At 45.4% G+C, this 115,343-nt stretch carries 90 protein-coding genes and 2 pseudogenes (1 of these 92 running past the window's edge); 14 read left to right on the top strand and 78 right to left on the bottom strand.

Annotation, left to right across the window (positions count from 1 at the left end; genetic code table 11):
• The 15 genes from PAV_RS22025 to pdhA all read right to left on the bottom strand — a co-directional run.
• Window positions 1-2,399 carry the 5' portion of a non-ribosomal peptide synthetase gene (locus tag PAV_RS22025; protein WP_157267146.1) on the bottom strand. Its footprint begins 10,150 nt before the window's first position, so the window shows 2,399 of its 12,549 coding nt (coding positions 1-2,399); its start codon is at window positions 2,397-2,399; its stop codon lies off the left edge, out of view.
• Entirely contained in the window at window positions 2,387-6,859 is a 4,473-nt protein-coding gene (locus PAV_RS22020; protein WP_005549936.1) for a non-ribosomal peptide synthetase, read from the bottom strand. Before PAV_RS22020 ends, PAV_RS22025 begins: the two co-directional genes overlap by 13 nt.
• On the bottom strand, window positions 6,859-21,582 hold the full coding sequence (locus tag PAV_RS22015; RefSeq protein ID WP_005549934.1) for a non-ribosomal peptide synthase/polyketide synthase: 14,724 nt from the start codon (window positions 21,580-21,582) through the stop codon (window positions 6,859-6,861). The genes PAV_RS22020 and PAV_RS22015 overlap by 1 nt, the downstream gene beginning before the upstream one ends.
• A gap of 11 nt (window positions 21,583-21,593) precedes the next feature.
• Complete coding sequence (locus tag PAV_RS32585) at window positions 21,594-23,120, bottom strand: SDR family NAD(P)-dependent oxidoreductase (RefSeq protein ID WP_005549933.1); 1,527 nt, start codon at window positions 23,118-23,120, stop codon at window positions 21,594-21,596.
• Window positions 23,117-24,844 carry an HAD-IIIC family phosphatase gene (locus PAV_RS32580; protein ID WP_005549932.1) on the bottom strand — a complete coding sequence of 576 codons (1,728 nt, stop codon included), beginning with the start codon at window positions 24,842-24,844 and terminating at the stop codon, window positions 23,117-23,119. The genes PAV_RS32585 and PAV_RS32580 overlap by 4 nt, the downstream gene beginning before the upstream one ends.
• A 12-nt stretch (window positions 24,845-24,856) precedes the next feature.
• A complete protein-coding gene (locus PAV_RS22000; RefSeq protein ID WP_005549931.1) occupies window positions 24,857-25,099 on the bottom strand; it encodes an acyl carrier protein in 243 nt (80 codons plus the stop codon).
• The gene (locus tag PAV_RS21995) at window positions 25,096-27,432 is read right to left on the bottom strand and encodes a hypothetical protein (protein WP_005549930.1); all 2,337 of its coding nucleotides are present in this window, start codon (window positions 27,430-27,432) and stop codon (window positions 25,096-25,098) included. The genes PAV_RS22000 and PAV_RS21995 overlap by 4 nt, the downstream gene beginning before the upstream one ends.
• A gap of 944 nt (window positions 27,433-28,376) precedes the next feature.
• Entirely contained in the window at window positions 28,377-29,864 is a 1,488-nt protein-coding gene (locus PAV_RS21990; protein WP_005549929.1) for a glutamate synthase subunit beta, read from the bottom strand.
• Window positions 29,865-30,066: 202 nt separating this feature from the next.
• Complete coding sequence (locus tag PAV_RS21985) at window positions 30,067-30,564, bottom strand: dihydrofolate reductase (protein ID WP_005549928.1); 498 nt, start codon at window positions 30,562-30,564, stop codon at window positions 30,067-30,069.
• 70 nt (window positions 30,565-30,634) lie between these two features.
• Window positions 30,635-31,429, bottom strand: coding sequence for a thymidylate synthase (gene thyA, locus PAV_RS21980; protein WP_005549927.1), 795 nt, complete (start codon window positions 31,427-31,429; stop codon window positions 30,635-30,637).
• 213 nt (window positions 31,430-31,642) lie between these two features.
• On the bottom strand, window positions 31,643-32,125 hold the full coding sequence (locus PAV_RS21975) for a zinc ribbon domain-containing protein (protein WP_005549926.1): 483 nt from the start codon (window positions 32,123-32,125) through the stop codon (window positions 31,643-31,645).
• A gap of 231 nt (window positions 32,126-32,356) precedes the next feature.
• Complete coding sequence (gene lpdA, locus PAV_RS21970) at window positions 32,357-33,775, bottom strand: dihydrolipoyl dehydrogenase (RefSeq protein WP_005549925.1); 1,419 nt, start codon at window positions 33,773-33,775, stop codon at window positions 32,357-32,359.
• 6 nt (window positions 33,776-33,781) lie between these two features.
• A complete protein-coding gene (locus tag PAV_RS21965; RefSeq protein ID WP_005549924.1) occupies window positions 33,782-35,053 on the bottom strand; it encodes a dihydrolipoamide acetyltransferase family protein in 1,272 nt (423 codons plus the stop codon).
• A 37-nt stretch (window positions 35,054-35,090) separates the two neighbouring features.
• Window positions 35,091-36,068, bottom strand: coding sequence for an alpha-ketoacid dehydrogenase subunit beta (locus PAV_RS21960; protein WP_005549923.1), 978 nt, complete (start codon window positions 36,066-36,068; stop codon window positions 35,091-35,093).
• A 97-nt stretch (window positions 36,069-36,165) separates the two neighbouring features.
• Complete coding sequence (pdhA, locus tag PAV_RS21955) at window positions 36,166-37,233, bottom strand: pyruvate dehydrogenase (acetyl-transferring) E1 component subunit alpha (RefSeq protein ID WP_005549922.1); 1,068 nt, start codon at window positions 37,231-37,233, stop codon at window positions 36,166-36,168.
• 320 nt (window positions 37,234-37,553) lie between these two features.
• On the opposite strand from pdhA, the gene PAV_RS21950 reads away from it, so the two are divergent.
• Entirely contained in the window at window positions 37,554-38,285 is a 732-nt protein-coding gene (locus tag PAV_RS21950; protein WP_005549921.1) for an alpha/beta hydrolase, read from the top strand.
• Between the two features lie 126 nt (window positions 38,286-38,411).
• On the opposite strand, the gene PAV_RS21945 is transcribed toward PAV_RS21950, so the two are convergent.
• Complete coding sequence (locus PAV_RS21945) at window positions 38,412-38,903, bottom strand: low molecular weight protein-tyrosine-phosphatase (protein ID WP_005549920.1); 492 nt, start codon at window positions 38,901-38,903, stop codon at window positions 38,412-38,414.
• Between the two features lie 215 nt (window positions 38,904-39,118).
• On the opposite strand from PAV_RS21945, the gene PAV_RS21940 reads away from it, so the two are divergent.
• Window positions 39,119-39,787 carry a thiamine diphosphokinase gene (locus tag PAV_RS21940; RefSeq protein WP_005549919.1) on the top strand — a complete coding sequence of 223 codons (669 nt, stop codon included), beginning with the start codon at window positions 39,119-39,121 and terminating at the stop codon, window positions 39,785-39,787.
• Window positions 39,788-39,900: 113 nt separating this feature from the next.
• Here the strand turns inward: PAV_RS21940 and chrA are convergent, their stop codons facing one another.
• From chrA to metH, 21 genes are all read right to left on the bottom strand, one after another.
• On the bottom strand, window positions 39,901-41,124 hold the full coding sequence (gene chrA / locus PAV_RS21935) for a chromate efflux transporter (protein WP_005549917.1): 1,224 nt from the start codon (window positions 41,122-41,124) through the stop codon (window positions 39,901-39,903).
• A gap of 144 nt (window positions 41,125-41,268) precedes the next feature.
• Window positions 41,269-42,243 (bottom strand): hypothetical protein, encoded by a 975-nt coding sequence (locus PAV_RS21930; RefSeq protein WP_005549916.1) that lies wholly within the window; start codon window positions 42,241-42,243, stop codon window positions 41,269-41,271.
• The gene (locus PAV_RS21925; RefSeq protein WP_005549914.1) at window positions 42,230-42,781 is read right to left on the bottom strand and encodes a hypothetical protein; all 552 of its coding nucleotides are present in this window, start codon (window positions 42,779-42,781) and stop codon (window positions 42,230-42,232) included. The genes PAV_RS21930 and PAV_RS21925 overlap by 14 nt, the downstream gene beginning before the upstream one ends.
• Window positions 42,782-42,791: 10 nt before the next feature.
• Window positions 42,792-43,166, bottom strand: a complete 375-nt coding sequence (locus PAV_RS21920; RefSeq protein ID WP_005549912.1) for a hypothetical protein — start codon at window positions 43,164-43,166, stop codon at window positions 42,792-42,794.
• A 79-nt stretch (window positions 43,167-43,245) separates the two neighbouring features.
• Window positions 43,246-43,716, bottom strand: a complete 471-nt coding sequence (locus tag PAV_RS21915) for a hypothetical protein (RefSeq protein WP_005549910.1) — start codon at window positions 43,714-43,716, stop codon at window positions 43,246-43,248.
• Window positions 43,717-43,735: 19 nt separating this feature from the next.
• The gene (locus PAV_RS21910) at window positions 43,736-45,772 is read right to left on the bottom strand and encodes a hypothetical protein (protein WP_005549908.1); all 2,037 of its coding nucleotides are present in this window, start codon (window positions 45,770-45,772) and stop codon (window positions 43,736-43,738) included.
• Entirely contained in the window at window positions 45,762-47,684 is a 1,923-nt protein-coding gene (locus tag PAV_RS21905) for an ATPase, T2SS/T4P/T4SS family (protein ID WP_005549907.1), read from the bottom strand. The genes PAV_RS21910 and PAV_RS21905 overlap by 11 nt, the downstream gene beginning before the upstream one ends.
• 3 nt (window positions 47,685-47,687) lie before the next feature.
• Window positions 47,688-48,518, bottom strand: a complete 831-nt coding sequence (locus tag PAV_RS21900; protein ID WP_005549905.1) for a CpaE/TadZ family protein — start codon at window positions 48,516-48,518, stop codon at window positions 47,688-47,690.
• A complete protein-coding gene (locus PAV_RS21895) occupies window positions 48,505-49,239 on the bottom strand; it encodes a hypothetical protein (protein WP_005549903.1) in 735 nt (244 codons plus the stop codon). Before PAV_RS21895 ends, PAV_RS21900 begins: the two co-directional genes overlap by 14 nt.
• A 55-nt stretch (window positions 49,240-49,294) precedes the next feature.
• The gene (locus PAV_RS21890; protein WP_005549902.1) at window positions 49,295-50,539 is read right to left on the bottom strand and encodes an SAF domain-containing protein; all 1,245 of its coding nucleotides are present in this window, start codon (window positions 50,537-50,539) and stop codon (window positions 49,295-49,297) included.
• On the bottom strand, window positions 50,536-52,062 hold the full coding sequence (locus PAV_RS21885; protein WP_005549901.1) for a serine/threonine protein kinase: 1,527 nt from the start codon (window positions 52,060-52,062) through the stop codon (window positions 50,536-50,538). Before PAV_RS21885 ends, PAV_RS21890 begins: the two co-directional genes overlap by 4 nt.
• A gap of 177 nt (window positions 52,063-52,239) precedes the next feature.
• Window positions 52,240-53,310, bottom strand: coding sequence for an SAM-dependent methyltransferase (locus PAV_RS21880; RefSeq protein WP_005549900.1), 1,071 nt, complete (start codon window positions 53,308-53,310; stop codon window positions 52,240-52,242).
• Window positions 53,311-53,399: 89 nt separating this feature from the next.
• A complete protein-coding gene (locus PAV_RS21875; RefSeq protein ID WP_005549899.1) occupies window positions 53,400-53,759 on the bottom strand; it encodes a thioredoxin family protein in 360 nt (119 codons plus the stop codon).
• A complete protein-coding gene (locus tag PAV_RS21870; protein ID WP_005549898.1) occupies window positions 53,756-54,097 on the bottom strand; it encodes a cyclic-phosphate processing receiver domain-containing protein in 342 nt (113 codons plus the stop codon). The genes PAV_RS21875 and PAV_RS21870 overlap by 4 nt, the downstream gene beginning before the upstream one ends.
• A 70-nt stretch (window positions 54,098-54,167) precedes the next feature.
• Entirely contained in the window at window positions 54,168-55,088 is a 921-nt protein-coding gene (locus tag PAV_RS21865; RefSeq protein WP_005549897.1) for a deoxyribonuclease IV, read from the bottom strand.
• Window positions 55,069-55,965: a DNA-formamidopyrimidine glycosylase family protein gene (locus tag PAV_RS21860; protein ID WP_005549896.1), complete on the bottom strand. Its 897-nt coding sequence runs from the start codon at window positions 55,963-55,965 to the stop codon at window positions 55,069-55,071. Before PAV_RS21860 ends, PAV_RS21865 begins: the two co-directional genes overlap by 20 nt.
• 89 nt (window positions 55,966-56,054) lie before the next feature.
• Window positions 56,055-56,888: a TIGR01457 family HAD-type hydrolase gene (locus PAV_RS21855; RefSeq protein WP_005549895.1), complete on the bottom strand. Its 834-nt coding sequence runs from the start codon at window positions 56,886-56,888 to the stop codon at window positions 56,055-56,057.
• A 505-nt stretch (window positions 56,889-57,393) separates the two neighbouring features.
• The gene (locus PAV_RS21850) at window positions 57,394-58,488 is read right to left on the bottom strand and encodes a Gfo/Idh/MocA family protein (protein WP_005549894.1); all 1,095 of its coding nucleotides are present in this window, start codon (window positions 58,486-58,488) and stop codon (window positions 57,394-57,396) included.
• Between the two features lie 435 nt (window positions 58,489-58,923).
• Window positions 58,924-59,919 carry a metal-dependent hydrolase gene (locus PAV_RS21845; protein WP_005549893.1) on the bottom strand — a complete coding sequence of 332 codons (996 nt, stop codon included), beginning with the start codon at window positions 59,917-59,919 and terminating at the stop codon, window positions 58,924-58,926.
• 119 nt (window positions 59,920-60,038) lie between these two features.
• Window positions 60,039-60,956: a ribonuclease Z gene (gene rnz / locus PAV_RS21840; protein WP_005549891.1), complete on the bottom strand. Its 918-nt coding sequence runs from the start codon at window positions 60,954-60,956 to the stop codon at window positions 60,039-60,041.
• 230 nt (window positions 60,957-61,186) lie between these two features.
• Window positions 61,187-64,624, bottom strand: a complete 3,438-nt coding sequence (gene metH, locus PAV_RS21835) for a methionine synthase (protein ID WP_005549889.1) — start codon at window positions 64,622-64,624, stop codon at window positions 61,187-61,189.
• Between the two features lie 164 nt (window positions 64,625-64,788).
• On the opposite strand from metH, the gene PAV_RS21830 reads away from it, so the two are divergent.
• Window positions 64,789-65,331: a 1,2-dihydroxy-3-keto-5-methylthiopentene dioxygenase gene (locus tag PAV_RS21830; RefSeq protein ID WP_005549888.1), complete on the top strand. Its 543-nt coding sequence runs from the start codon at window positions 64,789-64,791 to the stop codon at window positions 65,329-65,331.
• A gap of 167 nt (window positions 65,332-65,498) precedes the next feature.
• Here PAV_RS21830 and PAV_RS21825 read toward each other — a convergent pair whose 3' ends face one another.
• From PAV_RS21825 to PAV_RS21805, 5 genes are all read right to left on the bottom strand, one after another.
• Window positions 65,499-65,954, bottom strand: coding sequence for a FixH family protein (locus tag PAV_RS21825; protein WP_005549886.1), 456 nt, complete (start codon window positions 65,952-65,954; stop codon window positions 65,499-65,501).
• Window positions 65,955-66,226: 272 nt separating this feature from the next.
• Window positions 66,227-67,033: an HAD family hydrolase gene (locus tag PAV_RS21820; RefSeq protein WP_005549885.1), complete on the bottom strand. Its 807-nt coding sequence runs from the start codon at window positions 67,031-67,033 to the stop codon at window positions 66,227-66,229.
• Window positions 67,034-67,090: 57 nt separating this feature from the next.
• Window positions 67,091-67,621, bottom strand: coding sequence for a hypothetical protein (locus PAV_RS21815; RefSeq protein ID WP_005549884.1), 531 nt, complete (start codon window positions 67,619-67,621; stop codon window positions 67,091-67,093).
• A gap of 63 nt (window positions 67,622-67,684) precedes the next feature.
• A complete protein-coding gene (locus tag PAV_RS21810; protein WP_005549883.1) occupies window positions 67,685-67,900 on the bottom strand; it encodes a DUF896 domain-containing protein in 216 nt (71 codons plus the stop codon).
• A 181-nt stretch (window positions 67,901-68,081) separates the two neighbouring features.
• Window positions 68,082-68,444 carry a LysM peptidoglycan-binding domain-containing protein gene (locus tag PAV_RS21805; RefSeq protein WP_005549882.1) on the bottom strand — a complete coding sequence of 121 codons (363 nt, stop codon included), beginning with the start codon at window positions 68,442-68,444 and terminating at the stop codon, window positions 68,082-68,084.
• A gap of 302 nt (window positions 68,445-68,746) precedes the next feature.
• Between PAV_RS21805 and lexA the strand changes: the two genes are divergently transcribed.
• A complete protein-coding gene (gene lexA / locus PAV_RS21800; RefSeq protein WP_005549881.1) occupies window positions 68,747-69,373 on the top strand; it encodes a transcriptional repressor LexA in 627 nt (208 codons plus the stop codon).
• 338 nt (window positions 69,374-69,711) lie between these two features.
• Window positions 69,712-70,518, top strand: a complete 807-nt coding sequence (locus PAV_RS21795) for a DUF817 domain-containing protein (RefSeq protein ID WP_005549880.1) — start codon at window positions 69,712-69,714, stop codon at window positions 70,516-70,518.
• Between the two features lie 393 nt (window positions 70,519-70,911).
• Here PAV_RS21795 and PAV_RS21790 read toward each other — a convergent pair whose 3' ends face one another.
• From PAV_RS21790 to PAV_RS21775, 5 genes are all read right to left on the bottom strand, one after another.
• Window positions 70,912-71,352, bottom strand: coding sequence for a hypothetical protein (locus tag PAV_RS21790; protein ID WP_005549879.1), 441 nt, complete (start codon window positions 71,350-71,352; stop codon window positions 70,912-70,914).
• Window positions 71,353-71,387: 35 nt separating this feature from the next.
• Window positions 71,388-71,858, bottom strand: a complete 471-nt coding sequence (locus PAV_RS21785; RefSeq protein ID WP_005549878.1) for a hypothetical protein — start codon at window positions 71,856-71,858, stop codon at window positions 71,388-71,390.
• A gap of 544 nt (window positions 71,859-72,402) precedes the next feature.
• The gene (locus tag PAV_RS36970; RefSeq protein WP_005549877.1) at window positions 72,403-72,531 is read right to left on the bottom strand and encodes a hypothetical protein; all 129 of its coding nucleotides are present in this window, start codon (window positions 72,529-72,531) and stop codon (window positions 72,403-72,405) included.
• Window positions 72,515-73,009: an accessory gene regulator B family protein gene (locus PAV_RS21780; protein ID WP_040736506.1), complete on the bottom strand. Its 495-nt coding sequence runs from the start codon at window positions 73,007-73,009 to the stop codon at window positions 72,515-72,517. The genes PAV_RS36970 and PAV_RS21780 overlap by 17 nt, the downstream gene beginning before the upstream one ends.
• On the bottom strand, window positions 72,990-73,568 hold the full coding sequence (locus PAV_RS21775) for a hypothetical protein (RefSeq protein WP_005549874.1): 579 nt from the start codon (window positions 73,566-73,568) through the stop codon (window positions 72,990-72,992). The genes PAV_RS21780 and PAV_RS21775 overlap by 20 nt, the downstream gene beginning before the upstream one ends.
• 817 nt (window positions 73,569-74,385) lie before the next feature.
• Here PAV_RS21775 and PAV_RS21770 point away from each other — a divergent pair.
• Together PAV_RS21770 and PAV_RS36405 are read left to right on the top strand one after the other, a co-directional pair.
• Entirely contained in the window at window positions 74,386-75,195 is an 810-nt protein-coding gene (locus PAV_RS21770; RefSeq protein WP_005549873.1) for an EndoS/ChiA family endoglycosidase, read from the top strand.
• A complete protein-coding gene (locus PAV_RS36405) occupies window positions 75,161-75,340 on the top strand; it encodes an EndoS/ChiA family endoglycosidase (RefSeq protein WP_238555885.1) in 180 nt (59 codons plus the stop codon). The genes PAV_RS21770 and PAV_RS36405 overlap by 35 nt, the downstream gene beginning before the upstream one ends.
• 128 nt (window positions 75,341-75,468) lie before the next feature.
• On the opposite strand, the gene PAV_RS21765 is transcribed toward PAV_RS36405, so the two are convergent.
• Window positions 75,469-75,729: a hypothetical protein gene (locus PAV_RS21765; RefSeq protein WP_051135184.1), complete on the bottom strand. Its 261-nt coding sequence runs from the start codon at window positions 75,727-75,729 to the stop codon at window positions 75,469-75,471.
• A gap of 398 nt (window positions 75,730-76,127) precedes the next feature.
• Here PAV_RS21765 and PAV_RS37905 point away from each other — a divergent pair.
• A pseudogene (locus PAV_RS37905) lies at window positions 76,128-76,256 on the top strand (IS3 family transposase); the annotation flags it as partial.
• Between the two features lie 105 nt (window positions 76,257-76,361).
• Window positions 76,362-76,538, top strand: a complete 177-nt coding sequence (locus PAV_RS37900; RefSeq protein WP_444547421.1) for an IS3 family transposase — start codon at window positions 76,362-76,364, stop codon at window positions 76,536-76,538.
• Between the two features lie 71 nt (window positions 76,539-76,609).
• Here PAV_RS37900 and PAV_RS21755 read toward each other — a convergent pair whose 3' ends face one another.
• The 25 genes and pseudogenes from PAV_RS21755 to PAV_RS21620 form a co-directional block, all read right to left on the bottom strand.
• The gene (locus PAV_RS21755) at window positions 76,610-77,047 is read right to left on the bottom strand and encodes a hypothetical protein (RefSeq protein WP_005549872.1); all 438 of its coding nucleotides are present in this window, start codon (window positions 77,045-77,047) and stop codon (window positions 76,610-76,612) included.
• A 162-nt stretch (window positions 77,048-77,209) separates the two neighbouring features.
• A complete protein-coding gene (locus PAV_RS21750; RefSeq protein WP_005549871.1) occupies window positions 77,210-77,530 on the bottom strand; it encodes a hypothetical protein in 321 nt (106 codons plus the stop codon).
• 690 nt (window positions 77,531-78,220) lie between these two features.
• Window positions 78,221-78,412, bottom strand: a complete 192-nt coding sequence (locus PAV_RS21745) for a phage terminase small subunit-related protein (RefSeq protein WP_040736505.1) — start codon at window positions 78,410-78,412, stop codon at window positions 78,221-78,223.
• Window positions 78,413-79,116: 704 nt separating this feature from the next.
• The gene (locus PAV_RS21735) at window positions 79,117-79,437 is read right to left on the bottom strand and encodes a hypothetical protein (RefSeq protein ID WP_005549867.1); all 321 of its coding nucleotides are present in this window, start codon (window positions 79,435-79,437) and stop codon (window positions 79,117-79,119) included.
• Between the two features lie 901 nt (window positions 79,438-80,338).
• Window positions 80,339-80,782, bottom strand: a complete 444-nt coding sequence (locus tag PAV_RS21730; protein ID WP_005549864.1) for a hypothetical protein — start codon at window positions 80,780-80,782, stop codon at window positions 80,339-80,341.
• Between the two features lie 981 nt (window positions 80,783-81,763).
• Complete coding sequence (locus PAV_RS21725; RefSeq protein ID WP_040736503.1) at window positions 81,764-81,991, bottom strand: hypothetical protein; 228 nt, start codon at window positions 81,989-81,991, stop codon at window positions 81,764-81,766.
• Between the two features lie 576 nt (window positions 81,992-82,567).
• Window positions 82,568-83,896 carry a type I glutamate--ammonia ligase gene (gene glnA, locus PAV_RS21715; protein WP_005549861.1) on the bottom strand — a complete coding sequence of 443 codons (1,329 nt, stop codon included), beginning with the start codon at window positions 83,894-83,896 and terminating at the stop codon, window positions 82,568-82,570.
• A 42-nt stretch (window positions 83,897-83,938) separates the two neighbouring features.
• Window positions 83,939-84,349: a MerR family transcriptional regulator gene (locus PAV_RS21710; RefSeq protein WP_005549860.1), complete on the bottom strand. Its 411-nt coding sequence runs from the start codon at window positions 84,347-84,349 to the stop codon at window positions 83,939-83,941.
• A gap of 206 nt (window positions 84,350-84,555) precedes the next feature.
• Window positions 84,556-85,812 carry a methionine gamma-lyase family protein gene (locus PAV_RS21705; RefSeq protein WP_157267140.1) on the bottom strand — a complete coding sequence of 419 codons (1,257 nt, stop codon included), beginning with the start codon at window positions 85,810-85,812 and terminating at the stop codon, window positions 84,556-84,558.
• 38 nt (window positions 85,813-85,850) lie between these two features.
• Window positions 85,851-87,137, bottom strand: a complete 1,287-nt coding sequence (gene hflX, locus PAV_RS21700; RefSeq protein ID WP_005549858.1) for a GTPase HflX — start codon at window positions 87,135-87,137, stop codon at window positions 85,851-85,853.
• Window positions 87,138-88,064: 927 nt separating this feature from the next.
• On the bottom strand, window positions 88,065-88,544 hold the full coding sequence (locus PAV_RS21690; RefSeq protein WP_005549856.1) for a hypothetical protein: 480 nt from the start codon (window positions 88,542-88,544) through the stop codon (window positions 88,065-88,067).
• Between the two features lie 183 nt (window positions 88,545-88,727).
• Window positions 88,728-89,723, bottom strand: a complete 996-nt coding sequence (locus PAV_RS21685; protein ID WP_005549855.1) for an AAA family ATPase — start codon at window positions 89,721-89,723, stop codon at window positions 88,728-88,730.
• Window positions 89,724-90,260: 537 nt separating this feature from the next.
• A complete protein-coding gene (locus PAV_RS21680; protein WP_005549854.1) occupies window positions 90,261-92,837 on the bottom strand; it encodes a penicillin-binding protein 1A in 2,577 nt (858 codons plus the stop codon).
• A 289-nt stretch (window positions 92,838-93,126) separates the two neighbouring features.
• A complete protein-coding gene (hfq, locus tag PAV_RS21675) occupies window positions 93,127-93,366 on the bottom strand; it encodes an RNA chaperone Hfq (RefSeq protein WP_005549853.1) in 240 nt (79 codons plus the stop codon).
• Window positions 93,367-93,416: 50 nt separating this feature from the next.
• The gene (miaA, locus tag PAV_RS21670; RefSeq protein WP_005549851.1) at window positions 93,417-94,373 is read right to left on the bottom strand and encodes a tRNA (adenosine(37)-N6)-dimethylallyltransferase MiaA; all 957 of its coding nucleotides are present in this window, start codon (window positions 94,371-94,373) and stop codon (window positions 93,417-93,419) included.
• Window positions 94,348-95,142: a class I SAM-dependent methyltransferase gene (locus PAV_RS21665; RefSeq protein ID WP_005549850.1), complete on the bottom strand. Its 795-nt coding sequence runs from the start codon at window positions 95,140-95,142 to the stop codon at window positions 94,348-94,350. Before PAV_RS21665 ends, miaA begins: the two co-directional genes overlap by 26 nt.
• A 55-nt stretch (window positions 95,143-95,197) precedes the next feature.
• Window positions 95,198-97,585 carry a DNA mismatch repair endonuclease MutL gene (mutL, locus tag PAV_RS21660; RefSeq protein ID WP_005549848.1) on the bottom strand — a complete coding sequence of 796 codons (2,388 nt, stop codon included), beginning with the start codon at window positions 97,583-97,585 and terminating at the stop codon, window positions 95,198-95,200.
• Between the two features lie 74 nt (window positions 97,586-97,659).
• A complete protein-coding gene (gene mutS / locus PAV_RS21655; protein WP_005549846.1) occupies window positions 97,660-100,407 on the bottom strand; it encodes a DNA mismatch repair protein MutS in 2,748 nt (915 codons plus the stop codon).
• An 82-nt stretch (window positions 100,408-100,489) separates the two neighbouring features.
• Window positions 100,490-102,136: a putative amidoligase domain-containing protein gene (locus PAV_RS21650; protein ID WP_005549844.1), complete on the bottom strand. Its 1,647-nt coding sequence runs from the start codon at window positions 102,134-102,136 to the stop codon at window positions 100,490-100,492.
• A 273-nt stretch (window positions 102,137-102,409) separates the two neighbouring features.
• Window positions 102,410-102,970, bottom strand: coding sequence for an outer spore coat protein CotE (locus PAV_RS21645; RefSeq protein ID WP_005549842.1), 561 nt, complete (start codon window positions 102,968-102,970; stop codon window positions 102,410-102,412).
• Between the two features lie 124 nt (window positions 102,971-103,094).
• Window positions 103,095-104,081: an aromatic acid exporter family protein gene (locus tag PAV_RS21640; protein WP_005549841.1), complete on the bottom strand. Its 987-nt coding sequence runs from the start codon at window positions 104,079-104,081 to the stop codon at window positions 103,095-103,097.
• Between the two features lie 161 nt (window positions 104,082-104,242).
• Complete coding sequence (locus tag PAV_RS21635; protein ID WP_005549839.1) at window positions 104,243-105,100, bottom strand: ABC transporter permease; 858 nt, start codon at window positions 105,098-105,100, stop codon at window positions 104,243-104,245.
• Window positions 105,078-105,878: an ABC transporter ATP-binding protein gene (locus PAV_RS21630; protein WP_005549838.1), complete on the bottom strand. Its 801-nt coding sequence runs from the start codon at window positions 105,876-105,878 to the stop codon at window positions 105,078-105,080. Before PAV_RS21630 ends, PAV_RS21635 begins: the two co-directional genes overlap by 23 nt.
• 36 nt (window positions 105,879-105,914) lie before the next feature.
• Window positions 105,915-106,882, bottom strand: a pseudogene (locus PAV_RS21625) (ABC transporter substrate-binding protein).
• A 293-nt stretch (window positions 106,883-107,175) separates the two neighbouring features.
• A complete protein-coding gene (locus tag PAV_RS21620; protein ID WP_005549835.1) occupies window positions 107,176-108,693 on the bottom strand; it encodes a carboxypeptidase M32 in 1,518 nt (505 codons plus the stop codon).
• A gap of 170 nt (window positions 108,694-108,863) precedes the next feature.
• Here PAV_RS21620 and PAV_RS21615 point away from each other — a divergent pair, with 170 nt between their 5' ends.
• Together PAV_RS21615 and PAV_RS21610 are read left to right on the top strand one after the other, a co-directional pair.
• Entirely contained in the window at window positions 108,864-109,205 is a 342-nt protein-coding gene (locus PAV_RS21615; RefSeq protein WP_005549833.1) for an iron-sulfur cluster biosynthesis family protein, read from the top strand.
• A gap of 28 nt (window positions 109,206-109,233) precedes the next feature.
• Window positions 109,234-109,848 (top strand): beta-class carbonic anhydrase, encoded by a 615-nt coding sequence (locus tag PAV_RS21610; RefSeq protein ID WP_005549831.1) that lies wholly within the window; start codon window positions 109,234-109,236, stop codon window positions 109,846-109,848.
• Window positions 109,849-110,152: 304 nt separating this feature from the next.
• On the opposite strand, the gene PAV_RS37395 is transcribed toward PAV_RS21610, so the two are convergent.
• The 3 genes from PAV_RS37395 to PAV_RS21600 form a co-directional block, all read right to left on the bottom strand.
• Window positions 110,153-110,365 carry a helix-turn-helix domain-containing protein gene (locus PAV_RS37395; RefSeq protein ID WP_005549828.1) on the bottom strand — a complete coding sequence of 71 codons (213 nt, stop codon included), beginning with the start codon at window positions 110,363-110,365 and terminating at the stop codon, window positions 110,153-110,155.
• A 22-nt stretch (window positions 110,366-110,387) separates the two neighbouring features.
• Window positions 110,388-111,143, bottom strand: a complete 756-nt coding sequence (locus PAV_RS21605; RefSeq protein ID WP_005549826.1) for a hypothetical protein — start codon at window positions 111,141-111,143, stop codon at window positions 110,388-110,390.
• A 65-nt stretch (window positions 111,144-111,208) separates the two neighbouring features.
• Window positions 111,209-112,315, bottom strand: coding sequence for a CobW family GTP-binding protein (locus PAV_RS21600; protein WP_005549824.1), 1,107 nt, complete (start codon window positions 112,313-112,315; stop codon window positions 111,209-111,211).
• Between the two features lie 193 nt (window positions 112,316-112,508).
• Here PAV_RS21600 and PAV_RS21595 point away from each other — a divergent pair, with 193 nt between their 5' ends.
• Window positions 112,509-113,048, top strand: a complete 540-nt coding sequence (locus PAV_RS21595) for a PadR family transcriptional regulator (protein ID WP_005549822.1) — start codon at window positions 112,509-112,511, stop codon at window positions 113,046-113,048.
• Between the two features lie 67 nt (window positions 113,049-113,115).
• Here PAV_RS21595 and PAV_RS21590 read toward each other — a convergent pair whose 3' ends face one another.
• The gene (locus tag PAV_RS21590; protein WP_005549821.1) at window positions 113,116-113,661 is read right to left on the bottom strand and encodes a DUF309 domain-containing protein; all 546 of its coding nucleotides are present in this window, start codon (window positions 113,659-113,661) and stop codon (window positions 113,116-113,118) included.
• Window positions 113,662-113,809: 148 nt separating this feature from the next.
• Here PAV_RS21590 and PAV_RS21585 point away from each other — a divergent pair, with 148 nt between their 5' ends.
• Together PAV_RS21585 and PAV_RS21580 are read left to right on the top strand one after the other, a co-directional pair.
• Entirely contained in the window at window positions 113,810-114,256 is a 447-nt protein-coding gene (locus PAV_RS21585) for a hypothetical protein (protein ID WP_005549820.1), read from the top strand.
• On the top strand, window positions 114,256-114,546 hold the full coding sequence (locus PAV_RS21580; RefSeq protein WP_005549819.1) for a YxcD family protein: 291 nt from the start codon (window positions 114,256-114,258) through the stop codon (window positions 114,544-114,546). Before PAV_RS21585 ends, PAV_RS21580 begins: the two co-directional genes overlap by 1 nt.
• 103 nt (window positions 114,547-114,649) lie before the next feature.
• Here PAV_RS21580 and PAV_RS21575 read toward each other — a convergent pair.
• Window positions 114,650-115,343: exosporium glycoprotein BclB-related protein (locus tag PAV_RS21575; RefSeq protein WP_040736498.1), on the bottom strand; the 694-nt coding region annotated here is incomplete at its 5' end.

The raw sequence follows: 115,343 nt of genomic DNA, 5'->3' as shown, positions 1-115,343 counted from the left end.
GTCGAAAAGGTCGTATTTTCTGTTGGTCCATAAACATGCAGGAACGTCAGATTAGGGTTATCTTTGAGCAGTCGATTCACATGCTGTGGAGAGATGGTTTCCCCGCCCGCTAGCAAGGTGTCAAGTCCTTGGAAAATACCGCTATCCTGCGTGACATGCTGATGCAGAAGCGCAGTTGTCAAGAACATCGTGTTAATACGATAGTTTTCAATTTCCTGCTTCAACCGCTGGCCGTCGAGTATCACTTCATTATCTGTTAAATAGACCTGGCCACCATTAAGTAAAGCACCCCATATTTCAAACGTAGAAGCATCAAATACAACCGCTCCTGCCTGCAGAATACGTGAATTCTCATCGAGCCGTACATAGTTGATATTTTTAACAAGTCGAATAATATTGCGTTGCTCTACCATAACACCCTTAGGCCTTCCCGTTGAGCCAGATGTATACATCACGTACGCTAGATCGGCAGCATTGCCATAATAACCTACGTTCTCTGTCTCTGCTTGCTCAGTGGTCAACGACATTTCATCTATCGACAGTACCTCTCCGGTAAAGGAGAATGCCGGCAGCCCATCCCGCGTGGACACAATCAGCAAGCGCACGTCAGTGTCTTCAAGCATGAACTCAATTCGCTCACGCGGATAAGTTGGATCGATCGGTACGTATGCTCCACCCGCTTTGAGTATTGCCAGCATCGCAATAATCATTTGCGGTGAACGTTCTGCCATAATCGGAATAAGCTCTTCCCTCTTAATTCCACGTTCTTTTAATACGTTGGCTAATGAGTTAGACAGCGCATCCAATTCGCGGTACGTGATAACTCTAGATTTCGAGATCACAGCATGGTCGTCTGGTCGCTTCGCTACCTGCTCTCTGAACAGCTCGTGTATCGGTTGATCAGGTATCTCAACAGTCGTATCATTGCATTCTACGATTAATTGCTTACGTTCTTGTTCGGTCAGAATATCCAATGTGCCAAGCAACTGCATCGGATTCGAAATCATGCCCTCCAATACGGCCTGCAAATGCCCGAGCAGTCGCTCCATTTCTGCCGGAGAGAAACGACTGCGTTCGTACAGAACCGACAACATCATTTCTTCACCAGGCACAGCAGCGATAGTTAACGGAATATCCGGGTTTTCATATGCCCGAATGTCTTCGATTTTCAAACTTTGCATACCTTGTTGTGCAGCCGTATCTGTTGGATAATTTTCAAAGACAACCAAGCTCTCGATTAGTGGTGTTCCTCGCGGAACATCACTCCAACCCTGAATATCGATTAATGAAGAGTGCTCATATTGACGGATGTCGCTTAAGTCCTGCTGCAAGCGCTCTAACCAATCGACCAGCCGCAGCGACGGTGTAATCGTTGCTTTCATTGGCAGTGTATTAATGAATAGGCCGATCATAGAATCAGCACCTTGGATATCCGTCGGACGACCTGCGACGGTTACTCCAAACAGAACCTGATCATTCCCGCTATACTTACTTAGCAGATAAGCCCATGCTCCTTGAACAAGGATACCCATCGTCAGTTGATGACTGCGTGCTAATTGCTGCAACATATTCGTTACATCCGCGGACAACTTAATGGCATATCCCCCTGTGCCGTTTCCTTCTGTCTCACTCGGTTGCATAATAGCCAACTGTCCTGGAGGAACACCTTGCAAATAATCTCGCCAGAATGCCTCAGCTTCATGCTGGTTCTTCTGACGGATCCATCGAATAAACTCCTTGTAGGGTTTCGGTCTATGGGATGCAAACCACTGGCCCTGCACGGCTGACTCATACGTTTGCAGCACCTCTCCCCACACCAATTGCAAACTCCAACCGTCGAGCAAAATGTGATGGAAGCTCCATACCATCTTATAACAATCATCACTTGACCGAATCATCGTAATCCGCATTAACGGAGCCGCAAGCAAATTATACTTACGATCACGATCTTCTTGCAGCAGTATATCTAGCTTCACTGCTTGCTCATGTGGCGGCACACCGCTCCAATCCTCCCAATAAATCGGAAGGCTCGCTCTCTCAATAACAGCCTGATGAGGCTCGTCCACTCCTTCCCACACGAATACAGTGCGGAATATATCATGCTTGTCAATCACTTGCTGCCAAGCATTCTCGAACAGAGCAGCCCGAACATGCCCCCGCAGCGTGAAGACCGATTGTTGACAATATGCATAAGCCTTTTCCTCAAGCAGCGATTCATACAACATTCCAGCCTGCAGCGAGGATAATGGATATATATCTTGCAATGTCTTTCCAGCCAATGCACCTTCTGATCCAACCAGCCGTTCAAGCTGATGCTGTGAGAGTATAGCCAGCGGGAAGTCAGATGGAGTGAACCATTTATTTGGTGTATGAAGCGCCGCTTGAATCAATGCTTGCAATTCTCGTTCGATCCACTCGGCAAACGCTGTGATGGTCGTTTTTTGTGTAATTGTTGACAATAAGTAATATAGAGGTGAATCCGATCTTCGACTACCATTACATTGATGTCAAGTATATGTGGTCGGTGACCATGTTGGCTAAGCACCGATCCGGCAGACAATGTAGATAGATCGAACAAAGTAGAATCATCTACCGCTTGATAGAACCGGCCAAGATAATTGAAACTGATATCCGCAGGTTCCTGTTGTTGCAATTGGGTGTATGTCTCATCCTCGCTAAGGTAACGCAATAGTCCATAGCCGATGCCTTTATTCGGAATCGAACGCAGTTGTTCTTTGACCGCTTTGACTACAGCATCAGGTGGCGATGCCTCAACAACCGACAGATTCACCGGATACATGGTCGTAAACCAACCTACCGTACGTGATAAATCTACATCTTCCACGATTTCTTCACGCCCGTGTCCTTCCATATGCACAAGCAGTTCACGCTTTCCTGTCCAATTTCCCATTGCGAGCACGATGGCTGACAGCAGCAGCTCAGGCACATTAGCTCGAGCGATCCCCGGAACTTCATTCAGCAATGCTAATGAATCTGATTCAGATAATACAGCAGTATGAACTGTGGAATTTGCAACAGTGTTCACGGCAGCAAGATTCTCTTCACTTGCCATGTCGAGCGGAAGCTGTGCAGGCTTCTTGTTACTGCTCGCTATCCAGCTTGCCGCTTCTTCTCTAACGGCTTCCGAATGTGCGTAGTGCTGAAGCACCTCACCCCAACGCTTGTAAGAAGTTGTCTTGGCAGGCAGCTTGACAGGCTGATTATCACATAGCTGATTGCATAGCGTCTCCAAATCCTCAAGGAGAATTCTCCATGAAACACCGTCAACTGCCAAATGATGAATGATGATAAGGAGCAGTGGATCCGACTTCGAGCCTCGATTAAAATATGCAACACGGACGAGTGGCCCATCATGCAAGTTCAAGCTGGCCTGCAGCTCAGCAGACGTTTGCTCAATCACCTGATTCTGCTCCACTACATCGAGAAAAGACACGTCGATATTGTGAATCTTAATTTCCTCAGCTGCCGCAAGCGTTGCTTCAGGTGGGCATTCTTCATTGCCGAATCGCATCCGCAACGCATCATGATGTGCCAGTAAATGCGTAAATGCCTGTTCAAGCATAAATGTCTCAATCGGTCGCTTTACAGTTAACATCATAGCTTGATTCCAATGATGGGCATCCGCGAACTGCTGCTTGAAGAACCAACGCTGAATTGGCAGTAATGGCACACAGCCTGTCACTTCTCCTTGCTCCGCATTCACCTCTGGCTTCGTGCCCACATATTCCGCCAACTCTGCAATCAGTCGATGCTCGAATATTTGCTTTGGTGTCAGTCGCAGACCCAATTGAGCTGCCTGAGTAACGACTTGAATACTAAGAATGGAATCCCCGCCGAGTTCAAAGAAATTATCGTAAATCCCGACTTGTTCAACACCGAGAACTTTCGCCCAAATATCACACAGCATCTGCTCCGTATCGTTCCGTGCAGGTACGTAATCCCGGTGTTCGTTGGCCGTCCAGTCCGGCGCTGGCAGCGATCTGCGATCAACCTTGCCATTAATCATAAGCGGGAAGGAATCCAGCAAGACGAAGGCGGCAGGAATCATATGCTCCGGCAGATCTCGCTTGAGATAATCTCGCAGTATATCCGGTGTTACAGCAGCATCTACTTGCTCCACGACCGTGTACGCAACCAAGCGCTTATCACCTTTCCCCGCTTGTACAGCAATAACCAATGCTTCCTTTACTTGCGGGTGAGAAACAAGTACATGCTCGATCTCGCCCGGCTCAATGCGAAAACCGCGAATTTTCACTTGTGAATCGATTCGCCCGATAAATTCGATAATTCCGTCTTCTCGATAACGAACCAGGTCTCCAGTTCTATAACAGCGCTCCTCTTGGCGGAACGGACTTTCGATAAATTTTTCTTCTGTCAAATCCGGCCGATTCCGATACCCTCGAGCTACCCCGTCCCCGCCGACAATCAATTCCCCCTTCATGCCAGGAGGCAGCAAGCGCAAGTGTCGATCAACAACATAAGCCGACGAATTCGCAATCGGACGACCGATTGGAATCGCTCCGGGTTGTTCCGTTGTGAAGGAGAATGTCGTTGAGATCGTCGTGTTTTCAGTCGGTCCGTATGCATTGACGATAGTCAGTCCTGGATTCGACTGCAGCAAGCGATTCATATGCGGTACGGACAGCACGTCCCCGCCAGTCATTAACGTATGCAATCTATTGAATATACTGCTGTCCTGCTGTGACAGCTGGTGCAGCAGCGGTGCAGTTATAAACATCGTATTGACATCATATTGCTCAATGGCCTGCTTCATTCGCCGACCATCAAGAATAGTGTCGTTATCCAATACAACCAATTGTCCGCCGTTCAGCAGCGCCCCCCATACTTCCAAGGTTGCGGCATCGAAGACAACAGCTCCGGTCTGCAACATGCATGTCTGTTCATCGAATTGCACATAGTTGCTATGCTTGACTAAACGAATCACATTGCGGTGCTCGATCATAACTCCCTTAGGGCGTCCGGTAGAGCCGGATGTATACATCACATAGGCCAAATTAGAAGGAGCTGCATCAAGCGCCAGATTATCTTCACCTTCACCTGCTTGCTCAAGCGAAGCAAGCACTTCATCCATGAAGACGACTTCACCGTCAAATGTGAAGGCAGGCAAACTATTTTTGCTTGTTGCAAGCAGCAGATTTGACTCGCAATCTTCGACAATTACCTCAATCCGCTCACTTGGGTAGGCAGGATCAATGGGCACATAGGCGCCCCCCGCTTTCAAAATAGCCAGCATGCCGATAACCATGTCCGGTGAACGATGTGTAATCATCGGGATCAATTGTTCGTTGCGAATTCCTAGTTCAACTAACTTCCTGGCTACCGCATTGGCACAACGATTCAGCTCCATATAGCTCCATGACATTCCTTCGCTGTAAAGCGCCGCATGTTCCGGCCTTGCTGCCACCTGCTCCTCGAACAGCTGATGAATGGTCTTCTCGCTCGGATAAGCGATAGAAGTATCATTCCATTGCTGCACAATCATCTGCTCTTCTTCAGCCGTAATAAACGGCAGATCCTTCAGCATAACTCCTTCACCAGACACGCTCATCGCTTCGAGCACAACCTGTAGCCGATGTAGCAGCCAGTGAACCTGCTTCTCGCTGAAGCGGCTCACATCGTACAACATGCGAAGCAATATTTCTTTGCCTGGCAGAACGACTACAGTTAACGGCAAGTCAGGCTGCTCTAGAGCATCTTGATCACTTACGGACAGCCTGTCATTGACATCCCATGTTTTGCTGTCCGTCTGAATGTTCTCGAATACGAACAAGCTATCGAACAGCGGCGTACCGCGCGGCACGTCACTCCAGCCTTGAACTTGCAGCAGCGGGCTGTATTCATACAGCCGCAGCTCGGCCTGCCGTGCTTGGGCCTGGCGAAGCCACGGCCCAAGTACAGCATCACTACTAACATTTACTCGTACAGGAAGTGTGTTAATGAATAGTCCAACCATCGCTTCTACACCTGGCAGATTGGCTGGTCGTCCGGACACGGTTGTCCCGTACAGCACATCTTCTTCTCCACTGCAACTACTAAGCAATAACGCCCAAGCACTTTGGAACAGCGTATTGGGGGTGATACGACATTTGCGTGCAAATCGATTCAAGATATCAGTCGTGTTACGCGACAAACGCAGTGATGCTTGCGCATATCCAGCCTCTGTTCCGCGCTCAATGTCTGCTGGCAGCGCAGTCGGCGCAGTAAAGCCTTGCAGGTTGCTGCGCCAAAATTGCTCAACTTTGACCATATCTTGCGCTTCCAGCCATTCACTATAATCACCATATGGACGCACTTCAGGCAACTGCGGTTGTATCCCCTGATCCACCGCATTATAGAAGCTGAACAGATCTTGTATTACAAGCGGTATCGACCAACCGTCAAGCAAGAGATGATGGAAGGTCCACAATACACGGTGCGAATCGTTTTTCAATCGGACAAGCGTCACACGCATTAGCGGCGCAACCTTCAGATCAAAAGCTGCTTCACGATCTGCTGCCAGCAGTCTCGCAAACAGCTCCTCCTGTTCTTCCAAGGAAGCCTCGCCCCAATTATGTTCAATCATTGGAACTTTCACATTGGCTTGCACAACTTGATAAGGTTCCTCGACATCCTCCCAGACGAGCGAAGTTCGCAAAACAGGATGACGGCCCAGAACTAGCTGCCAAGCTTCTACGAAAGCGGGTCTATTCAATTCCCCATGCAGAGAGAATTGGACTTGCGTAATGTAGGCCTGTGATCCCTCATCATACAGACTATGGAAGAACATGCCCTGCTGCATGGGAGATAATCTATAAATATCCTCAATCAATACTCCCATTATTTCGGTGACCTCCTGTTATGTTGATTCACTTGCGCCATAATCGCATCAAGCGTCTTCTGATTCAACTTGGTCCGCTTGAAGTCAGATGGCGTGTAATCAGCCTGCCCTGCTTCCTTGCAGCCCGCTATAATCTCTCGCAGCGCCAGCATATAATCTTCGGCAAGCTGTTCGATCGTATCGCGGCGGTGATAATTGCTGCTATAAGCCCAAGTCAATCTGAGGCATCCACCTGTTACGACACCTACAATGTCCAGCAGATGCTGCCGTGCACCTTCCCCATGGACAAGTCCAACCGATTCCTCAGCCGCTCCGAGCCACCCCGTTGGTGAGGTAATCTGATCGAATTGACCCAGATAATTGAAGCTGACCTCTGCTTCCGGAATTGCATCCAACTGTTCGCGCAGTTCCTCATCTTCTCTCAACCAGCGAAGCAAACCGTACCCTACACCACGATTCGGGATTCTTGCCACTTGTTCTTTGATCGCCTTAATTTGATCCCTTAACGCACCAGAAGCATTCCATTGTAAATACATCGGATACATAGAGGTAAACCAACCAACCGTTCTGCTTAGATCGGTATCTTCAAGCAGCGCTTCGCGGCCGTGACCTTCCAAAGTCACGATTAACCCGCGTTCTCCTGTCCAAGTGACGAAAGCTCGCAGAAGTGCAGTTAGGAATACTTCCGTAATTTCACTGCGATAAGCGGTTGGGACTTCCTTCAATAGAGATTGGGTTTCCTCTTGTGATAATTGCACCGATACTTCATTCATTGAGCTGAGCGTATTGGAGCCATTCTCATGATCAATCGGAAGTGGTACCGTATAGGAATCAACCATTCGCAGCCAATAGGCTTGCTCCTTATGCAGCTCATCTGTCTGTGCATAGACTGTCAATCGCTCCGCCCAGCTTTTATAGGAAGTCGTCTTGACAGGAAGTGAAGGAGCCTGTGCTTGTGTCAACTGTCCGCACAACAAGTCCAGATCTTCAATCAGAATCCGCCAAGAAACTCCATCGATCGCCAAGTGATGGATCGCCAGCAGCAATCTTCTGCCCTGGTCTTTACCCAATTCGAACTGCACGGCCCTAATCAGTGGCCCTTCCATCAAATTCATGCCTGCCTGAGCAGACGTCGCTCGTGCTTCCATCTCATATCGCTGCTTCGCTTCGTCATAAGATGACAGATCGACGAACTCAAGAGGAACCTTTACTTCTACCGCTGGAACGATGCGCTGCGTCCATCCTTTATCACCATTTGCATAACGCAAGCGCAGGGCATCATGGTGCAGAACCAGTTGATGAAGTGCCTCACTAAGCACTTCCGTGGCAATCGGTTTACGCAGTTCCAGCATCATAGCCTGATTCCAATGGTGTCGGTCGCAAATATCTTGGTTGAAGAACCAGCACTGAATCGGTGTCAGCGGCACTTCTCCTACAATTTCACCCTGATCCGCAACAACCAAAGCCTCTTCGCCAGCTACAGCTGACAGCTCGGCAATGACAGGATAATCGAACAGCATTTTAGGTTGTATGCGCAGACCTCTTTGGGCAGCCCGAGCGACAACTTGTATGCTAAGAATCGAATCTCCACCAAGCTCGAAGAAATGATCGTTAATTCCTACCTTCTCCAAGCCAAGCACTTGCGCCCAGATGGAGCATAGTATCTCTTCCACTGCATTCCGAGGCGCCACATAAGCTTGGGCTTCGCTGCTCCAATCAACTTCTGGAAGCGCTCTGCGATCGATCTTGCCATTCGGCGTCAATGGTAGCCGATCCATCATAACGAACGCGCTTGGAAGCATATAATCCGGCAATTTATCCTTCACAAACTGACGCAGCGTATCCGTTAGTACGGCATTGGAGGCATTGTCCGTCTCGGCATTGGCCTGCGCTTGAGCCGGCACAATGTACGCCACCAGCCGGTTCTGGCCAGATGCATCCTGACGGGCAATTACACTTGCTTCCTCTACCTCCGGGTGATGGGAAATAACCGTTTCCACTTCTCCCAGTTCAATGCGGAAGCCGCGAATCTTCACTTGATCGTCCATGCGTCCGAGGTATTCGATCTCCCCATCTGCCGTATATCGGCACAGATCGCCTGTACTATACATTCTCGCATGTGGGTCAGCACGGAATGGATCTTGCACAAACCTCTCAGCAGTCAGCTCCGGTCTGTTCCAGTATCCGCGTGCCAAGCTGCTTCCCGCAATATATAGCTCACCGGGTACACCGATCGGCACAGGCTGTCCATTCTCATCTAGAATGTAGCATCTCGTATTGGCAATCGGTCTGCCGATTGTCGGCGCTTCTTCCGTATGCACACCGCATGCTACCATTCCACACGTCGCAACAACCGTATTCTCCGTTGGGCCATAATGGTTCACCAGCGCGAATGGCAATTCCACCTCCGGATGGCGATGCAGCTTATCTCCTCCTGTCAACAGGGCACGCAGCGGCGTTTCCTGCGGCCAGTCCACACTGACAACTCGCTCCGCCAATGGCGTCGGCAGGAATGTGAGCGTAATTCCGCTCTCGATCAGCCAATCCCGCAGCTGCTGCGGACTCAATCGGATCTCATCATCTACGATATACAGCGCCGCTCCGGCCGTCAGATACGGCCATATTTCCCATACGGATGCATCGAAGGCCGTTCCCGCAATGAGCGTAGCCCGATCCGCCTCTGTCACCTGATACGCTTCCTGATGCCATTGGATCAGGTTAAGCAGCGAATCATGCTGCACCTGCACACCTTTCGGCTGTCCAGTCGAGCCTGAAGTATAAATGATATAAGCCAAGTTGGCTGTACTTACAGCAACTTCCGGCGCTTTGTCGCTTTCCTGCGCGACGCGCGCCCAGTCTGAATCAAGGCACAGCGTTACCATGTCATGCTCTGCCTTCTCAGGCAGCTGCGCCAACAAGTCCACAGCCGTCAACAGTACCGGAACTTGCGTATCCTCAATGATGAAGCGCAATCTTTCCTTCGGATAATGAGGGTCAAGCGGTACATAAGCACCTCCGGACTTCAATACGCCGAGTACCGCAATGATCAGCTCCACACTGCGTTCCATGCAGATGCCAACTGGCACCTCTGCTCCGACGCCGCGCTTTGCCAAATGATGCGCGAGCTGGTTCGCCCGCAAGTTTAACTCGCGATAGGTAAGACGCTGCTCCCGGCTCACAACGGCTACAGCATCCGGCGTCTTCTCTGCCTGCTCCTCCACCAGCTTGTGGACACACGATCCTGCAGCAGAATTATTCAAATTGTTGTTCCAATCTTCTAACAATTGCTGCTGCTCCTCGCGAGTCAGAATTACAAGCTCCTTCAATTGAACTTGCTCATCTGCATCTGCAATTTGCTCAAGCAGCATCTGCATATGACCGAGGGCGCGATGAATGGCAAGCGGATCGAACCGCGCTTTCGAATACAGCATACGCAAGGATAAAGCTGCACCTGGTACAACTGCAAGCGTAAGCGCATAGTTGGTTTGTTCACTGGTTTCCACGGATTGCAGCCGCAGTTCATTGGTTGTTTCACTGCCTGCGTCTACTGGATAATTTTCGAATACAAGGATGCTATCAAACAACGATGTTCCATTAGGCACCTCACTGCAGTTCTGAATCAGCGACAGCGGCGTGTACTCGTACAAACGCTGTTCAGCTTGCTCGTCTTGAAGCTGCCACAACCAGTCCATCAAATAATCATCCCGATTCACACGCACACGTACCGGTAAGGTATTAATAAACAGTCCTACCATCGCCTCAATGTTCGGTACATTCGCCGACCTGCCAGATACGGTAGCGCCGAATACAACATTGCTATCTCCGCTATAACGACTGAGCAGAATTGCCCATGCCCCCTGAATCATCGTATTCATCGTGACCTGCTTGCGCTTCATCATGGAGAGCAGGTTGGCCGTTACCTTCTCCGTCAATTCCAACCGGAGCTCTTCATAACTAGATTCATTTGCTGCTGCTTGTTTCTTTTCCATGACAAGCGGTGTAGGAGTTTGGAAGCCAGACAACTGCTCTTTCCAATACAGCTCCGCCTGCTGCAGGTTCTGCTCATGCAGCCATTCCATATAGTCTCGATACGGTCGAGATGGTGGAAGCTGCAACTCTTCGTGCTGCTGTGAGTAGCTGCGATACAATTGGAACAGCTCACGTAATAAAAGCGATACGCTCCATCCATCGAGCAGCAAATGGTGAAAGCTCCATACCATCCGGTATTGTTCTGCTCCTTCCAGCCCGATACGGAACAAGGCAACACGCATGAGCGGAGCTTGATCCAATTGGAATCCCTGCTGCTTCTCATCTGCCAAGTACTGCTGCAGCCGCTGTTCTTGCTCGGCTTGCGACAACTGGCGCCAATCGGCTTGTACATAAGGCATAGTTGCCTGCTGGTACACCACCTGATGCGGATGGTTCATGTCTTTCCATACGAATCCCGTTCGCAGGATGCTGTGCCGATTCACTAATGTCTGCCACGCCTTGTGGAATGCCTGAGTATCCAAACTGCCTTCCAGTACCGCGTTCATATTTTCAAAGTACATGCCCGATCCTGGTGAGAGCAGCGTGTGAAACAGCATGCCTTGCTGAGTAGGCGACAACGGATAAATGTCCTCGATCGCACCGTCTCCAGCGTACAGCCGATCCAATTCCATTTGAGTAACATTTGCCAGCGGGAAGTCAGATGGCGTTATTCCACCCGCTTCTGGTGCAAGACAATGTGCAATTAAATTACGGAGTGCCGACATGAATTCATCAGCCAATCGCTCGATTGTTGTGCGCTGATGCAGATGTTCGCTATACTCCCATACCATCTGCAGTTCGCCATCGCTAACCATGCCATATACATCAAGCACATGTCTCCGGTTTCCGCCAATACTTTGCTCCAGCTCTACTTTGTCAAAGAACGCTGAACCAGCTACTAATTGATCAAACTGACCGAGGTAATTAAAAATGACCTCAGCATCAGGTTGACTCCAAGACTCTGCCCGCATCTCAGGATCTTCTGATAAATAACGCAATATGCCAAATCCGATGCCTCGATTCGGAAGCGCTCGGAGCTGCTCTTTGACCGATTTCAATACAGTTCCGAGATCGTCCTCTGCTTCAAGTTTGAGAAAGACAGGATAGAGCGACGTAAACCAGCCTGCAGTACGTGCTACATTGACACCTTCAAAGAGATCTTCACGTCCATGCCCTTCCATATGAATGAGCAGGGAATGTTGTCCCGTCCAGCCCTTAAAAGACTGCACAAGTGCAGTAAGCAGCACGTCATTGACTTGCGTTCGATAAGCAGAAGGCACTTCCTGCAGCAACAGCCTTGTCTCGTCGGCCGATAACTTGATGCTTACTTTACGCAAAGAAGCGTGCGTATTCTCGCCAAGGTAATGATCGACTGGAAGCGGTGAGCTGGCCCATCGTTCAGGATTAAGCCAAAAAGTTCGTTCCTTGCCAGCCGTCTCAGAGTTCGCATATGCATCCAGGCGTGCTGCCCATTCTTGATAAGAGGTATGCTTCAGTGGAAGCTGTGGCTGCTGTCCACGCTCCAACTGTGCATAGACCGTCTGCACATCTTCAAGCAGCAACCGTAGTGTAATTCCATCGGATACAAGATGATGGACAATGATCGTCAGCCAATCCGAGCAGCCTTCTCCCGTGCGGAAATAAATGAATCTGATAAGCGGTCCGTCCGTTATATGCAGCCGACCTTGCCACTCCGTAATGGAAGCTGCTTTGACAGCCGCTTGTTCTTCTTCGGTATACCGTGATAAATCAACTTCTGACACGGGCGCTGTCCCATCAAATGCAACGTTCTCTTGCCGCCATCCAGTTTCATCCTGAACGAATCGCAGCCGCAAACCATCGTGATATCTAAGCAGCTCCTCTACCGCCTGCGTCAACAGCACTTGATCCATAGGACGGGCAACATTCAGATGGACAATTTGATGCCAATGACTCCAATCAGGCAGATCGGATTCGAAGAACCAATGCTGAATCGGTGTCAGCGCCACAGTTCCCGTCACTTCGCCCTGATCCTGCTCCACTTGGACAGCTGTAACTTGAGCTACTTCAGCCAGTTCGGCTATTGTCTGATAGCGGAACAACTGCTTCGGTGTCAGCTTCAAGCCTGCTTGGCTCGCCCGGGATATGATCTGAATGCTGAGGATAGAATCTCCTCCCAAGCTAAAAAAGCCATCATGAATGCCAACCCGATTCACCCCAAGCACCTGCTGCCAAATGCTGCACAGCACGCGCTCCACCTCATTGTGCGGCTCTGCATAATTGTCGCTGCCCTCTGCCGCTCTATCCGGCATCGGTAACGCTTTGCGATCAACCTTGCCGCTTGGTGTTAGCGGGAAACTGTCCATCGACACAAATGCTGACGGAATCATATAGTCCGGTAAAAATTCCTTGAGATGCGTCCGCAGCATATCTGTCGTCGGTGCCACAGCTGCGGACACTTTCGGAACAAAATAACCAATCAACTGCTTACTGCCCGCATGACTTTCCTGCACCATCACGACCGCTTCTCTTACTGCCGCATGCAGTGACAATACCGTTTCAACCTCTTGCAATTCAATACGGAAACCGCGAACCTTCACTTGATGATCCATGCGTCCTAAATATTCAATGACGCCATCGCTTCGGTAACGGCACAAATCGCCCGTGCGATACATGCGTTCCCCATCTTGCTCTGCGAACGGATTATCAATGAACTTCTCAGCAGTCAGTTCTGGACGGTGCAAGTAGCAGCGCGCCAGACCTTGTCCGGCAATAAACAGCTCCCCAGGTACCCCGATCGGTACGGGACGCAAATGAGTATCCAAGATGTAGCAGCTCGTCGCAGCGATTGGATAGCCAATCGGCGGCGCGTAATCCGCGTCTGGTTCCACCAGCCAATATGTCGAATAGGTTGTATCTTCAGACGGACCGTACAGGTTGTACAGACGTTGTATGGAACCAACCCCGTATATTTGACGTGCTAAGTTCAAAGGCAGCTGCTCTCCTGCCAAGTTTACCGTAACAACAGAAAGCGGTACCCCGTTCATCCGTATCAGTTCTGCCATCGCGGATGGAACCGTATTGATCAGGCTTACTTCTTGAGCCGCGGGCAGCTCCGGCAAATAAAGTGCATTTTCGGCTAAAATGACCTTGCCCCCGCATGTAAGCGGCAGGAACAACTCGAACACGGATAAGTCGAAGCTGATCGAAGTAGCAGCTAATACGCCAGCCAACTCATCTTCTGTGAAGTTCTCACGGCACCATTTCAGGAAAGTAACCGTATTGCGGTGCTCCAGAGCCACTCCTTTCGGTCTCCCCGTAGAACCTGACGTATAAATGATGTATGCCAGATTATGCTCTGACACACCGCTCTCAATAGGCTCATCACTCTGAAGATCAATAGCAGGCCAGTCAGTATCCAGCCATATCGTTTGCGCCGCATGTAACGGCAGCCGATCCGCTAATTGAGATTGGGACAGAAGCACCTTCACTTCTGTGTCTTCCAAAATAAATCCAAGCCGATCCTTCGGGTATGATGGATCAAGCGGTACATAAGCGCCGCCCGCCTTCAGAATTGCCAACAGACCGATGAGCATTTCCGCAGTCCGTTCTATACATATGCCAACTAAAAATTCAGGGCCTACCCCAAGCTGACGCAAATGGTTCGCAAGCTGATTCGCCCTTCGATCCAATTCGCGGTAGCTGATTCGCTTTTCGTCTACGATCAGAGCCGTTGCATCTGGCGTACGCTGAACCTGCTCCTCGATTAAATGATGAATCGTCGTGTTCGCGGGCACTGCCTTTCGTGCTCCCGCATTAAATTGGGTTAACAACAATTCATGTTCTGCTTCTGTTAGCAACGGGAGCTCTTGCAGCATCAGCTGCTCGTCCGCTTGCACGATACCAGTCACAATCATTTGCAAATGCCCCAGCAGCCTTTCAACAGCCTGCTGTTCGTAACGTCTGCGATCGTAGATGGCGCGCACTTCGAGTCGTTCTCCAAGTACTACGATAATCGTCAATGGGTAAGTGGTCCGTTCCAGTATCGAAATATCACCAACGGACAATCCCGTCTTGGCGGTCAGGTCAGAACGACTAACAGGATAGTTTTCGAATACGAGCAACGTTTCAAATAACGGCTGTCCATTCGGTACTTCACTGCAATCCATGACCAATGACAGCGGTGTATGAGCGTACTGAATCCAATCCGCTTGGCGCTCCTGCAGCTTCTGAATCCATGCCGACAGCTCCGTTTCTTGCTTGACTTGGATCCTTACAGGTAATGAATTAATGAACAGTCCAATCATCGATTCGATATGCGGCAATTCAGGCGGCCGTACTGATACAGTCGCTCCGAACAGCACATCCTCCTCGCCGCTATAGCGGTGCAGCAATATAGCCCATGCTGCTTGCATGAGTGTATTGACCGTAACGCGCTGTTTGCGTGAAATATGATGCAACCCTTTCGTTGTTGACTGCGTAAGTAATATTGAATGCTGTTCAAATATTTCCTCTGTAAGACGGGTTGCTCCACCGATAAGCAGTGATGTCGGTGTGCTGAATCCTTGTAAATAAGAGCGCCAGTATTGTTCCGCTTCATTCAAATTCCGTGCGGCGCACCACTCAATATAATTCCGATATGGAACAGCGATATCCTGATGAAGCGTTTCGTGATTCATGAGTGCTTTATAGATGTCGAACAGTTCATGCAATACCGCAAATACACTCCAGCCATCCAGTAAAATGTGGTGGAAGCTCCACACAAACTTCGTCCGATCGTTTTCAAGACAAATCAGCATTAGACGCATAAGTGGCTGACTAGACAGATCAAATCGCTCTTGACGATCCTGTTCCAATAATTGCGAGATCTGTTTCTGCTGCTCCTCTACTGCAAGATCAAGCAGATTGATCACCTTGATAGGTATATTCACGTTCGCAAGTACAATCTGATGAGGCTCCTGCAGCCATTCCCATTGGAAAAATGTGCGGAAGATCGCGTGACGTTGAATAATAGACCGCCAAGCACGATCGAACACCTCTACATTCAGCGGTCCCGTCAATTCGGTGACAGCCTGTTCGAAATAGACGGTAGATTCCGGCGAATACAACGCATGGAATAGCATCCCTTGCTGCAGTGGCGATAGCAGATGTACATCTTCCAACTCTTTATAATCATGCGCAATCCGATCAAGCACCTGTTGACTTAGAGCGGATGCCGGGAAATCAGATGGCGTATATCCTCCTGCTTCTGAAGACATACAATGCGCTATGTATTGTGTAAGTGCATCAATGAAGCTGTGGGCTACTCGCTCAATTGAAATCGCATCATGAAGTGTGCGACTATACTCCCAAATCATCTCCAACTGACCATCGCGGATCATTCCGTGTACATCAATGGCATAACGTCTGCGGCCTTGCAAACTACGCACATTTCCTATGTTCCCCTTGGAAAGTGAGAATAGCTCACTGTTTGCAACCAGTTGGTCGAACTGACCCAAATAATTGAAGCTGATCTGCGGTTCAGGATGAGCTTGCTCTGTCCAGCTCATATGCGGATCATTGGACAAGTAACGCAGCAGTCCGTAACCAATGCCGCGATTTGGTATGCGGCGCAGCTGCTCTTTTACTGCTTTCAATTGGCTGCCAAGAGATGGATCCGTGCCCAACTGCAGACGAACTGGATACAACGATGTAAACCATCCGATAGTGCGGGAAATATCTATACCATCAATAAGATCCTCACGACCGTGGCCTTCCAGGGCGACATAAAGACTGCGGCCACCTGTCCATTCTGTGATGGCGCGGGTCAGCGCAGCGAGCAATATATCATTAATGTGCGTTCGATATACTCGCGGCACTTGCTGCAACATCAGCCTCGTATGTTCGGTATCCAAGGTAACCGTAACTTGGCCAATAGTCGCAACCGTATTGCTTCCGGTTACACCATGTGACATATCAACTGTGACAGGGAGCACAGCCTCTTCTGGCTGTACGTCGGCCACCGATTGCCAATAATGCTTCTCTAGCCCTGCCAACTGTTCACTGCGCGCATACGATTCCACTGCCATTGCCCAGTCGCGGAAAGAAGTCGTCTTTGGTGGCAGCACTGCCTTGTCTCCATTCACTAATTGCCGATAAACGGTCTCTAAATCCTCCAGCAGAATTCTCCAAGAGACACCATCAATAACGAGATGGTGGACGACAATCAGCAGCTTGTCCACGTGTCCAAGACGGAACAGCACGGCGCTCATTAACTTCCCAGCGGTCAGTAGCAGGCTTCTTTGTACTTGGTCTGCGTGCTGCTGCATAGCGGCTTCCTGCTTCTCGGAAGGTAAACGACTTAGATCGACTGTTTCTACAGAAAGCGTCGGCGCCTCTTCTTCATTGATTTGCTTCCAGCCTTCCTCCGTCTGGAAGTAGCGCATGCGAAGTGCGTCGTGGTGTTCCAATAAATAACCGAAGGCTTGTCCAAGCAGCTTGGAATCTGTAGACTGCTTCAATGACAGCAGCATCGCCATATTCCACTGATCAAGTTCTTCCAGCTCTTGCTCGAATAACCAGCGCTGAATCGGCATCAGCGGAACATTGCCGACTACCTTTCCTTGCTCAGCAGCTACCATTGATCCAATCGCCGCCGAAGCAGCCAATTCTGCAATCGTCTGATACTGGAACATGTGCTTCGTCGTAATCGGAATTCCAGACCGATTCGCACGGGACACGATCTGAATACTCAGGATCGAATCTCCGCCCAGCACGAAGAAGTTATCGTGAATACCGATTCTCTCTATCCCTAATACTTGTTGCCATATGTGCAGAAGCTCTGCTTCTGTTTCCGAATGCGGAATGTCGTGTTCACTATCACTGGAAATGGAGTAATCAGGAACAGGCAAAGCCTTATGATTCACTTTACCGTTCGGGGTCAACGGTAGTTCATCCATCTGGACGAATGCTGTCGGAACCATATAAGCAGGCAGAATTTCCTTCAAATATTCCTTCAACTGCTGTTGTTCCAGCATGAAGTCACTAACTACATAACCGACAAGACGGCGAGTGCCTTCGCGGTCTTCATGCACAACGACCGTACAGCTTCTTATATTCGGATGTCCGGACAGCGCACTCTCGATCTCTTTGAGCTCAATTCGATAGCCGCGTATTTTCACCTGATGGTCGATGCGGCCAATGAACTCAATAGAACCATCCGGCAAATAGCGGCACAGGTCTCCGGTCCGATACAATAGCTCGCCGCTGCGGAATGGATTCGGAACAAACCGCTCCTCTGTCAGATCCGGACGCCCCCGATATCCCCGAGCCAAACCTTGACCGCCAATATATAGCTCGCCGCGCACACCAATCGGAACAGGCTGCATGGTCGAATCAAGCAAATAGGCACGTATGTTATCGATTGGTCGGCCGATTGTAATCGGTCCTTCTCCGCCTGTGAGTACGATGCCGCTTGTCGCAACCACCGTCGATTCCGTCGGACCATAGTGATTGATCAATTGAAACGGCAATGCGGAAGATGGTGCAAAGCGCAGGCGATCCCCACCTGTCAACATATAACGCAAAGGCACAGATTGCGGCCATTGCTCCATGATTAACGTCTCTGCTAGAGGCGTAGGCACGAACGAATGGGTGATTCGGTTTAACACCATCCAATCTCGTAATCTGGCAGCATCCATGCGAGCATCTTCATCTACCACATGCAACGAAGCTCCTATAGATAGGTATGGCCACAATTCCCATACTGAAGCGTCAAATGCTGTACCCGCCAATAAAGTAGCACGATCGTCCGGAGTGACATGATAGGCACGTTGATGCCAGAAAACTAGATTGAGTAAGGCGTTATGCTCGATCTCTACTCCTTTCGGCTGCCCGGTAGAGCCGGAGGTATAGATGACATACGCCAAATCAGCAGTTGTACATGCATGATCCGGATTATCAGTGCAATACCTTTCATAGTATTCAACATCCCGATCCAATAAGATGGTGCTCGGAATAAACTTAACCGGTATATATTCCAGAAATTCCCCTTTTGTCAATAGCATGCTGACCTGAGCATCTTGCAGCATGAAGGCTACGCGTTCACGCGGATACGCAGGATCGATCGGCAAATACGCTGCACCTGTCTTCAGCACAGCAAGCTGAGCCACTACTAAATCAATGGATCGTTCCGCATAGATAGCAACAACCGTTTGATTAACGGCACCTTTTTCCAGCATGTAATGAGCGAGGGAGTTCGCACGCTTGTTCAGTTCATTATATGTAATCCGTTCCGCTCCGCACGTAACGGCTATTCGCTCTGGCATCATCTCAGCCCGCTCGGCTACGAGTTCATGAACAAATTTTGCGGCAGGATGCGGCACATTCGTGTCATTCCATTCAATGACAAGCTGCTCCCGCTCGCTGCTCGTAAGCAGTAATAAGTTGTCAATGCATTGGGAGCAATCCTGAACTGCCGATTGCAGCAGAGTCTGGTAATGATCCTGCATCCGAGCGATCGTATCCGGATTAAACAGATCAGTATTGTAGTCGATGGCTACATAAAGACCGCGCTCACTTTCCTCTACGGCCATGCTTAAATCAAACTTGCTCGTACCGTTAGATAATTCATGGAACTCCATGCAAACATTTTCCACTTCACGAGTGGTCGCAGGTAAATTATGTAGTGCGAAGGTAGCTTGGAAAATAGGTGTCGCTGCTAGAGATCGTTCAGGGTTCAAAGCCTCAACCAGTTGCTCGAATGGCAAATCCTGATTTGAATATGCTTCTAGTGTAGTCAGCTTTATCTGCTGTAATAGATCTCGGAAAGAAATGTTTTCCGCAAAGTCGGCCCGCAGAGCAAGCGTATTGACGAAGAATCCTATCAATCCTTCAATCTCCGTACGCTGCCGATTCGCCACAGGCGAGCCGACGACAATGGTTTCTTGCCCCGTGTACCGATGAAGCAGCGCTTGGAATGCCGTCAATAGCACCATATATAACGTAACTCTTTCGCGCTTGCACAGCGCGTTGATTTCCCCAGCCAACTGAACCGGTACTATCCGGCGATCCGTTGCGCCATTAAAAGTTTGCACCGCAGGGCGAGGACGATCTGTCGGCAGCAGCAGCAGCGGCGGGATGTCTGAAAGCTTGTTGCGCCAATACTCCAACTGGGCATCTATCCGTGCTCCTTGCAGCCATGCACGCTGCCAATGAACGAAATCGGCATACTGCACTGGAAGCTCGCCCAAATTCGGAGGTTCATTCGTTATGTATGACATATAAAACTGCTGCAACTCATGCTGCAGAACACCTAACGACCAGCCATCTGATACAATATGATGCATCGATAACAGCAACAAATGCTCATCTACCGCTTGTTGAAGCAGAATTGCCCGAAAGAGCGGACCCTTGTTCAGATCAAATGGCTGCCGCGATTCTGCATAGATAATCGACTGCAATTGCTTTTGCTTCTGTGCTTTGCTGCCTGTCAGCTTCTGCATTTCTATTGGAAACGGACCACTCGGCGCTATTCGGGTGACAGCCTGCCCATCTATGAAGTGAAAGGTAGTACGCAATATATCATGGCGGGAAACTATGGACTGAATACTTTGCTGCAGTGCATCAATAACGAGCGAACCCGATAGGCGAATGGACAATGTCATATTGTAATAAGGGCTGCCTGGCTCCAATTGATCCAAGAACCACAATCGCTGTTGTGCAAAGGAGAGCGGAAAAACACCGCTTTTATCGTATATGACAAATTCATGCCCCGCTTCAAATCCTTCATCGGCAATTTTCGATGCGGATATGCATTCGACCAGCGTATCGATTGTCGGATATTCAAAAATGGCTCGAATCGGCAACTCTACTCCAAATGACTCGCGAATGCGGGACATGATCTGGGTAGCAAGTAATGAATTGCCGCCCAGCGTCAGAAAGTGATCCGTAATACCGATCGGCTTCGTCAGCAAAACATCTTCCCATATCGATACAAGTGTTTCTTCATTAGGCGTTCGTGGTGCTGCGTAGACGGAATATTGATTAACGGATGTTTGCTGCTTGCTCCAGCGTATCCCCTCCATAATTTGTGTGCTGGTACGGAGTTTATTTCGAACATCACTCCATAGTTCCGTCAGATTCGGTTCCATCCGACCTACGGTGAACGCCTTCCTCAAGTCGATAGAACGTCTAGGCCCAATTGCTCTTGACGTCTCCTCCCCTTCTGCTGCAAGCGACGTAATGAGCTCCTGCACGGGCAGGATTGCACCAAATCCTCCCTCTTCCGGTACAATCCAATTTGCAGCGACACGTTTCACAAAGTCTGCGGACACCGCATTGCGAGGGGTCTTGCGATAATGCAAATGTATATTCTTGCAGCCTAGCCGTTCTGCTAGGCCAGCTAATTTCTGCAAAACAATAATCTCAATATTTTTCCCTAGTATTTTGCAGCTAATAATATAAGAGTGAACGTCCAGCACGTCTCCGTTCTGCACAAACAACATGACTCCAGCCACGCCATATTCGCCGAAGCGATCACTGGCTTCGATGACCCAGCATTCATGGGACTGCCGATCGATCAAATCCTCCAACGCTGCACGATCCAGACCATGTGCCGTCAGATGGAAGTCTGCCGTCCAATTCGTGAGGTATACAACCTTATCGAACTCTTTCTCCGTTGCCGGGCGAAAGTCTACACGCAATTCCATGCGGCTTAGAAAATCTAACAACTGCATGCCAATCCCCCCTATTGATGTCGGAAAGAGCCTTCCAGAATCTCATAGCCATCCTTAGCCGATGTGTTTCCGATACGCTTAATTACCTCCACCGCAACATGCTCAGGCATAATCGATTCGTGTCGAGCCAACGGCATATTGCTGAGGTCAGTCCGCATTCGCGGAGGTCGTACAATCAAGAGCTTTCCCTTGTGCCGCTTGGCGACGGTTTTCGCCAGCCCTTCTATAGCGCTTTTGGCTGCAACATAATGCGGATAATCAGGCGGAACATCCGTAACGCTCTCGGCCGACAGCACAACACTCCAACCTTGCTTCGCAGCAACCGACTTTAGCCATACAGTTAATGGCACGCTGGTCAATCGGAAGCTGCTCGCTACGTATTGCTGCATGCGTTCCAGTTGCTGTACCTCCGTTGTCATCGGTAATATCGGGAGTCCGGCGTTAATTACCAAGATATCAGGCTTTCCAAACTCATCATCCCAACACTTCTGTAGTTCCAAACACCATACAGCATCACCGGCATCTCCTTGATATGGTCGTATGCTTCCACATCCGGCAGGTACCATCTCCGCCAGCCGCCTCATAGACTCTTCGCTACGATGATATATGGCGAGTACAGTAGCGCCCTGCATCGCTAAACCGAGCGACATTGCTGCTCCGAAGCCGCGGCTTGCTCCCATTACGATCGCTACCTTCCCCACTAGTGCCCGCGATCTCGGCAGCAGCTCTTCTATCCGATCTACTGTCACCTCAGCAACTGGTTCCCGCAAGAAGACATGAAGCTCCGATTCTGCAACTAATGTATCTTGCGATTTGAGAGTCGCACGCGCCCGCATTTTGCTGAATCGATCGTCATAACCAATGACTTCAGCATCATAATTGATCGCGGCATCGCCAATTACTGCCTGCTCCCGAAAATGCATCGTCAACTTGTTGCATAATGAATGCCTCCCCGGAAGTACCATTCCGGCAAGATACGTCTGCCACATGAGTGCTGCTGCCTGTGCTGCGCCTACACCTTTGTCACGCAGCTTCAATCTTTCCATCCATATGTCCAAGGAAGGCTGGAGCGGCCAGTATTCTCCGTTCACCTGACGTCCCTTATACAGGTCGCTTCCACTAAGCTCTATCGGTTCTTTACGAACTTTCGGCTGTGCCTCCATCCGGTTCGGTTCGCTAGGAGCGCCAGGCCGGAAGAATGCCTTTCCCTTTGCGGCTATTCGCTCGCCGTCATAAATTCGGAAATGACTCTCCTCCATAGACTCGCTTACAGTCTCGATGATGTAATCTACCTCGACAAACAACGGATGTACAAATTCGGCCGTAACACTCGACAACGTATATCCCTCTCGATCAGGGAGAGAAGATAAACAGAAGAGCTGCTCCAGTGCTCCATACACAATTCGTGCCCCATAAGGCGTCCGGTATGCATATGATGCATCGGCATGCAATGGGCTCCAGTCATGGCTGGCACGAGCAAACTCATCCAGATCCTCCATTGTAAAACGGATAACGGAACGCGTAACTTGTGCCATCATGACACAACCACTTCGTCTTCTCGAGTAATATAGGCAGGCCATTCCACACTCGCAACCTCGCATTTTTCACCAACCGCAATGCAGCCAATTGAGGCAAAAAACTGTCTAGCCGGCTCATTTCGTGGATGCTGCTCCACTTGCGCCAGCAAGCGCAATACCCCACGTTCAGCCAGCAGCCTGAACGTCGCTGCAACCATTGCTTCTTCAATTCCCCTTCCTAGTACGCGGCAGCTAAGGACAAAGGTATCCAACTCTGCCGTATCACCTTCCAACTTTACAAGCAACGCTCCTACGACTCCGTAATCGCCAAAACGATCCTTGCATTCGCATAACAGAGGAACATAAGCCGAATCTTTACAAACCTCCATCAGCTCTGATTCGTTTCTTCTCCGGCAATTGATATTAAATTGATTGGTCTTATTCACTAACTGAGTGAATCGTGCCATGTCAGTGGCTTCCGGTGTAAACAGCCGGGCATGAATTTCGAGTCCTGCTCTGTATTGTTCCGGTCCAATGGCATGACTCGCAGCTTCCCGCCGCTTTGATTCCTGCTCATAGTAAGCAGCACGTCCTAAATCCTCTAATGTCGGCGGAAGACGATCCAACGTACCTGCTTGCTGCAATACACGGATGGCCGCAGATGGATCGGTCGGCATCTGAATGCAGGAAACCTCTGGAATCGAAGCCTGCACCTCTGCGATTTCTACTGGATTATCATCGATAAAGACAACGCTGTTCAGTCCGAGTCCCAGCTCTACAGCGATCTGGCGCAAACTCTCTGATTTAGGCTGCCAGCCAACTCGCCAAGCCGCGATATGTTCCTTTTTCAGTCTCATCTCTCGACGCTTTTCAAACACTTCTATAACGTCCTCGTGCGCGTTCTTGGAGCATACAGCGATCAACATACCCGCACGGCGCAACTCCAGCAGGTAAGACTGAAAGTTTTTGAACGCTTCACCTTTCCCGTTGTCTGCCAAATCAATTCCCTCGACGCCATCCTCCCCGACAACGCCACCCCAAAGCGTATTATCCGCATCTACGGCGATCAATTTGCGAGGCGAAGACTTGCTTAACGTAATCAATTGCGCAGTGTTTCTGGCAATCGCATGGAACACTTCCTCCGTATATGGGATGCGGGCTAAGAAATACAACTGTTCATTGTAGAATTTCTCATATCCGAAGTGACGAATTACCTCTTCCGCGTCTACAAGCAGAACGCCAAGTTTGCGAGCTAGTTTTCGCCGCAGCTCCTCACGAACCGCTGTTGCTGCTGCAAACACCCCCTCAACATTATTGGCATCCCCGACACCAAGAGGACGACGTTCCGACACGGCAGGCAAGATATAAACAAGCGTAGATTGCCATCTCCTAGAGGCTTCGAGCGCAGCATCCGCCATATCAATGGCTTCTTTCACATACGAACCGAGATTATCCGCCATCGGTAGCTGCTGGCCTGCCCACAGATCCTCCAGACTCGGCCATACCACCATGATATCCGGTTGAAAGCGTGCCGTAATACTGTTATCATTCAAGCATTCCTGCACTACTTGATTGTATGGACTGATCAATCCTTCAGAGATGAGCCCGCTTTGCTCCAATGTAATGCCCAGATACGGTTCGAGCGGGTTGATCGTGAACGTAGACAAGTATGCAATCTTTACATTTGCAGGCTTGCCTGACTTTTTTATTTTTTGCCACTGCATGCGAAGTTGAAATAAGCTCACACTATCCCTCCTTTACACGTTGCCCGCAAGGGTCTCTACACCCTTCTGCTTGAGCATGGCTTTCACATCGCCAATCGTCTTCATCTGTTGAATTTCTTCGATCGTGAAGGACACCTCGTATGTCTCTTCAAGCGCTGTAATCAGATTAATATGTGCGAGGCTATCCCACTCCATTACGTTGTCTCGTCCTGAATCGTCGTTCAATTTCGCTTCAGGCACACCGGTCACTGCACTCAGAATCTCTTCACATCTCATACCAGTAACTCCTCTCGTTTTTGATTCCATCCTTCAAAATGATGCTCATCCAATGCCCATGTGTCTTTTAAGAAAGACACCATATCATCAGGATCTGTAGAAGTGCGCACAACTGTAATGCCTGAACAGCTTACGCGCACCTCTTCACAAAAAGCTGGATTGGCTCCTATATACAAGATTTCTTCCAGCCTGACCCCCTGATCGTTCGCCATTTCTTGCACTGCTGCCGAGATATGCTGGCTTCCGAAGCGCCAAGATGTTATGTGGCGCAGACGCAGCGGCATAGAAGGCTGATCCCGAAAGGCCCGAATCATATCGATCTCTGCATTTGCGCCACAGAGGCAAATCGGGGTTCCCCGCTGCTGCACATTCACGAAATATTGCTGGAGTAAGCTATGGTGCTGTCCAACTTCAATTTGTTCACCTTCACTGCTTGAGCCAGACCAGATTACATCATCACACTCTACGATTACCATGCGATATGGCAGCTTCAGAAGAGGGTAAATGTGTCGTACAGCCCATGTACCTATCACCGCGAAGTATTCTGAAGTATAAGGAACATGCCCCAATTCATCAGCATATGCATCGGTTGTCGTCAACGTTGGATATAGGCGGGAAATATCATGATGTGAGGTTACCGTTACGTTAGTTACACGGCCTGCATTATGTATCATCAGAGATGTCAGATTTTCGTACCATTCATGCTGGTGCTCATCCGCCTGTATTCGATCCGAAGACGGCAGGATCAGAATCTGGGTTGGGGCCTTATTCATACGTCGATAAGCCTCAAGCGTCTGGAACCATTCATCGACAAGCGCACAAGCTTGATCTGCTTCACTTTGGCTACTGTCCTGCAGCTGAAATACATCTTCCAAACGCAATAAAATTAAATTTATTCCTTCATGATTAGCAGCAAGTAAACTACGTGGATCGAGTAATTGCTGAAACACTTGATTGTAAGGAGCGAAACAGAGTTCATATGGCACCCTAAGGCGCTCCAGCCAGAATGATAAGGAATCGGCAACTAAACCGGATGTAAACGTTGATGAGATGGCTACCCGAAGTCGTAGAGGCGGGATGGATTCTGTCAATTGCCATATTGGAATGTGAGGATCAAGTGTATAGCGATGCAGCAAATCTAGTATATGTGCGGTCATGCCTTGGGCAATTTCCAGTTCCCGCTTTCCCGCCCCGTGTACAAAATGGACTTCAAGCGCGTTATCGCGAGTGTCTAACTTGACGTCCAATTCATATCCCAATAAGCCGTCTATCGTTTCATACAATTCCCACCGTAAATTTGCAGTGTGCAAGCTTGCGTCCGGAAAGTTATTCTTGGAAATGCGCACTTGATGACAAGGCGTTCCTGCCGGCAATTGTGCAATCTGTCTCAACAGCCGTGGATCTTTCTGCCGACGTATGGCTATATCTAAGTCATGATTTATTCGGAGTGCCATATCCGCAAGCGTTTCCGACTCTTGTATGCTTGTTTCGAGATAAGAGGTTCCTACTCTCCCGTCCGACATGGCCACATGGAAGCGATCCTGTCCGCTGTACCGGTAAAGTATAGTCAACACTGCTGCTGCTACAAGGTCTGATATATGGAGGTTGTGCGCCAAAGCCAATGATTCGAGCTTTGTGTTGATCGGCGGATTTACTGTACACGCTGTCCGTCGTGATCCTGCACTAGAAGCACTCGATTCCTTATTTAGCTGATGATTGGTGAATAATTCAAGCATTTCGAAGGTGTCTATGTCTTGCAGAAGCGAGAGCTCTTCCTCTAACGGAAGAGGAGTGAAGTCTGTTGTCGATGATTGGTATATGTAGGATGAAGTATCTACCTCAAGTGTGGAATAAATATGAACCAATTCCTGAATCAAGCGATATACGATTGGTCTGTATGCAGCAGCTTGCACGTTCCAGAGAAGTCTGTGTTCTTGTTCTGTTACTTTAATCAAGCACGGATGACGCAGATGTTGTCCAATTGGATCGCACTGCTCAGCTTCCAGCCTAAGCAACAGTTCCCATGTGTTTGGATCATAATTCGCAATTTCCAACTCTTCGAGCTGCACGTTATGAATGCCAATTGGCTGGTTTATACTGTCTTGGAATCCAGCATACTTATTCATTAGATGCCTAATGCTATCTTCAAGCAGCCGTGGATTTAACAAGCCGATAAGTCGAACCTCAAAGGTCAGATCATGATTCACATAGTCATGAGTATTGCAGCTAAAAGTCTGCCAGGCAGTTCGATTAGGTGCCGTATTGCTTCCTCTTTTCCCCTTTTTCTCTTGTGGGTTCAACTCGCATAAGGTCGACGATTCTACCACTTGCATGAACTCACTTCCTTTTTCATAAAGACATTAACCATTATCGTTAAATTACTGATCGGTTAATGCTATAAATAATATAGATCGATCAAATTTTAATGGAAATCATCCCACAAATTTGCGAATCGAATACAACATTTCTAATCAAGCAAGAGGATATCCTAGAATCTGATATTATTCAACTATTTATTTGCGACATATAATGCGTTTATTCGACCTTTGACTGATTTATTTGTCGATTTCTGGGATTCAATATTTTGACGATATTAAGAAAAAACGCATTTTCTTCGTTTTTTATGGCAACATGGTTTAATATAATTATTTTGTAAAATGCTTCTATGAATAGGGATAACGCCGTCGCATATTGGTATTACGTACTGCTTACATCCTAAAAGTAGCCTGGTCTTACATAAAATTAAATCACCTTCAAGAAAATGTTTTTTTATGTCGTAAAATATGAGGACAATATCGGATTTTTTTGTCGTCAACGAGAGCGATCTATTCAAAAGAAGTAAAAATGCAAGCCAATTCAGATGAGATTGGAAGTATGCCGTAACAACAATCATGGAACAGTTAAGGATGCGAAATATTAACAAATCTAAAAGTCTAAATGACCATTAGGAGTATCGGGAAGGTGAACTCCATCGTTTAGAGCAACCAGTTGGTAATTAATATAACTAAAGCCTCGATAAAAAACTCGCAACCGATATTACGTATTTGGTGAAAACACAACGACCGCCATCGTTGAGCAGACCATTCGAGACTACATTACCTCCAATAAATCAATTTGTATTCAAACGAAACGAAACAGCCAGTCGCCGATTAATTTCGACGCCTGGCTGTTTAACTTGCAAGTTGTTGTGTTCCTTATCTGATAAATGAGAGTTAGTCCCTAGAAGGCACAGCTTCTCCCTGCATGGATTACATAACTTTAACATCCTTGAACCGTGTTATGGCAGCAACGTCGATCCCATCAAATAACGGTCTACTTCCCGCGCTGCCTCACGGCCTTCGTTAATCGCCCAGACGACAAGACTCTGGCCGCGTCTCATATCGCCTGCCGCAAAAACTTTATCAACATTCGTGATATACTTGCCATATTGCGACTTTACATTCGTACGGCGATCTGTCTCCAAGCCAAGCTGCTGAATTAGGGTCTGTTCCGGTCCATCAAATCCGATTGCAATTAAAACAAGCTGAGCCGGAAATACACGCTCTGTCCCCGGAATCGGCTTATAGCTCTTCTTTCCGAATTCATCCACGATCCGTTTGATCTGCACCGTATGAAGCTCCTTGATATAGCCATTCCCATCACCGACGAACTTGGTCGTCATAATGGAGAATTCGCGCGGATCATTGCCATACAAGGCTTTTGCTTCCTCATGAGCATAATCTAATGTATATACGTTCGGGAACTGCGGCCAGGGATTGATGCTAGCATCTCGTGTCAACGGCGCCATCTCATGCGTGCCGAATTGAGTTACGCTGCGGCATCCATGACGCAGCGCTGTAGCCACACAATCAGTTCCGGTGTCCCCACCGCCGATGACGATCACATCCTTGCCCTTCGCATGAATGAACTGGCCATCCTCCAGCTTGGAATCCAGGTAGCTCTTAATCGTACCGTTCAAGTAATCCATCGCATAGTGAATTCCTTGCAAATTGCTTCCTTCGATTTGGAACTCACGCGGTTTTGTGGCGCCACCGCATAAAACGACAGCATCATGAGAGACAACTAACTGCTCTGCAGGTATGTCCTTGCCAATCTCCGTATTCGTCAAAAATTGAATGCCTTCCGCTTCTAGAAGCTGAATGCGTCGATCCACAACATGCTTCTCGAGCTTCATTGTCGGGATCCCGTACGTAAGTAGACCTCCTAAACGATCTGCCCGCTCAAAGACAGTAACCGAATGCCCTGCCTTGTTTAATTGAGCGGCACAGGCAAGTCCAGCAGGGCCAGAGCCTACGATTGCTACATGCTTCCCAGTTCGCTGAGCAGGAGGCTCGGGCTGCACCCAACCTTCCGCAAATCCGCGCTCGATAATTGCTTCTTCTATCGTCTTAATCGTAACCGGCTGGCCGATCAAACCTACCGTGCAAGAGCCCTCACAAGGTGCAGGACATACGCGCCCTGTGAATTCAGGGAAGTTATTCGTCTTGTGCAGACGCTCAAGAGCCTCCTGCCATAACCCACGATACACGAGTTGATTCCATTCTGGAATTAGATTGTGTACGGGACAGCCTGATGTTCCTCCCGTCATTTCAATACCAGTATGACAATACGGAGTTCCACAGTCCATACAGCGGGCCCCTTGCATACGAAGCTCTTCTTCACTTAAATGTTTATGGAACTCTTCCCAATCCTTCATCCGTTCCAAGGGATCGCGATCAGCCGGAATCTGACGGCGATACTCCATAAATCCAGTAGGTGTTGACATGCGATTTCCTCCATCCGTCCATCCGTATATTTGTACGAGTTAGGTTGATTGGTATTTCTATTCCTGTAATTGTTAATGTATCGTTTTTCATTGCACTCTTCGACATGTTATTTCAACCTATCCTACTCAATTTATACCTATATTCCAATGGAGTCATGAACAAATCATTTGCATTTCTTCACACAGCAGCAACTTCAACCTACTAGTTTTTCGATCTATTTTTCCGCAAATAGGACTGGAATTGGTGAGAATACGCATTCTTTTCATCCACAATGCCCGGCTGCTCCCATTCCAGCTCCCATACATGCTCATCATATACCGGAAACCGCTCGTCGCCTTCAAATGTACCCGAAATCCGGGTTACAAGCAGCTTATCCGCATGAGGCATGAAAAGATTGTAAATTTGTGCTCCACCAATAATCATCACTTCTTCATTTTGGGCAAGCTCAAGTACGGGATTGATGTCAGTAATGACCTCGGCATCATCCGTACGCCACTCCGAATTACGCGTCAGCACGAGATTGCGACGCTTCGGTAGTGCTCCATTCAGCGATTCATACGTTTTTCTGCCCATAACAACGGTCTTGCCTTTCGTATTCTCACGGAAAAACTTCATATCATTCGGCAGGTGCCATGGCATCCCGTTATCCTTGCCGATAAGCCGCTGTTCATCCATCGCCCATATCATCGTAATCGACAAATTCAATTCCTCCTTGGTTCGTTTGTTGCAGAGTCACAGAAGTCGAATGTAATCATTACGTTCGCTGCTCCTACACAGCTACAGGCGCTTTGATTGCCGGGTGATATTCGTAGCCTTCAAATTCAAAATCCTCAAAGCGATAATCAAAGATCGATTCTGGCTTGCGCTTAATGACCAGCTTTGGAAGCGGCAACGGTTCACGCTGCAACTGCGTGTTCACCTGCTCCAAATGGTTAGAGTAAATATGGACGTCACCACCGCTCCATATGAACTCACCTACCTCCAAATCGCATTGCTGAGCAACCATATGCGTCAACAGCGCGTAGCTAGCAATATTGAACGGCAATCCAAGGAATGTATCCACGGAACGCATGTTCAATAAACAGCTCAGCTTGCCCTCCGCAACGTAAAATTGGAAGGAATAGTGGCAAGGAGGCAGCTTCATTTGGTCGACCTCTCCTACATTCCATGCTGACACGAGCAAGCGGCGAGAATCCGGATTCGACTTAATTTGTTCAATAACATTCGTGATTTGGTCAATCGTACGACCGTCTTTCGTCTCCCACTTCCGCCATTGAGATCCGTAGACAGGGCCAAGATTACCGTTCTCGTCTGCCCACTCATCCCAAATCGTTACCTTGTTTTCCTTCAAGTAGCCGATATTCGTATCGCCGCTAAGGAACCACAGCAGCTCATGAATAATCGAACGAAGATGCAGACGCTTCGTCGTCACGAGCGGGAAGCCTTCATTTAGGTCAAATCGAAGCTGCCGGCCAAATACTGAGATAGTACCTGTCCCCGTGCGATCCTCTTTTTTCACACCATGATCCAAAATATCCTGCAACAATGCCAAATATGATTTCATTCTCTATCCACTCACTTTCCTTACCGTTCTGAAGTGTATCTTACCTAGTGTACCATTCCGAAGTAAAAAATCATCGGGTATCCCATTCCATTATCATTGTGTTGATTGTATACCAAGTTGCGCCTTACCTTAAGGTTACTTGATTCTCATTCTCTAAAGGAGGCAAAATCAAAAGCAAAATCCGGGCATATTATACCCGGATGCATCACCATCTTATTGCTGCCCTTCGAATTTATGTCCACATTCCGCACAAAAGCTAGAGCTTTTCTCACTTGCTACCTGACACACTGGACATACAACCATCACTTTTATTTCTCCATTTTCCATATTTGGATTATGATCTACAAAGTGATGACCACAACTCGAGCAAAACTTCGTATCTAATGCAGCAGGTTTACTACAAGCCGGACACAACTTCTCATTCTGCACGGTGCGAATTCGGTCTTCAATTTCCTGAATTTCGGCTTTCTTTTGATTGACCTGTTCACTAAAGAGTAACAGTTGATCACTTATCTCTTCTAATGACTCATTTTGCATGGCATGATATACACATTCTCCCATACGACTGTAAATGCCCGTAATTTCTTTTTCCTTTGAGGATATTTGAAATTTCAACCGATTTACCTCTATCGTGGTCTGTGCTTTTTTGCCTGCTTCCGCCGCACCTTGTTTTAATTTATCAAAGAAATTGCTCATAGTATCCTCTCCCCTCTCCATTCCGTAAATGTGTACTTATCATCAATACATTGGTATTAGTAATATAGAAAAAAAATCCCCTATTTATTACATTGATGACCTTTTACAACCAGTACCATTTACATCTCGGTAAAAAAAAGCCCCCGCAGCGCTGCTGCAAGGGCAAAAGCAAATCAATATATAAACAGAACCGTAACAGAACGTATACAGAACCCTCAGAGAGAGAGGGGATTACTTACCTACCGTGTGGATTGGGTGACCAAGAACAACTTCGGCAGCTTCCATCACGATTTCACCAAGTGTTGGGTGAGCGTGGATTGTAAGAGCCAAGTCTTCTACAGTTGCAGCCATTTCAACTGCCAAGCCCATCTCCGCGATCAAGTTCGATGCTTCAGGACCAACGATTTGAGAACCGAGAACGATACCTGTGTCAGCATCGGATACGATTTTCACGAAGCCGTCAACGCTGCCGCCGAGGGACAACGCACGACCGTTACCTGCATAAGGGAATTTACCAGCTTTCACTTTGAAGCCTTTTTCCTTCGCTTCGGATTCAGACAATCCTACGCTTGCGCACTCTGGATCAGTGAAGCATACTGCAGGGATGCACTTGTAATCTACAACGCTAGGCATTCCAGCGATTGCTTCTGCAGCCACTTTACCTTCGTAAGAAGCTTTGTGAGCCAATGCAGGACCAGCAACGATATCACCGATAGCGAAGATGTGCGGAATGCTTGTGCGACCTTGATGGTCAACTTCGATCAAGCCGCGATCAGTCATTTTCACACCGATCATGTCCAGACCAAGCTCACCGTCTGTGTTCGGACGACGACCAACTGTTACGAGCAAGTAGTCAGCTGTCACTTCTTTGGACTCGCCGCCAACTGTGAATTTCACAGTAACGTCTTTGTCTGTTTGTGTAGCAGACTCAGCTTTAGCACCAGTGAAGATCTCAACATTGGATTTCTTCATGTTTTTCGATACAAGTTGTGTCATGTCTTTATCGAAGCCAGGAAGAACCATGTCCGCGCCTTCGATAACTGTTACTTTCGTGCCGAACTTGGAGTACATTTGACCAAGCTCAGCGCCGATGTAGCCGCCACCGATAACGATCAAGGAATTAGGAACTTCTTGCAATTCCAAAGCTTCTGTCGAAGACAGGATGCGTCCAGTGAATGGGAATGGCTTCAATTCGATTGGACGGGAACCTGTTGCGATGATGCAGTTTTTGAACTTGTAGCGCGGTGCTTCTTGATCGTTGAAGACACGTGCTTCATTTTCATTGATGAACATGCATTCGCCTTTGAACACTTGAACTTTGTTAGCTTTCAACAAAGCGCCTACGCCGCCAGTCAATTTCTTAACTACGCCGCCTTTGAATTCTTGCACTTTTTTGAAGTCAACTTTTACGTTTTCTGCAGTAATACCGATTGCAGAAGCGTGTTGTGTTACTTCATATTGATGTGCCGCGCTAATAAGCGCTTTGGATGGAATACAACCGCGGTTCAAGCAAACACCGCCGAGTTCGGATTTATCTACGATGAGTACGCTTTGGCCGAGTTGGGCAGCGCGAATCGCTGCCACGTAACCGCCAGGGCCTGCCCCGATAACCAAAGTGTCAATATTCAAAGATGCGTCTCCTACTACCATTTCCGGTTACACCTCCATTACAAGCAACTCAGGGTTAGCAAGCAGTTGCTTGATGTAGTTCATAAAGTTTTGAGCTGTCGCGCCGTCGATCAGACGGTGGTCGAAGCTGAGGGACAATGCCATAACTGGCGCTGCCACGATTTCGCCGTTCTTCACAACTGGTTTCTCGGAGATACGGCCTGTACCCAAGATTGCAACTTCTGGGAAGTTGATGATCGGAGTAAAGAACATACCGCCAGCAGAACCGATGTTAGTGATTGTAATTGTGCTGCCTTTCAATTCGTTCGGGCCAAGTTTGCCTTCGCGACCACGGCTAGCCAAGTCTTTAATATCATCAGCGATCATCCAGATGCTGCGACGATCTGCATCATTGATAACAGGAACGATCAAGCCATTGTCTGTATCTGTTGCAATACCGATGTTGTAGTATTTTTTGTACACGATTTCGTTGTTTGCTTCGTCGATCATTGCGTTCATCGCAGGGAATTGACGGCAAGCTGCAACGAGTGCTTTTACGATGAATGGAAGGTAAGTTACTTTTATACCTTTCTTCTCCATCATTGGCTTCAAGCGTGTGCGGAAAGCAACAAGCTCGCCAACTTCCACTTCGTCCATGATTGTAACGTGTGGAGCTGTATAAGCCGATTTAACCATTGCATTGGAGATCGCTTTGCGGATACCTTTGAATGGTACGCGCTCTTCTTCAGCTGCACGCCCTGTTGCAGGTGCTGCTGGTGCTGCTGTTTTCGCTTCTTCTGCTTTTGGTGCTGCAGCTGCTGCTGGTGCTGCAGGTGCTCCGCCGTTAGCGAATGCATCTACATCTTCACGAGTGATTTTACCGTTCTTGCCTGTAGCAGGAACTTCAGCAATGTTCACGCCAAGATCGCGAGCATGCTTGCGAACGCTTGGAGTTGCAAGAACATCACGGTTAGGTGCTGTTGCTACGCCTTCAGCTTTAGGAGCTTCAGCTGCTGCTGGTGCAGGAGCTGCTTCCTCTTGAGCTGCTTCTTCTGGCATATCTTGCTCAGGAATGTCACCTTCAGCGTCGATGATCGCTACAACTTCGCCCATGTGGCATACTTGACCATCTTTCGCGAATACTTCCAATACCGTACCATTTACAGGGCAAGGAACTTCAACGATAGCTTTATCGTTTTGTACTTCCATGATGATGTCATCATCAGTTACCTTGTCTCCTGCTTTAATGTGCATTTTAATAATTTCGCCTTCGTGAAGGCCCTCCCCTAGTTCAGGGAAGCGATACTCAAATTTAGCCACAGTAAAATCCTCCTTCTACTCTCTGTTCGGTTCTCTCTTAGAAGTTCAATACTTTATTGACGCCATCTACGATGCGAGCTGGTGTAGGCAACCATTGATCTTCGATTTGTGCGAAAGGATACACTGTATCTGGACCTGCAACGCGAAGTACAGGTGCTTCCAAGTGAAGAATCGCTTTTTCGTTGATTTGCGCAATAACCTCTGCAGCTACGCCGGAAGTTTTTTGTGCTTCTTGTACAACGATTGCGCGGTTCGTTTTCTTGATGGACTCAACGATTGTGTCGATATCAAGCGGCGCCAAAGTGCGAAGGTCGATTACTTCTGCTTGTACGCCTTGCTTTTCAAGCTCAGCAGCAGCTTTCATTGCTGTATGAACCATCAAGCCGTATGCAAGAATTGTTACGTCTTTACCTTCACGAACAACTTTTGCTTTACCGATCTCAACTGTATATTCGCCTTCTGGCACTTCATCACGGAACGCATGGTACAGGTTCAAGTGTTCCATGAAGAATACTGGATCATTGTCACGGATTGCGGAAATCATCAATCCTTTTGCATCGTAAGGATTGGAAGGAACAATAACCTTGATACCAGGAGTTTGTACCATCAATCCTTCTAGCGAGTCAGTGTGCAATTCTGCAGCTTTTACGCCGCCACCAAATGGTGTACGGAATACGATTGGCGCATTGTAGCGGCCGCCGGAACGGAAGCGCATGCGTGCTGCTTGAACGCACATTTGGTCAAGTGCTTCATAGATGAAACCTACGAATTGGATTTCAGCAACAGGACGGAAGCCTTGAACACCAAGACCTACTGCCAAACCGCCAATTGCGGACTCCGCAAGCGGTGTATCGAATACACGCTCTTCACCAAATTCTTTTTGCAAACCTTCAGTCGCACGGAATACACCGCCGACATGGCCAACGTCTTCCCCAAAGACCACAACATTAGGGTCTCGTTTCAACTCAACGCGCATTGCGTCGCGAATCGCTTCTTTCATATTCATTTGTGCCATTGCTTCGTTTCCTCCTTACCGTTATCACAGAACCTTATATGGATTCGTTGTCCTCGCATCAATACGAGTCCCGTTAACTTTCAGATCGCTGTCCGAATTATTGGAAATCTGCTTTTTGCTCTTCCAAGAATTTCGGAGTTGTTTCGAACATGCTGTCGATCAAACCTGAAACAGTCATTTTCTCTGTCTTTTCAGCACGTTTGATTTCTTCGTTCACTTTTGCTTTTGCTTCATCTTTTACGCGAGCTGTGTCTTCTTCTGTCCAAAGACCTTTTTTCTCCAAGTATTTGCCGAAGCGCACGAGTGGATCTTTGATTGCCCATTCTGCTTCTTCGTCTTTTGTACGATATTTTGTAGTATCGTCCGCCATGGAGTGTGGACGGTAACGGTAAGTCAACGCTTCGATCAATGTTGCGCCCTCACCTTTACGTCCGCGTTCTGCAGCGATTTGAACAGCCTTGATAACGGCAAGTACGTCCATGCCGTCTACTTGCATGCCATGGATACCTGCTGCAACGGATTTGTGAGCGATCGACTTCGCATTTGTTTGTTTCGCAAATGGAGTTGTGATGGCATAACCGTTGTTTTGTACGAAGAAGATAACTGGCAAGTTGAATGCGCCTGCGAAGTTCAAGCCTTCGTAGAAGTCGCCCTCGGAAGAACCGCCGTCACCTGTGTATGTGATTGCAACTTGTGCTTGCTTTTTCAATTTGAAGCCCATAGCAATACCCATCGCGTGCAGGATTTGCGCACCGATGATGATTTGCGGCATCATTACGTTAACGCCTTCTGGAATTTGTCCACCATGTTGATGTCCACGGGAGTACAAGAATGCTTGGTACAATGGCAATCCGTGCCATACGATTTGCGGCATGTCACGATATGCTGGCACAACAAAGTCTTCTTTTTGCAAAGGATATACACTACCTACCATAGAAGCTTCTTGACCGGATACAGGTGCATAGAAACCAAGGCGGCCTTGACGACCGAGGTTGATTGCGCGATCATCCCATGTACGTGTAAATACCATACGGTACATGATTTCTTTCAATTGTTCGTCAGTCAGATCCGGAACCATATCCGGGTTAACAATTTCTCCTTCCGGAGACAAAACGGACAACGGTTGAATATCTTCCGTCTGAACTTCAAATGGGAACTTGCTCATGTTTTTCACCTCAATAAAAGTTTGAAGATTTTGTTTCGCTGTTATAGAATTATTATACACCTGTTTTAGTCGATTGGTCAAAATAAAACGCGAAAAAAGTGAACATTTTGTTGAATTGTTGTTATAACAGCTCTTATTTTTGACTATAACAGGGTGTTACAAATTTGTGAACTCACTCACATACTCGATACTTGTTCGCGGAACATTATATAGTAGAAAGCCAAAAATCCTGCTTTTTTCTATAGTGATTCTCTAATCAAGACCATCGAATTTAGTATTCACCAACATTGATAAAATTTTGCATGAAGGCGGTGCTATGCATGTCAGATTCTTCAATCTTAAAAAGAACTATTGTAAAACACGATATTCCAAGCAAATATCTCGAAGGAGGCAGCCGTCACGTTCGCGTATACTTGCCGCCGGGATACCAGGAAATTCTCAGCTACCCGGTTGTCTATTGTCAGGATGGAGAAGATTTCTTTAATTTCGGTCGCATTGCGACACACGCGAATCAGCTCATTATCGAAGACGATATGGAGCCATTTATTATCGTTGGTGTCGATGTAAATAAGAAAATTCGCACTTCAGAGTACGCTCCAGATGGAGAACGATTTGATTCGTATACACGTGCATTCGCAGAAGAAATTGTACCTGCAATCGAGCAGATGTATCCTGTTCGAACAGACTGGACAGAAATCACGCTTGCCGGCGATTCACTGGGGGGTACAGTATCTCTGCATTTGGCACTAAAATATCCTAATAAGTTCCGCCAAGTAATCTCATTATCCGGCGCCTATTATCCATATTCGCAGCAGCTAATTGCGAAGGAGCAGGATCTTTCATGGCTGCATCTCTTTATGATTGTCGGTCTGCAAGAGACGGCTTTTACAACCGATACGGGCACTTACAACTTCGTTGAATTGAACCGGAATACACATAAGCTTTTTACAGATCGAAAAGCACATGTCCACTATGCTGAGCATGATGGACATCATTTGTGGGGATTCTGGCAAAAATACGTCCCAGATGCTCTCCGTCATTTCCTAGACTAATCAAGCCCGCCTATCTTATAGCTGTCACATTACGAGCAATGATATGAGACATCCCTATTTAATAAAAAAAGTAGTGGCATACAAGGATGTATGTCACTACTTTGATCCTATTATAATAAAATTTTGTCACATGAATTGATGTTCATTTTTGATTCGCTGTAATAAGCGCTCGCAACCTGTCTTAATTAAGCGGTATACCTCTTCGAAATTGCCTGTATAGTACGGATCAGGAACCTCGTCGCTATTCTCTTCCGGCAGCAAAGACATGAATCGAAGAACTTCTGATGTCCGAGTGTCTGAACCGTTCCAATCCAGCACATTACGTTCGTTGTTCGGATCCATACAAACAATATACGTAAACGTCTGAAAATCCGTCGGTATCAACTGGCGCGCTATCATCCCCTCATAAGTAATACCATGCTTGTCCAACAACTTGCGCGTTCCTTCATGCGGCGGATGACCGATATGCCAGTCCCCTGTTCCTGCTGAATCCACTTGAATCACGTGTTCCAAGCCCGCCTGCTTTACTTGGTCACGGAACACGGCCTCAGCCATAGGAGATCGGCAGATATTTCCCAAACAAACAAACAATACTTTTACTTTCGTACTTTCTGTCACAGAAGCTCCCTCCTTTATTATCACTATTTTACTGTTAGCGGAATTCCCCCAACATATAAATGGTCACATCCTCCATAAGATTTCACTTATTGTATCGACTGTCACTATGTAATGCAAATGGATTTTATATTTGGTTCGACTTGCATAATTCGATATAATAAAAAGGATGCAGCATGCCATCAACCCTATTAGTGAATTAAAGGAAGGTCTTTACATTGCCAAACGATCTAAAGTTACCCATAACACCATCACATATTGCCATTGTAGCTGGAGGAGCCATCTCGGAACAAATTCTGATGCAAATTCAAATTTGCGATTATATTATTGGTGCCGATCGAGGCGCACTATATCTTGTACAGCATCAAATCACACCTGATCTGGCCTTAGGGGATTTTGACTCTGTCACTGATGCTGAACGTGAACGAATTCGTGAATCAAGCAGGCAGTATACAGATTGTGACGCGATCGATAAAAATTATACCGATACAGAGCTTGCATTCAATCGTGCGTTAGCGATGAAACCATCGCAAATTACAATGTTCGGAGTAACCGGTACACGTCTTGATCACACGATGGCTAATATACATTTATTGCGTAAAGCCGTTGATGCAGGGATTATGTGTCGTATAATCAATGACCATAACATTATTATGTTAACAAACTCGACGGTAACACTTCAGACTAACAATTATCCTTACGTATCTTTACTTCCTTTGAGCTTAACGGTAACAGGGATTACATTAACCGGATTTAAGTATCCGCTTGATGATGCAACACTACATATCGGACAATCTCTAGGGGTTAGCAACGAATGGGATGATGTTGATGCCGCAACTATTCAAGTAAAGGAAGGCTACTTACTAATCATTTGCAGTCGCGATTGAATGTACACTGCTTTTCCTGCAATCTTATCCTCAATCTTCGTAAGAAAATAGCCATTTGATGCTCCAGTACGAATGACTGACATCAAATGGCTATTTGATAATCACTACTTTACTTACAACAGCAACATCCCCGACAAGGCAGACAGTAAAACCGTAATCAACGGCGATTGCTTCCATACGATAAGTGACATTACCCCAATGAGCACAATGCACATATGCAATGGAGTAGTAACTGATGTCGTAATTACAGGATCATATAGAGCAGCTAGCAGTAATCCCACTACTGCTGCATTAACCCCATGTAATGCAGCTCGAACTACTCGACTTCGTCGGATATGCGACATAAATGGCAATACCGCCCCCATCAGTAAGTACGAAGGAAGGAAGATAAATAAAATTGACACAATAGCCAGTAAAACCCCAAAACTACCGTGGCTAATGGACGCCCCGATAAATGCCGCGAATGTAAACAATGGGCCCGGAACGGCCTGTGCTGCTCCATATCCCGCTAGCAATGTCGAATCGTCCAACAATTCCGCGGACATTAACTCCTGCTTAAGCATAGGTAAAACAACATGTCCTCCGCCAAATACTGATGCCCCTGTACGGTACATCATTTCCATAAGCTGAGTTAGTACACCGGGAATATATGAGCCCACTATGGGCAGGCCAACGAGCAGCAAGATAAATAGTGCCAGCATCCATTTTGCAAAAGTACGTGAAATCATGGTCATAACTTCTTCTTCGCATACGGTTGAAACGCCTCCATTTCTGGAGGTTAGTACAGATTCATCCAGTTCATTTCGGAACAATAAGACACCACCAGCTAGTGACAGTGCTATAATCATTAGCTGCGCGTATACGCCAGGCAGTAGAAGAGATAGAATAGCGGCAATGATAGCAATCGTTCTGCGGTGCGTATCAGTCGTCAATTGCTTATTCATTCCCCACAATGCTTGAATAATGATTGGGACAGCAGCAATCTTCAGTCCCTGCAGCCACCCTGGATCTTGATTAGGCATCCAGTTGATCCCATATGCAAATAAGGCAAGCAGACAAGCAGATGGGAACGTAAATCCCAGCCATGCTGCTATACCGCCAAGCCATCCTGACCTGCTTATCCCAATTCCAATTCCTAGCTGGCTGCTAGAAGGGCCGGGAAGCATTTGACTAACAGCTAGCATATCTGCAAATTGTTGATCAGTAACCCATTTTAATTTCCGCACATAAGTTCTATGGAAATATCCAATATGCGCTGCTGGGCCTCCAAATGAGGTTACCCCCAATTGAAGTGCAGTTACAAACGTTTCTCGTAATTTCTTCCTATAGGTGCTCATTCTTGTTCGATTGCTCCTCGTCTCATCACCGTAATGTCTTCATATCTCCTATATTGTTAGCATGAGGCACGAATCGAGACAATAGATTTACAATATCTCAACATAGTGCCCTATATAATTGATGAATACACGAGAACCATTTCATTAGGGACATGATCTTATGAAATACCCTCGTTTAGCAGCATCAGGAGCAGACAAATAAGATTCTATCGCATCTGTAGGAGCGCATCTTTCAGGAAATGCATATTTAATTCCATTTATAATCGTGCCACGATAATTATCCCGCTTCAACAGCCGTGAACCACCAAGTGCATAATGATTATATGTAGAGTAGCCTACAGGAAGACCTTGAATAAAAGCCATTACTCCGACATCATTAATCGTATTATGCCACTCTTCTTCAGAGATAGCTGGCAGTGTAAACGTGTAGGAAACGCCATTTCGCAGAGCAATCTCATTGTGTGCGTTAATCGTACTGGCCAATGCGTTCTGAACTGTATTCACGATTGTTGTACGTCTTACTGAATCGAAAAGATGATCATCCTTCAGAAGCGGAATTTCCGCCGTATCGTACTTCAACTCACGCTGATACCCTGTAATCCATCTTTTCGAAGACGGATGATATATCGTAACATAATCATCCAGCGTGAACCCGATTACATTTCCGTACTGATCCGTAAAGCCATATGGCAATGTAGGTTTCCATACATGATTCAGTATTGCATCTCCACTTCTGCCGACATACTCTTCTTCAGCATATATATCGAGACCATCGTAACCAATGATTGCAACCACCGGTATATATCGCTTCAACTCATCCTGTTTTCTGACACCATCCCATAGTCCAAAGTTAAGAAATAGCGTCATGAAAAATGATTCAACTGCATCGTCCCGACGAAGCTCAAGCCGCTTCTTTGATTCATAACCTTCCTCTGTCTCCTTCCAAACTGCTGATGTCCGCAATGTGCGGGCCGCATCATCAACCGCTTGATTCATTGCGTCGTTAAACTTCAGCTCAAGCTGCAGCTTTTCCGCTTCCTCTCTTGCTTGCAGCTTATTCACCCAAAATAAAGGAAAACAGATTAAGACGAAAAGGATTGAGAATTTAACTATTTTCATTTCGAACCATTCCTCCGACAGGAATACGAATTCGCTCCGTTGGGCCAAACGAGCCAGTTAACCAGTCCATAATCATTGCGGCTCGCGTCCGATTCGTATTGCTCACAGATACAAAGAAATAGTCACCAATGCTAAGCTTGTATTTACGTGTAGTTGATTCGACAGATTGACCATCTCCTGGAAACATTTTTTCCATAATCATTGCTTTATTGTTCAATTGATACCGAATCGAATAGTCACCAGCAAACGTACTATTCTGAACGGGATCCGCATATATTGGATCATATTTTTTCTCATAATGTTCTACAACAACCTCGTATGTATTTCCTGTCCGCTCGATATCCGTCATAAAATCATTCCACATGACAGGTGTAATCGTTCCCTTATCCCTTACTGCATCTGAAAATGTAGATGCACTTCTCATCACATACATCACAGCCAAATCATCCTGCCGCTGATATGATTCTAATATCGGGTAAAGGAATAGCAGCAAAACTCCTATCATCACACTAAGCAGCTTCAACACTGCATTCCCCACACGAATCCTCCTACCTGAAGATCATTTTTCGGATGTCGCCACCTTCATTTCGTTCCACGCTAAGTTCATAACGCTTGGTTCGCGATATCGCATCGAGTTGAATCTGATCAAGATGGATTGGTGAAGTAAATCTCAAGCCTTCGACTACTAGTTCAACATTTGTCCTCAACTGCCCAATAAACAAAATGACGTCAGTGCCTGTTATAGACTTGGAGCGTATCGGATCAATCGTTGCGCGAACACTGCGATCCTTATCTTGGTTCGCAGAGTCCACTTGTCGAATTACAGAAGATGTACTTCCAATCATTTGTAGAGCGACAGCCAATGCGACTACTAACAATATGGATGCTACCGCTAGTTCAACCATTCGACTCGCATGATACATACTGAATTACTCCTTTAAGAAATAGCGACTATTGTAAAAGTATATTGATTCTGCCATCACACAGTTGGTAATTAATCCCCTATTGCTGCTCAAAAACAATTCCTCTTGTCACATTGCTGGAATCAACAATTAATTTTGCTTTAAACTTACCGCTTGGATTCACATAGTTATCCGACGACTCATTCAATGCCGAATCAATACTGTCATTTCGATTGTTACCTGCAATTTCGCCATTTGGCAGCACATAATAACCATAATGGTTCCCATCTGATTTGCTGGCTCTGTTTTTGCCTGTAACTACACGAATACCAAATTGATCTTGTTTAAAAAACTTCCGTATTGCATTGATAACCTGAGAACCGCTTACCGAGGTATTATCATATACCGTAAAAGATGCCTTGCTCAGCTCTGTCTGGATAGAGGAAAACTCATTTTGCGCCGTCTTCGTTGCCTCTTGTGCGCTGACGAACAATAAGACAACGATCGTAATTAATGCAATGGTAAGAAAAATCCCTGCCGCCACCTTCAATGCAGATTGGGCATTATTCATACTTCATACACTCCTTTGTTTATAGGTTTCGAATTTGTTCAAAGGAAGAGCGCATTTGCTCCGCACTCATCCACACAAGCGGTATAACGAGATACAAAAAGATTAATGCGTATATCGGTGCGAACCCCAGCCATCTTCCCCATCCTGCTTTTGCCTCAATGCTTGCTTCGTAATGATGTCTAAGCATATCCTGCTCATAGCCCCAATCCTGCTCCGCATCATCAAATGCCTCAACAAGCGGAATATGATTATGGGCAAGCTCCAGCTTGTCAACAAGTCTTACAAAATCAGGATATGGCGCTTGAATGCGCAACTGCTTAAGCGCACGATCTGATCCGCTCTCCCAATTTAGCAAACATACTTGTAATGGCCGGCGGAACATAATCGTGCACCGACTCATCCATTCCATCATCATTTCGGCTGTCATGCGCTCAAAAGCTCGCAGCATCATGCAGAGCGATTGCATCTGGCTGATTTCTGTACGCATATCTAACTGCCTTATTCGTATACGAAGACGCAAAATGATAACAGTTGCATAAAAGGCACACCATCCAGCGATAAATGGGAGAGCAACTTCCCACCAAGCCACCTTCATCTCATGAAAATACATGGCAAGCGGGACAATTGATTTTGTTAATTGATCAACACGTTGGGGACTCCATTCAGGATATGTCTCCGTAAGAGTCGTTTTCAGATCAAGCTGAAGCCCCGAACTGCCTATATCTAATGAAACATTACTGATCCACTCTTTAACGAAATCCTCATGCATTCCTGCTTTTTGTGACGTGGCATCGATTTGATTCCACATCCATTGTGCAGAGCCGAAGTGAAGAGATAGAATTAGCATAAAGCATATAGTGCAAGTTACGATTGCATGTACAAAACGACGCCCAAAGTATTGTTCTAATGTCATTGATTCGTTTGCTTCGTGCAATAAGTGCTGTGCTCGCTTAATCTGGTCATTCGAACGACAGTTCACCCAATTAACGAGCATTCGTCTGATTGCTCGCCGATCCAGCAATCGTTTGCTCCATCCAATATGGTTGACTTGTTCATGTCCAGACACATGTCTCCAATGGAGCTGTTGCAATAAGCGATGACAAATGAGTACAGATAAAAACACAGTTAATTGAAGAAGCCAGCCAAGCTTCGAGTTATAAAACAGCTCCATCGTCGGGAAATAAGTTATAGCCCATCGCTCCAGAGGATCTGTAAATAAAATTGGAATAACAGCAATGGCTTTTAATCCCCCGAGCAAATAGTCAAGCCTTGTACGCATGACCAACTCTGTTTGCATTTCACGCACAATCATGGCAAGCCCCTTTAAATAAGAGGAGCCATCTCCCCCCTTCGGATCGCCATATTCTGCAACAAGCTTGGATAGGCCCCCAAACATTTTATAATACCGGTTAGGTGCTGCTTCCTCAAAGACAGACATGGCTGTATCGGTATCAGGATCCGCAATCATGTTCGCAACACGCTGTAAATGCGGTACGAGCATCGGATGCGCTCGATCAATGGTATCTTCAAGCGCGGCATCTACCATTTTGTATCGATGATACGCATGTCTCATATGCCCTATTGATAGGGAAGATAATCGTAGTAACTTGATTTCTGCACGAGTAATTACCACATCTCGATATAGACTTTCCGCCACACTAAGTACAACAATAAGCATGATCCATGACAAGATATTTTGATCAAAGGTGATAAATATCGATACAGCAACAAGAATCGCCAGTCCACTGCCGAGAAGTATGGAAACAGTACGCTCTCTTAACAGCCATTCATCATAACTGTATAAAGGTGCGAGCTGCTGCCGGAGAGATATTGTCTTTTTCTTCAGTAAAGGAACTTTCAAACTGTAGCGGTATGCTTCACGCAGCACTCTCTTATAAAATTGGAAGAGACCAGCAATTCCGGTCGTGTGTGCCCGTGCACCAGTTTGACTCGCAACCACACGAGTCGGGCCCAGTTTTCGAGACAGCATCCACAATATCCAAGCAACGAGAATTGCTCCAATTGCAATCCATATCAACAAGCTGCTAGCTGGCAACCGAATATCCTCCTTCCTGAGCAAGCCATTCTCGGAAGCGCAGTTTGTCCTCAGTTGTCATTTCTGCTTCCATGGCTTCCTTCTGATTTACGGAGATTGGATTTACGAGATAATATCGACCATGATGATACTCAATAATATTGCGATGCGTGAATGATCGAGTACGCATAATATACCGATGCATACGCTGTGCAGAATCAATATAACTATCCCATGTTATGTTTGGAATCAAAGGCTTCTCGTCATTCAAATCACTTTCGTCTGCATTGTTAATCGGTATACATTCCGTAATTCGTTCAATATATCGATTTCCTTCCACATCCCGCGCTAGATGAACATCAAAGTGAATAACCTGGCATACCTGCTGCTCTGCAATGGATTCATTATGGAACATTCCTGTCTTAAGCAGCGAATTCCGCAGTGATAACACGAGATCAGGAAATGTCTTTGCATGGTGAGTAAAGACAGTAAATAAGCTCGCAACTTGTGACATCTGTATCATCCAGGCTGCAACCGGGTCTGTTGCCACTTCACCTAAAATATGTACGGTTCCGTCCGTCTTCTTTTGTACATCCAATCCAGCTTGTCCGGCTATCCGTTCTGTCTCCCGAAGTGTCAAACTATTTCTTCCTGGATAAATCTTGCGAAGGTTGAGCTCAAAGGCCTGTTCCTGTACTCGAAGCGGATAAAATGCATAAATCGATTGAATTAATGCCATTAACAATGTTGTTTTCCCTGATCCTTGTGCACCTGTAATTGCCGTTATCCTTGCCCCTCGCATTAGGAAATGCAGAAGTTTAATCGGAAGCTCGGCATTCTTATCTCGAATAAGCTGATCAAGTGATACGACCTGCGTATCAAACTTTCGTACGAAAAATGACCACGATTCAGCAAATGGCGGGCGCAGCACAACGACACGCGAACCATCCTTCATATGATTAATCCGATATCCATCCGCTTCAGTAAGCGAACCAGGCGTTTGATATTTATAGATATTGTGGCATACTCGGCGCAGTTCCGATTCTGTCCCGAAAGTGAGAAATGCTAGCCTAATGGACTTCCCCTTATAAAAAATCCAAATACTATCACATGCACGCTGCATGACACCAACTGCAGGTTCACCTTCGTTCTTTGCAAATGAAGCTCGAGAGGGATTAGACCAGTAATCCCCTTTCGTCATTGCTTCATCGGGTATTCCACTAACACCACCTGATACACCATCAATTCGCATATCACGAATCTCATCAATGACAGAAAACCCCTTATAAAGCTGGTACAATCGCTGAGCGATAATGCGAATTCGATCCTCCCAGCTGAACTGAAGCCGTTCTAAGCGAAAGGACGTATCAATATCTTCTGACGTAATCACATCATGCAATTGATACTCGCCTTGAGCAGACAACATACGTTTCCGTTCATCCCAACCATATTTTTCGATTAGTCTACTCAAGGCATCCAAGCCATGCCGCTTCTTATAGACAAATAACAATAAATCAAATTTGTCTTGTGATGTTAACTGCTCTGGACGCTCGATTGGCAACAACTGATCTGCGTTGCTTTTTGTCAAGCGGATCTGCTCCCGAAGCATGTCAACAATCCATTCCTTAATGTACTCTTTATCAGCAATATCGCCGCTGCAGCATGAACGCAAAGATTTTCGAAGCGAAACACGACGTTTCATTTCACGTGAAAATTCCTCTTCTTCACGGTACATATCTAGCGGTAGATCACTCGTCCATGCTAGAAATGTATCTTTCACTGCTTGATGCAGTCCGTCCCACGTCCATTCAACCTCATTTCGATAGACAATCTGGCTTCGCCAATGTCGAAGCATACGCAAATAAACATACAATGCAACAAATAGAATGGCTCCAGCGAGAATAGAGAATAACACGTAACTCCATAATGACATCTCCTATCCCCCCGCCTTTCTGCTTCTTCCAGGATGATAACCAGACACTTCAAGGATATATCTGCATAATTTCTCATGCTCAGAGATGAATGGAGAACGTTTCCCCCGATCCTGACGGAGAGATTGACGCAGGTACCAATCTATCAGCATCCTATCGTCTGCTGCATTGCGGTAAGCGGATGAATAAGGCATTGCAAAAATGGGCTGATGAAGAAAATACATTCGTTTCACATTTATGGGATTCAATCTAACATTTGTATCATACTGACCGATAACAAATGCAGCTGCTCTTTTACTTATATTCTCCATTGCATTATGGATCTCTGACCGAACTTGTGATATCACAGCAATAGTGCCATGCAGATGCATGTTCCCTGTGAGTTTCAAAGAAATAAAATCCTGCTCATTGATATCCCACAACACAAGATCATATCGCTTACTTACAAGCCTTTGTACATGAAGAATAAGATCAGCATTGAGCATGTCTTCCATTTCCCCCGATTCGTAACCAGGAAGAATGTCTAATCGGCTCATCACGCTCGTCATGTAAGTAGATATTGATTCTTCATCAACTTGATGATTTTTTAGCATGCGGACTAGAGCGCTCCATCCGTTCGGAGTCGTAAGACGACCTCCAATTCCCGCCTCACCAACAAGGTCAATAGAGGGTGGAAATAATCTTTCTACTCCCTCTCCCCTACCTTTGGCATGTATGAGCAGCACATTAATGCGAAATTGCCAGGCAAGGCTGATTGCCGTACAAGCAGCTACGGTTGATCCCCCAGCCATCCCCCTGCCTGTAGACGAAATCATCCAATGTTTACAAAGCGGCATGATTCATTCGTCCCTTCTTTGGCGTTTTCAAGCATTGCCTCCAGACTCGTTCTGCCAATTTCCCGGTGAAATGCTCGGTCAATAACCGCCAAGCACGTTTTGTAGCACGAGGATAAGCATATGTTTGCAGCTGCACCTCATGAATGCCTGACATACGTGCCATCCAATTGCGTTCGTCTTCTTCAATGGCAATATATTCTCGAGACCACCGATGCTCAAAAATTGAAAAATACCATTCCATCATAAATTCATATTCATCTTCAGGCATAAATGAACGAAGAAGTACTGGGACAAATTCTAGCTCTTCCCCATCATATTGCTGCTGAAACGCTTGCAACCATTCCCTATTCTTTTGCAAGGAATAACGCTCCATCGTTTGCACAAGAAAACGTACATCTATCTGCTTCCACTGTTCAGCATTGCAAAACAGTGCACGATCCGTGTCAATAATAATATGCTCGTATGAATCCACACTACCGCCATGCCATTCAATCAGTTGGAGCATGTCGTCCCAGGATACAGCACCGGATAGAACATCATAGCCATTCCAGCTCATAATAGGAATGGGCGACTGAGTCAACAGCCCAATCTCCATTCCAATCCTTCTCGTTGTTGTAGCATCTATAATTAGAACCTTCTTTTCTAATCTCGTTAGGAACGTCGCTAGCGCCACTACATGATCGCTCTTATCACAAGCGCCTACGAAAATACCTATCGTCATCTTCCTAACTCCTCCCGTACATTCATCTAATTATGTATGAAAACAATTCCCTTCATTACTGCTTCGTATTGCCTGGAATCGCCTCTGAGAATATGAAATTTACTTTATCAATTGGAGATTCCCCAACAGTTGCAACAGGATTCGCATCGTTCAGTGTATTTGCATCTTTTTCTTTGGAAGCATCCTTAGGAGAGTGGTTATCCTTCTTTGCAGTCTCCTGCACCTTTGAACTTTTACCATTTTGCGAATCAGAGTGTTGATTGGTTACGACTGAACCACCTTGATTGCCGGCAGGTTGCAGTTCTTTGGAAGGCACGGAACTAGGCTGTCCCACAAATGGTGAATTTCGGTTTGCCTCAGCGGCTCTTCCTGTTAAAGGTGATTTCTCTGAATTAGAAATACCATCTGCTCCCACATGAACTGAAACGTAAGAAGCATCTGTATGGTTGGCTTGCGCATGGTTCCAACCATTACCTGAGCCGTTAGCTGCATCCTGTTGTTCCCATTCCTTCTCCATTCGTGTTCGGATTAATCGGGCTAATGCAGTATCTGCCTTTTTCACGATGTTCGGGTCAGACTCAATCAACTTCAAAACTAATTCATTTGCCGGATAATTCGGGATAGCTTTATTTTGCATTTGAGGCTCTATGTATCGCAAAGCATAAATCTGCCCTCCGTTCAAATAGGCATCTACACATGCACTTGAGAATAATAGCCTTTCTTGTTCGTCCAAATGAGCCCAAATAGTTGGATACTGAATACTTTTAATTTCTTTTTTGCTGAGTACGATATAGTCTTGACCATTTGGAAACCGGATTCGCACATCAATCATGTCTCGTTCTTGTAGACGCAATGGGAGCTGGATAACCGCTGTCTCCACCCAACGCACATCGTCAGTCATCTTCTCATCTTCATACAACATCGTTGGAATCACTGGTGTTCGAGGCACGGCATCTATCTTTAATATCTTTCCGATGATTTGATCTGGATGATTCAACAGTTGCTTCGGAGCAAGATTTGACGATATTTCAATTCTCGCAATGTCATCTGATCGAATGCGCTTGCCGGCAAGAAGCGACTGCTTGAATATCCAGACGCTTGTGCGATTTTGCAATTCTGCATCTGCAATTTTCCGCAGCTTGGTAATTTCGTCTTTATACTGAGCAGTTTCCTTGAGTTGTTCAGCTTCATTTTGCCCCATGGCCCAAAAATGATAGCCTCCTATAAGTATTCCAGCCAACGTTGCTCCACCTACCGACGCTGCAATTAGCTGCTTCGTCTTTCTTGTCCATCTTCTCAACTTCGTACATCTCCTCTCTCTGCTTTATTTCTGCTTATCCATCGCCGCAAGCGAGAGACAAGCCCTCCTTGTTGTATCGGACCGATTAATTGTTCTACCCAGCGCTTCGTACCCTCCGTATATTCGAACGGATCCGACTGAATCGGAATAGATGAGGTTGCTTTCGCTCCTCTCCACTTCCTGGTTCTAGTTTTTATTGAAAAATCCGATTGGAGAACACCCAATACCCAACGATTGAACCTTCTTAGCTCAAACTCTCTGACGAGTTTTATATAATCTTTCTCTCTCCAGGGGGCTAAACTTCCTACAAGCACAGGGATATGTGCCCTCATGAATTCGTCCATACGTTCACCCTGATCATCACAACCAAGGTCTAAGACGATATATTCATAGATACCTAGCAAAGATGGAAGAGGGCTCGTACCAAACTTCCACTCCATACAGTCAATCCCAAATAACTTAAACAAATCATCGCTTGCTAAATACAACTCTTCTTCCCCTTCATAGGCGTAAGCTAATGAAGGTATCACGGAGTCTTCCTTATAATTGGCGTCGATATATAAGGTACTTCTACTCTTCTTGGCAAGTACGGCAGCACACATCAGTGCTGAATGCGTAGTTCCAAGTCCTGATGCAGCTCCCCAAAACGCGATAACTGTCCCTGCGTTCGCCTGATGCCATGAACTTCTCTCATCTAGACCAGCACCATATGTATTCGAATGGCCTGTAAATAAATTCCTCAAGTCTTCAATCAACTCATCAGCAGATTGATAACGCTCCTCTGGCAGCTTCGCAAGCAGTCGTGTAAGTATCCCAAACATGTTCTCCGGTACGTCCTTTGCAAGCATCGAAGCCGTTAACGGCCGTTCCCCCTTCCATGCACCACCAGTAAGCATATGGCTAACGAGCGCGCCAACCCCATATAGATCTGTTCTCGCATCTGTCTGTTGTCCCCGATACTGCTCTGGAGCTGCAAATCCAACTGTACCCAGCTTCACAGTATCTTGTTCCGATAGTGGATTTACATTTCTCGCTATACCAAAATCAATGAGCTTCACTTGCCCATCCTTCGCCAGCATAATATTAGATGGCTTTACATCGCGGAACACCACCGGTGGATTCTGTTGATGCAAATAGGAAAGTGCCTCACATACCGGGAGAACGATACGTATCGATTCTTCAAAACTTAGCGGCTTTATTCGCAACCGATCTGCTATCGTATGCCCTTCGATATACTCCATTACCAGGTAAGCTCTACCGCTTGTATCTGGTGGATAAAAATCAACGATTAGCGGCAAGTGAGGATGACGAAGCGTGGTTAGTATCGATGCCTCATGAACGAGCTGTCGCACGTCCTGAGCTGCGGGTCTCGACTCCTTAATCGCCCACTGCTTACCGATTAAACGCTCATCATTGGCTAAATATACAACGCTCATTCCTCCTGTTCCGAGTAAACGAACGATACGATATCTGTCGTACAACAAATATCCAGCCTGCAAATGGGCCGTAATGGATTGCGCCATAAAATCCCCCCAGGCGACAAAAAAGCACCCTGATTGACGAACCTACCGGTTCGTATCAATCAGGGTGCTTCCCTTCGCTCGTATTCATTTGTTGTTATTTTATGCCATATCCATGCAGTTGTCTAGTCTTTTTAGAACTATGCTGGACTTTGCCATACTTCACTGTCCGAGTATAAGCTACATCTTCATCATGTACAGGGTGATTTCGTCACGATTATGGAACAATTGCTTTGCGCGAATAATATGAAGATGCTCCATAAACATCTCCTTCACTTCACGTATCGTCTGCAGCGGCTTCTTATGCATCAACTTTACCGTAACAATAACAGTACCGCCTTGCACAACCGAATCCAACAAGCCAATCACAAGTTGAGCAGTAACCTTAGGGCTCCAGCTCATATCGCACACGAGCAAATCAAATTCGCCAGGTTCCAGCGCAACATCCCCAGCATTGCTCTTATAATATGTTAAATTCGGGTGTTCAATCAAGCTAGGATGCATTGCTGCCGGATCAACAGCAGTAACCTGAATGCCCCGTTCCAGCAAGAGGCTCGTCCAACCGCCTGGTGCAGCACCAATATCAAGCGCATTACGGTACGCCGCAAAGTCCAGCCCAAAGGTACGTTCTGCTTCCAAAAGCTTAAACTTAGCACGGGACACTTGTCCCTCCTCACGCCGGAAACGTATTGTACCGCCAGTCCAATCCGAACCAGCCTGCTCCGGAGTCATGAGCCCTGCATATACAGCCCCATCATGAATGAACAAAGCTACAATGCGCTCTGGATCCTGGATCGCGACAGATGCGCCCTTGCGTTCAACTGCAGATCGCAGCGCATCACGAAGTTCTTTATCCAAGGATTCGCCCGCCGTACTGGATCGCACATGAACCCCTACACGAAGATTTGTGATTGAGCCATCTACAGATTTCATCAATTGGTCGAGCAAACAGTCTAATGTATGTTCTTGATCGCTTTGCAGCGCCTGAACATCAACGGCAAGATCAACTGGCTGTAAATATCGGATAAATATCGCCGGTTCTGACTCCATCACGTGGAATACTTCACTTCGATCTACTGGCAATTCCATCAAAGCAATTTCACCGGAGACGAGCATACGACTCTTCAACTGGCCAAATCTTCTTCGCCATTCTTCCTGCGCATATGCGATATAGCCGTGGTTGGATGTAACAATCCAGTGTGATCCTTGTTCGTAATTTGTGTCTATTTGTATCGGATGTAATAATTCCAAGCAGTGCAACCTCCAAATGCTGAATCAAGCGGGCTTACTTCAGCTGTTTCCATTTCATTTTGTTAACTATAGAGCATTCATATACGTCATTAACTATCTATTTTCCCACTCTTCAGACGCTCATAAAGGAATGATACAGAATGAAAAGCATATATTTTGTCCACGTTGCCTGTATCACTACGATTATCCCATACCAACAGGCAAGGGACACTTTCAATTTGCAGAGTACTCACCCATAAAGGAATAGAGCCAACATTGACAGCCGCAATTTCCAAATTTGGGTTCGTCGCTTCCACAATTTCAAGCATTCGAGAGGCTAACTGGCATGTTCCACAAAATGGACTATGTATAAATACCGCATCCCATTGCTTAAAAAACAGCTCTACAGCAGACAAACTCACAGATTGCGCCTGTGCTGCCTTCAACTGCTTGTCTGAGATCAATATCATATCATATTTTCTCGTATCTGCGTCAGCAATGAATCTGGCATCGGCCCATTGCTAAGCTGAACATGCTCAGGCTTATTCGCGAAAAGCATCTCGAACATTCGCTTTCTGCCAAGTACGCTCGACGTATGCAAATAGATCGCTGTCTGCGGATAAAGACCGCGCAAGACTATCTCTCGAACAAGGTCTGTTCCCGTTTTCTCGTCGGCTCCCAAGTCATGATCCAAGGACAGGATTCCTACTTGCTCATGCTCCAATAGAAGTAGACACTCCTCCGCATTGCGAGCTAGCACAAAGCCTTCTGGACAGCGACGGTAATCATCCAAAAATACATGTATCATCTTTCATCACTTCCTTACATTACTCTGATGTCTGTTCAAGTGTAAGGTGCATTATGCTCAAACCACAATTTTATCCATTCGGCTGCAAAATGTTTTGAATAAACATCCATTCTTGTCCATGCCCCCCTGACGGGTCACCAGGCGTTTCCAGCACGAACATGCAGTGTTCCAGCTCCTTCGATCTAAGCAACTCTGCAATGCCATCTGCCCCAATATACCCCTGTCCAAGATTCGCATGACGATCCTGTTTGGAGCCATAGGTCTCCCGAGAATCATTCAGATGGACAGCTTGAACATGATTCCAATAGTCGTGACAACTTCCAGCCTCGAGCATCTCATTGGTAGCAGAAGGATTCCATAGCCCACTTGCATAAGCATGACAGGTATCAAAGCAGAAGCCGATTTTATCGGGATAATTACTTAATCGTCGGATGCTTACTAGCTCTTCAAATGTTGCTCCTAACCCGCCATGATTACCTGCCTGATTTTCAAGCAGCAGCTTGGCACGACCATTCCACACAGAAAGGACGGTGTTTAACGTGACAATTATATTTTCGTAGCTGTGCAGCTTCTCTGTATCAGTGGCAGGTGTACCTGCCCCTCCCTTATATGAACCAAAATGAACCACAATTCCAACTGATCCGCATGCTTCCGCAATCATTAGATCGTTGAGCAGCGATTGAACTGTTAGTTGAAATTTCTCAGGTGAGCGAGCTGCATCTACAGCTAAATTCGTTGGATACGGCGTATGGGCAATAGATTCGATGCCGTGCTGCTGACAAATATCACGTGCAGCTTGTGCATCTGTCTCATATCCACTCTTTACCGATAAGCCCCTCGGATTTTTACTGAAATACTGATAGCTGCGAACACCCACCGCATGCTGCAGTTGTACAGCCAATTGCGCTGCGTGCGCATATCCTCCCCGTAATGGCAAATGACAACCGTATGCACGCGCAGCGTGGCTATTTTTATTCGTTTTCGTGGCCATCTGCCGTAGGATCTATCTGACATTTCGGACAGAAGTTTGAAGGGCGACGTTGTATCAACGTGACTTCAATCGGCGTGCCGCATTTCGGACAAGGCTCTCCCGTCTTGCCATGAATGGAGATGTCCATTGCTTCCCCTGCATAGGACTTCTCATGTAGTTTAGAAGATATTTGTAAATCCATATCATTTTCATGTTCAATTGCATGATGCAATACATCAAGCATTGCAAAGAATACCCGATTCCAATGCTCTTCTTTCAGCTTTTCCGTGCGTACTGTAGGAAGAATTCCTGCAGCAAAAACAATATCATCCGCTAAGTGGTTTCCAATACCAGCGATAATGTTCGGATTGGTAAGTGCAGACTTCAAAGTGGTGCGGCGCTTTGCGAATCGCTGACTGAAACGCTCTGGTGTCAAATGGCGAGATAGTGGATCTGGGCCCAACTCAAGCTGCATATCCTCTACCTGCTTCGCTGTTAACCACATGATATGACAGTTACGCGCCCCGAAAATTGCCATCGCTGCATGATCAGTGATGACGGCAAACTGTGAGTGGGACACATCATGCACTTGATCCGCTTCTGCAGAAGAATGGCCCACTACTCCATGAGCAACTGCCTGTAACGTAGAAACGATCTCTAGACGACTCCCAGCTCCAATCTGAAGAACAAGTCGTCGGCCATCATCAAGATGCCAAATCAAATCCGTCCCTCTGCGTTCAATAAATAAAATTTGTCTTCCCACTAATCCATTGGTCAAGCTATGGAGATCCGTATTCAGCCAAGACTCACGTTGTACATGCAGGCTGCGAATGCGTTCTCCGGTAACCAGCTGATCTAGCTGTTTGCGGTATCGTTCCATAACTGGAATTTCCGGCATCTCGCATCTTCCTTCCTAATTTCACATTACATGATCACCATGTATGTTCTCTCTTTTATTTTAATATCATTAATCATATAGGCTATTTATTATAACATTTCCTTCATGAACCATTTACGTACCTGCTCCATGTTATGAAAGACCATGTCAGGCTTCACACCGGCACGCGCACAAAATGATTCATAATTATCGGGTGTAGTAACCCCCGTATAAGTAAGTGCTGTACGGCAGCCTGCATTAGCGCCGGCAAGAATATCCGTCATCATGTTGTCTCCAATTACAATTGCGTTTTGCGCCGTACATCCCAGCCTTTTCATAGCCTCATCCATAATGATGGCACTTGGTTTGCCTATTACGACAGGCTCTACACCTGAAGCCGACTGGATTGCCGCTCCGATCGTACCAGCCCCCGGGGAAAAACCGCGATCCGAAGGCAGCATGACATCTGGATTGGTTAAGATCGATACTGCGCCTTCTCGAACGGCACAAGCCGCTGCTTCCAGCTTGGCGTAGGTCACATTTCGATCCAGGCCTTGAACGACAACTCCAACATCAGAGCCCCATACTTCTTCCGCTTGCTCCGTCCAAGAAATCCCGACATCCTCCAGCGCCCTCTGCAATCCGTACTCGCCTATCATGAATACCAGTCTATCCGAATATCTCTTTTTAATATACGATGCAGCCGCCTGAGCAGAGGTGAGAACATCTTCAGCAACAGCCGATATACCAAATTGCTGCAGGTGAACCGCCACTTCTTCAGGTGTCCGTGTTGAATTGTTCGTTACAAACAGATAAGGAATATCCATACTCCGAAGGGTCTCTATTAGCTTGTCCGCTCCCTCAATCGGAGAAGTTCCATGATACATCGTTCCATCCAAATCTATGAGCGCATATTGATTTCTGCGCCGGATTCCATTTTCCATTCTTACACACGTTCCTTCCCAGCTTGAAGCATGCCGGCCATTCTAAATAACAGCACATCTACAAGCACGATCAACATCATAATAAGCACTCATTAGCTTTCCTAATAAAAAGCATGCAATATCCAGTAAACAACGGATTCAAATTTCAAGAAAACTTTGGTCTGCGTGCCGCCAACAAATTTTACACTTCTGTTTCATAGCATTATTATTGTCAACTCAATAGAGCCAATGCTAGTATACGCAATTCCGAGCCAAAAGGACAGAGTCTCATCAGACCAACAATTCCGATGCCAATAAATTGAGGACAACAACGCTGAACCGAAATCCGACCCGCAAGGTGAAATTCCAAGATGTGTTCAGAGCGCATAAACTAATGTAAAAAGAACAACTCCCGTCATTCCCATGAATAGGAACGGGAGCCATACTTGGCAAGGCAGAATGAGTTCATTTGTACTCACCCATACAATAGGCAGCTAAACAAAAACACCAATCTGCTCATAAATCATTACCGCTGCTCCCGTGCTTCCGAAGATTGAATCACATGAGCTACCAAGCGCTCGACAACAAGCCCATCTTCTAATGTTGGAGCCAGCTCGTTCCAACGTTGATCTCCATTGTGGCGCAGAATGAAATGGTGAAGCGAAGCGAAATGGCTGTCTTGGAATATCCCCGTCGTTGTCTTCTCATCAGGAAGCAGCGAAAGCGAGTCAGGTTCAGGAGCAGATTCGTGACGACCGTTTATGAGATGAAGCTGAGGCTTCTTATCCGATTCCAAATTACATGTAATACTGCCTTTCGTCCCAATGATATGCACACGAAACGCATCACCACCATAGGCAATACGGGATACCTCAACAATACCTTGTACGCCTTGAACTGTTACATAGTTCATCATTGCCCAGTCATCAACATTAACAGCTACTCGTTCGTCTTTGCCATTACCTGCTCTCCGACTTTTAATAAAAGTTTCTGTACTTCCTTCTATACTCTTCAATTCACCAAACCAATGGCGCAGCAAATCCAGTGCATGAACACCTAAATCGATAATTGCTCCTCCACCAGACAACGAGTCATTTACTCGCCAGCTGTATGGACGGACATCACTTAAATAACCCGAACGCAAATAAGCCAGTCTGCACTGGAGCACATCTCCGATAATCCCTTCGTTAAGCCAAGCTTTAATCCGCATGACAGCAGGGTGATACCGATAGACAAAGGCTAACTGCTGCGTAAGCGTTGATGGGACATCTGGCAGCAATTGCGCTGTGGACGCAGCACTTTCCGTTACAGGTTTCTCACAATAAATAGCTTGATTATATTGAACCGCCAATCGTACCTGCTCAGCATGTAGCGCATTCGGTGTACAGATGCTTATTGCTTCAGTCCCGTTATATTGCAAAGCTTCCTCCAAGGAGGAGGTTACGTGAGCAAATCCAATTTGCCGTGCCTGCTCTAATGTTTGTTCAGGACGACGGGTAACGAGTGTATTCAATACAGGTGTTACAGGAAGCTGCTTAATGATCGGCAGCGTTCGCAGTGCAGTCATATGTGTTTTGGCAATATTGCCGAAGCCTACGATCGTAAATCCAAGAGTGTTCATAATGAATCCACCTTCCTTGATTTGAGCAACGAATTAGGTGCTTCATACTTAATAAAGTGCGTTGGGAAATGAGAAACTTATTTCTACATTGTAAAGAACCATTTCATGGCTGGCAAGAGTGGAAACACGGCACTATAATGCGCTGATTCGACGCAGAATGATGGTAGAAGCTGTCGATTGCGGACAGTCCTTGATGTATACCTGTCCCCTGATAAACTATTTGTCAGGTTCTGCGCTTTCCCGGGAAACTATAATGAGGACTTGCCTCTTTCGGGGGGCATTTCACAACATCATAGGCCCCAACGATATCTTGATGCAAAAGAAAAAAACGGATCGCTCCGCTTGATTAGGGACAGGTATTCACGCACATATGACACGGGGATTCACGTTTCTGATTTACCTTTCTTGTGCGAATATTGCGCAATACAATCCTGTTTATACATAAGGAGGCTCCCACTCCCTCTTACTCCAGCCTACTTTCGTATTGACAACGCGAAGCTGCTCATCCAACTCTACCTCAACGCCGAATGGAAGACCTTTTCGATGCCAAAATCGAACATCATGCCATATAATCTTATACCCGTTACGCCAACGCTGTGAGCTTACAATGACACGCTCAGCAAATCCAAGGAATGCCCGTACTCCATCGGTTGTTCTTGCATGCTCCAACACATGATCATCAATGAAGTTTTTAGTGTACAGGCAATGCTTATCAAAGGACACGTCTGATAAAATCCGCAATGGGCTGCGATGCCGAATCCAACCTGTTTCATAATGTTGCTCATACTCCACAACATATTGCCAGCTCAGCCAAGTGACCTCAGGAATAAGCTGATGATGAATTCCACTTGAAAACTGCTCCTTCAGTCGGCTCAGCAATCGCTGATGCACCCTCCATCGCCATATGATATATAATACGGACACCAAATATCCCAATACGAATAACCATGCTGCATCTGCCCGTGTCATCCATAACCAACTTATAATCCCGACGAGATGAATGGCAAATAGAAATGGATCGAATAAGCATAATACATCTGCATGATGCCATTTGGATGAGAAAGGTTTGGCTGCTTGAACACCATATGCATTCAACCAGTCAAGCCCAACATGGATCATAACTGCAAGCCATGAATACAGCATAACGATCGGCCAATCTCCCCACACTGCAAACAACATTGAAACCGGCAGAGCAATGGCTATTGGCCATACAAACCATGCTGGGACAGCATGCGTAATGCCTCGATGGTGACGCAAATAGGCTGCATAGCTGCGAAGTCGTGTTATGGCATCGAAATCGGGCGCATGTGAAGAAATGAGTGTAGCCGTCAGAACCGCAAAGAACAAATTAGGACGCTCCGCAACCTGAGGATGTACACAAGCAGCCCCTGCCAAAGAAGCGCCAAGCAGCAAATGACTCACAGTATCCATCCATAACCCCTCCTTTAACATCTCTGTTGCTCTCGTGCAATTGCCTAGGCAATTGCCCTTACAACAACTCGGTTATGGATAGCGTATCGAGTAAGCGTTAACGCAGCATTGATGTGATATTAAGATGTTGTAACGATCGCATGCTCATCGGCAAGAACCGTATTTTCAAATACGTCACGTGCTTCCTGTAAAAGTTCCTCCATCCGTTCATCATTGTATCGTGAACTAAAATGAGTCAGAGCAAGCTTCTTGGCTCCTCCGGACACTGCGGTTTGCGCTGCTTGCCGAGCCGTGCTGTGGCCAAATTCATTTGCATTTTCGCGTTTATCTTCCATAAAGGTTGCTTCGTGCACGAGTATATCAACGTCTTTCGCGAGCGTGACCGCATTTTCGCAAGGACGAGTATCGCCGAGTATGGCCACAGACTTTCCAGGTATCGGTTTCCCGATGACAGAGGATGCTTGAATTCGTTCCCCATTCGAAAGTATGACATCCTGCCCTCGTTTCAACTGACCGTATAAAGGTCCCGGCGGTAGCTCCTTTTCCTTTAACAGCTTTAAATCTAGACGCCCTGGCTTTTCCTTTTCTTGAATTCGATACCCAAAGGATGGAACACGGTGATCAAGAGGCAGTGTCGTAATTATAAATTGCTCATCCTCCCAAATCACGCCAGACTCTATCTCTTGGATATGAAGCTCATAAGGCAAGTGCGTCTCACTTAATTTAAAAACAGTATGTATAAATCGATGTAACCCTGCAGGACCAAATACGGTCAAAGGAGACACCCCGCCTTGGTAAGTGCGACTAGACAATAGCCCCGGTAATCCAAACAAGTGATCGCCGTGCAAATGAGTGATAAAAATAAACTCGCACTTGCCTAGCTTCAATGGCGACTGCAGCACCTGGTGCTGGGTGCCCTCTCCGCAGTCAAACATCCAGAAGGAACCGCGTTCTTCATACAATCGGAGCGCAATCCCGCTTACATTGCGGCGAGTCGTCGGCATGCCAGCGCCTGTTCCTAAGAAGTAAATATCCATACTCATACTCCTTTGCTTCTGTAATTAAATACGAAAACAATATCATCTTTTATTTAATCTATTTAATCATTAATATTTTAAAATGTTTTACACACATAGTATGTCTCACTCCACCAAGATATAATAAGCTCCGTACTGCCTGACAGCAATACGGAGCTTATATTATTGTCCATACATAAGTGTGACACACTGCTGCACAGACATCTAGTAATTTTTTTATGATGTAAAGATTAGGCCTTATCTACGTTAAAGTATTGTGCTTGCGGATGAGCAAAGACCATTGCCGACACGGATGCCTCTGGCTCCATCATAAACCCGTCCGTTAAATGAATGCCGATGTCTTCCGGCTGCATTAACTTGAATAATGGCCCTTGATCCTCGAGATTTGGACAAGCTGGATATCCGAATGAAACTCGTATCCCTTGATATCTAGCTCCAAATCGCTCCTTCATTGTCATCTGTTCCGGATCAGGATAGCCCCATACTTCACGCATCATATGATGAATCCGTTCTGCAAGCCCTTCTGCCAGCTCCAATGCAACAGATTGCAGCGCATGTGACCTCAGGTATTCTCCCTTCTCCTTCCACTTATCCGCTTTGCCGCGAACATCATCACCAGCAGTAACCACCAAGAAGCCTACATAGTCCATTACGCCGCTCTCTTTTGTTCGCAGAAAATCTGAAAGACACAGGTAAGGCTCAACCTGCTGCCGTGGGAATGCAAAGGTATGGAGCACCTCCTCTACATTGTCAGGATTATAAATGTGAATGGTGTCCCCTTCCGATTGGGCTGGGAAGAAGCGATACATAGCATTCGCCTTTAGCACACCTGCTTGAGCTTCCTCTGCCAGAATTCGGTCAACGGTCTCTTTCAAATCTAATGCCTTCGGGTCACGATTGTTCAACAACTGTTCAACCGAGCCCTTTAATCCCAAATGATGTCCCAACAGCATCTGGAAATTCAAATAAGGAAGCACCTGTGGAATTGGAATATCGCGCAATACATGTCGCTCTAAATCAGGCGGAATGTACACTTCGGCTTCCGTAATGCTGGAACGAACCGCCCGTGTTAGCTCAGGTAGGTTCGACTGCTGTTCCGATTCACGAGCCAACCGTTCCTTATGAGCGCGGAGTTCCTCAACCAGCAGCTTACGTTCCGATGAATCCATAATTTTATTGGCCAGATCAAGACCGTCCATTGCGTCCTTTGCATAGAGAACTAATCCATCATATTCCGGACTAATTCGATTTTTCGTGAACTTTCTCGTTAATGCTGCCCCACCAACAAGAATTGGCACATCGATGCCAGCAGTACGCAAGTCTTGTGCGGTTATGACCATTTGCTGAGCAGACTTGACAAGCAAGCCTGACAGTCCAATTGCGTCTGGCTTTTCCTTGCGATAGGCCTCGATCAACTGATCAGGTGGAACCTTAATGCCTAAGTTGACAATTTCATATCCATTATTCGATAGGATGATTTCCACTAGATTTTTGCCGATGTCATGTACATCGCCCTTCACCGTAGCAAGTAGAATTTTCCCTTTCACAGCAGATTCATTCTTCTCCATATGCGGCTCCAAGAAACTGACCGAAGCCTTCATGACTTCTGCGCTTTGGAGCACCTCAGCAACGATAAGTTCATTATTGTTGAACAGCCTTCCAACTTCCTCCATCCCTTTCATTAACGGACCGTTAATGACTTCGAGTGGAGTGTATTTTTGCAGCGCTGCTGTCAAGTCAGGAATAAGCCCTTCCTTCGTACCTTCTACCACATAGGATGCCAAACGCTCATCAAGTGGAAGGTTACTGGTTTTTTCTTTTTTCTCTACTTTGCGGTTGCGGAAAGCGGCAACAAATGCTGCCAGCGTCTCATCGTTGGTGTCATACAATAAATCTTCCGCAAGTTTGCGTTCGTGCTCGGGGATGGATGCATAACGTTCCACCTTCTCCGTATTGACGATCGCATAATCCAGCCCTGCGCGGGTACATTCATATAGAAATACAGAGTTAAGCACTTCACGCCCCGCTTCAGGCAGACCGAACGAGATATTGCTTATCCCGAGAATCGTTTGTACCTTTGGAATCGCCTCTTTAATCAGACGTATTCCTTCAATTGTCTCTTTCGCCGAACCAATGTATTGTTCATCCCCCGTTCCAACTGGGAACACGAGCGGGTCAAATATAATGTTTTCTGGTAGAATGCCGTAATTATTCACGAGGATGTCGAAGGAACGCTTCGCCACCTCCAATTTACCTTCACGTGTAATGGCTTGACCGCGCTCATCGATCGTGCCGACAACCAGAGTTGCACCATAACGATGGACAAGCGGCACGACATGGTCAAATTTCTCCAGACCGTCCTCTAAGTTAACTGAGTTAATAATCGCTTTCCCTTGGGAATACTTCAAAGCCAATTCCAATACCTTGGCATCTGTCGTATCGATGACGAGCGGAGCCTTAACCTTCTTCACTACTTCCTGCAGAAATTGTTCAATATCGTGCGCTTCATCGCGATCCGGATCCTGTACGCACACGTCAATGACATGTGCCCCATTTTTCACCTGGGAACGCGCAATCTCCGCCGCTTCTTCAAACTTTCCTTCGGCAATTAAACGCTTAAACTTGCGAGAGCCAAGCACATTGGTACGTTCTCCAACCATGTAAGGACGACTTTCATCTTCTACATATACGGTCTCAATACCGGATACAGCTGGAGGATGTTCACCAAACGTTGTTCTTGGGGCATGCTCGAGCAAAGTTTCTCTAAGAACCCGAATATGTTCAGGTGTTGTTCCACAGCAGCCGCCTGCAATATTCAACCAGCCCTGCTCTGCAAAGGTTGCGATTTTACGAGCAAGCGATTCTGGCGATTCATGATAATGACCATTCTCATCTGGAAGCCCCGCATTCGGGTAACAACTGATCGCAGAATTGGCGATAGACGCAAGGGTACGCAAGTGATCACGCATGAATTCAGGCCCTGTCGCACAGTTCAATCCGACGGAAATCGGCTTCAAATGTTCTAGGGATATGTAAAACGATTCGATATTTTGACCGGCAAGGGTTGTTCCCATCGGTTCAATCGTCCCCGAAATCATAAGCGGAAGTGTGATACCTGTAGATTCAAAGGCTCTCTGTATCGCAATCGAGCCAGCTTTGACGTTCAACGTATCCTGAGAAGTCTCTAAAAGAAGCATATGAACACCTGCTTCTATAAGTGCAACTGCTTGTTCATAATAGCTGTCAATCAACTCATCAAATGTGACTCCACCGGTAACAGATAAGGTTTTTGTCGTCGGCCCCATTGCACCAGCAACGAATCTTGGCCATTCCGGTGTGCTATATTTTGCAGCTGCCTCAACAGCCAGCTTCGCCGCGGCAACGTTCAACTCACGTGCACGATCAGCAATATCATAATCGGCAAGCACGATACGGGTAGCCCCGAACGTATTTGTCTCCAATATGTCTGCGCCCGCTTCTAGATATTGTTCGTGTATTCTGGAAATGACATCTGGACGTGTCAGGACTAACATCTCATTGCATCCATCCAATTGTTCGCCTCCAAAGTCTTGAGGCTTCAAGTCAGCTTGTTGGATCATCGTGCCCATAGCACCGTCTAAAATGAGAATGCGTTCATGTAATTGTTCCTGTATCGTTCTTGTTTTCATCGCTCTGCCCACCCTCTACCTTAAACGTTAAACCCTAGTTTAGCAGATGTGATCCGATTAGAAAAGACTCATACACGACTCGCTTCAAAATGTTTCTTGCCCAAACTTTTCCTCTGTACTATAATTAAATGAATAAATCGCATTGGGAAACGGGGGATTAGAAATTGGCACAAGTACGAATTCGAAATACGAACAAAATCATTATAGGGGAAGAAAATGTTCGTTCTTTTCTATCTTCGCAGGGTGTGCTGTATGAGCATTGGAACCCGAACAAACTTGATCCATCTCTTCGCGACAAGTTCGTGCTATCCGATAAGGAGAAGCAGGCCATTTTAGATACGTATGAAGAAGAAATCCGCGATCTGGCTGAAAGACGAGGCTATCGAACGTGGGATTTGATTTCTTTATCCGATGCAACTCCTAATATTGAAGAGCTGCTGAAGAAATTTGAGCAGGTTCACACCCACACAGAAGATGAAGTAAGAGCCATTACTGCCGGCAATGGTATATTTATTATTAAAGGTAGCGACGATGTCGGTTATATGGATGTAGAACTGGAAGCTGGGGATGTGATCTCTGTTCCAGAGGAGAAACCACATTACTTCACGTTGATGGACAATCGTCAAATTGTAGCGGTACGCCTCTTTATCGAGACTGAAGGATGGATTGCGCACCCGTATACGGATCCCACCTTTCAAAAAGCCTAACTCCTTTACAAGGTAAATCCTATAGAAATGAACTGATTTTCACGTCTATTCACAATGCCTTTCATTATATGCAAACAGGGCAGTCTCATAAGTTCCTGTCTTTACTCGGATCTTATGAAGCTGCCCCTTCTTATAGAGGAATCATTTTATTTTCTTATCGAAATTCCTTACTTTACAGTAAACTGCTTCTTCGGCATCGAGTGCATATCACGAGCAGTTACATGAGAGATGACGGTATAGGTACCCGCTTTCTTGAATGTCTTCTCGAACTGATAAGTTCCATCTTTTACAGGCTTACCCTCGATCATCTCATGCTCTTCTCCATCCATCCACAATTCAAACTCGACTTTGTCAGCGTCATCTACCGCCTTATCATCTTGCGTTACCCGAGCTGAGATTGTAGCAGCTTCGTTGCTCTTTACTTCTTTCGGCACCTGTAATTCAACCTTAATCATTGCAGGCATCTCATGATTTCCTTCTTGCATTGCACCAGAGCCATGACCAGCATGTCCTTCATGACCGGCTGATGATGAGCTACTTCCCGAGCTATTTCCACAACCAGTTAGCAGCATTGCCCCGATTGCCATTATGAGCACAATTAATTTATTTTTGTTGCTGAACATACAAGCTCACTCCTCAACATTTATGCTAGGATTATCGTATCATTATATACAGCATTCTCCAATTCCTCATGACTCTATCGAGCTATAATTTAGGTAATTCTGTGACGATCCAATGACATTTATCACACTTTTCCTCATTCTTTATTTCAATATTTTCTTTTTTCACCGCACATAAATACATACAACGCATTAGAAAAAGCCTGTGTTCCCACAGGCTTGCTCTTGTTAGTCTTGCTCGATGCAATTGATTATGAAGTTGTATCTACAACGATTTACGATTCCTTCGAGTTGATCGCTTCAATAATTTGCTCAATTTCAGTTAGGCTCGTAATCGTATATTCTGGATGAACATCGCCTGACAATTCAAGACCTTTACGATTCAACCAGGCATGATGCATACCAACATTTTGGGCACCTTGAATATCAGTCGTTAATTTGTCTCCTATCATAATTCCTTCATGCGGTTCTATACCGAGCAAGGACATCGCATGCTTGAACAATTCTGGATCCGGTTTCCCTTTCGGATGATGCCCAGAGATTACGATATGATCGAAATAAGATAAGAGTTCCCGCTCACCATTCAACTTTTCCTGCTGCAGGTCAGGTGAGCCGTTCGTGAGCAACAACAACGGATACTGTGCTATTAATTGGCGGAGCACCTCGTAAGTCTCATCATATACATAAGAACGGGCCCGACGTTCACTCATAAATCGTTCTGCCAACTCTGCACCTAGTTCTTCATCAACTCGACCGGCTGCCTGAAGTCCCTGTGTCCATGCTGCTCGACGATACGCAGGTGCAAGCTGCTCTAATAATCGAAATTCAGGATGATCCCCTTCTGCAAACTTTCCCCATAGGGCTTCAAATGGATTAATCCCGATACTCTGCGTGAAAGGATACGTTTCGTAAGAAGCATATAATTCGCGGGCAGCTTGACGAACACAAGACTCCAATTCCTCTGGTTCAATACCTGTTCGCTCATATGCATATTCACAAGCAGCAGCAAAGGCCTCTTCAACAGAGCGTTCATCCCATAATAGAGTGTCATCCAAATCGAACAGCACAGCACGTATAGACATGTTTCTCTCTCCCATCACAGCGACTAGATTAGCTTCTCATTATATACATGTGCAAACTTATTTCGACGCTTCTTTCTTCGAAGTGTCTTCGAACTCAATCTTATGCTGATTAGCAAAGACGCGCAGTCGTTCGCCCATTGCATTGGTATCGTATCTGTTCAGCATTCGAGAGAATATCCAATTCGCACCTTTCCCCGTATGTTCAATCACCACATATCCAGGCTGAATTGCAATCTTCTTCATATCTTTGGAAGACAAGGTACGAAGACGATTCCAACGAATCGTTGATACCTCGTCAGCTCCGACACGCAGAAACGGTCTTCTTAAGAATAAAATTATTCCCAATCCGACATAACATACGATCGTAACCCAATAAAGAGTTGGATATTGATTGTTCGTGATAATCCCGCCTAGTAGTGCATACATAATGGCGAAAGCAATCAATGCGAGCGGCATGATGAAGCTGCGTCCTTTAAATTCTTCATACGCAGGCTTGCCTGCAGACAGCGACGGTTTGCCTTGCTTCATTCGCTGCTTGTTCAATTTTGCACTATTTTGGCGGACTTTGCGTTCCCAACTGCGAGACATGAATTCGCTACCCCCTGTATTGTAAACGAGTAATGATAATCCATCGTTATTAATGAAGAGTCATTAATGAACGAGACCGTTCGTACCGGAATTATCTGTTCCTTCTTCGTCCTCTACATAGCGAATATTGTCTAATTGATTACGCACCTGCTTACGGAAAAGTACCAAATATTCCTCACGCAGCTTTGCGCGCTCTTCCATTTCCGCTTCGCTCAGCCCTACTGTCTTATGTTTGCGGGCCAGTTCATTAATTCGTGCAATAAGCTTGTCAATATTCATCATGTACCTCCATGTGTGTAAGCATATGTTCTACTTTGACATGGAGGTACCAGCTTGTCAAGCAAGCTTCTCCAAAGCCATTATATAGATAAAAAAGAGGCTCCATGAGCCCCTTCGTAAACTGTTCATATGTATAGCTATTTGTTTCATCTGAGCCAATTTTCCGAAAATTGTTTTGTTATCAAGGAATCGGTACCAACAATACTTCTCCTGCCTGCAAAAATTCACCTGTTAACTGATTCATTTGTGCAATTTCATATATAAATTCACGAATATCCGTATGCCCGGGCTTATATGTTGATGCAATCTCCCACAACGTATCTCCAGGCTGAACAAGAACTCGTTCAACAACAGTTCCACTCACAACATCCTCACGGTCATCATCATTTCCAAGTGCTTGTACAATGCTTCCACAAGTAATGAACAACAATACGATTAAACTGATCATAAAACGCACACGCAAAGGAAACAAACGCTTCTTTTGCTCAGATTGCGAAGCTGTTGTCGACACCTTATAAATGGAACGATACGTTGTATACATCATAAATGATCACTCCCAAACACTTGTTCTATTATTTAATATTTCAAATTTAACACGAACACACGTTTGAGTCAACATATATTTAGAACGCTCGTTCCCCTTTTATTGTTCGTTACTCTTTTGGGATTGTATGCATTTCATTGAAAACAGCATGATCAAAAAATGATTAAAGATACTTTATTTCCTTCTTATCCGATTACGCCTATATTCTATTTTTTATTCAAAATCTTTAGAACTTATGTTTGTACGAACGGAGGTTCTGTGGTATAATTTTGTCAAAAGAGTATTCATTGGAGTTGATACCCTTGTCTAAAATATCAAGTCGTCAACAAGCTATCCTTGATTTTATACGTGATGAAGTCCGAGCTAAGGGCTACCCACCTTCTGTTCGTGAAATAGGAGAAGCCGTTGGTCTAGCATCCAGTTCTACCGTACATGGTCATCTTGATCGTCTCGAGAAGAAGGGCTTTATTCGTCGCGACCCTACGAAGCCTCGGGCAATTGAACTGCTTAGCGATCAGTCCGACCGCACGGCAGACTTTTCTCGCTCCTTTGCACGTGTGCCGGTAGTTGGTAAAGTAACTGCGGGTGAACCGATTACTGCAACAGAGAACATCGAAGATTACTTCCCACTGCCTTTGCACATGGTTGGAGACGATGAAAATGTATTCATGCTATCGGTCATGGGGAATAGTATGATTGAGGCTGGTATACATAATGGCGACTATGTCATTGTACGTCAACAGCAGACAGCGAACAACGGAGATATCGTCGTTGCGATGACCGAAGATGATGAAGCGACGGTTAAGACATTCTATCGAGAAAAGGATCATATCCGCTTGCAGCCTGAAAATCCAACTTATGAGCCGATTCGCTTACAACACGTAACTATTCTAGGCAAAGTTATTGGTTTGTTCCGTGATTTTCATTAATACAAACAGAAATGCCTCGTTTCCACTTCATTAGCTGGTTATACGAGGCATTTTATTTTGCTTCCATCCCCACCATCCCCCTCAAGACAATATTTTCAAAAATAAGCTCAGTACAATCGTTATACCAGATTGAAGATTAACTTACTTTTCGCCCTCTTCCCTTCGTTACAATACCTATAGAAATCATTATTTCATTTGAGTCGGCATATTATTATTTTATTGTTTTTCAATAATTATTTATTGACTAATAGTATATTCCTAATTATGATTGTACCTAACGAATTACATGGTGCTTGTTCATCAACCGATTAATACGATAATCAATGTAGGAGAATCGAATGGGAAAATTTTTTAAACTTAGATCATTCATTTATTTTGGCTGGCAGCAAGCGCTGTCTTGCTTATTCCCCGCTTTTATTTTTGCAATGCTGGCACTTACGAAAACCGTTGACATCCCTTTCATGCATCGCTATGATTTTTTGTTGTTTGTTTGCATAATTGCACAGATTATTATGATTCGACTTGGGATCGAAACGTTCGACGAATTGAAGGTAATTTGCGTCTTCCATTTGATTGGACTCATGCTCGAAATATACAAAGTCCATATGGGTTCTTGGGCTTACCCTCAAGAAGGCTGGACAAAAATATTCGGTGTACCTTTATACAGCGGATTTATGTACGGGAGTGTGGCGAGTTACTTATGTCAAGCATGGCGACGACTACATGTCAAGGTATATCGATATCCCACACCTTGGTATACGATACCGCTAGGGTTGGCCATATATTTTAATTTCATGACCCATCACTTTATTTATGATTTACGTTGGGTATTAATGCTCTTGCTATTCGTCATCTTTTTTAGAACGTACGTCGAGTATACGGTATTGGGCGTGACACATCGTATGCCACTTGTGCTGTCGTTTGCTCTAATCGGATTTTTTATATGGGTTGCAGAAAACATCGGGACATTTTTGGGTGCATGGTATTATCCTCATCAAGTTAACGGTTGGAATCTTGTGAAGTGGGGAAAATTCAGCTCCTGGTTCTTGCTAGTCATCGTGTCTTTCATGATTGTTGCCCATCTGAAGCATGTAAAAGGAGGACATTTCAAGAAAAATAGTTATATCCGCGACATGAAGTCGTAAAATCAGAATGAGAACAGCTTGTTCTTTACTTTCTGGTAACAATGCATTTGGAAGCACATTCTTTGATGCATTATTATAACGGTTATAACGTGTCAACTTCTGTTCTATTGTAGAAAACCTAGTCTCATGTAAAAGTTTTTATATCGGATTGAAATTGAATCTATCGTTGGATCAATTTTCAAAATCAAAAGGCTTTGTTCTTCCAAAAATTCTTATAAGCAGCGAGATCCTAGATCATTCCCACGCATGTTAGAATCAATTGCAAAATGTTCAATATAAGAGAAATGTTCTATTTTCCAATAAAACATAATTCCAACAAACTCATATCTTAGAGTCGCATCACAATGATATGCTAGAAACAAAAGCCGCTGATTATCAGCGGCTTAATTCATGTTATATATCATTTACATCGAAATTAAGCGAATATTGAGTCAGTGAATGATTTACTTTCTCTACAAGTAAATATAACTTTGCTCCATTAGGAATGTATATGTTTTCAATAAATTGATGTGGTCCAATGTTATAATTTGCATACATTAATCCCGTGCTTGTATTATCGATATACTGAATTTTTAAAGCTAATCTAAAATTATTCCAATCATCCTTTGGCTGAATCCATGCAACAAATCTCTGCATTTTACCCGTGTTATTAGTCCATATAAACCAGTCCTTGTCAGTGTTACCCTCGATGTATAAATTTACAGCGTTCTTGGGGAAGATAGTGATTGCAGATTCTTGAGTATCCCCTATGCCCTTAGCTGCAAATACGCTTGTTGCAAATACCAACATAAATACAAATGCAAGAATTGATGTTACAAATCTTTTATGCTTCATAATATCCCGTTCCCCCGACATAAAATTTTCGAATTCTAAACATCGTACATAATGAAGTTTAATCTATATTGTTCCTGAGTAACAAACTTGTTAGCACTTGCTCTGACATATAAAGTTGCACCTTGAGGAACATATAAATTCCTTATGATTGCAGGAAACTCAGAACCTGGTTTTGTTGGTTCTGCATACAGCAATGTGGATTCTCTCGTTTCGGTGTACTTTATTTGAGCAGCTAAATCAAGCGAAGTTTGTCCACCATTTGATCTTAAATCCAAGAGGATCCAGCGATCTTTGCCACTATTATTTGTCCACTTATACCAATCAACATCTGATGCATTTGCAATGAAAAGATCATAAGGTTGATTAGAAATTAACGTTAATGCATTATCTCTCGTATCTCCAATTCCGACAACATTAGTTGATACATCTGCAGCGATTGCCGGTTGTGTCATTGTCAGTAACAACATGGATGCAAAAAGAACAGAAACCATTTTCTTAATCCTCATAGTCCTTTTCCACCTTTTTATGTAGTAGAGTTGTTTTTCCAACTCTCTCCTAGATAATACCATCACATTACTTATAGTGTATATAGAATTTTGTATTTTCTTCCTATTTATTCCTCTACACTCTTAGTTCTTGCAGTAACCTCATATTTTTATATAAGTGCTAGCTCAACGAATCCTATACTAATCTATCCAGTAGCTGTATCAACCTTAGTTACCTAGCTTGTAAAAATATCTCCACCAAAGGCTTGTCAAGGTGCGAAGTTTTTAATGTTCACGACTTGATCTATTTTAGACATAAGAAAAAGCACCGGTTAGGGTGCTACAAGAAACATCATCTATGCCACCAAGATTCCACTATCTGATGAACAATAGCTGGTTGGTAACCTCTTCCTATCAAATAAGATACTGACGCAGCTTCTCTAAAGGAGCGGCATTTAAGGAAAAATAATTTTCAATACTGATGGCAGGATTTTAAACCGTGGCAGTTATATCAAAACTGCGATTTAAATGTCCGAGCTCCATCAACATATGTAGTGCGGCCTTCTTACTTTACATCTTTTTTTAATGCTTCCGGGAGCTTCTTAGCACCGAAAACGATTTTTGGTTTCATTGATTGCTTTTCGGCTCTTGTCTCCATTCGATTCATTAGAAACATTTCAATCTTTTTTCTCATCCTTAACACCTCCTTTCGGTAAAATGGTTAGAGCTTGTACAAAGAAAACAATTGCTAAGATGGTCGACTGTACTACTAAATTGATGCTAACAATGAATACTGCCAAGCATTTGTATATTGTACCATTTTTATGCACAGCAATCTCTTCAAACCAATTTGGAGCACGCAAAAGAAATATCAACATAGATATCATCGTTACTATAACTACAGCCGTTTTAGATAACGGTATTACAGATACGATCACACAGAATAGTGAAGTCATGATCATACACACAGTTAATGATGAAAAATGAATGCCACCTGAAAAGCTTCGGATAGTCGCTAATCCCACGAAAGCTAAAACTGACTCCATAATCTGTCCAAAAATGGCACCTATTGTAATTGTAATTAAAATTACTCCGTATTGATTTATAGTCATCGCAATACCGTATTCAAGCACTTCTATATCTACTTCACTGTCAGGATTGTTTTTCTTCAAGGTTCTTGCAATATTCCTCGAAAGACTCTCTAACACTTTCATCATCCCCCTGATCAGATAAAAAGTAAGCAATTCCGAAGCTTGCTAATGAAAGCATCATGAGAAGTATGTAATTTTGAGACATAATAATGACTAATGTCAAAAATATAGTTATTGCGGATACAACGCCTGAGATGATTACAATGCGATTACTATATTCTGAATACTTGATTCGAAATGTATCATGCGGTGGAACGATAATAAATGAAAATCCCATGCCTGTTGCTCTGAGGAGCACTGCTATTGCTGCACATATAATGAAGGAACATAACTGAATTGAGTTAACAGGATAACCTGTATTAGCAAATATAACGGATTGGTCAGCTACTCCTAGAGCAGCTAAACTATAGTAAACGATCATTTGAATGGATATATAGGCAGACAAACCTGATCCAATAATAAACGCTGCATAATGAAGTCTGTATTCTAACACAGAATAGTAAAAAATACAAGTATGATATATTGCAAGGGCAAATCCCATGTAGGCAAATTGATCTGCGTCCTTAGTAGGAATGAGCATATTGCTAATGCCACGGATAAAATGAGCAATTTATATTTGTACCTTAATAAAGGCTGCTTATATATCTTTAGGATTAAGGCATTAACAACTGCAGCATCAAGAGTACTAAACAATAGGTAAGTAAAAGACTGACTCACTAACACACCACCCTTTATAGTTATATAAGACTATTATAAATTAGGATATCTACGTATGGTATTGTTAATTTACTTTAAAGCTTGTAAAACAAAAAAGAAAATCTCTCGTTTCAAAAATAGCGTAGATCACATCTTAAAAAATAACAGCATATGTAAATTGGAGCGAGGCCATTATAGCGGGCGGACAAGGGATTACCATCTTCAAAACTTGGTTTGATTTTTTGCGCAAATATTTTTTACTACTGGTCCTATTCATTTTTGTAAACTTCTGGACGATAATATAAATGTCTCGACTTTTTCAAAAATGGCGCTCCTTGACGTATTTGGCATATAAGAGCTGCTAGCAGACTCCATCGTGTAAAAAATAACCGATTAGCTTATGAAGTTCCTCATTTAAATCTTCATTTTTCAAACAGATGGGCGATCTCTAGTTTTGCAGATGTAGTACGCCAATCGAGAGTCAAAAAGTAATACGTAAATACTTATTTGAGGAGGTTTTGAAATTATGTTTAGATGAAGAGTATAATGCAAGCTGGCGTTATAAACCAAGGTCTATCTCAAAGTCCAACAACGACATCACTTCACTGCAATTGTATTCGGTATAAAGACAGAATCCCCTGGAAATGTAACCGCTTACTTAAGTGAGCAAATATTATAGTTAAGGAAGGAAGTCCGCTTTTATGAAGAAAACATCAATGTTGTTAATCTTGTCGACAGTTTTAATTTTATCTTTAGTGAGTGGCTCAATTATTTCAGCTAGTCCATCAACTTCTTCAGGAAACGAATTGACCAAAGGTCAAAAATCTCCTGTAATGATGGCGTACTACAGAACATGGCGTGACGTAACCATGCCTCATGATTCAAACTCAACTCTACCAGACCCTAATGTGACAGCTATGACAGACATTCCTGAAGAAATCGATATCGTTTCCGTCTTCCACTATGTAAAACCAGGAACAGATGAACAATTATTTTGGGACACTCTTCGTGATACCTACGTGCCTACCTTGCACGAACGTCAAACCAAAGTGATTCGCACGATAGATATTAGGGAGCTATATAACGTACCTAGTAGTAGTACAATGCCCACTTCCAAAGAATATGATGATCATGCGCAATCCTTAATAGATAAATACGTAACTCCCTACAATTTAGATGGCTTAGACATTGATATGGAGGAAACATTAACACAAGAAAAAGAAACAAAAGCTTTTGGTTCTTTTGAAGCTCTGTCTAAACGTTTGGGACCAATGTCGAATAGCGGCAAACTGCTTATCTATGATACAAACAAAGACAATCATAGTCTTTTCAAAAAAGTAGCTCCATTTTGTGATTATTTGTTTCTACAAGCTTATGGCAGAGCCCCTAGTAGATTAGATAGTACATGGGCAACTTATAAAAATACGATCTTCCCAGATCAGTTTCTTCCAGGTATATCCTTCCAGGAAGAATTAGGTGCAAATTCGGGGGGATGCTCAGGAACCATTTGAAACAAGCAGAGCTTACAAATATGCTGCTTGGCAACCGAAAGATGGTCCTAAAGGAGGAATGTTTATCTATGCCATCGATAGAGATGGAAAAGAATACGGAGATAATACAATTACTAAAACAGACTTTAATTGGACAAAAAATTAATTGATGTCTTGAAAAACAACTAAATATTTCTGTAATGCGTCTACTTGACGGAGAATAGCCATTATCATTAGCCATTGCAGAAAGTTTTGAGAGCCGTGAGAGATTCTTTTCTCAACGGCTCTTGTTTACTACCGATTAGAATTCATGATCGTATTTTTCAAGTACTCCTTGAACTCTGCATATTCGCATTCTGTGATTATTCGTGGGAAGCTCATAATGACAAGCTCATGAGGTTTATATTGTTCCTTATATGGAGGATGTTCGTGATGGTATTTGTTTTCTTGGAAACCAAGTCTCATGTAAAAGTTTTTACGTCGAATCGAAATGGGGTCTATCGGTGGATCAATCTCTAAAATCACAATTTCGTTCGCTTCAATAAATTCTTGCAAACAGCGTGACCCCAGATTATCCCCTCTCCTATTTGGATGAATTGCAAAATGTTCAATATATGAAAATCGTTTCGTTTTCCAGTAACATATCAGCCTGATGAGAAAATATCGAGAGAAGGGTGAATTTGGGCCTTTGGATCAGCAAGGAAGACGCCAGCAGTACATCGCCAAGATCGTTTCGTAAATCAGTTAAAACGGGAGAATGAAATGTTAAAAAGCGTTTGGAAATCTGGATGCGGGAGGAACGACTCAAAAATATAGAATGATGAAGGAAGTAGCAGGCGAGTACAGTGCTAGTGATTTATGCAAAGTGTTAGGTGTCTCCAGAAGTGGATACTATGCTTTTTTAAAGAGGCATAAGGTGGATCATGACAAACCATTGAAAGACTTGATTCAGACGAGTTGCTGATAACTTGCTACAACGGCAGTTTCAAGCCGAGGTTCCCAATCAAAAATGGGTAGCCGATGTCACACAGTATCGTGTGGCAGATAAATGGTTGTACCTTTCGGTCAACGACTTGTTCAATCTGGATTGATCGTTCATAGCGATCAAGGGTTCCAATACACGTCCTACGCTTACCATGACATGCTGCCGAAGGTTAGCGCCCAAATCAGCATGACTTGGAAAGGCAATGGTTACGATCATGCCTCTATGGAGAGCTTCATCTCGCATCTCAAAACGAAAGGGCTCTATCCTTCATATCCGAAGTTTGGACGAGGCACAAAGGCAAATTGAAGAATATATTCATTTTTATAATCATAATCAACCACAAAGAAAGCTAAAAAAGCTGCCGCCAGTAGGGGACTGACGACAGTTAGGTGCTTTTTCTAAGTCCACTAAATGGGGTCTTGACCACACTAGCGGCTTTAATAGTTAAAATTAAACATCATATGCATGTAAGGAAATTGTATATTGCGCAATAGTGTCTACTACTCTTTCAACAGATAAATACAATGTTGCTCCATCAGGAATGTATAAGTTCCCAAGAATTTGGCTAGGTCCTGGAAAGTGATTTGCATAGTGAAATTCACTGGTTATCCCGTCACTATATTTTATGATAAAACCAAACCTAAAGTTTCTGTTATCTCCATCATTTCCATTCAGCCACGATCCAAATCTTTTTGTTTTTCCAGTTTGGTTTGTCCACTTATACCAATCTTTGTCTGTGCTATCCTGAATGAATAAAGTGTAACTTGCGCCTGGATCTAGGTTAATCGCTCTTTCTTTCGTGTCCCCAACACCTTTAGCAGCAAAAGCGCTCGTTGAAAATACCAGTATCAATGTGAATACCAGAAGCGTTGAGATAAACTTTTTCATAATCTCACACCTTCATATGTAGTAGAGTTGCCAACTCCCTCCTAGATAATACCATTATCATACTTATGAAGTATATGGATTTTTGTATTATCATTCCATTTAATTACTATATTTATTAGTTCGTTTCATATAAAAAGCCGCTAATCAGCGGCTATCTTTCAATTAGTAAACGTTAATATAATATTGTGCGACGTATTTCCCGTTTTTATCATACCCTGTGACCGTTGCGTAACCCTTTTTCAGTCCACGAACCTCACCGGAAAAATAATTAACGCTTGCACAGTCCGATCCATTAGTGGAGACATAATAAGCAGATCCACTCAGATACGCAATGCCACCTACCGGAACCGAAACACTAGTATTGATGAACGATGCTTTAATTCCATTCTGCGTAACATTTTCAGCCGCAAAGCTTGTTGTTGGGCTCAATACACCTACCAACAGTGCCGCTGTGGTACCGAATACAATCAATTCCTTTTTCATTGAAGAACCTCCTTAAATGGTTATTTATGACTTACAATTACTATAAAACAGTAACAAAGCTTCTACAATCCATTTTGAACAAGTTGTAAAATTCCCACCAATTAAAGTAATTTTTACCCTGACATAATCATTTAGGAATCATATCCATCCGTCCAACGTGGTTTGCTCTTGAGGCGCCTATAGACGCTAACCTGACAATCGATACCCTTAAATATAGGGGAAAAGACTTGCGCGGCCTTCCATTATATAAGCGTAAAGAAATATTATCTTCTGTATCATTCAATAATAGTCGTATCATAATGACACCTTACATTGAAGGTGCTGGCACGGCATTATTTGAGGACATATGTTCAAAGAAGAATGAAAAAACCAGAATTTATCTTAAGGATTATAAAAACGAATGATACTCAACAATTTTCATGTCTCGGGGAACAACTTGCGGAAATTCTATCCGCTATATATGTTGCGGTCTCGCCACTTGGTTTTACGGACGCAGGCTTGTTTGTTATCGCCGAATCGCGCAGCTTCGCAAGCTTGCCAACCATGTTCGTGCCGTATTCGTGTGAAGGAGCCCAGTTTCCGCCAAGCGACTCGATCGTTCGAGCCGTCCCATATAAATATACAAAGTGACGCTGATCAGGTGTATCCTTTTTCGGATACCCAGCAGCGCCAGCTTAAAGCGCCAAATGGTCAAGGTGAGCTATTGTCAAAGGGAACGTTACCTTTTAAATCGTCATCCCATTTGTCGATGCTCTTCCATTTGCGTACCTGGGATTCAGTAAGGCAGAGTTCAGCAGCAACGTCCATCAACTTCATATCGCCGCCGCTGTCGAGCCACATTTCCCTTGCTTTATCTCTGTTCGGGCTGCGCGCTCTTGCCATTTGGTCAACATCATCACCTCCATTAATTGGTTAATGTTGTTTTGTAGCTACTCGTGCAATAGTTAATCTAAAGAAATATCATCATCCAAATAGTCCAGTACACGTTGCCCATACTATCACTGATTCTTACAGTAATCGCCTTCTTTTGCGTCGATTATTTCGCAGCTACGAATAATGCTTCCTGTTTGACCGCTCAAATCTTCTCGTCTGTGTTCCATTGTCTCATTTCCTTTCTGGGCATTATAAAAAGCCTCCCATATGAGAGCGAGCTTTATACTAATCACGTCTATTCTTTTAATAATCCCCATCCTGCGCCAACCTAACTCCTTTTGGTGTTATTAGGAGCCTATCAAACCATATTATACGCACGTTATTCTCATACTTATGATGCATTTTTCCTCCAGTGGCAAACGCACCTTTCCCACCTTTGATCAGACCTGCGTTTTTTAGTTCTAAGATGTAGTAGGCTGAGGTTAAAATGTTTGTTCCTCTTTACTCGACTCTTCCAGTAAATATTTAAAATCCGTCATCTCTGGAACCTTAGAGTTTGCTATGTTTGTAAGGAACCAGATCTGTGCCTCATTTATATCTATCATTAGATCCCTCCTCTCGTCATACTTCAACACAAAGAAGGTATTCCCCCTATGAAAAAAGCCGCTGATTATCAGCGACTAAATCCATGTTGAATATTATACACATCTGATTTAAGACTTATAAATCCAACCTTCGTAAACTCCTCTCCACTCCTTGCCTTTCAACTGCCACTTTTTGATTTTCAGTTCACCTTTCCAAATACCTTTCCCCTTCGTACCTGTACCCACATAATAGTACGTATCCGGAACATCGTTTTTATTAGAATAGTACTTCGGACCATTGACGTCTGTGATCCATTCCTTTTCCTCCTGCGCAAAAACAGAATTAGTAGTCGATACTTCTGTTTTTGTAGCAGCAAAGCCTGATGTCGGAGCCATTATACTTGCCAGTAATGCTGCAGTTGTGCCGAATACGATCAGTTCTTTTTTCATTGGAACATTCCCCCTGTTATGGTTATTTGTTGTTCGCGATTACTATAAAACATCTATCCAGTTTCTTCAATCCATTTTGAATAGAATGTAAATTTCCCACCAAATAAAGTAATTATAGTCATCTATTTTTATTTAATGTAACCCTGCTCATAACCACTTGGAAATAACCCCCCAAGGAGCGGCTAACCGAAGAAAAATCATATCTGCCTTGCACTATTAATGCATGTGTATCATCTCATCACGATAAATAAAAAGCCGCTCAAATGGAGCGACTTGATGAAGCCCTTTAGTTCAAATTACCAGGTTTTTCATATGTTAAACTAAAATTTTGATTTCGTAAGGTTCGGGGTTATTCCCGGTTGATTTCACGAATAAGTATACTTTCCCTGCATATGCAGGAACTAAAATATTATGAAAGTCCAGAAAAGTTCCACTCTTACTCTTTTCTGCATAAAACGGCAATGTACGATGTCCGAATGGATACACCATAACCGCTCCTAACTGTAGATTATTTTGTGCTGATGGTGTCCCAATTTGAAAATTCAAGTATCTATTCTTCGTTGTCTTATTTTCCCATGTAAACCAATCATAATCTGTGGAATCTGAATTATACCATTAAGTCTGATACCTGGCTCAATTTTAATAGCTTATTCCATAGTATCCCCCATACCTGGTATCGCAAATGCACTTGTAGAGAATACCAACATTAAAGCGAATACCAGAAGCGTTGATACATACTTTTTCATAGTATCCCACCTTTGTATTTAGTGTATATTTTTCCATATCCACCCTGCACTATACCATTTTATTACTATTATGGCATAGTATTTTCTTCCTCTTTAATCCGTCCTTTTTTGGATGAAATGAAAAAAACCACCCCACTAGGAGGCGGCTTTCTTTGTCAAACAATCACGTATATATGATATGGGGCATCCTTTCCAAAGTCTCGAGCAGTATGACCCTTAACTTCTAAGTAGATAACCTCTCCTGGCCGAAGTTTTACATCGTAAATAGCGTCCTTTTTGCCTGCACCTTCATCTTTTCCAGTAAGGATATCTCCATTAGGAAAATACGCTCTGATGTCATAGTTAATAAAACTAACGCTCGAATCAAGGACAAAGACTGCTACAATCGTACTTCCAGTTTTATTTGTGAACTTGTAAAAGTCGCTATCTTGATAATCCAAGTAACCGACTTTTTGTTGAATTCTCCCTCCCAATTTTTCTGCTGTTAATTCCACAGCAGTTTCCTTAGAGTCAGCATAGCCTTTTTCCGCAAAAGCGCTAGATGAGAATGGCAGCAATAAAGAAGCACAGATAAGAATAGATGATAAAGCTTTCTTCATAGTATCCCACCTTCATATGTAGTAGAGTATTTTCCAACTCTCTCCTATATAATACCATTATTATCCTTGTTGGTATATGACTTTTCTTTTTAATAACAGTGCCACCTCCCTGAGGAGCGACTATACTCGCTACTGTGTATTTCTGTATGGGGTACATTCCTCCATTTTTAAACTGAATATCTCTTTAACATCAATTAGATTGAATTCATCTAAATTCATATACCGTTACCCTATCAAATTAAAAAGCACCCCGAAGGATGCTTATAATACTGAAAGACTTTTAAAGATTGCATTTGAAATTTGGCTATTAAATATCATTTATTGTTTTCCCGTGTGTTTTCAATAAGACTGTAGGTATTATTTCTTTTAGGGAAAAATTTATCATATATATCTGCTTTCGCCATCGCCTTTACGAAAGATGGAATGTCGCCGTTAACGGCATTACTCCGTAATCCATACATTTCTTTCATCAAACTAAAAGTCGCGTCTCTTTCCCCATGGTTATCAGAATATACCAAACTTGTATTCAACGAAACTCTGTAAACTCAACTGATCATGCCCGGTAGACATCAAGGCCTCACATCCAGTTATCAGATTGATTATACCTTCTTCAAGACTTTTGCTAGAACAAAAACTCAAATAGTGGTTTAAAACAAATAGCCTTCTTCGATTTCGCTTATCGTACTCTTACAGAAGAACCCTTAGATGCACACTTACGCGCTATTGATGAAGCTATTTCAATTAATGAGAGAGGAATCCAACAAAAATGACTATAAATACAATCCCAGTACCAATAGTATCAAGAAAAGATTATTGAGAAGAACAAGAAGCACTTCTTGTTACTAATTTTCTTTCAATAATCACCTTAATTAGACACATAAAAAACATCGCGTCTTAATCGGTAGCATTACCTAATCTTGTTTATTACCCGCGCTGTTTTTTATACGTCTATATATAGGTGGCTTTCGTACGGGGAACTTTTTAGATATCTTTATTTTTATACAGCTGTATTAGCGTCCACCCTGTCTTACCTGCTCCTGTCTTATGATACATCATATTTTTTAAGAGTTTATTATCAGTAAACTGTCCGACCTTTTCGAACTCTTCTAATGGTCTTTTTAACATGTTTCCCGCCAATGTATCATGATCAATAAGACTTAGCTTATTATCAACTTGTCCAACCTTTTCCTTTAATTCTCCCAAAATCATGCTTAAGTCATCTTTCAAATTATCAGCCTTTGTCGCTTCTCGAACCGAAATATATATTGCTACAAACACTAGGGATATTGATACAATGTAGACCCATACGATATAAGCTCCATAACTTTAATATTATTTGCATGTGATGCTCCAAAGGTTAGCGCAATACAAAATCATCCAGCACCAATCTCGTGTCTCCATTCCCACTTCTTTTACGCCTGTTCACTCCAATTCCACTATTTGAATATCCATAATTATACATGATGAACAGGATCAATAGGCTTTCACGTTGATAAGCTGCCCGCCGTTCTATTCCCCGTTTATTCCCCCGGCCGTCGTCCTGTATCAAGCCATTCTAGTCTATATTCGGTATCCAATATCATTTCCCCTAATGTCTTTATCTCGGAGTCAAGAGCGGTGATATCTGCTTCTATGTCATCCCGTTCTGCTTGGGAGGTGGTCGGCAAAGTCATTCTCGAATAAATTTGTAGGTGAAATGGAGGATGGGTGCTATATCCCCCATCCTCCATTTCACCCACAAAAATAAAAACCCCAGAAGCCTTGCGGCTCTAGGGTTTGCATGAATTAGTATAATGTCATGTATTGATCGCGTTCCCATTGGTGAACTTGCGTGCGATACATATCCCATTCAATTTCTTTTAATTCCAAAAAGTGCTGTAATGCATGCTCACCCAATGCATCGCAAACCGTCTCATCACGAAGAAGTTCTTCCAATGCTTCCTTCAAGCTGGATGGCAAGCTTGGGATGCCTTCCGCCTGACGCTCTTCTTCTGTCATGACGTAAATGTTACGATCCGTAGGGGCTGGAAGGTCTGTCTTCTTCTTGATTCCTTCCAATCCTGCTTTCAAAATGACCGCCAGAGCCAAGTATGGGTTCGCCGCTGGATCCGGGTTGCGGACTTCAACACGCGTGCTCAAACCACGGGATGCTGGGATACGAACCATTGGACTGCGGTTGCTTGCAGACCATGCCACATAACATGGAGCTTCATAGCCAGGAACTAAGCGCTTATAGGAGTTGACCGTTGGATTCGTAATTGCCGCGAATCCGCGAGCATGCTTTAATACCCCCGCCATAAATTGACGTGCTACTGGACTCAAGCCGAGCTTATCGCTTTCATCATAGAACGCATTCTCCTTACCGTTGAACAAGGAGATGTTGCAGTGCATGCCTGAACCGTTCACACCGAACAGCGGTTTTGCCATGAATGTAGCGTGTAAACCGTGCTGGCGAGCGATCGTCTTCACGACGAGCTTGAAGGTTTGAATTTGGTCTGCTGCCTTAATTGCATCTGCATATTTGAAATCAATCTCATGCTGTCCAGGAGCCACTTCATGATGGGAGGCTTCAATTTCGAAGCCCATCTCTTCCAGCTTCAATACGATTTCACGGCGGCAGTTCTCACCAAGATCTGTTGGTGCCAAGTCGAAGTATCCGCCTTGGTCGTTCAGTTCCATCGTCGGATTGCCCTTGTCATCTGTCTTGAACAAGAAGAACTCTGGTTCCGGACCAACGTTCATGGACGTGAAGCCCAATGCTTCTGCTTCCTTCAAAGCCTTCTTCAAAATACCGCGAGGGCATCCTGCAAACGGTGTTCCATCTGTTGTGTAGACGTCGCAGATCAATCTAGCGACACGATCTTCCGTTACCCATGGGAAGACGACCCAAGTATCCAAGTCCGGGACAAGATACATATCGGATTCTTCAATGCGCACATAGCCTTCGATCGAAGAACCGTCAAACATCATTTTGTTGTCCAGCGCCTTAGGCAATTGGCTTACCGGAATTTCGACATTCTTAATCGTACCGAGCAGATCCGTAAATTGCAGACGGATAAATCGTACATTTTGTTCCTTTGCAATGCGTTCAATGTCTTCTCTGGTATAACCCACAGGGTAGCATCTCCTTCTCCATAAGCTTGTTTAGATGATTATCTATTTAGTAAAGAAACGAGACAACTCGCCTTGAATCAGCGATACTTGCCCCGGTCTGTTACCGGCTAAAAGCTGTTGCTTCAACATGCGGTGCAGCTGGAGATCGGACATTTCCTTGCGCTTGCTCTCCGAAGCTTCACTAAGCACAGTTGCCTCTTCCGATTCCTTCGTTACCGGATTAAGCACTTGCTTGATGCCTGCGATGTTGACTCCCTTTTCAATAAGTGTTTTGATTTCAAGCAATCGCTCTACGTCATTGAAGGAAAAAAGACGCTGGTTTCCAGAAGTACGAGCAGGCATAATTAATTCATGCTGTTCGTAGTACCGAATTTGACGAGCAGTCAAATCCGTCAGCTTCATCACGATGCCGATTGGAAACAACGCCATATTTCTGCGAATCTCATCTCCCACCGCTTATCAACCTTCCTAGTTTGTCATAAAAGAAAGTTTACGTGCTGTGTACGCTAACTGACATCACATCATAAAAACGCCTGTCTAGCGCAGTCGCCCATCAGTGAATTTACTCCTATCAGAAGTATGTTATGCCTTTCTTGTTCTCATTTTATCCCCCGGAAGCAAATGTGTCAATGGATGTAAGGAAATCTAACAAAAAATATTTATAGCTCCAACAACCCTCGATCTACCATTGTTTGCAAGGCTGTCATTGCCCCAAGTTTTGCATGAGCGTACGTAAGCCCACCCTGCATGTAAGCCGTATACGGCTCACGAATTGGCGCATCAGCGGATAATTCTAAGCTGCCTCCCTGAATGAAAGTACCTGCCGCCATAATGACCGGATGCTCATATCCAGGCATGTCCCACGGTTCAGGAACAACATGCGCGTCAACAGCCGATGCTTTTTGGATGCCTTGAACAAATGCAATTAGATGATCCGCCGTATGGAAGCGCAGCGCTTGGATCAAGTCGGTACGAGACGCAGTCCAATGCGGAGATGTCTCAAATCCAAGCTCCTCGAACAAAGCTGCCGCAAACACACTTCCTCGTACGGCTTGTCCCACGATGCTAGGGGCAAGGAACAGCCCTTGATACATCGAACGAGTCATACCAAGCATAGCCCCCACTTCCCCGCCAATTCCAGGCGCAGTCAAGCGAGATGCTGCTGCCTCCACATGGGCACGCTTGCCTACAATATATCCGCCCGTTTCAGCAATTCCGCCTCCTGGGTTTTTGATGAGCGATCCGGCCATCAAATCTACACCAAGCTCCGTTGGCTCTTGAAGTTCGGTAAACTCTCCATAGCAATTGTCCACAAATACAATCACATCCGGCTTGATCCCTTTCACTTGCCGTACCATTTCACCGATCTGCTCTACCGTGAAAGATGCTCTCCAACCATATCCGCGAGAACGTTGAATGCCAATGACCTTCGTGCGTTCTGATATACTAGCGCGAACTTGTTCCCAGTCCACTGCTCCTTCCTCAGTCAGCGCAACCTCATTATAGGCCACACCCCAATCGCGCAAAGAGCCTGTTCCATCATGCTCTTGTCCAATTACCTTATGCAGCGTGTCATAAGGTGTACCTGTAATGTACAGCAGTTCATCACCCGGACGCAGAACGGCGAACAGCGCGGTGCCTATCGTATGCGTACCTGATACAAAGTGAGGTCTAACCAAGCCTGCCTCTGCACCGAATACTTGTGCATAAACTTCATCCAGCACCTCGCGACCACGGTCATTGTAACCATAGCCTGTAGACCCTGCAAAATGAAAATCACTAACGTGATGCTTCTGAAACGCCTGAATGACCTTCCACTGATTCCGCTCGGCGATTCGTTCTATCCCCCGCACCTGTCCGGCAATCTTCTCTTCTATTTGCTGCTCCAATTGCTCCAGTCTTGCTGTAAATTGCATTGTATTCATTCCCCTTAGTCCATTCCCATGAAGGAAGTTTATTTCACTACGTAATCAATTAATTTGTAACCGTGCTGTTCAGCAGCAAGTCGATCCAAGCGAACCTTCAGCAGCAAATCGTTTTCGTCAATTTCTTGCTGCAAAACCTCACCCATTCGATAGATTAAGGCAATTAAATCTCCACGATCAGCCGCGATTCGGTAGGTTATTGTCTGTCCGGCCAATTGATCCTGCACAACCTGCCGAATCCGCTCCAAATCACCTTCATCATATGCACTAATAATAAAGTGACTTTTGTCATGGGGCAGCATTTGCCGCTGTTCGGGTGTACACAAATCCTTTTTATTATAGAGTACAATTTGCGGCTTGGCCCCTGCTCCCAATTGCTGTAGGATATCCTCTACAACCCGCATATGATCTTCACGCATCGGTGAGGAGGCATCCATAACATGCAAAATAAGATCCGCCTCATTCACTTCCTCTAAAGTCGCTCGAAAAGCAGCAACGAGATCATGCGGCAAATTTTGAATAAAACCAACCGTATCTGTTAACACAACTTCTTTCCCGCTTGGCAGCTCCCATTGACGAGAAGTTGGATCTAGCGTTGCGAATAACTGGTTCTCTACATATACATCTGCTTGTGTCAGCTGACGCAATAATGTCGACTTCCCAGCATTGGTGTAGCCAACCAGCGCAACTTGATAAGCCCCTGTCTTTTTACGCCTTTCTCGATGCAGATTGCGGCTGCGAACAACTTCATGAAGCTGACGCTTCAAATCAGAGATACGGCCTCGAATATGCCGGCGATCCGTCTCCAATTGAGACTCCCCCGGCCCTCTTGTGCCAATTCCGCCGCCTTGACGGGATAAGTTCTTTCCATGCCCTGATAGGCGGGGCAGCAAGTATGACAATTGAGCCAGCTCAACCTGTATAATACCTTCTCTTGTTTTCGCCCGTTGTGCGAAGATATCTAGAATGAGCTGCGTGCGATCAACAATTTTGACGTCCAATGCCTCTTCCAGATTGCGGACTTGGGCGCCTGACAGCTCTTGATCAAATATTGCGGTCGTTGCACCCAATTCATCGATCACTCCGCGCAGCTCCTGAACTTTCCCCTTCCCTATGAACCATCTTGGGTCTCGGAATTCACGCTGCTGTGTCATGGTTGTCAAAACCTCAACACCAGCGGTTTCAGCCAGCTGTACCAGCTCGTCAAGTGAATATTGGGGATCAACCCCGCTTCTCTTGACATCATCCGTTATTAAAGTCACGAGCACAGCTCGATCGGGTATATTTTGATTTGTATGGTGAGGCTCTTTTCGCATTCGCGTGCATTCTCCTTATCGGTTCATCATCCATAAGACCATTGCACTCATGTTCAATGGCATATACGTTGTACAGTATACCTCATTTTCGCTCTCATTTTAAATCCTCTGGTTTTTTAGTCATTAATTCAAGCTTTCCCGGAGATTGCTGCGGATATAGCTGTAAAAGACGCATGCCTGATTGCACAGCCGACTCCATCACATTTCGAACACTAACCGAGCATTACTAAACAGGTTAGGCTCAAGTAATTTCTCATCTAACATAACTTCAATTGTGCCTGGGTAACCGGCATAAGCACGTAATCATGATCCTTCGCTATTAATTCTGCGATGTGCAGCCGCTCTTCCATAGAATAACTGCAATGATTTTATTTTCTGGGAAGTTAACCGCAGTCAATCTAATGCCACTTAAATGAAGATTCTAAGAAATTATGAAAAACAAAAAAACATTGATAGATCATAGAATACTAAATGAAATAGCTTTGATTTTTTGGATGCGAACTTATGGCTCCCTGTTAACGAGATCAAAAATAAATTGGAATTCTGTTGAAAAGAATTTGATTAAAGCACTTATTCTTAATGCGGAGCATAAGGAACTGGTTAATCACTTTAAAGAAACTAATCTTATAAATGGGGAAAGTTTTGCGGTGTACGAAAAAACTATTGATGGAAATGGAGTTCAGTATTATCTAATAAGGACTAGGGGTGTAAATAACATTAAGCTTCCAGTCTTACATTTTCAAATGTTTTTCATGCATAACAGAGCATGTGGGAGAAGGAAGATGCCCAAAGTTCACATGAAGTGTGGAATAGGTTGATTCAGGCGACCTATATAGCGCAAGATGAATTGGAATGAAAGTTTGATTTCACTGTATATAGCAAACGGGAGCCTTCTTAATAAAAGGCTCCGAGTTAATGGGCTAATAGTTAGTGATATTCTTTTCCCTGATAGATAACATACCCAACAGGTCTGTGGGTAAAATGGATTACTGGAGATCTATCTCGATTATCTTCAGTGGCATATGCATGACCATGATCTATGTATTCGCCTTGCAATTCAATCTCTTGTCCCTCAGCAATACCACTTATCGGCTCTGCTAATCCCATATGATCGCCATATCGGATTGCGACAAAAGTATCCTGTTTCATGTCAACTAGAGAAGCAGGGGCTCCTTTAATGCTAATTAGTTCATTAATTTTAACATCAAAATGTTGGTGCATCGCTCCTCTTCGTTCTCGATCAGGATATACTTTTACAATAGTAGCCTTAACATGCACAACAGGAGCATGCAGGGACAATGGATGTAGTTGATGACCATATGAATCATTGGTGATCGTATGTCCAAAATGGGGGTGCTTTTCTAAATTGTGGTGGTGACGATTAAGTAGATACTGATGACTAGACACTTTTGAATCCTCCTTAAATGTGTGATGAAAAGTAGTGTTGCCAAAAGTGCCTTAAATATTCGATAAATAAATGAAATGTCGTGTGCCTAAATAGATGGAATAGATAATGCCCGTTTATTGGTAATTAAATTATGTATTCCAAACCCCCTCTCTGTAAATTGAGGGGGATTTTTTTCGATATAATCAGATAAAACTAGGAATGTTGATTCGTTCCGTGTCATCATCTTTACTTGCAAAGTCATCATAAGTTAAGTTTCTTAAATTTGCTTGTGATAACTTACCTTTGTTGTACTTTATTAATCTTACTGCTTGATTACGAATTGCCTTCTCGATTAAATTTCTAATAAAGCGCCCATTACTAAAATTATAATTATCCTCTTTTTCTTTTGTGATCAGTTCCTTTATCTTCACTACTGCCTCTGGAAGGATTACATACTCTCGCTCTAAGGCCATTTTGTAGGCTATTTTGAGCAATTCATCGTTTGAAAAATCAGGGAAATCGAGATGAATTGAAAATCTTGAAGGTAGACCTGAATTTGTTAGCAACATTTCATCCAATTCATTTCTATACCCTGCAATTATAAGAATAAATTCATTCTTATGGTCTTCCATAAGTTTCACCAGACAGTCGATGCATTCCTTACCGAAGTCTTTCTCACCACCTCTTGCAAGACTGTATGCCTCGTCAATGAATAATACCCCGCCTAACGCTTTCTTTACAACCTCTCTTGTCTTTTGTGCGGTGTGACCAATATATTCTCCTACAAGATCAGCCCGATGTACTTCAAGCAAGTGCCCCTTGCTTAATAAGCCCATTGTCTTAAAAAGTTTTGCAAGTATTCTCGCAACACTCGTCTTACCCGTTCCTGGGTTTCCTTTGAATATCATGTGGTATACCTGTTCATTAACCAGCATTCCCTCGTTCTTACGGTGCTGATTAATTGTCAACATGGCGTAAATTTGAAATACCAATTCTTTAACCTTATCTAAGCCAATTAGCTCATCGAGTTCATCAAAGATTTTTGCATACTCCTCTATATGTTCACTTTCTCCACCACTTTCTTGAGCAGCAGGTGGTATAATATTTACTTCATTGCGAATTTCGCTTTCTTTACTGTTATTGAATATGATGCTTACTTTATGATCTTTTGTTGTTATAGATCTATTGTCAGAAGCCATGGTATCACTTCCTGAACGTTATCATTTTCCCACTCAATATAGTCTCTAAATCTTTCTGAGAATTTAGTCGGGCACGTGCCTTTAGCGATATCGTAGTTAGATTGTATTTACGGAATAATGTTTTTATGTCCCACCAATTGCTTTCAATGTCCTAGCAAGGTCATCAAAGAGATCTTTAGTTGCAGACACATTTAAAACCCCAAACTCTTGTGTTAACCCGCATGCTTATTGCTTACCAAAATTCTTTTTCTCCACCGCGAGCCAGGCTGTATGCTTCATCAATTTGTCGATGTTTCAATATATTCTATCGCCTTACAGGTTATTAGCAGAGTTTGTATCTACTATAGCTAATCCCGCACTTGCTCTATTCCTATTCACGCCCACATTACAAGCAGAAGCAGATTCAAGACCTCCTTTCACATAAGCAGGCCATAAAAAAGAGTGTGCAGCAACCTACTCTGCACACTCTACACATCCCCTTATGCTGTTTGATACGGACTGTTCATGTAATTGTCCAACACGCGTTATCTATTTATCTCAAGCTGCTTTATTCACGTTAGATTGAATTTCTACAGGAGCATCTTCAGTCCCCGCTCCGCCATCTTTCTTACTGCTGTTATCCTTCTGACCACCATGATTATTGATGTGATTCGACTCTTTCGTGCTGAGACTATTAATCCCTGTGGAGCCATCATTGGAATTATTGTAACCTGGTGTACCGGATCCCGAGGAACCATTATCCTCTGCCGAGCCAGAATTGTCACTGCCATCTTCATTACCTGTACCGTTATCGCCAGTTTCCGGCTGCTGGTTATCCGGATTTTCCGGTTCAATCGGCGGCGTCGGATCGACTGGATTTTGCGGATCCTCCGTTGTCGGAGGATCAACAGTCGGCGGCTCAACTGGAGGCGGCTCAACTGGTGTTTCTTCCTTGATCGTCACGGACGCTTCATTCGATTTGCCCGACTCCTCTGTTGGCGTTGACGCAATTATATAATACGTATAGGTTTCGCCAGGGAAGACACCAATATCTTCTGCTCCAGTCTCCTTAAGTCCTTTCAGCAACTGAGTGAACTTATTATCCTTGGAAGACTTCCGATAGACCTGATACGAAACATTATCTCCAGATACTCGATTCCAGCTCAGCGTCACACTCTTCGAATTTTCAGAATACGAGGCGCTTAGTCCGCTAACTGCCTTAAGCTCCTCTGGTTTCTCTTCCACTTTATCCGGCTTGTTGAACGAGCCTGCCTTCTTGCTTTGCAGCGCCTTGCCCATAACCTCACTGAACATCTTTGACGCTCCGCGGCTGCTCTCATGGATAAGGTGATTTCGGTCAGTCTTGTCATATCCCATCCAGACAGCTGCAGTCCATTCCGGTGTATAGCCAACAAACCATGCATCTCGGTCGCCCTTGCCATTGTAACCTGGCACGGAATGCTGAGTCGTACCCGTTTTACCTGCAACAGTACGGCCGCTGATTTGTGCATTTTTACCTGTACCATTCGTAACGACTTCGCGCATCATTTCTGTCATATAGTAAGCCGTTTTCTCACTCATGACCTTTTTGCCTTTTGGTACGTGATACACATAATAGTCATTGTTTTTGCGGTCTGTAATCTTCGCAATTGTATAGGAATCATAATAATTCCCTCCGTTTGCGAATGCATTATAAGCCTCTGCCATGTTGATCGGTGTAACCCCATGCGTCATCCCGCCCAATGCGATTGACAAATTATAATCGTCATTCGTCAGAGGGAAGCCAAGATTTTTCGCAAAGTCAAACCCTTTCTTCAGGCCAATATCATTCAGTATCCATACGGCAGGGATGTTGATGGAACGTCTAACCGCTTCCGTCATTTCCACTGACGTCGTATAGCCCCCAAGGTTCGTTGGACAATAATTGCCGAAGCATTGCTTCTCATTGTTCAATCTCGACCACGGGAAATACTTGCCCGTCTCCAGTGCTGGCGCATAGGACACGATTGGTTTGAAAGATGATCCGGGCTGCCGCTTCACAGTAGCACGATTCAATCCTTTGCGGGCGTAATCCCGGCCCCCTATCATCGCGATGATGGAGCCATTGCTATGATCCGTAATCACCATTGCACCCTGCATTTTCGTGTCATCCTTGCTCTGCTCGAACATTTCGTCATTATTGAATGCATTGAACATAATGCGCTGAGCGTTGGCATCCATCGTAGTATAAATATGATAGCCGCCACGATACAGCTCATCCTCGGTAAGTCCTGTTTTTTCTGTCGCTTCCTCTATCATGTAGTCAATGAATGCATTGTACGCCTCGTCTTGCTTATTCTCCGATTTTGCCGAATGCCCCGACATTTTCGGATCGTAATCCACCGCCGCTGCGCTCTTCGCCTCTTCAGCCGTAATATAGCCTTGTTCATACATCAGTTGAAGAACAACAGCTCGGCGTTCCTTCGAACGCTCTGGACTCGACAGCGGATTATATCGCGACGGCGCTTTTGGAATAGCTGCCAAAGTCGCTACTTCCCACAGTTTCAAGTCATTTAAGTCATCTTTATTGAAATACACCTTCGCTGCAGCTTTGAGACCATATGCATTTTTACCGAAGAAGATTCGATTCAGATACATCGTTAAGATTTCGTCTTTCGAGAAGTGATTCTCAAGCGCCAGTGCGATCGATACTTCCGTAGCTTTACGGAAAAATGTCTTGTCACTCGTAAGGAACATATTCTTGGCAAGCTGCTGTGTAATGGTACTGCCGCCTTCAACAAGGCTGCGCGATACAACGTCCTTTACCATCGCTCGTCCAATCGACCACAGATCAACCCCAGAGTGCTCCTTAAAGCGACGATCTTCCGTCGCAATAAATGCATTGCTTACGAACTCCGGAATATCTCTCGGCTCTGCGATTTCCCTATGCTCTATGCCTTTGCCCAGCTTCGCAAGCTCGGTACCATTTATATCATATACTGTGGATACCTCCGCCAGCTTGAACATATCCGCATCCTTATATTCACGCATCAGCCGCTCTCCGTTCAATAGTACGAACAAATAACCGCCAACGGCACAGAACACGGCAAATGCCGTCGTGAAAAACATAAGCCAAAACGTTTTTTCCAAGTCCATTTCTTTTTCTTCTTAGCTTTGTGCTTAGGATTTCCATGTGCCGGTTTGCGCGTAAGGTGTGCTGGTTCTTTTTCCCTTGTCATCTGCATCCGACTCCCTTTATTTCTTTGATTGTCTCTCTCTTCATACCTTGTCGAGATATGATTGAAACATATCCCTCATACTTATACCCAATATGACTACGAATGAAAAGAACAACCCTTCAGGGTTGTTCGGCAGCGACTATATTCCATTAGACGTGATGGAGGGGCAAAAAGTTTCATTGGCAATCTGCCCCATTCCATGTCAATTACGCCTCGTTCTGATGATCTTGCATCAGGGATACGTTACGTTGCGGCGTGAATGTGGAAATGGCGTGTTTATACACCATTTGTTGACGTCCTTCGCTATCAATGACAATGGTAAAGTTATCGAATGCGCGAATGACACCACGAATCTGGAATCCGTTCGTCAAATATACGGTCACTGGAATGCTTTCCTTACGCAATTGATTCAAAAATGTGTCTTGAATGTTAATAGATTTATTCATCGTCCGTACCCCCAATAATCATGAGATTGTGTTGAAATATATTCAACCTGTTATCGAAACTTTCCTGCTATGTGCTTACAAATTTTTTCAAATTGTTGATCCGCACGTTCTGAATCCGTGACATCAACCCAGTGAATGTCCTTCATGTGACGGAACCAGGAGAGCTGGCGCTTTGCAAATCTTCTCGTGTCGCGCTTGAGCAGCTCAACGGCAGCATCCAAAGACATTTCACCCTCAACATACGCTGCGATTTCTTTGTAGCCAAGACCTTGCATCGATACCAGATTTCGTGAGTAGCCCTGTGCAAGCAGTTGGCGCACTTCTTCCACCAGCCCCTCCTCCATCATCATATCGACTCTTGCCTCTATTCGTTTATATAGCATCTGCCTATCCATTGTCAAACCTATGATGCAAAGCTCGAACGGAGATTCCTTCTTCTGACGAGCCAGTTGGTTCGATAACGGTTCGCCTGTGAGATGGTATACTTCCAAGGCTCGGATTACCCTGCGCTGATCGTTTGGATGCAGTCTTTCCGCTGATTCGGGATCCACTTCGCGCAAGCGCTCCAGCAATGCCTCATTGCCATGAGCAACAGCAAATTCCACCATTTCTTGGCGAAATGCGTCGTCTGCGCCGTGATCACTGAATTCAAAACCGTAGCAGACGGATTCCACATAGAGTCCCGTTCCCCCAACGATAAATGGGGTATGATTGCGGCTTGTTATCTCATCGATCAAATTGCGACATTGTAATTGAAAATCGGCGACGGAATACGGTTCATCCGGATCCAATATGTCCATCAAATGGTGCTGAATTCCTTCGCGCTGCCCCACCGGAAGTTTTGCTGTGCCAATATCCATTTGCCGATATACCTGCATACTGTCACCAGATATAATCTCACATTGGAACTCCTTAGCCAAGTCAAGACTAAGCTTCGTTTTCCCAACTGCAGTCGGACCAATGAGTACAAGTAGTTTCGGTTTATTCCTTATCGTTGCCTCCGGCAATGTCAATCACCCCATATGCCAATTTCGCTCCGGACGGTAACACACGGGTAAATCCTAGCCGGGCAAATTCTTCGCTGTTCTTTACTTCCTTCATGACCACTCTCTTGCGAGCTACGCGGCAAGCTTCTTTAATCGCTTCGTGCGTCAAGGCTTCATGGTTCGCCATCGTCCGCAGCGGATCTATCGATGCTGAGCTCGTTACAGGAGAACGGAACATAGGATCGAAGTATACCACATCTACAGAACGGCTCGGAAGTGAGCGGAGCATGCTTAGATGATCGGCCTGCTTCATTTGAATTCGACGCATTGCCTGGGTAACCTCTTCAACACCACTTTCATACAGCTGCAGCCCTTCATGTACGAGCGCGAACAGCGACGGCTCACTCTCCAAGGCAGTAACCCGACCGTTCGGGCCCGCCGCAACGGCAAACACCAGCGCATCGCCTGCAAGTCCGGCCGTACAATCCAATACCTCATCACCAGGCTGAATGCCGCTCGCAGTTATCATTCCATCTGCATCACCGGACAAAATGCGCTTTGCCCGCACATAGGCCATACTAGGGTGATAGGTCAACTCAGTGCTGCCTAGCTTTAAATAGCGTACACAATCATTTAGGTAGACGAGAAATTCATCGTCGCCATATCTGCGCTGCATGCGAGGCAATGTCTGATTCCGGCGTTCAGCATAGTGCCATCCGAACAGCTTGGCCATCTTCCGTGCCCGCTCTTTTAGCTCTGGTGACGTATACTCGCCTGTCGTGACTATCATTTGCTCCTCCTCATTATATACGCTGGGGAAAGGGAATTACAAATCCTCGCCTTTCTTACATTACCCGCTTAAACATTTTTTCCAGATCGTATGTGGTAAATCGAATAACGATCGGTCTTCCGTGCGGGCATGTAAATGGCTGACGACATGTTCCCAATCTTACAAACAGCGTCTCTGCCTCAGCTGCTGTCAAGCGCTGATTCGCCTTAATCGATGCTTTGCAAGAGCACATCGTTGCTGAGGCTTCTCTTAATTTCGCAATATCGGGCGCCTTCTCGTTCAACACCCAATCTGTCATTTCTTGAATGATATTGGCTTCTTCCCCCTTAGGGAACCAGTATGGATGAGAACGAATCAGGAACGTTTGCCCGCCGAACGGCTCCATCACGATACCAACCTGCTCCAGCAAATGCATGCGTGAGCGGATACGCTCAGCATCAGCAGGCGTAAACTCCAGCGTAATTGGTAGAAGCAGCTCTTGAGAGGCTTCTACTGGCTTGCCGAAGCGTTCAAAATAATATTCATAATTGATTCGTTCATGCGCAGCATGCTGATCAATTAAATACAGTCCTTCTTCGTTCGATGCTATCAAATATGTGCCATGCAGCTGACCGATATAAGATAGTGCTGGGAATTTCGGCAATGCTGCACTGTCTGCGCTTCCTTCCTCGGTCAACCATTCCTTCCACTTCTCCGTGCCAGCCTTCGTTGTGGACTGCCCGGCTTGCTGCTTCGAATTTGGATACGACTGATATGACTTCGCCTTCGAATCCGAAGCCCCTGCACTGCGGCCTGCATAGGAGGTCGATGGCTCTCGAATGCTTTCACCCGACTCAATGCGGTTCGCAGACAATTGCGAACTTGCAGACTCATCGGGTACAGAGAAGCGCACACCATGATCTGCTGCTTGTTGATGTACTTCTGGTCTGTCAACAGCATCCTCATTGCCAATCGCGGAAGCTTCAGGCTGTATAGCCGCATCAGAGTTTGCATCAGTGCTTGCATTAGTGGTTGCATTAGTGGTTGCATCAGCGCTCATTTCTGATTGCAACAGAATCTTCGCTTCGCTTCCTTCCACCAGCCTTTCAGGACGGTTTGCCAGTTCCCTTACAACTGCACGACGCTGTGAAGAGGAATCAATGGAAGATTCGGAATCATTAGAAGCGATACCAGAAGAATCATTGCCTTTATTCTGTTCCCGATTCTCAGCGGATTCTTGGCTGCGATTTACGATTGACTGATTGGATATCCGAGTCTCATTAGCAGAATTTTGAAAAAATTCCTTTGCCGAAGATGAATCTGATGACGAATCAGATGCTATGACCAGCGCTCCCATCGGCTTCAACTGCTTTTCTTGATTCGCTGCAATCGTCTCTGCCGCTTCCCATTGCAGCTCCGCTTGCTCCACGTACGTTCGTACCTTAGCCTTTGCGGGAGCAGCTTCTGGAATAAGACGCTGCTTGTGCAGCAATGTCTTCACGGTTTCTTCAATGAAGGCACACAGCTCGGCTTCTTTGCTAAAGCGCACCTCCAGCTTGGCAGGATGTACGTTGACATCCACTAGCGAGGGGTGCATGTTAACATGAAGCACAAGCATTGGATAGCGATTAATGGGCAAGAACGTATGATATGCACGAAGAATCGCTTGATTCAGTGGAAAGCTTCTTACATATCTGCCATTTATCATCCATGACATCGCATTGCGGTTCGAACGAGTCAGCTCAGGCTTGCCAATATAGCCTTCCACCTCGAAATCCAAATGCTCCCCTTTAATATGCAACATCCCTTTTGCTGTCTGAACACCGTACACAGAAGCGATAACCTGCAGCAAATCACCATTACCGATTGTTTGCAGCAGCGTATGCTCATTATGCTTCAGGGTGAACGCGATATTGGGATAGGACATTGCCAAACGATAGATTAAATCAGAGATATGGCCAAGCTCTGTCTGGATCGTCTTCATATATTTCAACCGCGCTGGCGTATTATAGAATAAATCGCGAACCGTGATTTCCGTTCCCTGCATGGATTGTGCTGGTTCAAACGATTTAATCGTGCCGCCCTCAATAACAAGGCGTCTGCCTAAGCCGCTCGAATCTGTTGACGTTACCAGCTCTACCTTGGCAACAGCCGCAATACTCGGCAGTGCCTCTCCACGGAACCCTAAGCTGCGAATCGAGAATAGATCCTTTCCTGTCTGAATCTTGCTCGTCGCATGCCGCAAAAATGCATTTTCTGCGTCATCATCACCAATACCAGAGCCATTATCCTTGACTCGGATGAGCTGCAAGCCCCCTTCCTCTACAGACACATCAATGCGTGTTGCTCCTGCATCAATCGAGTTCTCAACTAATTCTTTTACAACTGAAGAAGGCCGCTCCACCACCTCGCCAGCGGCAATCTGGTTGGCAATATGCTCGTCCAACACTTTAATAATGGCCATTTTTGACACCTCCCTAGCTCCCGACTCTGATAGAAATATTCACCATTAACGAATCATTTTCAAAAAATATCAGGTCATTTACGAATCATTTCACGAGCCCGCTTCATTAAGTCATGCAGTTGATTCATAGCTTCCAGAGGGGTCATTGACATTACATCCACATCCGTTAAGGAGCCGATGAATTCCTTCATAGCAGTCACTTCCGCCGCATGTTCGGCTGAAAACTTTTGCTCCTCAAGCTGTTGGCTTTGCTGCGGCTCAACTTGATTGAATTTCTCCGTACCATTTTGCTGCAAATATTCATCTCCAGCTTCTAGTACGTGCTCATCATTCTTCTCAGCCTTTACAACAGGTGGTTCCGCTGATACTGCCGTCTGATCCCAGCCAAATAAGGACAGCTGCTCTACATGATTCTCAGGGCGCTCGCCTTCAGTGTTTGATGTTAACGGCTGTACATTGTCCCGATCAGCAGATTCGTAATGACTTAGCAGGTCATACGCACGATCAATAATCTGATCAGGCAGCCCGGCTAAACGCGCGCAATAGATGCCGTAGCTTGTACTTGCCGCGCCCGAAACCAGCTTGCGGAGGAAAGTAACTTGATTGCCGCTTTCCTGCACAGCCATGCATACATTTTTCAAGCGCTGCAGACGATCGGCCATATGAGCCAGCTCATGGAAATGGGTCGAAACGAGCGCCTTGCAGCCAATTCGATTATGGACATACTCCACTACAGCCTGGGCAATCGACATCCCTTCACTTGTAGACGTCCCACGACCCAGCTCATCGATAATAACCAAGCTGCGGCGCGTTGCCTTTTCTGTCATCACTTGAATGTCCATCATTTCCACCATGAACGTACTCTGTCCGCCTATTAAGTCATCCGCAGCCCCAATTCTCGTGAAGATCCGATCGACAATCGGCATTGATGCCCGTTCTGCAGGAACGAAACAGCCAATCTGCGCCATGATCGAGATAAGGGCTACTTGACGCATGTATGTGCTTTTACCGGCCATATTCGGCCCTGTAATCAGCAGCATCGTCGCATCCTGCTCGGTCAGCTCTGTATCGTTCGCCATGAAGTCTCCGCCCTGCATGACAGCCTCAACGACCGGATGACGGCCTTCTTTGATATGCATATCCAGCTGTTCCGTTAATTCCGGACGAACATATCTCCTTGCTGCACTTACTGCCGCAAGGGATTGATAGACGTCGATTTCAGCAACCGCTTCTGCCAAGGCTTGCAGACGACGAATCTCGCTGCCGATTCGTTGACGCAGCTCACTGAACCGCTCGTATTCCAAGCCGAGCATCTTATCCTCTGCCTCGAGAATCAGTGCTTCCTTCTCCTTCAATTCAGGAGTAACGAACCGCTCTGCATTGGCCAGTGTCTGCTTGCGCTCGTATCGCCCTTCTGGAAGCGAGGACAAATTCGACTTCGTTACCTCAATGTAGTAACCGAATACTTTGTTGTATCCGATCTTCAGCGACTTAATGCCGGTTGACTCCTTCTCTTTCCGCTCTAATTCGGCGATCCAGCGCTTGCCGTTCACACTCGCTTCTCGCAGCTGGTCGAGATATTCATCATAACCTGGCTTAATAAGCCCCCCATCTCGGACTGATACAGGCGGCTCGTCCACAATAGCGCTATCAATCCAATCACGGAGCAGCGTGGCAGACGAGGTCTGTTCGCAAAGCTGCTTCAGCATTGGAATTTGACTTAGTGAAGATTTTAGGGCAACCAGATCGCGTCCATTCGCCGTTCCGAAGGCAATGCGGCCTACGAGCCGCTCCAGATCGTACACCGAGGACAATTGCTCACGCAGTTCTTCTCTCCAAATGAGATGATGATACAGTGTCTCGACGGCTTCCAGCCGTTCCTCAATCACGTTCCGATTCATCAGCGGTTTATCTATCCAGCGGCGCAAAAGTCTTGCCCCCATCGATGTCTCCGTACGATCAAGCAGCCAGAGCAAGGAGCCTTTCTTCGCACGCTCGCGTACCGTCTCCGTAAGCTCCAAATTGCGGCGCGTAAATGGATCAAGCACCAAATATTGATCGGGATCATAGGTTCGAATGTTCGTCAGCTGACTTAATGAGCGCTTCTGAGTTTCCTGCAAATAGCCCATCAGTATCGCAAGCGCCTGCTGCCGTTCATCCTCCAGACGAGTCCAGACTGCTTCTCCAAATTGCTGGCGTGCCAAGGCTTCATCCTGGCGATTCCACTCCGTAAGAAGAACAGAACGGTTCCATGACTTCGTCAGCGGCTCTGCCTCTTGAAGCAGTGCTGCATGACCAATGATTTCAGTCGGCATATAGACATTCAGCTCGTCAATTATCCAGGATTGTCCAATAGGCGCAGATGTTACAATCATTTCTCCCGTGGACAGGTCGCAAGCTGCCAAGGCATTGCTCGTGCTTCCTTGTGAGAGGCACACAAGATAGTGATTCGTCTTGTCATCAAGCAGTTTGCCTTCCATTACGGTGCCCGGCGTAACGATTCGAACGATTTCACGGCGGACGACACCCTTAGCTGTTGCTGGATCCTCCACCTGCTCACATATCGCTACTTTATAACCCTTTTCGATCAAACGTTGAATATAATTATCTGCTGAATGATAAGGCACTCCGCACATTGGAATTCGATCCTCAGCTCCACTGCTGCCTCTTCCCGTCAGTGTAATCTCTAATTCCTTTGATGCTAGAATAGCATCGTCAAAGAACATCTCGTAAAAATCCCCGAGGCGGAAAAACAAAAAGGCATCCTTAACCTGTTCCTTGATGCTTAAGTATTGTTCCATCATCGGTGTCAGCTTCACCATAAACACCCTCCGATAACATAAGTAGAATTTTATTATAGCAAAAAAGGAGCGGCGACTCACGCGCATTTCACGCCGTCACCGCTCACTGGATATCAAGCCATGCATTTCGCAAATCCTCATTCTCGTCCCATGTCCATTTAGCACAAATTCGGTTGCGGAGTGATTGAATGGATTTTTCGACTTCGCATTGTACACTCTTACTATTATCTGTCCGCCGCTCATTCTTGCTTTTCACAGCTTCACACAGCAATTCATCCAGGAGCTCGATCGCCAATTGGCGCATTGGCAGCTTTCCTGCACCTTCATATTGAATATCCTTCTCTGCAGCGTGTGCGTACAAAAATGCCTGAATCACGTCCTGACGTACACTGTCACGCCTTGTAAGCCTTGGATAACATACTACTACCGTATAGAACAAAGTTAGGATCTCTAACGTCAATGCTGGAGTAAAAATGAAGCACGGGAGCGTTCGGTATTCAAATCCGCCTGCTCCGCCGTGGTCATGCTCGCGAACATCCCCGTAGGTTCCGTATCCTGGGCGCCTTTTTCTCGAACCAGAGGGCTGTTCAATGAATGATAGCGGGAATGCGACATAGGTATCCAAGGCTCTTATCAAGTCCGAGGTTAGAGCAACCCCGCTAACATGGATGTGGCCCCCTAACGAAAACCTTCCTCGTGGACATGAGCCACCGAGCCAAACCAGATTGGGTGTCTGCATGCTCGAACTGTGTTTACCCTTAATGATGTTCTCAGCAAGCTGCACCGCCTTGCGTACATGTTCTACAAGCTGTGCAGGCCGTTCAGCAGGTTCAGGACGCAGCTCCATAAGTGGAAATAGAATGCGACCTTGCAGACGTACTGCATCACAGCCTGCAGCACCACTCTTCGGCAAGTAACGCGCAGCGGAAATAATCTTGGCTAAACGGGTATCATACAAAATTAATTCGACATCCATTCCGAGCTTGATCCCCGAACTCCTGTCCTGAATTTGTACCTGCTCAATCGACTCTTCCTGCCATACTGCCGCGTATCTTTCTCGTACCCATGCCGGCATGCGCTGCGGCACAGGATCGATATGCACAATGACATCACCAAGCTGAGGCTCATCCAATACCCCAGCTGGCAATTCTGTCACTCCTTCCTCCGCGGAAGAGGAAGTACAGCGCAGTGTGACCGATGCGATGTCCCAGCCTACGGCATACGCTGCTCTCAGCGCCAACCGAGCCAACCGTCGATACGGCGGCTTGGACCAATCATCAAGCGGATGATACAAAGGCGCCCCCTGCGGCGGGTTGATGCTCTGTGCGGCAGCGACAATTCGGCAGCCATTCACCCAGAAGCAGATCGTGCGTACATAATGCCGTCCCGAATTCGGCGGCAATTCATCTGCCCACGTGGCCCATTCTGCGACAGGGAGTCCCCACAGCTTCAAGCGTTCACGCATGGAGCCTGATTTCCAATAAGAAGCATAGCGATTGAGTACAATTGTTCCTGACTCCGCTTGATGACGGAAGGCAGCATTGTAATCCATTACAGCCTGCAGCGCCATGTTTCGATTCCACCAAACGACAACCTTACCATGTTCCTTCACTGCAATGGACTGGGCACCTGCCCGTTTAAATTTGGACTGGGCAATCGTCTTCACTCTGTATTGCTTCCATATATCCGCTGCTTCCCGATTATCCGTGACGACAATTACCCGTTCATCGCTAACAAGGTCTCGGCTCATGCCTCCATCTCCTTCACAGCCGGCAAATAGATAGCTTCGTACCTTCCATGCTTCATCGTGTCTTCAACAAGTTGTTATGTATTTTGTTTTGAATCCAAAAAAAGGAGGGCTCCCGCCCTCTACAATCATTCCTTTGCTGCATATCCTGTGGGTATATCATCAAGTTTATAGGCACAGGTACTGCAGCAGCTCACCCACCATGCGCATGTTGGTTGAGAGTATCCAAAAAGGAAATAAGAAACCGCCGCAAGCGGTCAGGGCCTGCGGCGATAATTACAACTCCTCATCCGTCAAGTCCGGTTCCAAATCGTCGAAGCTCTCGTCCTGAACGCCAAAATCAAAGTCCTTGTCTTCGAAATCACTGCATCCGTCCTTACATACGAGGACACATACCTTTGTCTCTGCAACCATTTCCACCAGAAACTCCCGTTCAACACGAATGGTCACACCGCGCCCATGAGAAGATACACTTGCTTCCACACAGTTCGGCTCCTGAACCGCATCGGCAGATACCTCGACAGTGGAAGAGCGGTGTTTCGGATCTACATACGACAACGGAACGAGATCTACATACGACACCGTTTCTTTCGCAACGTCAGTTTGGGAATTGTTGTCGTATGAATACCAGATGTTGATATCGTAAGTACCAATTACTTCAATGCCGTCTCCTGCCCGCACCGATTCATATTGATGGTTTATGATCCATGCCCCCAATATGCTTGTCGGATGATTAGGCGGAGAGACGGTATGTGTGACGACAGAGAACTTACGACCTTTGCCGCAGATTGCTTTCGTGATGATTTCCCGGCAGTGGTGTTTTTCTATGTTTGCCATCCTGTGGACCTCCTCCATACAATCATTCAATTAAAGTGTATGCAGGACATTCGTCTAGGGTGACAACAATTTTATCAGAGTTGACTCATTTTTTGAGAGTAGCGAAATGCTGGCCTGGCGCGGGTTATACGCCAAGGCGAAGTTGTTTCTTATCTCTTTTCGCTATCTTCAAATATTGCTGCAGCTCACGAATTACTTGCAAGACTGCCGCTCGTACTTCAAATTCACCTCTTGTTGCCGGCAGATCCATTTGACGGAATACCTTGTCCAACTCATTAATAAGCTGTTCTGTTTTCCCTGTATAATGCGGCTCCTTCACATCTTCGCTCAATTGATCGAACACATCCGCCACCAAATAACACTGAGGAAATGATTGATACACTTGGGAGAGAAGCTGCAAAATCCCCTGCACATTCTCAAGCTGCGCTTTGCGCATATAGAAATAGAGCAGCCATTGTTCATCTGCATGGATATCTTCCGTACGCATCAGACGATTTTCCAGCGCCTTGGACGCGATAAAGATCCCCTCATCCACTTTCTCATCTGCATCAATAATTTCATGCCCGTCCCATACATAAGTCGTATCCCGCAAGTTACTGCTGATTTGGGTGAATATGCGAGAGAAGTAAGCATCTACTTCCTTTTTGATCCGGACAAGCTTATCTTCTTCATTTGGCATATATACCAGATTCACAATGCTGGCCGCGCCAAGCCCGATTGCCAGCAGCAACATCTCATTCAATACACCGTGCAGCGTTAATGTTCCGGCCCCATAGATATGAAACACAACGACTGAGCTTGTTACGATTCCTTCTTTGAAATTGAGCTTTGCGATAATCGGAAACGCCACTAATATGTATAATGCCAGCACCCATAGCTCGAAGCCGAGAAGCCCGAACAGCAATGAAGCAAGAAGCAAGCCGACAACCGACGCCATGAACCGTGCCGACACCGTCCGTATGCTGCGCTTGCGGGTGACATCCACACCGAGAATGGCAAGCAGCCCCGCTCCCAGCGGATTCATCGCCCCTACAAGATTGGCAACAATAATCGCTAGGATAGAGGCGATCGCCGTTTTAATGACACGAATACCAACAAATCCGAACACCATGTGTAAGAACGCTCCTTCAATGTAACCCTGATGTAATTTTACTATGATACATGTTCATTATATCGACTCAGATAACGTGTTGCAAAAAAAGAGGAATGCCATTCATTGGCATTCCCCGAGATATCAAGCACCCTCTCGTCTACGGCTATTGTACGCCGCAATTAGGCACGATTTACGATTTTACGTTCTAAGAAAGCGACTCCCTTATACATCAGGGTGGCCACAACCGCAATAATGACAAGCGAGGACATGACCAGTGTAAAATTAAATACCTGAAATCCATATATGATTAAATATCCAAGTCCGACCTTGGATACAAGAAATTCGCCAACGATAACGCCTACCCATGCAAGCCCTACATTTACTTTCAATGTAGATACGATGGCAGGAAATGAAGCAGGCAATATAACCTTGAGAAATATCGTCCTTTTCCCACCACCAAATACCTGGACAACCTTCACGTAATTCGGATCGACCTCGCGAAAGCTATTGTATACAACGATCGTCGTAATGATCACCGTAATCGATAAAGTTGTCACGACAATAGCCGTGAATCCAGCCCCGAATCCGACAATAAACAAAGGGCCAAGCGCGACCTTCGGCATACTGTTGAAGACAACCATATATGGATCAAGCACTCTGGCGAGAAATTCCGACCACCAAATCAGTACGGCAAGCAGCGTACCGAATACCGTACCGAGCACAAAACCCACAATAGTCTCCCCTACAGTCATCCCCAGATGCGGCCAGATGGAGCCGTTCATTACATCCTGCACAATTTGAGCGCCTACCTTGCTTGGATAACTGAATAACAGGACATCAATCCACTTCAGTCGTCCTGCAATCTCCCACAAAGCAATACAGGCGACCAGGATCACAACCTGTGTCACCATTACTGAAGTTGACAGTGCACGTCTTCGCGCGCGATATTGCGAGTAGGTCGATGCTACAAGCTGCTCCGTATTGTCCGAAGAATGGGACGGGGGCGTCGAATCATCAAACTCCGAGTGTCGGGCCATTGCTTTCCCTCCGATCTGACTCCTCAAGCTCTTTCCACAGGTCGTGGAAAAGATCATTAAATCCCGCCTGTTCTCGAGCATAGAATGGCGGGGATTTGCGAATGGACTCAGGTATAATGAATGTGCGGCGAATGCTGCCTGGATCGCGGTTTAATACAATGACCCGGTCACTCACCGCTATCGCTTCTGATAGGTCGTGGGTGACTAGAATAGCCGTCTTGTTCCGCAGCCTTAAGGTTTCTACAATTAAGTCCTCCAGTTGCAGCTTTGTTTGATAATCCAAGGCCGAGAATGGTTCATCCAGCAGCATCAGCTCTGGTTCCGTTGCTAATGTCCGTACAAGCGCAACTCGCTGGCGCATTCCGCCGGACAATTGATGAGGAAATAACTTTTCTGTCCCTTCAAGTCCCATTCCATTGAGCAGTTGAACCACTTTCTCTTTCATCTCGGAGGTCAACTGCTTCGTAAGCTCCAACCCCATACATGCATTGTCCAGAATGGTTCTCCACGGAAATAGATAGTCCTGCTGAAGCATATAGCCGACATGGGATGAAGTGCCCCTCACTTGCTCCCCGTATACTTTTACATGACCGTAAGTTGGCTTCATCAAGCCAGCAATAATAGAAAGGATTGTCGTCTTGCCGCAGCCGCTCGGACCAACTAAACTGACAAATTCGCCAGGCATAATTGAGGCAGTTAGTTCATTAACCGCCAGCTTGGCTTCACGATCCGTCACATATACATGAGTCACGCGAGATAGTTCTACAGCTGGTACCATTGAGGCGCCTCCCTTCGAATGAGATGATGGCATCCGTCATTTCACCTGCTGGATCGCTTTTTTAGCAAATTCATTGTTAACGATTTGTTCGTGATGCACGCGAGCTTTCAACTCTCCAGCTGAGTCAAGAACATCCAGCAAGTGATTCCACTCCTGCTCATCCAGTATCGGATCTGTAGCATACGACTTCTGATCCTTATAACGCTTTACAGCACTCGCAACAATATTCCGATCAGCGTCCTTGAAGTAAGGAAGGATGGCATCTGTCACTTCTTCAGCGGATTGTTTTTCAACCCATTGCTGTGCTTTATAAATCGCATTGGTGAACTTTTGAATGGCATCCTTATTTTTGAGAGGTTGCTTTGCTTGGACATGAAAGCCGTATAAGGAAGCTTGCCGCTCTCTACGCCAAATGATGCCACAACATAACCTTTGGCTTCTTTTTCAAAAATGGAAGCCTGCGGCTCGAAGAGCTGCACATATTCGCCAGTTCCTGAAGCGAAAGCAGTCGCTACATTGGCAAAGTCGATATTTTGAATCAGCTTCAAGTCTTTTTGCGGATCAATACTGTGTTTCTTCAGCGTAAACTCACCTGCCATTTGTGGCATTCCGCCTTTACGCTGACCCAGAAATACACTGCCTTTCAGTTGATTCCAATCGAAATTGTCCTGCTTCTCTCGAGCAACAAGGAATGTCCCGTCTGTCTGTGTAAGCTGGGCAAAGTTGATAACCGGATCCTCTGCCCCCTGTTGTGCTACATAAACAGATGTTTCTGACCCGACGAGCGCAACATCAATACCTCCTGAGAGCAGCGCAGTCATTGTCTTGTCTCCGCCAGAGGTCGTCTGCAGATCTACGTCCAATCCTTCTTCCTTGAAAAAGCCCTTGCCAAGCGCAACGTATTCTGGGGCATAGAATATAGAACGCGTCACTTCTCCGACCTTAATCTTCACTAAACCATTGTCGGAGCCACACGCACTTAGCACCAGCACAGTAAAAACCACAAACGCCAAGGCGCTTAATCGCCACTTGTGTCTCACCCGATATCTATCCTCCTTATCTGAAATGGGTAGTATGAACCTTTACACTTAGCCTGCATCGAGCTGTTCAATCGAGATCGAGTAAACGAAGTACACGGCTGCAATTGAATCTGCCCTGTTGTTCGGTTATAGCATTGTATGCACGCATAGTTGAATTGGTTATTTGCCCGCAATCGGATATCAATCATCAGACAATGGATATCACCAAAAAACGCAGTCCCCTAGAGGACTGCGTTCTTATTACGAAATCGATTCGATTACATGCCGTACACTTCGTTGGTCTTCTTCGTCAAATAATCAACTAAATATTGCGGGTTCAATGCCTCTCCTGTTATTTTCATAATGATTTCGGAAGGGGTTAACAGTTTGCCATATTGATATACTTGTTCAGTCAACCATTCCTTGATCGGCTCCAATTTCCCTTCTTCAACAAGTGCTTCCAAATTCGGAAGTGCTTTGTGCATCGTATGCATCATTTGCGCGGCATACATATTGCCAAGCGAATACGATGGGAAGTAGCCGAATCCGCCGCCTGACCAGTGCACATCCTGCAGCACGCCTTCGCCAGCATGGCTCGGACTTACACCCAGGTAAGACTCGTACTTTTCTTTCCACACACGAGGAAGATCCTCAACTGGCAGATTTTCGTTGAACAACATCTTCTCAATCTCGTAACGGATAATAATATGCAAATTATACGTCACTTCATCCGCTTCCGTACGGATCAGGGACGGCTCCACGCGGTTGACGGCGCGATAGAAGGTATCCACATCCACTTCGTTCAACTGTTCAGGGAACAAGCGTTGCAGTTCACTGTAGTAGCGATTCCAGAAAGGACGGCTGCGTCCGATCATGTTCTCCCAGAATCGGGATTGCGACTCGTGAATTCCCATTGATGTTCCAGTAGATAACGGCGTGCCGTCAAATTCCTTCTTGATGTTCTGCTCATACAGCGCATGACCGCCCTCGTGCAGAGAGCTGAATATTGCACTTGCCGCATCATCCGTCTTATAGTTCGTCGTAATGCGAACGTCCCCCGAATTCAAGCCGATCATGAACGGGTGCACACTTTCATCCAAGCGGCCTGCCTCGAAATCATATCCCATTTCCTTCAGCAGATGCTGGCTAATTTCCTTCTGCTGTTCGATTGCGTAATCGAGATGCAAGAAATCATGAGCCGGTTGTTCGCCTTTCTCCTGCACAGCATGAACAAGAGGTACGAGACCTTCTTTTAGCTTGCCAAAAATGGCATCCAACTTCTCTACTGTCATTCCTGGCTCGTACATATCAAGCAGCGTGTCATACCGAGTATCCTTCACACCCCAGTAATCGATCAATTGCTGTGTCTTAGCCACGATGTCGCGCAAATATGGAGCAAACATCTCGAAATCAGCCTTTTCTTTCGCTTCCTCCCACATCGTTTCTGCATGTGAGGTCAATACCACATACTCCTGATACAGCTTCGAAGGAATTTTTCGGCTGCGATTGTACTCCTTGCGCGCATCCGTAACCATTTTCCGATCTGCAGCAGACAGCTGCTCGAACACTTCGGATTGCTCCAATGCATCCAAACATTCACCCATCTCATCGGATACGGACAATTTGAACATGTCCTCGGACAACGCTCCGATAGTTTTGGAGCGCTGCTCTGCACCTTTGCGGGGAGCACCCGTGCGCAAATCCCAATGCATGATGCTCAATGCTTCTTCATAACTCTTCAGTTTTGTTGTTATATCCCGAAATTTCTGCAAGATTGCCTCATTTTGCGCATTCATGCACACTTCACCTCGTTTTATGTATGGTCTTTCTTCTTGATGATACGCGGTGAAAACGATATAATCAACATTCGAAAGCGATTGTGAATAACGATTTCTATTTTGGAATCATTTTTAACATGACTATTTCAACTTATTCTCGAACATTAAGCCATAAAGGAGCAGATACGATGTCAATTTCCATTCAAGTGACTGCAGCAGCAGAACAGCAGCTCCAGCAGCGTCTCAGCTCCGCAAATGGCGGAATCATTAAGCTTGTACACGATACGGACGGTTGCGGCTGTGCCGTCAACGGAGTACCTGCAATTTGGATTATCCCACATGCTGACGCGGATGACTTGCCAATACCTTGCAATGCGCCGCTTGAATTCGTTATGAACCGGCATCATATTGTGTTCTTTGATGAGAAATTGAACCTTGATGTATCGGGAAGCAGCGGCTTTTACAAGCTGAGCAGTGCACAACAAATTTATTCCACACACGTCGCATGCCATGATTACCGTGACAAATGAGGCGTCAACATGTAAGGGAGGAAATAACATGTCAAACATGTCTAACATCTTAGATTTCAACCGTGAATTCGTCGAGAAACGCGAATATGAACAGTATTTAACGGACAAATTCCCCGACAAGAAAATGGTCATAATTACATGCATGGATACTCGACTCGTCGAGCTCCTTCCAAAAGCAATGAATTTGCGAAATGGCGACGTCAAAATTATTAAAAACGCAGGTGCAATTATTTCACAACCATTCGGAAGTGTTGTGCGGAGTGTGCTTGTCGCTATTTACGAGCTCGAAGCAGATGAAGTTATCGTTATCGGACACTATGGCTGCGGGATGACTGGCTTGAATTCTCAACATATTATTGACAAGGCCAAACAGCGCGGCGTTGAGGATGTTGTTCTGGATACGCTGACGAACTCTGGAATTAAGCTGCACCACTGGCTGCGAGGCTTCAATGATGTCCATGAAGGGGTTATGAACAGTGTGCAAGTGCTTCGTAAGCACCCGCTGCTCCCTTCAGATGTACCGGTTCATGGTATGGTTATTCATCCTGATACGGGTGCATTGGAATGGATAGCAGATGGATATCGCTACTTGGATAACAACGATGCGGAACCAGGGCACCATACGCCCTCAGCTACCCGCTAATTCCGTTACATAGACACGGGCAAAGCTCCTGCATTAGAACGGGATTCCCTTTCTAGTGCAGGAGCTTTTTGCGTTTGTAAAATGCCAATGGAGATACAATTGTTCATTTAGGAAGGTACGGTACCCAATGACCCGCTGTAATTTCGACCAATCGGAAACGCTCCAGCTAATAAGGATCTGATCACAAAGGGATATTTTTTTACCCATAAGCTCCCTCCTTCCTGAAACAGGTTGTACCTGTTTGCTTATGGATTATTGACACTGATTATCAACGAGATGAAAAGTGGACTCACCATCATGTATTTTATTGATAGCAGTCATCATTATTGCGCTTTACAACGACGCTTCCTGGATTCACCCCATATTTTCGGCGAAAAGCTTCCGAGAAGTAACTCGCATTCGTGTACCCTACTTCAAATGCGGTTTCCGTCACGTTCAGCTTCCCTTGCTGAAGGAGAAGTAACGCCTTCTCCAAACGCTTTTCTCGTAAATAGCCAAACACTGTCGTGCCATACATCTCTTTAAAGCTGTTTTTTAGCTTAAAAATCGTTCAGTCCAACCATTTTAGACAGCTCGAGCAATGATGGAGGATCTGCCATTTGCTGCAAAATAATATCCTTTGCGTCCTTTATTTTTTGCATATCCAATTTTGTTAACGTTCTGGATCTGCTGCATCGTTCATTGAAAAACTGATGAAAGGCTTCAGCCAGTAATTCCATTACTCTGCATTCCAGCTCGATATTTTTGGTATAAGCGATCGTCGATGCGTCTAATATTTGTTGCAACCGTATTGTTGTCGTTGGCGTGATGGCTTCATGCTCACAATAATAGGAGCGGATTCCCAGAATATGGGCAAAATCAATTTTTCGAGTCCCGTCGCTTTCCTCCATAAAATGATGAAACGTGTGGATCGGGATGCCGATACTTACCATATGATACGTTGTATTTCCAATGAACTCAAAGCTCGCATTCGCTTGATTAATGAATTGCAGTGAGCAACTGTCCGGTGAAAATTCATTTTTGACCCCGGCGATGCTCACTTCCCGAGCACCTTTCAGGCAATACTGAAGCTCAACCATAGCCGCCTTTGTCCGAAGCGATACGGTTCGATCATTGTGCATCGAATATTTAGAAACAATAACTTCGATATCCGTACGAGGAATGAACCTTCGAATCGCGCCTTCTCCTATATGTGCAGGAAGCAGCAATTGCTCATTACGCTTTCCGTCGCTTCTTTGCATTTCAAGCCCGTCAAAAAACTGATTGAAATTATGATGAAAGTCGGTTTGCATCATCCTTTTACGATCTCCGTGTTTAATTAGTAATCGTTGCTCTTGCTTCATGAATGCAAAATAAACTATTATAACTGGAATACTGTCTCTTGGAGCGTCTGTTCTAAAAAATTCGTATCTAAATGCTCACCAATTACAACGAGTACATCCTTCACTTCACCTTGTGGTGCAACCGGGATAAAATCAGATGTTCGATAAGCGAATTGAAACATATATCGTTTCGTTGTGTCCGTAAAGCTGACAATCCCTTTTGCCCGGTACACGTTCGCAGGCAGCGAGGACAGCCACTGTTCAAAGCGTTCACTGTCCATTGGTTGCGTCAAAGAGTATGTCCACGCGGTAACAAAGTCATGAGCATGTGCATGATGATGCGCTTCATGCTTTGTATGTTCCATAGGCTGCTCACTATGTTCATGGCTCACGGAGGCATCGATTTGATTGTCGGACTGTAAATCATCCTTAACGAATAAACGGGATCCTCCGGCATTTATGCAGCTTTGAAGCCACATCTCTCGTCCCATAACAGCGTGATCGGTGATGACATGCTTCGCATGTTCATTCCATTTCCGTACCTGCTGCTGTACAAGTTCAATTTGATCCGCAATTGCCAAGTCAGACTTATTCAGCAGGATCATATGCGCTGCACGGATTTGTTCTTCCAGCAATCGCACCATCTTGCGATTCGCCTTTTGCAGCCCAGATTCATCTGCCAACAAATCTCCAAGATGCTTGACATCTACTACGGTCACAATATTCGTCAATACGATCTGGGAGTAAAGGGATACTTCAGTAATCGACTCGACTAGTTCCATAGGCTCTGCAATCCCCGTGCATTCCACATAGATGACATCAGGATTCTCCTCCTGTACAAGCTCGTACAGCTTCATACTGAAATCACCACGGAAAGAACAGCATATGCATCCTCCGAGCATTTCCTTCATGGCTACTTCTGGCGGAAGCTGCTGGCCATCAAGATTCACCTCGCCGACTTCGTTCATTATGACGGCGGGAACCAGTTGAGCCTCTGTGCTCCACTGCAGCCACTGCTTCAAAAGAGTTGTCTTCCCAGTACCTAAAAATCCAGATAATATAATAACCGGTATCGTCCGGTTTTGTGTACGATGTGATAATGGCATTGACAATAACCCCATTTCCTTATCATGCTTGCTCCCCAATCATACCCCCTTGTTCTATACGACGCAACAGCCCCTGTTCAGACAAGGTCTGCCCCATTTCAAAAGCACATGAAAAAACGATATCATTATTGTGAAACGATCTTGCTATTATGTATGTTTTTACATATAATGGTCATTGTATATTTCTTTAGGAATGATAGAAGGGGTCAATCGAAATAAGGAGGGGTTAGAGTTGCTAAACACACTATCATACGGTCTGCTTGGCTTGCTGGCTAGCGATTCCTATTCAGGTTACGATCTTATGCTTCGCATACAGCCGTTTTGGCCAGCGAAGCACAGCCAAATCTACCCGCTATTGGCAAAGCTCGAACGTGAGGGACTGGTTCAATTTGTACGCATCGAACAGCGGGACAAGCCTGACAAAAAGGTATACTCCATTACAGAACAAGGGAAATCTGTCGTACTGGATTGGCTAGGGGAACCTCCTGCGGAGCAAACAACACGTGACGAGTTGAGCTTAAAGACAAAGTGCATTTGGATGGCTGAAAAAGAAATTACGATTCCGTTGTTCCTTACCCGCATGAAGCAGTTAGAAACCAAGACAGCTTATTTCGAAAAATTGCTTGATCGCGTTCCAGAAAAAGAACGACATATTCGTTCCAAGCATTTTGGCGACTATATTTTGCTTCACCGTGCCATTTCTCTTGCAGCTGCTCAAATTGAGTGGTGCCGCTGGGTCGTTCAAATGCTAGAACATGATGGTGCCGAGTAAGAAGAGATTCGGTTTCCCGTCCGTGCCGTGCTCAATATGCAGACGGGAGCCTGCTCTTCAGCAGGCATCACCCCCGTCTCTCTTGCTTCCTGGTCTCATATGCTTGCTGTCTCGCTTCAATCACATCTGTGCGATCTCGAAGTAAATGCCTATCTCTTATCGCTGCGTCCTGATGGCTGCCATTCGTGCACCAGCCCCATCCCTTTTGCGTACAAAAACGAGTGCATAAGTCTAATAAAATCGGATCCTCAATCGGGAAGTTCCACTCCGAATAATCGGGTACACAGTCAGTCCCCATTTGGGAATCCATCAGCCATACTTTCCGATCTTTCAATTCCTTTTTCAATGTTTCACCATTGAGGCCAATCGCTCCCCAATCAATGAATTCAGCATGTTCCAGTGCACTTGAAAACATTTTCAAGGCTCCTTTTACGTTCCCGCGACGTTCATGGTACAGCCCAACAGCAATTTGAACAAGAGCCAGCCATTGGCGCTTTCGTACCTCAGAGGACTCCTCTTTCCAATATTCCTCCATAATTTCATGACATTCGAACCAATCTCGAGACCCGTGAAAATGAGCCATATATTCAATATACGCTGCCGGATATTGCATTGCGTTCCTCCTTACTACAAATAAGCACATATGACAATGAACTTGATTTCATTTATTGTATCAATTTCAATATTTATTTGAAACCTCTATTTCCTTGAATCCGTATTACTACTTGTCAACAATTATTACATCAATAGGGAGGCAATTCATGCGTAATAAGTGGATTATGGTCGTTATGGCATTCTTCCTTATCTTCGCGGTAACTACACCGACGATGATGGACATTGCCGATGCCAAGCGCGGCGGTTCTTTCCGCTCTGGAGTGCAGAAATACAAGCCTGCTCCAAATAAGTCTACAAATAATCAAGTTAACCGTTCAGACAACACGAATCAGAGTAAAACATCAAGCACGGCACCGACACAAAATCGCGGGTTTTTCAGTGGTGGCAGCCTCATGAAAGGCTTAATGATCGGTGGTTTGGCCGGCATGCTGTTTGGCAGCATGTTCGGTAATCTCGGATTCATGGGAGATATCTTAGGACTCATGATCAACGTTATGGCATTATTCCTTCTCATTAGCCTAGTTATGATGGTTGTGAAGAGGTTCAGAAATAAACGCAACCCATCTACACCTGGCCCTGGGCGGTGGAATTAATGCAATATCGTCTGTCTATGGACGAGCTCATTAATGCTGTATGCCTTCATATTGCAATGCGGAAGCAGGTTCGTCCGGAAGATGTAAACGTTGAGCTCTGCTGGGACGAAGAGCATGGGTTTACTGCTGAGGTGTGGGTGCATGACCGTTCCCAATACTTAGTTGAATCCAATCTGCTCGAAGCCATTGAACAGTATATGAATAACGAGTATGGACAACGAGTATTTCGTCATCAGATTAAGCTTGATGTTGATGAAGAAATGTGGGCAGATATCGACACGAATCAATAATTAGACATAACGTATATAGGAAACGGCAGCTCTTGAGTCAAACGATGACAATCGTTGACCCAAGAAGCTGCCGTTTTTCATTTTCCTTCCTAAGAGGGTAAACCTATTGAGCTGATTGGATTGTAACTCCTGCACTTGCATAGCCTGCAATTGCAATTGGCTCTTGAACCCCTGAAGTCGTTACGAAGAATACCATAAGCAAACGAGTTTGAGGCGGCACTGGGATATTTAATCCCGATACCAATCCATTCACATGCTCACCCGCAGTTATGACTCCAGTCAATGGTGGCTGCAGATCAACAAGTGTTCCCGGAATCGGAGTAAATATATTGTCTGGTGTGGTTGATTGCCACAGTTGTGCATGAATGGTTAAGGATTGATTAACCCCACCCATACAGTCTAAGCAGAGTCCTGTTGTAACACTGAAGTATGCAGCTATAGACGTAATGGTTCCGCCAAGTGGAACTGTAAATGCAAGATTGAGCGGTATACCAGGTCCCCCAGTTAAGTCTATTGTAGGTCCAATAATCGTAGGTGTTGGCGCACTGTTACCGAAACCAATAAGAGCGCCAATTCCTGGTGCACCGCATGGCACAGTCGATAACAAGACTGGAAGAAATGATGCAAACGGAATAATAGATGCCACTACCGGTCCAGGCGCACCCGTTGCTCCCGTTACCCCGGTTGCACCTGTTGCTCCTGTCGCTCCTGTTGCCCCAGTGGCTCCTGTCGCTCCCGTGGCTCCGGTTACTCCTGCTCCCGTTGCTCCTGTTGCTCCTGTCGCACCTGTTGCACCT

The organism is Paenibacillus alvei DSM 29 (assembly GCF_000293805.1).
Lineage (GTDB): Bacteria > Bacillota > Bacilli > Paenibacillales > Paenibacillaceae > Paenibacillus_B > Paenibacillus_B alvei.
Note: the sequence above shows the minus strand (reverse complement) of the source record. Positions and strands in the feature narration are given on the sequence as shown.

What these genes read in the sequence shown, in the direction of transcription:
- PAV_RS22020 (WP_005549936.1), bottom strand. Translation starts at nt 6,859, where the DNA reads ATGGGAGTATTGATTGAGGATATTTATAGATTATCTCCCATGCAGCAG.
- PAV_RS22015 (WP_005549934.1), bottom strand. Translation starts at nt 21,582, where the DNA reads ATGCAGTTGTTAGATTTTCTAAGCCGCATGGAATTGCGTGTAGACTTT.
- PAV_RS32585 (WP_005549933.1), bottom strand. Translation starts at nt 23,120, where the DNA reads ATGATGGCACAAGTTACGCGTTCCGTTATCCGTTTTACAATGGAGGAT.
- PAV_RS22000 (WP_005549931.1), bottom strand. Translation starts at nt 25,099, where the DNA reads ATGAGATGTGAAGAGATTCTGAGTGCAGTGACCGGTGTGCCTGAAGCG.
- PAV_RS21995 (WP_005549930.1), bottom strand. Translation starts at nt 27,432, where the DNA reads ATGCAAGTGGTAGAATCGTCGACCTTATGCGAGTTGAACCCACAAGAG.
- PAV_RS21990 (WP_005549929.1), bottom strand. Translation starts at nt 29,864, where the DNA reads ATGTCAACACCTACTGGATTTATGGAGTATCGCCGTCAGATTCCGGCT.
- thyA (WP_005549927.1), bottom strand. Translation starts at nt 31,429, where the DNA reads ATGAAATCATATTTGGCATTGTTGCAGGATATTTTGGATCATGGTGTG.
- PAV_RS21975 (WP_005549926.1), bottom strand. Translation starts at nt 32,125, where the DNA reads ATGAGCAATTTCTTTGATAAATTAAAACAAGGTGCGGCGGAAGCAGGC.
- lpdA (WP_005549925.1), bottom strand. Translation starts at nt 33,775, where the DNA reads ATGGTAGTAGGAGACGCATCTTTGAATATTGACACTTTGGTTATCGGG.
- PAV_RS21960 (WP_005549923.1), bottom strand. Translation starts at nt 36,068, where the DNA reads ATGGCACAAATGAATATGAAAGAAGCGATTCGCGACGCAATGCGCGTT.
- pdhA (WP_005549922.1), bottom strand. Translation starts at nt 37,233, where the DNA reads ATGAGCAAGTTCCCATTTGAAGTTCAGACGGAAGATATTCAACCGTTG.
- PAV_RS21950 (WP_005549921.1), top strand. Translation starts at nt 37,554, where the DNA reads ATGTCAGATTCTTCAATCTTAAAAAGAACTATTGTAAAACACGATATT.
- chrA (WP_005549917.1), bottom strand. Translation starts at nt 41,124, where the DNA reads ATGAGCACCTATAGGAAGAAATTACGAGAAACGTTTGTAACTGCACTT.
- PAV_RS21930 (WP_005549916.1), bottom strand. Translation starts at nt 42,243, where the DNA reads ATGAAAATAGTTAAATTCTCAATCCTTTTCGTCTTAATCTGTTTTCCT.
- PAV_RS21920 (WP_005549912.1), bottom strand. Translation starts at nt 43,166, where the DNA reads ATGTATCATGCGAGTCGAATGGTTGAACTAGCGGTAGCATCCATATTG.
- PAV_RS21915 (WP_005549910.1), bottom strand. Translation starts at nt 43,716, where the DNA reads ATGAATAATGCCCAATCTGCATTGAAGGTGGCGGCAGGGATTTTTCTT.
- PAV_RS21905 (WP_005549907.1), bottom strand. Translation starts at nt 47,684, where the DNA reads ATGTCATTATGGAGTTACGTGTTATTCTCTATTCTCGCTGGAGCCATT.
- PAV_RS21900 (WP_005549905.1), bottom strand. Translation starts at nt 48,518, where the DNA reads ATGCCGCTTTGTAAACATTGGATGATTTCGTCTACAGGCAGGGGGATG.
- PAV_RS21895 (WP_005549903.1), bottom strand. Translation starts at nt 49,239, where the DNA reads ATGACGATAGGTATTTTCGTAGGCGCTTGTGATAAGAGCGATCATGTA.
- PAV_RS21885 (WP_005549901.1), bottom strand. Translation starts at nt 52,062, where the DNA reads ATGGCGCAATCCATTACGGCCCATTTGCAGGCTGGATATTTGTTGTAC.
- PAV_RS21875 (WP_005549899.1), bottom strand. Translation starts at nt 53,759, where the DNA reads ATGATATTGATCTCAGACAAGCAGTTGAAGGCAGCACAGGCGCAATCT.
- PAV_RS21870 (WP_005549898.1), bottom strand. Translation starts at nt 54,097, where the DNA reads ATGATACATGTATTTTTGGATGATTACCGTCGCTGTCCAGAAGGCTTT.
- PAV_RS21865 (WP_005549897.1), bottom strand. Translation starts at nt 55,088, where the DNA reads ATGGCCACGAAAACGAATAAAAATAGCCACGCTGCGCGTGCATACGGT.
- PAV_RS21860 (WP_005549896.1), bottom strand. Translation starts at nt 55,965, where the DNA reads ATGCCGGAAATTCCAGTTATGGAACGATACCGCAAACAGCTAGATCAG.
- PAV_RS21855 (WP_005549895.1), bottom strand. Translation starts at nt 56,888, where the DNA reads ATGGAAAATGGAATCCGGCGCAGAAATCAATATGCGCTCATAGATTTG.
- PAV_RS21850 (WP_005549894.1), bottom strand. Translation starts at nt 58,488, where the DNA reads ATGAACACTCTTGGATTTACGATCGTAGGCTTCGGCAATATTGCCAAA.
- PAV_RS21845 (WP_005549893.1), bottom strand. Translation starts at nt 59,919, where the DNA reads ATGGATACTGTGAGTCATTTGCTGCTTGGCGCTTCTTTGGCAGGGGCT.
- rnz (WP_005549891.1), bottom strand. Translation starts at nt 60,956, where the DNA reads ATGGATATTTACTTCTTAGGAACAGGCGCTGGCATGCCGACGACTCGC.
- metH (WP_005549889.1), bottom strand. Translation starts at nt 64,624, where the DNA reads ATGAAAACAAGAACGATACAGGAACAATTACATGAACGCATTCTCATT.
- PAV_RS21825 (WP_005549886.1), bottom strand. Translation starts at nt 65,954, where the DNA reads ATGTTCAGCAACAAAAATAAATTAATTGTGCTCATAATGGCAATCGGG.
- PAV_RS21820 (WP_005549885.1), bottom strand. Translation starts at nt 67,033, where the DNA reads ATGTCTATACGTGCTGTGCTGTTCGATTTGGATGACACTCTATTATGG.
- PAV_RS21815 (WP_005549884.1), bottom strand. Translation starts at nt 67,621, where the DNA reads ATGTCTCGCAGTTGGGAACGCAAAGTCCGCCAAAATAGTGCAAAATTG.
- PAV_RS21810 (WP_005549883.1), bottom strand. Translation starts at nt 67,900, where the DNA reads ATGAATATTGACAAGCTTATTGCACGAATTAATGAACTGGCCCGCAAA.
- PAV_RS21805 (WP_005549882.1), bottom strand. Translation starts at nt 68,444, where the DNA reads ATGATGTATACAACGTATCGTTCCATTTATAAGGTGTCGACAACAGCT.
- PAV_RS21795 (WP_005549880.1), top strand. Translation starts at nt 69,712, where the DNA reads ATGGGAAAATTTTTTAAACTTAGATCATTCATTTATTTTGGCTGGCAG.
- PAV_RS21790 (WP_005549879.1), bottom strand. Translation starts at nt 71,352, where the DNA reads ATGAAGCATAAAAGATTTGTAACATCAATTCTTGCATTTGTATTTATG.
- PAV_RS21785 (WP_005549878.1), bottom strand. Translation starts at nt 71,858, where the DNA reads ATGAGGATTAAGAAAATGGTTTCTGTTCTTTTTGCATCCATGTTGTTA.
- PAV_RS36970 (WP_005549877.1), bottom strand. Translation starts at nt 72,531, where the DNA reads ATGAGAAAAAAGATTGAAATGTTTCTAATGAATCGAATGGAGACAAGA.
- PAV_RS21775 (WP_005549874.1), bottom strand. Translation starts at nt 73,568, where the DNA reads ATGCTCATTCCTACTAAGGACGCAGATCAATTTGCCTACATGGGATTT.
- PAV_RS21770 (WP_005549873.1), top strand. Translation starts at nt 74,386, where the DNA reads ATGAAGAAAACATCAATGTTGTTAATCTTGTCGACAGTTTTAATTTTA.
- PAV_RS37900 (WP_444547421.1), top strand. Translation starts at nt 76,362, where the DNA reads ATGGTTACGATCATGCCTCTATGGAGAGCTTCATCTCGCATCTCAAAA.
- PAV_RS21755 (WP_005549872.1), bottom strand. Translation starts at nt 77,047, where the DNA reads ATGAAAAAGTTTATCTCAACGCTTCTGGTATTCACATTGATACTGGTA.
- PAV_RS21750 (WP_005549871.1), bottom strand. Translation starts at nt 77,530, where the DNA reads ATGAAAAAGGAATTGATTGTATTCGGTACCACAGCGGCACTGTTGGTA.
- PAV_RS21745 (WP_040736505.1), bottom strand. Translation starts at nt 78,412, where the DNA reads ATGGCAAGAGCGCGCAGCCCGAACAGAGATAAAGCAAGGGAAATGTGG.
- PAV_RS21735 (WP_005549867.1), bottom strand. Translation starts at nt 79,437, where the DNA reads ATGAAAAAAGAACTGATCGTATTCGGCACAACTGCAGCATTACTGGCA.
- PAV_RS21730 (WP_005549864.1), bottom strand. Translation starts at nt 80,782, where the DNA reads ATGAAGAAAGCTTTATCATCTATTCTTATCTGTGCTTCTTTATTGCTG.
- PAV_RS21725 (WP_040736503.1), bottom strand. Translation starts at nt 81,991, where the DNA reads ATGATTTTGGGAGAATTAAAGGAAAAGGTTGGACAAGTTGATAATAAG.
- PAV_RS21705 (WP_157267140.1), bottom strand. Translation starts at nt 85,812, where the DNA reads ATGCAATTTACAGCAAGACTGGAGCAATTGGAGCAGCAAATAGAAGAG.
- hflX (WP_005549858.1), bottom strand. Translation starts at nt 87,137, where the DNA reads ATGCGAAAAGAGCCTCACCATACAAATCAAAATATACCCGATCGAGCT.
- PAV_RS21685 (WP_005549855.1), bottom strand. Translation starts at nt 89,723, where the DNA reads ATGGCTTCTGACAATAGATCTATAACAACAAAAGATCATAAAGTAAGC.
- PAV_RS21680 (WP_005549854.1), bottom strand. Translation starts at nt 92,837, where the DNA reads ATGGACTTGGAAAAAACGTTTTGGCTTATGTTTTTCACGACGGCATTT.
- hfq (WP_005549853.1), bottom strand. Translation starts at nt 93,366, where the DNA reads ATGAATAAATCTATTAACATTCAAGACACATTTTTGAATCAATTGCGT.
- PAV_RS21665 (WP_005549850.1), bottom strand. Translation starts at nt 95,142, where the DNA reads ATGATAGTCACGACAGGCGAGTATACGTCACCAGAGCTAAAAGAGCGG.
- mutL (WP_005549848.1), bottom strand. Translation starts at nt 97,585, where the DNA reads ATGGCCATTATTAAAGTGTTGGACGAGCATATTGCCAACCAGATTGCC.
- mutS (WP_005549846.1), bottom strand. Translation starts at nt 100,407, where the DNA reads ATGGTGAAGCTGACACCGATGATGGAACAATACTTAAGCATCAAGGAA.
- PAV_RS21650 (WP_005549844.1), bottom strand. Translation starts at nt 102,136, where the DNA reads ATGAGCCGAGACCTTGTTAGCGATGAACGGGTAATTGTCGTCACGGAT.
- PAV_RS21645 (WP_005549842.1), bottom strand. Translation starts at nt 102,970, where the DNA reads ATGGCAAACATAGAAAAACACCACTGCCGGGAAATCATCACGAAAGCA.
- PAV_RS21640 (WP_005549841.1), bottom strand. Translation starts at nt 104,081, where the DNA reads ATGGTGTTCGGATTTGTTGGTATTCGTGTCATTAAAACGGCGATCGCC.
- PAV_RS21635 (WP_005549839.1), bottom strand. Translation starts at nt 105,100, where the DNA reads ATGGCCCGACACTCGGAGTTTGATGATTCGACGCCCCCGTCCCATTCT.
- PAV_RS21630 (WP_005549838.1), bottom strand. Translation starts at nt 105,878, where the DNA reads ATGGTACCAGCTGTAGAACTATCTCGCGTGACTCATGTATATGTGACG.
- PAV_RS21620 (WP_005549835.1), bottom strand. Translation starts at nt 108,693, where the DNA reads ATGAATGCGCAAAATGAGGCAATCTTGCAGAAATTTCGGGATATAACA.
- PAV_RS21615 (WP_005549833.1), top strand. Translation starts at nt 108,864, where the DNA reads ATGTCAATTTCCATTCAAGTGACTGCAGCAGCAGAACAGCAGCTCCAG.
- PAV_RS21610 (WP_005549831.1), top strand. Translation starts at nt 109,234, where the DNA reads ATGTCAAACATGTCTAACATCTTAGATTTCAACCGTGAATTCGTCGAG.
- PAV_RS37395 (WP_005549828.1), bottom strand. Translation starts at nt 110,365, where the DNA reads ATGTATGGCACGACAGTGTTTGGCTATTTACGAGAAAAGCGTTTGGAG.
- PAV_RS21605 (WP_005549826.1), bottom strand. Translation starts at nt 111,143, where the DNA reads ATGATGCAAACCGACTTTCATCATAATTTCAATCAGTTTTTTGACGGG.
- PAV_RS21590 (WP_005549821.1), bottom strand. Translation starts at nt 113,661, where the DNA reads ATGCAATATCCGGCAGCGTATATTGAATATATGGCTCATTTTCACGGG.
- PAV_RS21585 (WP_005549820.1), top strand. Translation starts at nt 113,810, where the DNA reads ATGCGTAATAAGTGGATTATGGTCGTTATGGCATTCTTCCTTATCTTC.
- PAV_RS21580 (WP_005549819.1), top strand. Translation starts at nt 114,256, where the DNA reads ATGCAATATCGTCTGTCTATGGACGAGCTCATTAATGCTGTATGCCTT.